At 75.2% G+C, this 112,163-nt stretch carries 114 protein-coding genes (1 of these 114 running past the window's edge); 53 read left to right on the top strand and 61 right to left on the bottom strand.

The window, feature by feature from the left end:
• Positions 1-1,154, bottom strand: partial view of an NHL domain-containing thioredoxin family protein gene (locus WAB14_RS09195; RefSeq protein WP_340269286.1) — the 5' portion only. The gene continues 847 nt to the left of window position 1, outside the view; 1,154 of the gene's 2,001 nt are visible here — the first part of the coding sequence; the start codon lies at positions 1,152-1,154; its stop codon lies off the left edge, out of view.
• Positions 1,155-1,217: 63 nt separating this feature from the next.
• Here WAB14_RS09195 and WAB14_RS09190 point away from each other — a divergent pair, with 63 nt between their 5' ends.
• Together WAB14_RS09190 and WAB14_RS09185 are read left to right on the top strand one after the other, a co-directional pair.
• A complete protein-coding gene (locus tag WAB14_RS09190; RefSeq protein WP_340269285.1) occupies positions 1,218-1,562 on the top strand; it encodes a DUF952 domain-containing protein in 345 nt (114 codons plus the stop codon).
• 97 nt (positions 1,563-1,659) lie between these two features.
• Positions 1,660-2,631 carry a DUF1214 domain-containing protein gene (locus WAB14_RS09185; protein WP_340269284.1) on the top strand — a complete coding sequence of 324 codons (972 nt, stop codon included), beginning with the start codon at positions 1,660-1,662 and terminating at the stop codon, positions 2,629-2,631.
• 1 nt (position 2,632) lies between these two features.
• Here WAB14_RS09185 and WAB14_RS09180 read toward each other — a convergent pair whose 3' ends face one another.
• Both WAB14_RS09180 and WAB14_RS09175 read right to left on the bottom strand, forming a co-directional pair.
• Positions 2,633-3,040: a YccF domain-containing protein gene (locus WAB14_RS09180; RefSeq protein WP_340269283.1), complete on the bottom strand. Its 408-nt coding sequence runs from the start codon at positions 3,038-3,040 to the stop codon at positions 2,633-2,635.
• A 16-nt stretch (positions 3,041-3,056) separates the two neighbouring features.
• Complete coding sequence (locus tag WAB14_RS09175) at positions 3,057-4,058, bottom strand: hypothetical protein (RefSeq protein ID WP_340269282.1); 1,002 nt, start codon at positions 4,056-4,058, stop codon at positions 3,057-3,059.
• Between the two features lie 367 nt (positions 4,059-4,425).
• Between WAB14_RS09175 and WAB14_RS09170 the strand changes: the two genes are divergently transcribed.
• Positions 4,426-4,959: a hypothetical protein gene (locus WAB14_RS09170; RefSeq protein WP_340269281.1), complete on the top strand. Its 534-nt coding sequence runs from the start codon at positions 4,426-4,428 to the stop codon at positions 4,957-4,959.
• A gap of 51 nt (positions 4,960-5,010) precedes the next feature.
• On the opposite strand, the gene WAB14_RS09165 is transcribed toward WAB14_RS09170, so the two are convergent.
• On the bottom strand, positions 5,011-5,922 hold the full coding sequence (locus WAB14_RS09165; protein WP_340269280.1) for a hypothetical protein: 912 nt from the start codon (positions 5,920-5,922) through the stop codon (positions 5,011-5,013).
• 143 nt (positions 5,923-6,065) lie between these two features.
• Positions 6,066-8,132 (bottom strand): glycogen debranching N-terminal domain-containing protein, encoded by a 2,067-nt coding sequence (locus WAB14_RS09160; RefSeq protein WP_340269279.1) that lies wholly within the window; start codon positions 8,130-8,132, stop codon positions 6,066-6,068.
• 137 nt (positions 8,133-8,269) lie between these two features.
• Between WAB14_RS09160 and WAB14_RS09155 the strand changes: the two genes are divergently transcribed.
• The 11 genes from WAB14_RS09155 to WAB14_RS09105 all read left to right on the top strand — a co-directional run bounded on the left by WAB14_RS09155 (position 8,270) and on the right by WAB14_RS09105 (position 18,237).
• On the top strand, positions 8,270-9,334 hold the full coding sequence (locus tag WAB14_RS09155; protein WP_340269278.1) for a LacI family DNA-binding transcriptional regulator: 1,065 nt from the start codon (positions 8,270-8,272) through the stop codon (positions 9,332-9,334).
• A 47-nt stretch (positions 9,335-9,381) separates the two neighbouring features.
• Positions 9,382-10,659 (top strand): extracellular solute-binding protein, encoded by a 1,278-nt coding sequence (locus tag WAB14_RS09150; RefSeq protein WP_340269277.1) that lies wholly within the window; start codon positions 9,382-9,384, stop codon positions 10,657-10,659.
• A gap of 103 nt (positions 10,660-10,762) precedes the next feature.
• Positions 10,763-11,989: a carbohydrate ABC transporter permease gene (locus WAB14_RS09145; protein ID WP_340269276.1), complete on the top strand. Its 1,227-nt coding sequence runs from the start codon at positions 10,763-10,765 to the stop codon at positions 11,987-11,989.
• Positions 11,986-12,894 carry a carbohydrate ABC transporter permease gene (locus WAB14_RS09140; protein WP_340269275.1) on the top strand — a complete coding sequence of 303 codons (909 nt, stop codon included), beginning with the start codon at positions 11,986-11,988 and terminating at the stop codon, positions 12,892-12,894. The genes WAB14_RS09145 and WAB14_RS09140 overlap by 4 nt, the downstream gene beginning before the upstream one ends.
• 97 nt (positions 12,895-12,991) lie before the next feature.
• Positions 12,992-13,783 (top strand): hypothetical protein, encoded by a 792-nt coding sequence (locus WAB14_RS09135; RefSeq protein ID WP_340269274.1) that lies wholly within the window; start codon positions 12,992-12,994, stop codon positions 13,781-13,783.
• Positions 13,784-13,793: 10 nt separating this feature from the next.
• Positions 13,794-14,519 (top strand): hypothetical protein, encoded by a 726-nt coding sequence (locus WAB14_RS09130; RefSeq protein WP_340269273.1) that lies wholly within the window; start codon positions 13,794-13,796, stop codon positions 14,517-14,519.
• Entirely contained in the window at positions 14,516-15,178 is a 663-nt protein-coding gene (locus tag WAB14_RS09125) for a hypothetical protein (protein ID WP_340269272.1), read from the top strand. The genes WAB14_RS09130 and WAB14_RS09125 overlap by 4 nt, the downstream gene beginning before the upstream one ends.
• Positions 15,179-15,226: 48 nt before the next feature.
• Positions 15,227-16,189 (top strand): endonuclease/exonuclease/phosphatase family protein, encoded by a 963-nt coding sequence (locus WAB14_RS09120; protein ID WP_340269271.1) that lies wholly within the window; start codon positions 15,227-15,229, stop codon positions 16,187-16,189.
• 99 nt (positions 16,190-16,288) lie between these two features.
• Complete coding sequence (locus WAB14_RS09115) at positions 16,289-16,873, top strand: YceI family protein (RefSeq protein ID WP_340269270.1); 585 nt, start codon at positions 16,289-16,291, stop codon at positions 16,871-16,873.
• 149 nt (positions 16,874-17,022) lie between these two features.
• Positions 17,023-17,646, top strand: a complete 624-nt coding sequence (locus WAB14_RS09110) for a hypothetical protein (RefSeq protein WP_340269269.1) — start codon at positions 17,023-17,025, stop codon at positions 17,644-17,646.
• Positions 17,647-17,724: 78 nt separating this feature from the next.
• Entirely contained in the window at positions 17,725-18,237 is a 513-nt protein-coding gene (locus WAB14_RS09105; RefSeq protein ID WP_340269268.1) for a DUF805 domain-containing protein, read from the top strand.
• Positions 18,238-18,355: 118 nt separating this feature from the next.
• On the opposite strand, the gene WAB14_RS09100 is transcribed toward WAB14_RS09105, so the two are convergent.
• From WAB14_RS09100 to WAB14_RS09090, 3 genes are all read right to left on the bottom strand, one after another.
• Positions 18,356-19,414, bottom strand: coding sequence for a Gfo/Idh/MocA family protein (locus WAB14_RS09100; RefSeq protein ID WP_340269267.1), 1,059 nt, complete (start codon positions 19,412-19,414; stop codon positions 18,356-18,358).
• Positions 19,415-19,529: 115 nt separating this feature from the next.
• A complete protein-coding gene (locus WAB14_RS09095; protein ID WP_377002656.1) occupies positions 19,530-21,647 on the bottom strand; it encodes a prolyl oligopeptidase family serine peptidase in 2,118 nt (705 codons plus the stop codon).
• Positions 21,648-21,677: 30 nt separating this feature from the next.
• Entirely contained in the window at positions 21,678-22,277 is a 600-nt protein-coding gene (locus WAB14_RS09090) for a LysE/ArgO family amino acid transporter (RefSeq protein ID WP_340269266.1), read from the bottom strand.
• A gap of 82 nt (positions 22,278-22,359) precedes the next feature.
• Between WAB14_RS09090 and WAB14_RS09085 the strand changes: the two genes are divergently transcribed.
• Entirely contained in the window at positions 22,360-23,265 is a 906-nt protein-coding gene (locus WAB14_RS09085; RefSeq protein WP_340269265.1) for an ArgP/LysG family DNA-binding transcriptional regulator, read from the top strand.
• Here WAB14_RS09085 and WAB14_RS09080 read toward each other — a convergent pair.
• On the bottom strand, positions 23,262-25,307 hold the full coding sequence (locus WAB14_RS09080; protein ID WP_340269264.1) for a bifunctional copper resistance protein CopD/cytochrome c oxidase assembly protein: 2,046 nt from the start codon (positions 25,305-25,307) through the stop codon (positions 23,262-23,264). The genes WAB14_RS09085 and WAB14_RS09080 overlap by 4 nt on opposite strands.
• Positions 25,304-26,005, bottom strand: coding sequence for a copper resistance CopC family protein (locus WAB14_RS09075; RefSeq protein WP_340269263.1), 702 nt, complete (start codon positions 26,003-26,005; stop codon positions 25,304-25,306). The genes WAB14_RS09080 and WAB14_RS09075 overlap by 4 nt, the downstream gene beginning before the upstream one ends.
• Before the next feature lie 98 nt (positions 26,006-26,103).
• Between WAB14_RS09075 and WAB14_RS09070 the strand changes: the two genes are divergently transcribed.
• Positions 26,104-26,595, top strand: a complete 492-nt coding sequence (locus tag WAB14_RS09070; protein WP_340269262.1) for a MarR family winged helix-turn-helix transcriptional regulator — start codon at positions 26,104-26,106, stop codon at positions 26,593-26,595.
• Positions 26,592-28,403 (top strand): MDR family MFS transporter, encoded by a 1,812-nt coding sequence (locus WAB14_RS09065; protein WP_340269261.1) that lies wholly within the window; start codon positions 26,592-26,594, stop codon positions 28,401-28,403. Before WAB14_RS09070 ends, WAB14_RS09065 begins: the two co-directional genes overlap by 4 nt.
• Here the strand turns inward: WAB14_RS09065 and WAB14_RS09060 are convergent.
• From WAB14_RS09060 to WAB14_RS09030, 7 genes are all read right to left on the bottom strand, one after another.
• Entirely contained in the window at positions 28,382-29,923 is a 1,542-nt protein-coding gene (locus WAB14_RS09060; RefSeq protein WP_340269260.1) for a dihydrolipoamide acetyltransferase family protein, read from the bottom strand. The genes WAB14_RS09065 and WAB14_RS09060 overlap by 22 nt on opposite strands.
• A gap of 31 nt (positions 29,924-29,954) precedes the next feature.
• Entirely contained in the window at positions 29,955-30,950 is a 996-nt protein-coding gene (locus WAB14_RS09055; protein ID WP_340269259.1) for an alpha-ketoacid dehydrogenase subunit beta, read from the bottom strand.
• Positions 30,947-32,158: a pyruvate dehydrogenase (acetyl-transferring) E1 component subunit alpha gene (gene pdhA, locus WAB14_RS09050; RefSeq protein ID WP_377002649.1), complete on the bottom strand. Its 1,212-nt coding sequence runs from the start codon at positions 32,156-32,158 to the stop codon at positions 30,947-30,949. Before pdhA ends, WAB14_RS09055 begins: the two co-directional genes overlap by 4 nt.
• A gap of 159 nt (positions 32,159-32,317) precedes the next feature.
• A complete protein-coding gene (locus WAB14_RS09045) occupies positions 32,318-33,544 on the bottom strand; it encodes a hypothetical protein (RefSeq protein WP_340269258.1) in 1,227 nt (408 codons plus the stop codon).
• Positions 33,545-33,765: 221 nt separating this feature from the next.
• Positions 33,766-34,839, bottom strand: coding sequence for a histidinol-phosphate transaminase (locus WAB14_RS09040; RefSeq protein WP_340269257.1), 1,074 nt, complete (start codon positions 34,837-34,839; stop codon positions 33,766-33,768).
• 31 nt (positions 34,840-34,870) lie between these two features.
• Positions 34,871-36,388, bottom strand: a complete 1,518-nt coding sequence (locus tag WAB14_RS09035) for an alpha/beta fold hydrolase (protein WP_340269256.1) — start codon at positions 36,386-36,388, stop codon at positions 34,871-34,873.
• Complete coding sequence (locus WAB14_RS09030) at positions 36,385-36,582, bottom strand: hypothetical protein (RefSeq protein WP_340269255.1); 198 nt, start codon at positions 36,580-36,582, stop codon at positions 36,385-36,387. The genes WAB14_RS09035 and WAB14_RS09030 overlap by 4 nt, the downstream gene beginning before the upstream one ends.
• A 142-nt stretch (positions 36,583-36,724) precedes the next feature.
• Here WAB14_RS09030 and WAB14_RS09025 point away from each other — a divergent pair, with 142 nt between their 5' ends.
• From WAB14_RS09025 to purB, 3 genes are read left to right on the top strand one after another with little or no spacing between them, the layout of a single operon-like run.
• Positions 36,725-37,276, top strand: a complete 552-nt coding sequence (locus tag WAB14_RS09025) for a low molecular weight protein-tyrosine-phosphatase (RefSeq protein WP_340269254.1) — start codon at positions 36,725-36,727, stop codon at positions 37,274-37,276.
• Positions 37,277-37,329: 53 nt separating this feature from the next.
• A complete protein-coding gene (locus WAB14_RS09020; protein ID WP_465251634.1) occupies positions 37,330-38,082 on the top strand; it encodes a fructosamine kinase family protein in 753 nt (250 codons plus the stop codon).
• Positions 38,083-38,085: 3 nt separating this feature from the next.
• Entirely contained in the window at positions 38,086-39,564 is a 1,479-nt protein-coding gene (purB, locus tag WAB14_RS09015; protein ID WP_377002645.1) for an adenylosuccinate lyase, read from the top strand.
• A 106-nt stretch (positions 39,565-39,670) separates the two neighbouring features.
• Here the strand turns inward: purB and WAB14_RS09010 are convergent, their stop codons facing one another.
• The 4 genes from WAB14_RS09010 to WAB14_RS08995 form a co-directional block, all read right to left on the bottom strand.
• A complete protein-coding gene (locus WAB14_RS09010) occupies positions 39,671-40,570 on the bottom strand; it encodes a hypothetical protein (RefSeq protein WP_340269251.1) in 900 nt (299 codons plus the stop codon).
• 253 nt (positions 40,571-40,823) lie between these two features.
• Positions 40,824-42,311, bottom strand: coding sequence for a cardiolipin synthase (gene cls / locus WAB14_RS09005; RefSeq protein WP_377002809.1), 1,488 nt, complete (start codon positions 42,309-42,311; stop codon positions 40,824-40,826).
• A 92-nt stretch (positions 42,312-42,403) separates the two neighbouring features.
• Positions 42,404-43,717 carry a lycopene cyclase family protein gene (locus WAB14_RS09000; protein ID WP_340269249.1) on the bottom strand — a complete coding sequence of 438 codons (1,314 nt, stop codon included), beginning with the start codon at positions 43,715-43,717 and terminating at the stop codon, positions 42,404-42,406.
• Between the two features lie 22 nt (positions 43,718-43,739).
• Positions 43,740-45,089, bottom strand: a complete 1,350-nt coding sequence (locus WAB14_RS08995) for a hemolysin family protein (RefSeq protein ID WP_340269248.1) — start codon at positions 45,087-45,089, stop codon at positions 43,740-43,742.
• A gap of 215 nt (positions 45,090-45,304) precedes the next feature.
• Here WAB14_RS08995 and WAB14_RS08990 point away from each other — a divergent pair, with 215 nt between their 5' ends.
• Positions 45,305-45,685, top strand: coding sequence for a GntR family transcriptional regulator (locus WAB14_RS08990; protein ID WP_340269247.1), 381 nt, complete (start codon positions 45,305-45,307; stop codon positions 45,683-45,685).
• A 7-nt stretch (positions 45,686-45,692) separates the two neighbouring features.
• On the opposite strand, the gene WAB14_RS08985 is transcribed toward WAB14_RS08990, so the two are convergent.
• Together WAB14_RS08985 and WAB14_RS08980 are read right to left on the bottom strand one after the other, a co-directional pair.
• Positions 45,693-47,237, bottom strand: a complete 1,545-nt coding sequence (locus WAB14_RS08985) for a multicopper oxidase family protein (protein ID WP_340269246.1) — start codon at positions 47,235-47,237, stop codon at positions 45,693-45,695.
• 81 nt (positions 47,238-47,318) lie between these two features.
• Positions 47,319-48,404 carry a DMT family transporter gene (locus WAB14_RS08980; RefSeq protein ID WP_340269245.1) on the bottom strand — a complete coding sequence of 362 codons (1,086 nt, stop codon included), beginning with the start codon at positions 48,402-48,404 and terminating at the stop codon, positions 47,319-47,321.
• 102 nt (positions 48,405-48,506) lie between these two features.
• On the opposite strand from WAB14_RS08980, the gene WAB14_RS08975 reads away from it, so the two are divergent.
• The 3 genes from WAB14_RS08975 to WAB14_RS08965 all read left to right on the top strand — a co-directional run bounded on the left by WAB14_RS08975 (position 48,507) and on the right by WAB14_RS08965 (position 49,701).
• A complete protein-coding gene (locus tag WAB14_RS08975) occupies positions 48,507-48,746 on the top strand; it encodes a type II toxin-antitoxin system VapB family antitoxin (protein WP_340269244.1) in 240 nt (79 codons plus the stop codon).
• Positions 48,743-49,177: a type II toxin-antitoxin system VapC family toxin gene (locus tag WAB14_RS08970; protein WP_340269243.1), complete on the top strand. Its 435-nt coding sequence runs from the start codon at positions 48,743-48,745 to the stop codon at positions 49,175-49,177. Before WAB14_RS08975 ends, WAB14_RS08970 begins: the two co-directional genes overlap by 4 nt.
• A gap of 77 nt (positions 49,178-49,254) precedes the next feature.
• The gene (locus WAB14_RS08965; protein WP_340269242.1) at positions 49,255-49,701 is read left to right on the top strand and encodes an SRPBCC family protein; all 447 of its coding nucleotides are present in this window, start codon (positions 49,255-49,257) and stop codon (positions 49,699-49,701) included.
• Positions 49,702-49,722: 21 nt separating this feature from the next.
• Here WAB14_RS08965 and WAB14_RS08960 read toward each other — a convergent pair whose 3' ends face one another.
• The gene (locus WAB14_RS08960; protein WP_340269642.1) at positions 49,723-50,124 is read right to left on the bottom strand and encodes a TIGR03618 family F420-dependent PPOX class oxidoreductase; all 402 of its coding nucleotides are present in this window, start codon (positions 50,122-50,124) and stop codon (positions 49,723-49,725) included.
• Positions 50,125-50,267: 143 nt separating this feature from the next.
• On the opposite strand from WAB14_RS08960, the gene hrpA reads away from it, so the two are divergent.
• A complete protein-coding gene (hrpA, locus tag WAB14_RS08955; protein ID WP_340269241.1) occupies positions 50,268-54,353 on the top strand; it encodes an ATP-dependent RNA helicase HrpA in 4,086 nt (1,361 codons plus the stop codon).
• Here hrpA and WAB14_RS08950 read toward each other — a convergent pair.
• Together WAB14_RS08950 and WAB14_RS08945 are read right to left on the bottom strand one after the other, a co-directional pair.
• The gene (locus WAB14_RS08950; RefSeq protein WP_340269240.1) at positions 54,344-54,805 is read right to left on the bottom strand and encodes an SRPBCC family protein; all 462 of its coding nucleotides are present in this window, start codon (positions 54,803-54,805) and stop codon (positions 54,344-54,346) included. The genes hrpA and WAB14_RS08950 overlap by 10 nt on opposite strands.
• Complete coding sequence (locus tag WAB14_RS08945) at positions 54,802-55,149, bottom strand: ArsR/SmtB family transcription factor (RefSeq protein WP_340269239.1); 348 nt, start codon at positions 55,147-55,149, stop codon at positions 54,802-54,804. Before WAB14_RS08945 ends, WAB14_RS08950 begins: the two co-directional genes overlap by 4 nt.
• 88 nt (positions 55,150-55,237) lie before the next feature.
• On the opposite strand from WAB14_RS08945, the gene WAB14_RS08940 reads away from it, so the two are divergent.
• Genes WAB14_RS08940 through WAB14_RS08930 form a run of 3 tightly spaced genes read left to right on the top strand, consistent with a single transcriptional unit; the run spans position 55,238 to position 58,790 of the window.
• Positions 55,238-56,041, top strand: a complete 804-nt coding sequence (locus WAB14_RS08940) for an SDR family NAD(P)-dependent oxidoreductase (RefSeq protein ID WP_340269238.1) — start codon at positions 55,238-55,240, stop codon at positions 56,039-56,041.
• A 40-nt stretch (positions 56,042-56,081) separates the two neighbouring features.
• Positions 56,082-57,224 (top strand): YcjF family protein, encoded by a 1,143-nt coding sequence (locus WAB14_RS08935; protein WP_340269237.1) that lies wholly within the window; start codon positions 56,082-56,084, stop codon positions 57,222-57,224.
• A 54-nt stretch (positions 57,225-57,278) separates the two neighbouring features.
• Entirely contained in the window at positions 57,279-58,790 is a 1,512-nt protein-coding gene (locus WAB14_RS08930) for a GGDEF domain-containing protein (RefSeq protein WP_340269236.1), read from the top strand.
• On the opposite strand, the gene WAB14_RS08925 is transcribed toward WAB14_RS08930, so the two are convergent.
• From WAB14_RS08925 to WAB14_RS08915, 3 genes are read right to left on the bottom strand one after another with little or no spacing between them, the layout of a single operon-like run.
• On the bottom strand, positions 58,777-59,862 hold the full coding sequence (locus WAB14_RS08925; RefSeq protein WP_340269235.1) for a phosphatase domain-containing protein: 1,086 nt from the start codon (positions 59,860-59,862) through the stop codon (positions 58,777-58,779). The two genes, WAB14_RS08930 and WAB14_RS08925, sit on opposite strands and share 14 nt — an antisense overlap.
• 4 nt (positions 59,863-59,866) lie before the next feature.
• Positions 59,867-60,454 (bottom strand): hypothetical protein, encoded by a 588-nt coding sequence (locus WAB14_RS08920; protein WP_340269234.1) that lies wholly within the window; start codon positions 60,452-60,454, stop codon positions 59,867-59,869.
• Positions 60,451-60,738: a hypothetical protein gene (locus WAB14_RS08915; protein WP_340269233.1), complete on the bottom strand. Its 288-nt coding sequence runs from the start codon at positions 60,736-60,738 to the stop codon at positions 60,451-60,453. Before WAB14_RS08915 ends, WAB14_RS08920 begins: the two co-directional genes overlap by 4 nt.
• A gap of 67 nt (positions 60,739-60,805) precedes the next feature.
• On the opposite strand from WAB14_RS08915, the gene WAB14_RS08910 reads away from it, so the two are divergent.
• On the top strand, positions 60,806-61,786 hold the full coding sequence (locus WAB14_RS08910; RefSeq protein ID WP_340269232.1) for an endonuclease/exonuclease/phosphatase family protein: 981 nt from the start codon (positions 60,806-60,808) through the stop codon (positions 61,784-61,786).
• Positions 61,787-61,805: 19 nt separating this feature from the next.
• Here the strand turns inward: WAB14_RS08910 and WAB14_RS08905 are convergent, their stop codons facing one another.
• Positions 61,806-62,423, bottom strand: coding sequence for an MBL fold metallo-hydrolase (locus WAB14_RS08905; RefSeq protein ID WP_340269231.1), 618 nt, complete (start codon positions 62,421-62,423; stop codon positions 61,806-61,808).
• Positions 62,420-63,505, bottom strand: a complete 1,086-nt coding sequence (locus tag WAB14_RS08900; RefSeq protein WP_340269230.1) for an S-(hydroxymethyl)mycothiol dehydrogenase — start codon at positions 63,503-63,505, stop codon at positions 62,420-62,422. The genes WAB14_RS08905 and WAB14_RS08900 overlap by 4 nt, the downstream gene beginning before the upstream one ends.
• 90 nt (positions 63,506-63,595) lie before the next feature.
• Here WAB14_RS08900 and WAB14_RS08895 point away from each other — a divergent pair, with 90 nt between their 5' ends.
• The gene (locus tag WAB14_RS08895) at positions 63,596-64,369 is read left to right on the top strand and encodes a DsbA family oxidoreductase (protein ID WP_340269229.1); all 774 of its coding nucleotides are present in this window, start codon (positions 63,596-63,598) and stop codon (positions 64,367-64,369) included.
• Between the two features lie 76 nt (positions 64,370-64,445).
• Positions 64,446-65,333 (top strand): aldo/keto reductase, encoded by an 888-nt coding sequence (locus tag WAB14_RS08890; RefSeq protein WP_340269228.1) that lies wholly within the window; start codon positions 64,446-64,448, stop codon positions 65,331-65,333.
• A gap of 15 nt (positions 65,334-65,348) precedes the next feature.
• Here the strand turns inward: WAB14_RS08890 and WAB14_RS08885 are convergent, their stop codons facing one another.
• The 3 genes from WAB14_RS08885 to WAB14_RS08875 are packed head-to-tail and all read right to left on the bottom strand — an operon-like array spanning position 65,349 to position 68,160.
• On the bottom strand, positions 65,349-66,239 hold the full coding sequence (locus WAB14_RS08885; RefSeq protein WP_340269227.1) for a putative RNA methyltransferase: 891 nt from the start codon (positions 66,237-66,239) through the stop codon (positions 65,349-65,351).
• Positions 66,212-66,877 carry a LuxR C-terminal-related transcriptional regulator gene (locus tag WAB14_RS08880; RefSeq protein WP_340269226.1) on the bottom strand — a complete coding sequence of 222 codons (666 nt, stop codon included), beginning with the start codon at positions 66,875-66,877 and terminating at the stop codon, positions 66,212-66,214. Before WAB14_RS08880 ends, WAB14_RS08885 begins: the two co-directional genes overlap by 28 nt.
• Entirely contained in the window at positions 66,874-68,160 is a 1,287-nt protein-coding gene (locus WAB14_RS08875) for a PspC domain-containing protein (RefSeq protein WP_340269225.1), read from the bottom strand. The genes WAB14_RS08880 and WAB14_RS08875 overlap by 4 nt, the downstream gene beginning before the upstream one ends.
• Positions 68,161-68,282: 122 nt before the next feature.
• On the opposite strand from WAB14_RS08875, the gene WAB14_RS08870 reads away from it, so the two are divergent.
• The 4 genes from WAB14_RS08870 to WAB14_RS08855 are packed head-to-tail and all read left to right on the top strand — an operon-like array spanning position 68,283 to position 71,631.
• Positions 68,283-69,557: a PspC domain-containing protein gene (locus WAB14_RS08870; protein ID WP_340269224.1), complete on the top strand. Its 1,275-nt coding sequence runs from the start codon at positions 68,283-68,285 to the stop codon at positions 69,555-69,557.
• A gap of 11 nt (positions 69,558-69,568) precedes the next feature.
• The gene (locus WAB14_RS08865) at positions 69,569-69,778 is read left to right on the top strand and encodes a hypothetical protein (protein ID WP_340269223.1); all 210 of its coding nucleotides are present in this window, start codon (positions 69,569-69,571) and stop codon (positions 69,776-69,778) included.
• A 17-nt stretch (positions 69,779-69,795) separates the two neighbouring features.
• On the top strand, positions 69,796-70,701 hold the full coding sequence (locus WAB14_RS08860) for a Gfo/Idh/MocA family protein (protein WP_340269222.1): 906 nt from the start codon (positions 69,796-69,798) through the stop codon (positions 70,699-70,701).
• A gap of 57 nt (positions 70,702-70,758) precedes the next feature.
• The gene (locus WAB14_RS08855; protein WP_340269221.1) at positions 70,759-71,631 is read left to right on the top strand and encodes an alpha/beta fold hydrolase; all 873 of its coding nucleotides are present in this window, start codon (positions 70,759-70,761) and stop codon (positions 71,629-71,631) included.
• Here WAB14_RS08855 and WAB14_RS08850 read toward each other — a convergent pair.
• Positions 71,622-72,566: a nucleoside hydrolase gene (locus tag WAB14_RS08850; protein WP_340269220.1), complete on the bottom strand. Its 945-nt coding sequence runs from the start codon at positions 72,564-72,566 to the stop codon at positions 71,622-71,624. The two genes, WAB14_RS08855 and WAB14_RS08850, sit on opposite strands and share 10 nt — an antisense overlap.
• A gap of 107 nt (positions 72,567-72,673) precedes the next feature.
• On the opposite strand from WAB14_RS08850, the gene WAB14_RS08845 reads away from it, so the two are divergent.
• Entirely contained in the window at positions 72,674-73,699 is a 1,026-nt protein-coding gene (locus WAB14_RS08845) for a winged helix DNA-binding domain-containing protein (RefSeq protein ID WP_340269219.1), read from the top strand.
• On the opposite strand, the gene WAB14_RS08840 is transcribed toward WAB14_RS08845, so the two are convergent.
• The gene (locus WAB14_RS08840) at positions 73,683-74,450 is read right to left on the bottom strand and encodes an isocitrate lyase/PEP mutase family protein (protein ID WP_340269218.1); all 768 of its coding nucleotides are present in this window, start codon (positions 74,448-74,450) and stop codon (positions 73,683-73,685) included. The genes WAB14_RS08845 and WAB14_RS08840 overlap by 17 nt on opposite strands.
• A gap of 43 nt (positions 74,451-74,493) precedes the next feature.
• Here WAB14_RS08840 and WAB14_RS08835 point away from each other — a divergent pair, with 43 nt between their 5' ends.
• Positions 74,494-75,384 carry an LLM class flavin-dependent oxidoreductase gene (locus WAB14_RS08835; RefSeq protein ID WP_340269217.1) on the top strand — a complete coding sequence of 297 codons (891 nt, stop codon included), beginning with the start codon at positions 74,494-74,496 and terminating at the stop codon, positions 75,382-75,384.
• 48 nt (positions 75,385-75,432) lie between these two features.
• Here the strand turns inward: WAB14_RS08835 and WAB14_RS08830 are convergent, their stop codons facing one another.
• On the bottom strand, positions 75,433-76,095 hold the full coding sequence (locus WAB14_RS08830) for a hypothetical protein (RefSeq protein WP_340269216.1): 663 nt from the start codon (positions 76,093-76,095) through the stop codon (positions 75,433-75,435).
• Positions 76,096-76,375: 280 nt separating this feature from the next.
• On the opposite strand from WAB14_RS08830, the gene WAB14_RS08825 reads away from it, so the two are divergent.
• Positions 76,376-77,752 (top strand): NAD(P)/FAD-dependent oxidoreductase, encoded by a 1,377-nt coding sequence (locus WAB14_RS08825; protein WP_340269215.1) that lies wholly within the window; start codon positions 76,376-76,378, stop codon positions 77,750-77,752.
• A gap of 29 nt (positions 77,753-77,781) precedes the next feature.
• Here WAB14_RS08825 and hepT read toward each other — a convergent pair whose 3' ends face one another.
• The 6 genes from hepT to WAB14_RS08795 form a co-directional block, all read right to left on the bottom strand.
• Complete coding sequence (gene hepT / locus WAB14_RS08820; protein ID WP_340269214.1) at positions 77,782-78,177, bottom strand: type VII toxin-antitoxin system HepT family RNase toxin; 396 nt, start codon at positions 78,175-78,177, stop codon at positions 77,782-77,784.
• Between the two features lie 47 nt (positions 78,178-78,224).
• Positions 78,225-78,635, bottom strand: coding sequence for a nucleotidyltransferase family protein (locus WAB14_RS08815; RefSeq protein WP_340269213.1), 411 nt, complete (start codon positions 78,633-78,635; stop codon positions 78,225-78,227).
• A gap of 127 nt (positions 78,636-78,762) precedes the next feature.
• Positions 78,763-80,181 (bottom strand): ATP-binding protein, encoded by a 1,419-nt coding sequence (locus WAB14_RS08810; protein WP_340269212.1) that lies wholly within the window; start codon positions 80,179-80,181, stop codon positions 78,763-78,765.
• 2 nt (positions 80,182-80,183) lie between these two features.
• Positions 80,184-81,851 carry an NAD(P)/FAD-dependent oxidoreductase gene (locus tag WAB14_RS08805; protein ID WP_340269211.1) on the bottom strand — a complete coding sequence of 556 codons (1,668 nt, stop codon included), beginning with the start codon at positions 81,849-81,851 and terminating at the stop codon, positions 80,184-80,186.
• Between the two features lie 7 nt (positions 81,852-81,858).
• Entirely contained in the window at positions 81,859-82,140 is a 282-nt protein-coding gene (locus WAB14_RS08800; RefSeq protein WP_340269210.1) for a UBP-type zinc finger domain-containing protein, read from the bottom strand.
• Between the two features lie 139 nt (positions 82,141-82,279).
• A complete protein-coding gene (locus WAB14_RS08795) occupies positions 82,280-83,137 on the bottom strand; it encodes an SDR family NAD(P)-dependent oxidoreductase (RefSeq protein WP_340269209.1) in 858 nt (285 codons plus the stop codon).
• 113 nt (positions 83,138-83,250) lie between these two features.
• Between WAB14_RS08795 and WAB14_RS08790 the strand changes: the two genes are divergently transcribed.
• Together WAB14_RS08790 and WAB14_RS08785 are read left to right on the top strand one after the other, a co-directional pair.
• Positions 83,251-83,862 carry a TetR/AcrR family transcriptional regulator gene (locus tag WAB14_RS08790; RefSeq protein WP_340269208.1) on the top strand — a complete coding sequence of 204 codons (612 nt, stop codon included), beginning with the start codon at positions 83,251-83,253 and terminating at the stop codon, positions 83,860-83,862.
• Positions 83,863-84,125: 263 nt separating this feature from the next.
• The gene (locus tag WAB14_RS08785) at positions 84,126-84,788 is read left to right on the top strand and encodes a GNAT family N-acetyltransferase (protein WP_340269207.1); all 663 of its coding nucleotides are present in this window, start codon (positions 84,126-84,128) and stop codon (positions 84,786-84,788) included.
• 4 nt (positions 84,789-84,792) lie between these two features.
• On the opposite strand, the gene WAB14_RS08780 is transcribed toward WAB14_RS08785, so the two are convergent.
• Positions 84,793-85,110 (bottom strand): tetratricopeptide repeat protein, encoded by a 318-nt coding sequence (locus tag WAB14_RS08780; protein ID WP_340269206.1) that lies wholly within the window; start codon positions 85,108-85,110, stop codon positions 84,793-84,795.
• 49 nt (positions 85,111-85,159) lie between these two features.
• Positions 85,160-85,663, bottom strand: a complete 504-nt coding sequence (locus WAB14_RS08775) for a winged helix-turn-helix transcriptional regulator (protein ID WP_340269205.1) — start codon at positions 85,661-85,663, stop codon at positions 85,160-85,162.
• A gap of 102 nt (positions 85,664-85,765) precedes the next feature.
• Between WAB14_RS08775 and WAB14_RS08770 the strand changes: the two genes are divergently transcribed.
• On the top strand, positions 85,766-86,365 hold the full coding sequence (locus tag WAB14_RS08770; protein WP_340269204.1) for an acyl-CoA thioesterase: 600 nt from the start codon (positions 85,766-85,768) through the stop codon (positions 86,363-86,365).
• Here WAB14_RS08770 and WAB14_RS08765 read toward each other — a convergent pair.
• Complete coding sequence (locus WAB14_RS08765; protein WP_340269203.1) at positions 86,340-86,780, bottom strand: Lrp/AsnC family transcriptional regulator; 441 nt, start codon at positions 86,778-86,780, stop codon at positions 86,340-86,342. The two genes, WAB14_RS08770 and WAB14_RS08765, sit on opposite strands and share 26 nt — an antisense overlap.
• A gap of 195 nt (positions 86,781-86,975) precedes the next feature.
• On the opposite strand from WAB14_RS08765, the gene ddaH reads away from it, so the two are divergent.
• A complete protein-coding gene (ddaH, locus tag WAB14_RS08760) occupies positions 86,976-87,761 on the top strand; it encodes a dimethylargininase (RefSeq protein ID WP_377002806.1) in 786 nt (261 codons plus the stop codon).
• Between the two features lie 19 nt (positions 87,762-87,780).
• On the opposite strand, the gene WAB14_RS08755 is transcribed toward ddaH, so the two are convergent.
• The gene (locus WAB14_RS08755) at positions 87,781-88,596 is read right to left on the bottom strand and encodes a hypothetical protein (protein ID WP_340269201.1); all 816 of its coding nucleotides are present in this window, start codon (positions 88,594-88,596) and stop codon (positions 87,781-87,783) included.
• Positions 88,593-89,312, bottom strand: a complete 720-nt coding sequence (locus WAB14_RS08750; RefSeq protein ID WP_340269200.1) for an ABC transporter ATP-binding protein — start codon at positions 89,310-89,312, stop codon at positions 88,593-88,595. The genes WAB14_RS08755 and WAB14_RS08750 overlap by 4 nt, the downstream gene beginning before the upstream one ends.
• Positions 89,313-89,494: 182 nt before the next feature.
• Between WAB14_RS08750 and WAB14_RS08745 the strand changes: the two genes are divergently transcribed.
• Genes WAB14_RS08745 through WAB14_RS08730 form a run of 4 tightly spaced genes read left to right on the top strand, consistent with a single transcriptional unit; the run spans position 89,495 to position 93,012 of the window.
• Positions 89,495-90,748 carry a sensor histidine kinase gene (locus WAB14_RS08745; RefSeq protein WP_340269199.1) on the top strand — a complete coding sequence of 418 codons (1,254 nt, stop codon included), beginning with the start codon at positions 89,495-89,497 and terminating at the stop codon, positions 90,746-90,748.
• A complete protein-coding gene (locus tag WAB14_RS08740) occupies positions 90,745-91,422 on the top strand; it encodes a response regulator (protein WP_340269198.1) in 678 nt (225 codons plus the stop codon). The genes WAB14_RS08745 and WAB14_RS08740 overlap by 4 nt, the downstream gene beginning before the upstream one ends.
• Complete coding sequence (locus tag WAB14_RS08735; RefSeq protein WP_340269197.1) at positions 91,419-91,976, top strand: DUF1697 domain-containing protein; 558 nt, start codon at positions 91,419-91,421, stop codon at positions 91,974-91,976. The genes WAB14_RS08740 and WAB14_RS08735 overlap by 4 nt, the downstream gene beginning before the upstream one ends.
• 40 nt (positions 91,977-92,016) lie before the next feature.
• A complete protein-coding gene (locus tag WAB14_RS08730; RefSeq protein WP_340269196.1) occupies positions 92,017-93,012 on the top strand; it encodes a ketopantoate reductase family protein in 996 nt (331 codons plus the stop codon).
• Between the two features lie 146 nt (positions 93,013-93,158).
• Here the strand turns inward: WAB14_RS08730 and WAB14_RS08725 are convergent, their stop codons facing one another.
• On the bottom strand, positions 93,159-94,391 hold the full coding sequence (locus WAB14_RS08725) for a S8 family peptidase (RefSeq protein WP_340269195.1): 1,233 nt from the start codon (positions 94,389-94,391) through the stop codon (positions 93,159-93,161).
• Between the two features lie 118 nt (positions 94,392-94,509).
• Entirely contained in the window at positions 94,510-95,199 is a 690-nt protein-coding gene (locus WAB14_RS08720) for a DUF2461 family protein (protein WP_340269194.1), read from the bottom strand.
• Positions 95,200-95,293: 94 nt separating this feature from the next.
• Here WAB14_RS08720 and WAB14_RS08715 point away from each other — a divergent pair, with 94 nt between their 5' ends.
• Positions 95,294-95,845, top strand: a complete 552-nt coding sequence (locus WAB14_RS08715) for a TetR/AcrR family transcriptional regulator (RefSeq protein ID WP_340269193.1) — start codon at positions 95,294-95,296, stop codon at positions 95,843-95,845.
• Between the two features lie 61 nt (positions 95,846-95,906).
• On the top strand, positions 95,907-97,025 hold the full coding sequence (locus WAB14_RS08710; RefSeq protein WP_340269192.1) for an alkene reductase: 1,119 nt from the start codon (positions 95,907-95,909) through the stop codon (positions 97,023-97,025).
• Here the strand turns inward: WAB14_RS08710 and WAB14_RS08705 are convergent.
• A complete protein-coding gene (locus tag WAB14_RS08705; protein WP_340269191.1) occupies positions 96,995-97,687 on the bottom strand; it encodes a Pr6Pr family membrane protein in 693 nt (230 codons plus the stop codon). The two genes, WAB14_RS08710 and WAB14_RS08705, sit on opposite strands and share 31 nt — an antisense overlap.
• 86 nt (positions 97,688-97,773) lie before the next feature.
• Here WAB14_RS08705 and WAB14_RS08700 point away from each other — a divergent pair, with 86 nt between their 5' ends.
• Positions 97,774-98,343, top strand: a complete 570-nt coding sequence (locus WAB14_RS08700) for a hypothetical protein (RefSeq protein WP_340269190.1) — start codon at positions 97,774-97,776, stop codon at positions 98,341-98,343.
• A 9-nt stretch (positions 98,344-98,352) separates the two neighbouring features.
• Here WAB14_RS08700 and WAB14_RS08695 read toward each other — a convergent pair whose 3' ends face one another.
• Positions 98,353-99,393, bottom strand: a complete 1,041-nt coding sequence (locus tag WAB14_RS08695) for a YihY/virulence factor BrkB family protein (protein ID WP_340269189.1) — start codon at positions 99,391-99,393, stop codon at positions 98,353-98,355.
• A gap of 106 nt (positions 99,394-99,499) precedes the next feature.
• Here WAB14_RS08695 and WAB14_RS08690 point away from each other — a divergent pair, with 106 nt between their 5' ends.
• Entirely contained in the window at positions 99,500-100,246 is a 747-nt protein-coding gene (locus WAB14_RS08690; protein ID WP_340269188.1) for a hypothetical protein, read from the top strand.
• Here the strand turns inward: WAB14_RS08690 and WAB14_RS08685 are convergent.
• Together WAB14_RS08685 and WAB14_RS08680 are read right to left on the bottom strand one after the other, a co-directional pair.
• Complete coding sequence (locus WAB14_RS08685) at positions 100,233-100,772, bottom strand: hypothetical protein (RefSeq protein WP_340269187.1); 540 nt, start codon at positions 100,770-100,772, stop codon at positions 100,233-100,235. The genes WAB14_RS08690 and WAB14_RS08685 overlap by 14 nt on opposite strands.
• 11 nt (positions 100,773-100,783) lie before the next feature.
• Entirely contained in the window at positions 100,784-101,428 is a 645-nt protein-coding gene (locus WAB14_RS08680; protein WP_340269186.1) for a TetR/AcrR family transcriptional regulator, read from the bottom strand.
• 94 nt (positions 101,429-101,522) lie between these two features.
• On the opposite strand from WAB14_RS08680, the gene WAB14_RS08675 reads away from it, so the two are divergent.
• Positions 101,523-102,701 (top strand): DUF418 domain-containing protein, encoded by a 1,179-nt coding sequence (locus WAB14_RS08675; RefSeq protein WP_340269640.1) that lies wholly within the window; start codon positions 101,523-101,525, stop codon positions 102,699-102,701.
• Positions 102,702-102,798: 97 nt separating this feature from the next.
• Positions 102,799-103,071, top strand: coding sequence for a GlsB/YeaQ/YmgE family stress response membrane protein (locus tag WAB14_RS08670; RefSeq protein WP_340269185.1), 273 nt, complete (start codon positions 102,799-102,801; stop codon positions 103,069-103,071).
• A gap of 84 nt (positions 103,072-103,155) precedes the next feature.
• Here WAB14_RS08670 and dnaB read toward each other — a convergent pair whose 3' ends face one another.
• Positions 103,156-104,544, bottom strand: coding sequence for a replicative DNA helicase (dnaB, locus tag WAB14_RS08665; RefSeq protein ID WP_422665460.1), 1,389 nt, complete (start codon positions 104,542-104,544; stop codon positions 103,156-103,158).
• Positions 104,545-105,024: 480 nt separating this feature from the next.
• Here dnaB and WAB14_RS08660 point away from each other — a divergent pair, with 480 nt between their 5' ends.
• Positions 105,025-106,386, top strand: a complete 1,362-nt coding sequence (locus WAB14_RS08660) for an MATE family efflux transporter (protein WP_340269184.1) — start codon at positions 105,025-105,027, stop codon at positions 106,384-106,386.
• Positions 106,387-106,464: 78 nt separating this feature from the next.
• Here the strand turns inward: WAB14_RS08660 and rplI are convergent, their stop codons facing one another.
• The 6 genes from rplI to WAB14_RS08630 form a co-directional block, all read right to left on the bottom strand.
• The gene (gene rplI / locus WAB14_RS08655) at positions 106,465-106,911 is read right to left on the bottom strand and encodes a 50S ribosomal protein L9 (RefSeq protein ID WP_340269183.1); all 447 of its coding nucleotides are present in this window, start codon (positions 106,909-106,911) and stop codon (positions 106,465-106,467) included.
• Positions 106,912-106,926: 15 nt separating this feature from the next.
• A complete protein-coding gene (gene rpsR, locus WAB14_RS08650) occupies positions 106,927-107,172 on the bottom strand; it encodes a 30S ribosomal protein S18 (RefSeq protein WP_340269182.1) in 246 nt (81 codons plus the stop codon).
• Between the two features lie 62 nt (positions 107,173-107,234).
• Positions 107,235-107,807: a single-stranded DNA-binding protein gene (locus tag WAB14_RS08645; RefSeq protein ID WP_340269181.1), complete on the bottom strand. Its 573-nt coding sequence runs from the start codon at positions 107,805-107,807 to the stop codon at positions 107,235-107,237.
• Between the two features lie 19 nt (positions 107,808-107,826).
• On the bottom strand, positions 107,827-108,117 hold the full coding sequence (gene rpsF / locus WAB14_RS08640) for a 30S ribosomal protein S6 (protein ID WP_340269180.1): 291 nt from the start codon (positions 108,115-108,117) through the stop codon (positions 107,827-107,829).
• A gap of 319 nt (positions 108,118-108,436) precedes the next feature.
• Positions 108,437-109,858: a hypothetical protein gene (locus WAB14_RS08635; RefSeq protein ID WP_340269179.1), complete on the bottom strand. Its 1,422-nt coding sequence runs from the start codon at positions 109,856-109,858 to the stop codon at positions 108,437-108,439.
• A partial coding sequence (locus WAB14_RS08630; protein ID WP_340269178.1) for a transglycosylase domain-containing protein occupies positions 109,855-112,163 on the bottom strand: 2,309 nt, incomplete at its 5' end. The genes WAB14_RS08635 and WAB14_RS08630, both read right to left, overlap by 4 nt.

Here is a 112,163-nt window from a genome sequence, read left to right as displayed (position 1 = left end):
TCGGAGTCGGCGAGCCACAGCCGGGTGCCGTCCGCGGACACGGCGAGGCCGGAGGTCTGCGCGAACCACGCGTGCTCGGCCGCACCGTCGCGCAGGCCCTCGGCAGACGTGCCGGCGAGGACGCGGACCACGCCGTCGGCCGGTTCGGGCGCCGGGTCGAACGCCCACAGCTGGTGCAGGCCCGCCATCGCGACGACGACCTGGCCGTCGAACCACGTGACGTCCCACGGCGTGCTGAGCGGCTGGGCGAGGGCGGGGCCGCCGCCCGCGCGCTCCCGCAGCTGCTCGCCGGTGCCGGCGACGGTGGTGACGCGACCGTCGGCCAGCCGGACGCCGCGCAGGCAGTGGCCGACGCTGTCGGCGACGACGACGTCGTACCCGACGCGTGCGGCGACCTCCGCCGGGAGCAGGGCGAGGCCCTGCGGCTCGCCGAAGCGGGCCGTGGCCGGGTCCCCGTCGACGAGCCCGCGCGTCCCGTCACCGATGGTCCGCACGACGCTCTCCGCATCAACGGCGAGCTCGACGAGCCGGTGCCGCGCCGTGTCGGAGACGAGGAGCGTCGGCTCGCCGCCATCGCGCCCCGGCAGAGGCAGGACCTTGCCGGGGAACCGGAGCGGCGTGTCCTCGCGGGGCGGCGGCACGTAGGGCGCGTCGCCGCGACGCAGCGTCCCCTTCGCCTCGTGCTCGGCCACGAGCTCACGCAGCAGGCTCCGCAGCCCGTCCGCGTGGCCCTCCCCGGACAGCTGCGCGACGACGTACCCCTCGGGGTCGACGACGGCGAGGGTCGGCCACGCGCGCGCCGCGTACGCCTGCCACGTCAGCAGCTGCGGGTCGTCGAGGACCGGGTGGTGGACGTCGTAGCGCTCGACCGCGGCGCGGAGGGCGTCGGGGTCGGTCTCGTGCTCGAACTTCGGGGAGTGCACGCCGACGACGACGAGCGTGTCGGCGAACTCCGCCTCGACCGGCCGGAGCTCGTCGAGCACGTGCAGGCAGTTGACGCAGCAGAACGTCCAGAAGTCGAGCAGGACGATGCGGCCGCGGAGGGTCTCGAGGTCGAGGGGACGGCCACCGGTGTTGAGCCACCCGCGGCCCTGCAGCCGGGGCGCGCGGACCCGGACCCGGCGAGAGGGAGCTGGTGTCGTGCTCGTCGTCACGACGGGAGTCAACCGGACCGGCCTGCCCCGCCTTCCCGCCGGGTCACCTGCCACGCTCGACCCGTGCGCCCGCTCTTCCACCTCGCCGTGCCCGACGACTGGGTCGCCGCGCAGGCGACGGGCCGCTACGAGCGCTCGACCCGAGGGGCGTCGCTCGCCGACGTCGGGTTCGTCCACTGCTCGTGGATGCACCAGGTCGACGAGGTCGCCGCGGCCGTCTTCGCGGACTGGGACGGCGAGCTGCTGCTCCTCCAGATCGATGCGTCGCGGGTCGGGGCGCCCGTGCGGGAGGAGGACCTCGCCGGGGTCGGCGAGCGGTTCCCGCACGTGTACGGGCCGCTCCCCGTCGAGGCCGTCGAGCGGGTCCGGCGCATGGTGCGCGTCGACGGGGCGTGGCGGCTGCAGTGAGCCGCTCAGTGACCGCGCGGTCACCCGCGACGGGTGGCGCGCCCGCGGTCTCCGCGTTCCTATCGTCCCCGCGACATCGTGCAGGAGGAGGACCGTCGTGGCCGCACCCGTCAACGTGGACAGCTTCGTCCGCGCCGAGACCGCCCGCATGCTCTCCGACATCCAGACCTCCGCCGGCGGTGTCAACCGCTTCCGGCACAACCGCGAGCCCGCCTCCGTCCACGAGCAGACGGTCATCCGGCTCAACCGCGACACGCTGTACAGCTTCGCCGTCGTCGACGTCTCCCGCGGGGCCTCGGTGACGCTCCCGGACGCCGGGGAGCGGTACCTCTCGGCGATGGTCGTCGACGAGGACCACTTCGTCACGGCGATCCACCACGCCCCCGGCCGCCACGACCTCGGAGCAGGGCGGTCGGACGACGCAGGGGGCTCACACGTCCTCGTGGCCGTGCGCGTGCTCGTCGACGCGGCCGACCCGGCCGACCTCGCACGGGTCGCGGCGCTGCAGGACGAGCTCGTGCTGACCGCGGGCTCCGCCGTGCCGTTCAGCGCGCCCGACACCGACCCCGAGAGCCTCGACGACACGCGCGACGCGCTCCTGCGCCTCGCGAGCCGGCTCGTGAGCTTCGACCGGATGTTCGGGCGCCGCGACCAGGTGGAGCCGGTCCGCCACCTCATCGGGACGGCGGCGGGATGGGGCGGCCTGCCCACGACGGAGGCGGCCTACGCCGGCCTCGATCCCCGCCTTCCGCCCGGTCGCTACGACATGACGTTCACCGACGTCCCGGTCGACGCCTTCTGGTCCGTCTCCGTCTACGACGCATCCGGGTACTTCGCGCCGAACGCCTCCGGGCGCTACTCGGTCAACAGCGTCATGGGCGACAAGGACGGCGACGGGTCGGTCACCGTCCGGTTCCTGCCTGCCGACGTCGAGCCCGAGCTGCCGAACGCCATCCCTGTGCCGGAGGGCTGGAACATCCTCGTGCGCCTGTACCGCCCCCGCCGGGAGGTGCTCGACGGCACGTGGACGCTGCCGCCGCTGGTTCCGGCGGAGCCGGACGGGCGGTGACTCAGCGCACGACCGGCACGAGACGTCCCCGGGCCTCCGCGCTGCTCACGACCTCCTTGCCGAGGGGGTTGAACGACAGGATCGCGAGCTTGAGCGTCGCGATCCCGAACGGGATGCCGATGATCGTCAGCACGAGGCCGACGGCGTAGACCACCTGCGAGAGGGCGAGCCACCACCCGATGAGCAGGAACCACAGCACGTTGCCGAGCGCCGTCACGACCCCTGCCGTCGGCCGGTCGACGACGGTGCGCCCGAACGGCCACAGCGCGAAGCCGGCCAGCCGGAAGCACGCGACGCCGAACGGGATGGTGACGACGAGCAGGCACGCGATGACGCCCGCGACCACGTAGGAGAACGCCGTCGCGAGCCCGGCGAAGAAGAACCACAGGATGTTGAGGATCAGCGCCACGCCCTCATCCTCCCGCTCACGCGGTGCGGTACCAGCGGACGACGGGGCCGAGCTCGCGCGCCCACGCGGCGGCGACGGCCGCCGCGACCGCACCGAGCCTGCCCGAGCGCGCAGCGCGGACCGCCCGCAGCGGCGGCACGCGCAGGACCAGTACGACCCACCCCAGAGCCGCACTCACCGCGGACGTCACGACGACGGCCGCGTCCACGGCGAGCAGCCCGTAGCCGAGCCAGAGGACGGCGGAGGCGACGGCGAGGGCCGACGTCCAGGGGCAGAGCCCTGCGAGCCCGCCCGGGGTGCGCGAGCGCACGGTCCGCACGACCAGCACCGCCTGCGGCACCTGGCGCACCAGCGCCACGCCGGCGGCCACGGCGCCGAGGACGGGCACGACCGCCGGCCCGGCGACGACGAGCGCGACGACGAGCAGCCCGGCGAGTCCGAGGAGGCCGGTCACGGAGCCGCGGACGGAGCGGCGCACGAGCCCGCGGCCCCCCTCGTCGGTCGGCGCGGCCAGTCGCAGCCCTGCGAGCACGACGAGCGCCGCGGCGCCCGCGAGCAGGCCGAGCGTGTTGGCCGTCACCTGGACCGCGTCGCCCGAGGCGAGCCCGTACGACAGCCACAGCATCGGCGTGCCGACGCCGAGGACGGTGCCGAGCCACGACACGCCGTCCGGGCGGCCGGAGCGCACGAGCCGCACGACCTGCGGCCACGCCCCGGCGACGCCGACGGCGACCGCCGCCCACCCCAGGACCGCCATGAACCCGTCCCGGACGACCGCCCAGCGCGGCGGCTCGGGCGCCGGCAGGAGCGGGCCGTCGACGAGGACGAGCACGGCCAGGACGACGACGACCAGCGCACCGGCCGCGCGCGTCAGCAACCAGCGGACGAGCTCGGGCGGCACAGGGTGCGTGGTCGGCGCAGGGGTGTGCCGGTGGGCGAGGGTGGGCGTGAGGAGCGACGCCGGGTGGGCGGCCGCGCGAGGCGCGGCGGCCTCCGGGGAGACGAACAGGCAGGTCACGGAGCACTCGATCCGGTGCAGGGGCACCACTCATGACCCGGTCCCGACCGGTGCCGACCGGCCGGGGGCGGGTCGACGACGACGGACGGCACCCGGGTGCGTCCCGGGCCCAGGGGTGACTCGGGACGCGGCGCCTCGCGCTCGATCGCCCGGTCGGGTGACGTCGGGGACCGTGGCAGCCGTTCCTGGGAGTTCGCTGGCACCACGCCGGGTGCTGACCGGGCGAAGCTCGGGGAAGCGGTCCGAGTGCTGCTGCGAGGACCACTGACAGCTCTTGTCGCGTACCGGGACCGGCTCCCGTGTGGTGTCCGGGTGGGTGGCGGTGCAGGGTCCCCTCTACGACTGCGCGTCGGGTCGGACCGTCCCCGTGAGTCGCACGGTGTTCGCCGACGATGTCGATCCGCTCGACCCCTTCGCCGCCGACCGTCGGCTGATCGCGATCTCCGAGGACCTCGAGTGCACGGCGACGTGGTCCGTGACGAACGCGGGCCCTCTGCCCGTCGACGTGCGCCGCTTCGGATTCCCGCTCGGCGGTCCGGGTACCGGCTTCCCCTACCGGCTCGACGGGGCCGCCGTCGGCGGTGCGGCTCGCCCACTGGCCCCGGCGAGGGGGTCGGACCGCGACTCGCGGCCGGAGCACGTCCTCGAGGTGGGTGTCGTCGACGTCGAACGCCTCGCTGCGGGTGAGTCGGTCGACGTGACGTTCCGGGTCGTCGCGGGCAAGGGGTGCGCGTCCGTCGGCTCGGCCACCGCGATGGTCCCCAGCGTGCGGAGCGGTCTGGGCCCGTTCCTCGTTCACGAGCGCCCGCACAGCGGCGCTGTCGAGTCCCACTTCAGCCTCGAGCCGGCCATCGCCTTCGCGAACGTCGACTCCGAGTGGGCGAGCTGCGACGCGGACTGAGCGCGGCGAACAGCCGTGGTGGGCGGCGCCACAGCGACATCGCGAACCGGGTCAGGAGGCCTTTCGGGCACCGTTCACGCGTGTGCGATGTCGTCGTGGCGCGGGCACCACGCGCTGCGCGGCGGCCGTGAGCACCTGCCGCGCCACCCACCCCCGCCGGCGGAAGACGTGCTCGAAGGCGAAGCGACGGGTCACCCACCCGTCGGACTGCAGGTCGTCGTGTCTGGCGAGGTCGTGCGCGAACGCCCGGCGTGTGCCGTGCACCCCGTAGCCGTCCGCCTCGAAGGCGACCTTACGCTCCGGGTCGCCGAGGTCGACGCACGCGAACAGGCCCGGACCCGTCACGACGAGCTGGGGCACGAAGCCTCGCAGCCCGACCTCGAGGACGATGGCGCGGAGCCCGGACTCGAAGGGGTTGGCCGCCCGTCCGTCGGCGTGGGCGACGACGGACCGGGCCGCGACGACTCCGGGCGCGCGGGTGGCCTGGGCGAGCTCCACCAGCTCCTCGGGCGTGACCGCCCCCGAGCGAAGCGCGGAGTCGGCCACCGCGAGCGCGGCGGCGAAGGGCAGGGACCGGGCGCAGTCGAGGACCGTCCGGGCCGGTGACGTCACCCCCGCGGCGACCTCGGCGTCGCTCAGCGTGGCCGCCGACCACACGGTGCCGGCGCGGGGGGCGTGCTTGTGGCCGCGGGGCAGGGTCAACCACAGGTCGCGCGGCGGGTCGAGGACGCCCCAGCCGTGGTGCACGGCGGCGCTGAGGTGGCTGAGGCACGCCCGGTGACCGTGCGCGGCGGCGAGCTGGGCGTCGAGCCCGGGCAGGCCGTAGCGGTTGCGGCCGAGGCGCAGGATCTGGCCGCCCGCGACGGCGCGTCGCAGCGCGTGCCGGCCGCAGACGGCGACGACGCGCCGGTACGAGGCGACACCGCCGAGGGCGGCGACGACGTGGTGCGGCGGGAGGGGCACCCGCCGACTGTGCCCGGCCCGGGTTGCTCCTCGCGGCCGTCATCCACAGGGACGGCGGCGCCACGACGACATCGCGAAGCCTCCACAGCGCGCGTCACGGCGCGCAGAGGGGGTCTGTGATGTCGTCGTGGCGAGCCGTTGGCTCAGCGCCAGGTCACCTCCGCGGCACCGGCGTCGTCGACGGCGACGCGTAGCGGGTCGCCGCCGGCCCGGAGCCCGTCGACGACCGTCGAGCCGAGCGACCACGGCTGCACCGGAGCCGCCGTCACCCGGCCCGCCGGCACGTCGACCCGCAGGCCGAGCACGGCCTCGACGAGCGCCACCGCCCCTGCGGCGGACCACGCCTGGGGGCGGCAGGCGGCGGGGTAGGGCACCGGTGCGGGGTGCACCGAGCGCGGGTCGCCGGCGAACAGCTCGGGCGGGCGGCCGTCGAAGGCGTGGAGCGCCCCCAGCAGCGCCTCGGCCACCGGGGCCACCTCCGGCCGGCCCTCGGCCGCGAGGCCGGCGAGGCAGATGGCGGTGTCGTGCGGCCACACCGACCCCACGTGGTAGCCGGTCGGGCTGTAGCCCGCGGCCGCGCTCGACATGGTCCGTACGCCGAAGCCGCTCAGCAGGTCGGGCGCGACCAGACGCCGTGCCACGGCGTCGACCTCGCCGTCCGACAGCAGCCCCGTCCCGAGCAGGTGGCCGATGTTGCTCGTCAACGACACGACCGGCCGCTTGTCGCCGTCGAGCGCGATCGCCGGGAACGGCCCGACGGCGTCCTCCACCCAGAACCGCCGGCGGAACTGCTCGCGCAGCCGACCCGCCCACTCCCGCCACCGGTCGGTGCCGCCGCGGCCGAAGCGCTCGAGGAGGTCGGCCCCGCGCAGCGCCGCCGCGTACGCGTAACCCTGCACCTCGCACAGCGCGACCGGGGCGTGCGCGAGCGAGCCGTCGACGCGCCGGACCGCGTCGCCGGAGTCCTTCCACCCCTGGTTCGACAGGCCGTGCCCGGACTCGTCGACGTACTCCAGGAGGTGGTCGCCGTCGGCGTCGCCGTGCTCGACGAGCCACGCGAGGGCCCGCTCGAGCGCCGGCACGAGCGGCTCGACGTCGGTGTCCGGCAGGCCCCACCGCCACGCGTCGTGGAGGGTGAGCGCCCACAGCGGGGTCGCGTCGATGGTCCCGTAGTAGACCGGCGGCAGCGTGTGCGCACCGTCGGCCTCGATCGAGAAGGCGGCACCGCGGACCTCGTGGAGGATCTTGCCGGGCTGCTGCGCGGTGCCGGCGTCGACGACCGTGCCCTGCCGACGGGCGAGGACCCGCAGCGTCGATGCGGCGAGGTCGGTGCCGAGGGGCAGGAGCATGCGCGCCGCCCACAGCGAGTCGCGCCCGAAGAGGGTGAGGAACCACGGCGCGCCCGCACCGAGGAACTCCTCCTCGGGGGCGTCGGCTGTCGCGAGGCGCAGCAGGCGCAGGTCCGCGACGGCTCGCTCGAGCACGGGGGCGAGCCTCCGGTCCGCGCTCTCGACGGCGGGCGAGTGCCAGGTGGCGGGGCGGCTCGGGCTCGTGACGACGGCGCCCGAGTCGGACACCGGGAGGAGCACCTCGCGGGTCACCCGCTCGCCCGGCGCCACCTGGACGCGCCAGCGCAGCTCGACCTCCGGCCCGGCCGGCCCCTCGACGACCTCGCGGGCCGCACCGTGGGCACGGAGCCCGAGGCTGAGGCCCCCGTCCCGCCACCCGGTCTCCGCCCCGGTGACGGTTGGCGCGAGCGTCGCCGCTGCCTTGCCCGCCTTCACGGCGTCGAGGTGGGCGAGGTCGACGGCGACGCGCAGCACGACGTCGGTCGTGACCGGGCGGGCGGCCGTCGAGACGAGCGTCACCTGCTCACGGACGAGCCCGGGCTCCACCTCCCGGCGCCGCTCCACCCGCACCGTCGGGTCGGGACCCGGGTCGCCGAGGGAACGGGCGACGGCGACGAACACGTGCGCGTCCCCGCCGTCGGAGTGGTGTGCGACCGCCGTCGGCTCCTCGCCGTCGACGGTGAGCACCGCACCGCAGAGCGTGCGCCGGTCCGCGTGCAGGACGCCCTGCACGCCCTCGTGCCGCACCTGCCCGTCCGCCGCGGACCACACCTGCGTCGGCGCGGCCAGGCAGAGGACGAGGTCGTGGACCCACGGCTGGCGGTGCGGTGTCGCTCCCGGTGTCTCCGTCGTCCCCGTCACGTGCTCCACCCTCTCCTGCCCCGCCCCCGTGACAGCCGGGCGCGGGTGGTCTATGGTCTTTTGAGCGCTCAAAGTTGAGCGCTCAAAACCTAGCCGGTCCGCCCGACCGGCGCCAGGTTCCGAGCGAGGAGGCCCGGGTGACGGACGAGACCGCCACGACCCCGCCGCACCAGCGGTCGCTCACCGCTGCGACGGCCACGGGGTCCGCCCCCACGCTCGAGACCGTCGCGGCTCGGGCCGGTGTCTCGCGCCAGACCGTGTCCAACGCCCTCCACCGCCCCGACCGGCTCGCCGCCGCCACCCGCGAGAAGGTCCTGCAGGCCGTGCGCGAGACCGGCTACCGCCCGTCCGTCGCCGCGCGCCAGCTCGCCACCCGCCGGGCCCAGGCCGTCGCCGTGCGGGCCGACCGCCCGCAGGACGGCATCTCCGGTCTCGTCCTCGACGCCTTCTTCCACGGTCTCGCGGAGGCCGGCCAGCGCCTCGACCAGCGGGTCGTCCTGTACGCGCAACAGCCGGACGAGGAGACCGAGCTCGCGGTCGTCGAGGACGTCATCGGCAGCGGCGCCGCGGACGCCGTCGTCCTCACCGCGACGAACGTCCACGACGGGCGCCCCGCCCGCCTCGCCCAGCTCGGCCTCACGTTCTGCGCGTTCGGCCGGCCGTGGAACGTCGAGGAGCCCCCTCACGACTGGGTCGACGTCGACGGCGCCGCCGGCACCGAGGCCGCCGTCGAGTGGCTCGCGGCCCGCGGCGCGCGTCGCATCGGCTTCCTCGGCTGGCCCGACGACGGTGCGACCGGCGCCGACCGGCGCGCGGGCTGGCTCGCGGGTCTCGTCGCGGCCGGCTCGCCGGAGCGGGTCGAGGCGGCGTGCGAGAACGACACCGACGCGGCCCAGGCCTGTACGGCCGCGCTGCTGGACCGGCCCGACGCGCCGGACGCGCTCGTGTGCGCGAGCGACACCCTCGCCCTCGGCGCGCACCGCGCCGCCGCGGCGGCGGGCCGGGCGCTCACGGTCGTCGGCTTCGACGCGACCCCCGTGACGGCCGCGCTCGGCATGGCGAGCGTCGCCCAGCCCGTCCGCGAGGCCGCCCACGCGTGCCTCGACCTCCTCGTCCCCCGCCTGCGCGGGGAGCAGCCGACCCCGCGCGGCGTGCTCCTCGCTCCCACCCTCGCCGTGCCGCCGGGCCTGTCCCGCGCGTGACGACCCGACCAGCCAGCACCCAGCCCCGATCCGAAGGAGACACGACCGTGACCACGACCACCGCACGCACCCACCGCAAGGTGGCCGCGCTCGCACTCGGCCTCGCCGGCGTCACCGCCCTCGCCGCCTGCGGCGGGAGCGGCTTCGAGGAGGACGGCGACGCCGCGGGCGGCGCGTCCGGCGCCCCGGCGTCCGCCGAGGGCCCCGTCGACCTCGAGGTGCTCATCGCCTCCAGCGGTGACGCCGAGACCGAGGCCGTGCAGGCCGCCGCCCAGGAGTGGGCGGAGGAGACCGGCAACAGCGTCGAGGTCCGCCCGGCGCAGGACATCAACCAGGAGCTGTCGCAGGGCTTCGCCGGCGGCAACCCGCCCGACGTGTTCTACGTCGACGCAGGCCAGTTCGCCACGCTCGCGGCCAACGGCAACCTCTACCCCTACGCCGACCAGCTCGAGGACAACGACGACTTCTACGAGTCGCTGCGGCAGAGCTTCACCTTCGAGGACCAGCAGTACTGCGCCCCCAAGGACTTCTCGACCCTCGCGCTCCAGATCAACACCGCCGCGTGGGAGGCCGCCGGGCTCACCGACGACGACATCCCCACCACGTGGGAGGAGCTGCAGGCCGTGGCCGAACAGCTCGGCAGCGGCGACCAGGCGGGTCTCGCGCTCGGCGTCGGCCGCGACCGGGTCGGTGCGTTCCTCGTCCAGAACGGTGGCTGGTGGGTCGACCCGGAGACGGGCGAGCCGACCGCCACCCAGGAGGCGAACGTCGAGGCGCTGGAGTACGCCCGGGGACTGCTCGAGTCCGGGGCCGCCGTCCTGCCGCCCGAGGTCGACTCCGGCTGGGGCGGCGAGGCCTTCGGCACCGAGCGGGCGGCCATGACGATCGAGGGCAACTGGATCCGGGGCGCCATGCGCAACGACTACCCGGACGTCGAGTACACCGTCGTCGAGCTGCCCGAGGGTCCGGCCGGGCCGGGCACCCTGCTGTTCACCCAGTGCTGGGGCGTCGCGGCCGACTCGCCGGACCAGGCGGCCGCCGTCGACCTCGTCGCGCACCTCACGACGCCGGAGCAGCAGCTGGAGTTCGCGGAGGCGTTCGGCGTCATGCCGTCGCGGCAGTCCGCCCAGGAGGACTACGTGGCCGCGTTCCCCGAGGACGCCCCCTTCATCGCCGGCGCGGAGTACGGCCAGGGCCCGGTGAGCCAGCCCGGCCTCGACCCCGTCCTCGCCGACCTCGACTCCCAGCTCGAGCAGCTGGAGTCGACCGACCCCGCGCAGATCCTCGAGCAGTTCCAGACGAACGCCGAGGCCGCCGCGGGCTGAGGGACCCCCGGCCGGTCGGTCACCCGGACACCGACCGGCCGGGACCCGCCGCAGGACCCAGCACGACCAGCACGACGCAGCGCGCACGGATCGAGGAGGACCCATGGCGCACGACCTGCAGGACCGCGCCGACGCGCAGGTGGAGGACCGGCCGCCCGGCCGGGAGGGGACACGGCGCCGTCGCGGCATCCGCGGCGGGCAGGGCGTGGCGGGGTGGCTCTTCGTCGCGCCGACCGTCGCCGTGCTCGGGCTGTTCCTCTTCGTCCCCATCGTCATGGCGCTGTGGGTGAGCCTCAGCGACTGGACGGGCCGCGGCAGCCCGTTCTCCGGCGACGTCGGCTTCGTGGGCTTCGAGAACTACGCGCGGATCCTCACCGAGCCGGGCCTCACGCGCAGCGACTTCTGGACGAGCATCCGCAACAACGTCTACTACGTCCTGCTCGTCGTCCCCGCGCAGACGGTCCTCGCGCTGTTCCTCGCGACGGTCCTCAACAACCAGCTCCTCAAGGCGAAGGGCTTCTTCCGGACGGCGTTCTACTTCCCGTCCGTCACGAGCTCGGTCGCCATCAGCCTGACGTTCCTCTTCCTCTTCACGGGGACCGGCGCGGTCAACACGTTCCTCGCCTTCTTCGGCGTCGACGGGCCGACGTGGTTCTCCGACAGCCGCGGGCTGCTCCACCTGCTCGGGGACGGCATCGGCCTGTGGGACACGGGCTCGCCGCCCGAGGCGCTCACCGGCCCCTCGGCTCTCGGGCTGTCGTTGTGGGAGTGGCTCGCCGGACCGAGCGTCGCGCTGAGCGTCATCATCATCCTCGTCGTGTGGACGACGACCGGGACGTTCCTCCTCATGTTCCTCGCGGCGCTGCAGGACGTGCCGGTCGAGGTCGAGGAGGCGGCCGTCGTCGACGGCGCGAACCGCTGGCAGCGCTTCCGCGCCGTCACGCTCCCGCACCTGCGCCCGACGGTCCTGCTCGTGCTCACCCTCGGCCTCATCGGCACGTGGCAAGTTTTCGACCAGATCTACGTCATGACCGACGGCGGCCCCGCGAAGACGACCCTCACGCCCGCTTTCCTCTCGTACTTCTACGCCTTCGAGTCCTTCGAGTGGGGCGTCGCCGCGGCGATGTCGTTCGTCCTCTTCGCGATCATCTTCGTCCTCACGACGCTGCAGCGGTTCCTCTTCCGCGACAAGGACGCTGCTGCCGAGCGGAAGGCACAGCGCCGGCAGCGGGGCCGCGGCGCCCGCGGGCACCGGCCCGGGCAGGCGCAGGCGTGGGGCGTCCAGCACTCGAACACGGCCACCAGCGAGACCGGAGGAGGCACGGAATGAGCGTCACCACCGAGGGCCGCGCGGGCGCCACCGCGACCGGGACGATCAGCGGCTCGGGGCGCGGGCGTCGCCGGGCGTGGCAGCGCCCGACCACGCTGCTGCTGGGCTACGGGGTCCTCCTCGTCTTCTCCGTCGTCTACGTGTACCCGTTCCTCATCCAGCTGGCGACGTCGTTCAAGACCGACGTCGACGCCGTCGGCAACCCGTTGTCCCTGTGGCCCGACCCGGTCTCGTTCGCGGCCTTCGAGCGCCTCGGGGAGGTCGCCTTCCCGCTGTGGGCGATGAACTCCACGATCGTCGCGGTGCTCGTGACCGCCGGGCGCGTGTTCTTCAACTCCCTCGCCGGCTACGCGCTCGCGCGCCTGAAGTTCAAGGGCCGCGACGCGGTCTTCACCGCCGTCCTCGCGGTGCTCGCCGTGCCGGGCGTCATCCTCCTCATCCCGAAGTTCCTCGTGCTCAACCAGCTCGGGATGTACAACTCGTACTCCGCGCTCGTCGTGCCGCTCCTCGTCGACGCCGCCGGCGTCTTCATCATGAAGCAGTTCTTCGAGTCGATCCCCGTGTCCGTCGAGGAGGCCGCCCGCATCGACGGCGCGAGCACCTTCCGCATCTTCTGGTCGGTCGTCCTGCCGATGGCCAAGCCCGCGCTCATCACCGTGACGATCCTGTCCTTCCAGGGCTCGTGGAACGAGCTGCCGCACTTCATCGTCGCCTCGAACGAGCCCGCGCTCTACACGCTGACGAAGGGGGTCGCGAACCTCACGAGCGGCCAGCTCGGCTCCGGCCAGCAGTACCCCGTGACGATGGCGGCGGCGCTCCTCATGACGATCCCGGTCGCCGTCGTGTTCATCGTGTTCCAGCGGTACTTCGTCCGCGGCGGCACCGCCGGCGCGGAGAAGGGCTGACGCCCCGCCGACGTATCACCGTCACCCCTCGTCGACTCCTCGCCCCCGTGGGTGACCGCACGGTGCGGCACCCGGCCCGACGGCGAGGAGAGACACCATGGGTGCAGTCAACGACGCGCTGGCGGCGGCCAGCCGGCTCGAGGACGTCCAGTTCCCCGAGTTCACGTGCAAGCTCGTCACCGACACGTTCGACGCCCTCATCGCGGCGAACATCCGCCAGCAGCAGGCGTTCGTCGAGCTGCTCCAGGCGACGTCGAAGTCGCTGAGCACGTACATCAACGACACGAAGGACGACATCGGCCCGACCGAGATCCTCCAGCTGCTGTCGGCCGCCGCACCGCCGGAGAACCCGACCGCCGACTCCGACCCCACGAAGGTCGTCGTCGGGGGCACGCTGAGTGCCGCCGAGCGCGACTCGCTCAACACCGCCCTCGAGGTGCCGGGCGCGAGCATCGCGAACGACAACAAGGTCGCCGAGACCGGCAACCTCACCCAGGCGCGGGTCGACGCGATCATGGAGGCGGCGGCGAAGCGGATCGCGGCCAACAAGTACACGCTGCTCACCGAGATGGTGCGGCAGGGCATGCTCCGCCTCGTCGTGGAGGACGGGACGATCGAGACGCGGCTGTCGTTCCGCGCCACCGGCTTCGACTCCTCGTCCCTGCGGAGCACCGACGCCTCCCGCACCGCCTTCCAGTTCCGCGCCAACGCGAAGACCGGCGGTCTCGTGTCGGCGTGGGTGAAGGCGTCGGCGTCGACGTCGTACAGCAACGTGCGGGTGCGGACCGTCGACACGTCGCAGGTCAGCAGCTCGACGCTGACGGTCGACATCTTCGGCGGCGTCAAGATCAACTTCCGTACCGACTACCTGCCGCTCAACCCGGCCTGAGGCGGCGGGGATGCCCGGTCCGGCGGACCTGGGGTTCGCCGAGTTCGTCTCGACGCTCCTGTCGGAGACCACCGCGTCGGTCATCGCGGCCCACACCGAGCAGGAGGAGCGCCTGCGCGACCTCGCCGCCTCGGCGACGATGTCGCCGGAGGAGTACGCCCTCCTGCTGCCGGCCGAGGAGGTCGACGCCGCGCTCGCCTCCCTCCTGCCCGGCGAGCAGGGCGGCACGAGCGCCGTGCCCGGCGGGCCCGTCCCCCCGAAGGACGTGCTCGCCGGCCTCGAGCTCGACCTCGACGACAGCCACGTCGAGGGCCGCACGCTGACCGAGGCCGGCGCGGCCGCCGTCCGGCGGGCCGTCGCCGAGCACCTCGCGGAACGGCACCTGTCCGGGCTGCGGGAGGCGGCCCGCACCGGCCTGCCGCGGGTGGTCGTCGACGGGGGGACGGTGTCGGCGAAGCTCACGTACTCCGTCGTCGACCCCGGCGAGAAGCCCGAGGAGCCGGGACGCGCCAGCGGGCTCACCCGGCCCGGCGACGGCTCGGCGACGAAGACCTCGCTCGACCCGCGGCTCGCGGTGCTGGCCCGGGTGCGACCCGACCTCGTCGCGCGGGTCCCGTCCGCCCTGTCCGGCGTCAGGCTCGCCGTGCGACCCGCGTCGCCCGACATGGTGCAGGACGCCACGGTGCGCGCCGACGTGTTCGGCGAGGTGCGCGTGACGTTCCGGACGGTCCTGTGAGCACGCCGGTCCTCGACGACGCCGACGACGACGCGCTCGCCCTCGCCGCGCTCCTCGCCCGCGACCTCGACCTCGGCGTGCGGGCGACGCTCCGGCAGCCGGGGTCCGTGCTGCGCCTCGACGAGGTCGTGGCCCGGGTCGGACGGGAGAGCGACGACCCCGCCGCGGCCTGGCTGGGAGAGGTGCGGCTGCGCCCGGGCGACCCGCTGCCGGGCGGCGTGTCGCCGCCGCAGGAGGAGCCCGCAGCGCCCCGCGTGGCGGCGGCGGTCGCCCGCCTCCCCGTCTCCGCCGTCCTGGGCGTCGGGCCCCGCTGGGCGAAGGTCCTGACCGGCGCCGGGTGGAGGACGGTGGGGACGCTCGCCGACGCCCCGCCCGCGGACGTGCTCGCGCTCGCCGAGCGCGAGAGTGCCCGGCTGCCGGTCGTCGCGCTCGCCCGCGCGAGGGCCTGCGCCCTCGTCGCGCCCGCGGACCTGGCGCCGCGGCTGGCGGAGCTGCGCGTCCTCGACGTCCTCGACCTGGGGCCGGCGCGGACGGCGAGGCGCGCCGGTGTCCCGCTCCTCGCCGCGCTCGAGGTGTGGGACGTCGCGCTCCGCCTCGGCGCGGTCCTCGACGAACGCGTCCTCGACCTCACGGTCGCGGCCGCGACGGGCACGGGCTGACCGACGGCGGGAGGTGCATCAGGAGCGCGTCCGGCGTCTCCTGTCGGCATGCGGGTCGTGACGTGGAACGTCGAGAACCTCTTCTCCCCCGGCGGGGAGGACACCCCCTCCCCCGAGGAGCACGCGGCGACGCTCGAGACCCTGACGGGCGTCGTGGCCGCGCTCGCGCCGGACGTCCTCGCGGTGCAGGAAATCGGCGACGAGCGCGCCCTCGACGACCTCACCGCGTCCCTGCGCGCCGCGACGGGCGGCGACTGGGTGTCCCGGGCGTCCCGTGCGCCGGACTCCCGTGGCATCCGGGTGGGCGTCCTCACGACCCGGGACGTCGTCGCCACCGACGACGTCGAGGCGTTCGCGCCCCGGCTGCGGCCGGTCCAGGTCGACGACTCGGGGACGACGCAGGACCGCCTGGGCCGCGGCGCGCTGCTCGTGACGGTCGCCGCCGACTCCGGGCCGCTGCACGTCCTCACGGCGCACCTGAAGTCGAAGCTCCTCACCTACCCGGGCGGCCGGTTCGGCCCGCGCGACGAGGGCGAGCGGGCCCGTGCCGGCGCCTACGCCCTCTACCGCCGGGCGGCCGAGGCCGCGACGCTCCGCGTCGCCGCGAACCGCGTGCTCGACGGCCGCGGTGACTCCGTCGCCCTCGTCGTCGCCGGCGACATGAACGACACGACCGACGCCGCGACCACCCAGGTGCTCCAGGGGCCGCCCGGCTCGGAGATCGGCACGGCGGGTGAGCGGATCCCCGACCGCGGCGACCCGTGGCGGCTGTGGAACGTGGCGCCGCTCATCCCCGAGGAGCGACGTTTCTCCCGCGTCTACCGCGGCAGCGGCGAGCTCATCGACCACCTCCTCGTCTCGCGCGCCCTGCTCGAGCGCATCGACGGCGCAGACGCCGCGATCGACGTGCAGCCGGGCGGTGGGCTGCCGAGCGTCACCGACGACCCGCGTCCCCGCATCGGCACGCCGGGCTCCGACCACGCACCGGTCGTCGTCGACCTCGACTGGTAGGTCGCTCTACCGGGCGCGCTCGGGTGGCGGGAATACCCAACAGTGGTTGAGACTTCAACCTGCTGTCCGTCCCCACCCGCACCCTTCCAGGAGCTCCCCATGACCGACACCGTCTTCGACAAGGCCCCCAGCGAGGCCATCGCCGACCTCAACGGCACCTACGCGATCGACGCCTCGCACACCCGTCTCGGCTTCACCGCCCGCCACGCCATGGTCACGAACGTCAAGGGCTCGTTCTCCGACTTCGAGGGCACGGTGTCCATCGACACCGCGAACCCCGCCAACAGCACGGCCGAGGTCACGATCCAGCTCGCGTCCGTCAGCACCGGCTCCGCCGACCGCGACGCGCACCTGCGCTCCGGCGACTTCTTCGACGTCGAGCAGTACCCGACGATGACCTTCCGCTCGACCGGCGTCGAGGACGTCGACGTCGCCGCCGGCACCTTCACCCTGGTCGGCGACCTCACCATCAAGGACGTGACGAAGCCCGTCCGCATCGACCTCACCTTCGACGGCTCCGCGAAGGACCCGTTCGGCAACTACCGCGCGGGCTTCGAGGGCAAGGCCGTCGTCAACCGCAAGGACTGGAACCTCACGTGGAACGCCGCGCTCGAGACCGGCGGCGTCCTCGTCTCGGAGAAGATCAAGCTCGACTTCGACGTCGCGCTCGTGAAGAACGCCTGAGCCTTCCTGCGCTCCCCGAGGGCGGGCCCGACCGGTGGTCGGGCCCGCCCTCGTTCGTGCGTCCGGGGACTCGGTCGGTGAATCGGCCGCACGGTCGTCCCAGGTGTGACAGGGTCCGCTCCACCGTCCGTCACACCCAGGGGGACCCCGTGCGCCGTCGCACCGTCGTCAGCTCCGTCACCAGCGCCACCGTCGTCACGGTGTCAGTTCTCGCACTCCTCGCGGGAGGTGCCGCACCCGCCGCGGCGCTGGTCGACCCCGTGACGATCACCGTCCGCTTCTACGCCGGTACCGGACCGGGTGCGGAGGCGACGATCTACCGCGCCGAGGACGTCACCGTCGGCGAGGGCGCCGAGCTCACCGCCGACGACCTCGTGCAGCCGAGCAGCCAGTGCGGGTCCGCCGAGGTCGACATCGACCCCGGCGCGCGGACGGTCACCATCACCTCGACCGACGACGGGTGCGTGGTCCCCTACACCAACTTCGTGGTCGAGACCTCGGAGCTGCAGATCCTCCCTCCGACCTCGAACGGGCTCGTCACGTGGGAGCCGGGACTGGACCCGTTCTTCGAGGTGGACAGCAGCTACCCCGACCCGTTCGGTGCCGCCTGGGTCGGCGTGGGTGACGAGACGATGACGCTCTCCGGGTCGTCGGTGTTCCCCTACGAGCTCGTCGAGGTCGAGCCGGAGCCGTCGACCAGCCCGCAGCCGAGCCCGTCACCGACCGCCCGACCGGCCGAACCGGTGCCGGCGGAGGCCGACTTCACCGGCTGAACGCACGCTCTGCGCCGTGCGGGTGGCGTCCGACGAGACGCCGCCCGCACGCGGCGCGGTCCTGCTGCACTCGTCGGCATGACCTTCACCGGGGCCGTCGCCTCCGTCCTGCGTCAGTACGCCACGTTCGACGGGCGCGCGCGCCGCTCGGAGTACTGGTGGTTCACGCTGTTCTACGCGCTCGTCTACGGACTGCCGTACCTCGTCGGCACGCTCCTGCTCGCGGGCGCCACGGACCCGGTGACCGGCCAGCCGACGAGCCCCGGCGCCCTCGTCGGCGCGTTCCTCGCGTTCGGCGCCGCGGGCCTCGTGGCGCTCGGCCTGCTCGTGCCGACCCTCGCGGTGTCGGTCCGGCGCCTCCACGACAGCGGGCGCAGCGGCTGGTGGTACTGCATCTCGTTCGTGCCGTTCGTCGGCGGTCTGCTGCTGCTCGTCCACATGGTCCGCGAGTCCGACGCGGGACCCAACCGGTTCGGCCCGGACCCTCGGGCCGGTCTCGTCGCCGCCCCGCCCGCTCCGGCCGCCCCGTCCTCCGTGTCGTTCGCGTACGGCCCGGGCCGTACCCTGCTGCCGGGCGACGCCTCACGCTGATCCCGTGCGACAACGGTCATGATCGACGACCCGCGTCGCGCAGCACGCCCGGCCCAGGCGACCACGGTCATGATCGACGACGCTCGCTCGTCCTGACGGCCGCCGGTGGGACCCGGCATCACACCACGGCGTCGTCCTCGGTGAACGTGATCCCGAGGCGGTGGAGGGCCTCCTCGAGCACGCCCATGACCGCGAGCGTGTCGTCGAGCGGCATGGTCGGCGACTCGGTGAGCCCCTCCCGCAGGCAGCGGTGCACCTCGTCGAGCTCGTGGGAGTACCCGGTCCCGCGCGCCGGCGCGACGACCTCCTCGGTGGACTCGACGGAGCGCCCGTCGCGCCGACGGTGGACGAGCAGGCGGTCGGGGTGGTGGAAGCGCGGGGGCACCTCGATCCAGCCCTCGCCCCCGAACACCGCGGCTGCCCCGGGCAGGGGCGACAGGAGCGAGCACGACGCGACGCCGTGGCGACCGTCCTCGGCGTGCCACAGCAGCGTGGACTCGGCGTCGACGCCGTTGTGCGCGAGGCTCCCGACGTGGTCGAGGCGGGTCGGGCGGCCGCCCAGCACCATCTGCAGCCACGAGAGCGGGTAGACGCCGAGGTCGAGGAGCGCGCCACCGCCCTGGGCGGGGTCCCACAGCCGGTCCGCGGCGTCGAACGGCACCCGCAGCCCGAGGTCGGCGCGCACGCTCCGCACGTCCCCGACCGCGCCCTCGGCGACGAGCTCGCGGAGGCGGACGACGGTCGGCTGGAAGCGCGTCCACATCGCCTCCATGACGAACAGCCCACGCTCGCGGGCCGCTGCCACGACCTCCTCGGCCCCGGCCAGGGTGCACGTGAAGGCCTTCTCCACGAGCAGGTGCTTGCCGCGCTCGAGCGCGGCGAGCGCGAGCTGGTGGTGCTGCCGGTGCGGGGTCGCGACGTACACCACGTCGACGTCGGAGTCGTCGAGCAGCTCGAGGTAGGAGCCGTACGCGACCGCGGCGCCGTGCTCGTCGGCGAACACCCGGGCACGGTCGACGCTGCGGGAGGCGACGGCATGGAGGACGCCGTCGGCGGCGCACTGCTCCCGCAGGTCGCGGACGACGCCGTTCGCGATGCGACCGGGCCCGACCACCCCCCAGCGGACGGGGCGGTCGCGGACCGGCTCGTAGGGGACGCGGGTGCTCGTCGTCGTCACCCCGTCAGCCAACCACCCCTCCGGCCGCCGCGCCCCGGCCCGCCGGCCGGACGCGCAGCGCGAGCACGCAGTCCCGGCCGCCGCAGACCGGCTTCGTGCGTCGTCACAGGTGCCGTCACCGCAGCAGCTCGGGCGTGCGCCACTCCTGCCCCAGCACGTGGTGGGCGAGGAACGCGAAGACCGTCTCGTACCAGAGCGTCGAGTGGTTGGGCGTGAGGATCCAGTGGTTCTCGTCCGGGAAGTAGAGGAACTTGTGCGGCATGACGCCGTGCTCGTCGGTGTCCTTGCTCGCGAGGTCCCACCACAGGCGCAGCGCCTCGCCGATCGGCACGCGGTAGTCCTTGTCGCCGTGCACGACGAGGGTCGGGGTGACCCAGCGGTCCACGTGGTGGTGGGGACTGTGGTGGGCCGTCATCTCCGGGCTCATCTCGCGCTCCCAGTAGTGGGCGGCGTCGGTGGTGGCCGCGAACTGGTCGAGGGCGTAGAGCGAGGCGTGGGTGACGATCGCGCGGAAGCGGTCGGTGTGGCCGCCCACCCAGTTCGCCATGTAGCCGCCGAAGGAACCGCCCATGGCCGCGGTGCGCGTCTCGTCGACGTCGCCGCGGGCCTCGGCTGCGTCGGTGAGCGCGAGCAGGTCGCTGTAGGGCGCGTCGCCCCACGCCCCCCAACCGCGGCGGATGAACTCGATCCCGTAGCCGGTCGAGAGGGCGGGGTCGGGCAGGAGGACCGCGTAGCCGCGGGCCACGGCGAGCCACGGGTTCCAGCGCCACGACCACGCGTTCCACGACCCGAGCGGACCACCGTGGATCCACAGGAGCAGCGGCGCCGGGCGCTCCTCGTCGGCGCCGTCCGGCAGGCACAGCCACGCCCGCAGGGGGGTGCCGTCCTCCCCCGTCGCGGTGACCTCCTCGAGCCGGCCCGGCACGACGGGCGCGGGTACGGGGCCCCGCAGATGCACCGGCGTCTGGTGCGGGGTCTCGGGGTCGAGGCGGACCGGAGCCGGCGGGGCGCCGACCGCGGAGCGGAGGGCGTAGACGTGCCGCCCGTCGGCGCTCACGACGACGTCGGAGTAGGCGGCGTCGTCGCCGGTCAGCTGGGTGACGGCGCCGGAGGCGACGTCGACGCGGAACACCGGCGCACGCCCGTCGGAGTCGGCGGTGACGAGCAGCGCCCGGCCGTCCGGGGTCCACACCGGCCGGCCCGACCAGCGGTCCCAGCCCGGCGCCACCTCGCGGTAGGTGACGTGCTCGCTGCCGTTGTCGACCTCGCCCGGGCGCCCGAGGGGCGCGACGGCGAGGCGGTAGTCGCCCGGGTCGTCCGGGGTGGAGCGGCGGTACACCTGCAGCGCGACGGTCGAGCCGTCCGGGCTGATGCGCGGCTGCTCGAACTCGAGGTCGGGGTCCGACAGGAGGGTGCGGCGTGCCCCGGTCGCGAGGTCGATGCTCACGAGGGAGAAGCGGCTGACGGCGCGGCCCTCGATGGTGTCCCACGTCGTGACCGCGGTCCGCCCGTCGGCTGTGACGTCGACGACGGCGTGGCGCAGGCCGTGGCGCACGTGCCCGACGACCTGGCGCAGCTCGAGGTCGGCGTCGTCGTCGTCACCGAGCCGGCCGACGAGCAGCCGGGGCGCGTCGGGACCCAGGTCGCCGTCCCAGTACCGCACGGGGAAGGCCTCGTGGAGGATCGCGGTGACCTTCCCGTCCTTGCGGGCCTTGCGCCGCTCCTCGTCGGATGCGGCGGTGTCGTCGGCGCCGGGCAGCGTCGCGCTCGTCACCACGACGTCGCCGGAGTCCCTCGCGACGCACGCGACACCGATGCCGCCGGGGCGGGCGGCGACCACACGGGCCTCGCCGGGACCGGGCGGGAGCGCCCACAGCGCCGCGGGCCCGTCGTCGTCGCCCGGGGCGTCGGGGTCCGGCCGGGCGGAGGTGAAGAGGAGGGTGCCGTCGGGCGTGAACGTCGCGAGGCTCTCCCCCTTCGCGCTGCGCGTGAGCCGGCGCGCGGGCCTGCGGCCGCTCGGGTCGACCTCCCACAGCGCGGTGACGAAGCGGTTGGCCTCGGGGTTGAGGGTCTGCAGGCCCGTGACGAGCCGCGTGCCGTCCGGGCTGAGAGCGAGACCGCCGAGGCGCGGCAGCGCCTGGTACGCGTCGAGGTCGGCGAACGGGCTCGTGGCCGCGTCAGCCTCGCGCGCGGTGTCCGGGATGTCCGAGGTGTCCGTCGTGAGGTCCGTCACGGCGAGCATGCTCGCACGCGCCCTCGACACTCACCCCACCAGCAGACCGACCGCGATCGCGACCATGACGACGGCGACGAGCGCGTCGAGCACGCGCCACGCGCCGGGCCGGGCGAACACCGGTCGCAGCAGGCGCGCGCCGAACCCGAGCAGGGCGAACCACATGATGCTCCCGGCCACGGCGCCGACGGCGAAGAGCACCCGGGCATCGCCCCAGCCCTGCGCGACGGAGCCGAGGAGCACGACGGTGTCGAGGTAGACGTGCGGGTTGAGCCACGTGAGCGCCAGGGCCGTCCCGACGGTCGGGAGCAGTCCCGCACGGACCGGCGCCCGAGCGGGGTCGAGCGTCCCGGGTCGCAGCGCCCGTCGCGCGGCGAACGCGGCGTAGAGGAGGAGGAACGCCGCACCGCCGAAGCGGAAGACGACGACGAACCACGGGACGGCCTCGAGCAGCGCACCGGCGCCGGCGACGCCCGCGCTGATGAGGACCGCGTCGGAGGTCGCGCACACCGCGACGACGGCGCCGACGTGCTCCCCTCGCAGCCCCTGCCGCAGGACGAAGGCGTTCTGGGCGCCGATCGCGACGATGAGGGAGAGGCCGAGGCCGAGGCCGGCGAGCAGGGCGGTCACGCAGCCGACGTTAGGGGGACCATCCGCGACAGGACCACTTCGTATCGCTGCAGTCGGTGAAGCGATGCTTCATCATGAGGTCGTGGCACTCGACCTGGACACCGCACAGCTGCGATCCCTCGCCGCCGCGGTCGACACCGGCAGTCTCGAGGCCGCCGCGCACGCACTCCACGTCACGCCGTCGGCGATGAGCCAGCGGCTGCGAGCCCTCGAAGGGGCGGTCGGCCAGGTGCTGCTCGTCCGCAGCCGCCCGGTGCGCCCGACGGGCGCGGGCGAGGTCGTGCTGCGGCTCGCCCGCCAGGTGCTCGCGCTGTCGCACGAGGTCGCGGTCGAGCTCGGCTCCGGTCCCGCGGACACCGACGCGTGGCCGCTCGTCCCGGTGGCGGTGAACGCCGACTCGCTCGCGACCTGGGTGCTACCGGCCCTGGCGGCGCTCGCGCCACCGGTCCGGGTCGAGCTGCACCGTGCCGACCAGGACCGCACGCACCTGCTGCTGCGCGACGGGACGGTCATGGCCGCGGTGACCTCGCGCGCCGACCCGGCGCCCGGCTGCCGCAGCGTGCCGCTGGGGCGGATGCGCTACCGGGCCATGGCGACGCCCGCCGTCCTCGAGCGGTGGTTCAGCCACCTCGACCCGGTGGACGCGCTCGCGCGCGCTCCGCTCGTGCGCTACGACCGCGACGACGACCTCCAGCACGTCGTGCTCCGCCGGGTCGGGGTCACGGTCGACCCGCCGACGCACACCGTGCCCGCGACAGGTGAGCACCTCGCGGCGGTCGGGCTCGGGCTGGGGTGGGGGATGGTGCCGGACGCGCGCCACGGTGTCCCCGTCGGCGCGCCGGCGGGGCTCGTCCCGCTCCCGCTCCCGACGGCTACCGCCACGGTGGACGTCGCGCTGCACTGGCAGTCGTGGCGGCTGCGGTCCCCGGCGCTGTCCCGCGTCGGGGACGCCCTGGTGGCCGCGGCTGCGGCGCGCCTGCACGGCTAGCCGCGCCGGTCCTGCTCCTGCAGCCGCGCGAGCATCTCGTTGTACGCGCGGAGGTCGGCGTCGTCGTCCCGGGACGCCTTTCGGTCGCGGCGGCGCGCCTCGCGGTCGTCGTCCTGCACCCAGCGGATCGCGACGAGGACCGCGATGAGGATGGTCGGCACCTCGCCGACCCCCCACGCGAGCGCCGCGCCGTAGCGCTGGTCGGCGAGGGGGTCCCGGCCCCAGCCGCGGTCGGCGGCGACCGTCTGCCAGTAGTCGGGCTGGAGGACGGTCGTCGCGTCCATGAGGGCGACGCTGAAGAACGCGTGGAAGGCGATCGTCGCGAACAGGATGAGGAGGCGCAGCGGGTACGGCGTGCGCCGCACCCCCGGGTCGGTGCCGACGAGGGACCACACGAAGAGGTAGCCGCTCAGCAGGAAGTGGACGTGCATCGCCTCGTGCCCGTAGTGGGTGCGCAGCGCGAGCCCGAACAGCGGCGAGTAGTAGAAGACGACGAGGCTGCCGGCGAACAGCGCGGCCGCCACCACCGGGTGCGTGAGGGTCCGCGCGACCGGTGTGTGGAGGCCCCACAGCAGCCACTCCCGCGCTCCCCGCGACCCGTCGCCACGGGGGCGGAGCGCCCGCAGGGCGAGGGTGACCGGCGCGGCGGGGACGAGGAGCAGCGGGGCGACCATGCTCATCGTCATGTGCTGGAGCATGTGGGTGCTGAACAGCCACCGCCCGTACGTCGACAGCCCGGAGCTCGTCACGAGCAGGACGACGGCGAGCCCGGCGAGCCACAGCAGCGTCCGCCACAGCGGCCACGCGTCGCCGCGGCGGTGCAGGCGCCGGACACCGGCGAGGTAGCCGACGGCCAGACCGGCGACCACGACGACCCACAGCAGGTCGGGGCGCCACTGGCTGAGCAGCCGGAGCGGGGTCTGCTCGGGTGGCACCTCGAAGCCGACGAGCACCTCGGCGGGCGACCACTGCGGCGGCGCCTCGCTGTCGGACACCGGGGGAGGCGTGCCCGCGAGCGCGACGGCCACCCCGACGGTCGCGCCGAGGACGACGACCTCCCCTGCGACGAGGCGCCAGAACGTGCGCGCCCGGCCCTCGGCGAGCCGCGGCACGAGGTGACGTCGGTGCCACCAGCCGGCGACCACGAGACCGGCGACGAGCACCGTCTTCGTCACGAGGAGGAGTCCGTAGCGCGAGGCGAGGTCGTCGAGGGAGGCGACCCGCGTGGTCGCGTTCGCGACCCCGGAGAGCGCGACGAGGACGACGGCGGCGAGCGCGAGGTCGGACCAGCGGCGCACGACGGTGACGAGCGCGTCACCGGCGAGCGTCCCGCGCGCGACGACGAGCGTGACGAGCCCGCCGAGCCACACCCCGGCTCCGAGCAGGTGCAGGCCCATCGCCGTCACCGCGGTCTCGTGCCCCTCGGCGCTGCCGGTGTGCCCGAGCAGCGCGACGGGGAGCACGCCCGCGACGACGACGACGAGCGCGAGCAGCGTCGAGCGGGGGCCCGTCGCGCCGGCCACGACGGCCGTGGCGAGGGCGGCGAGCAGGACCGTCGCGAGCAGCGACTGGCCGACCTCGAAGCCGGTGAGGAAGCCGCCGAGCTCGGCGCCGAAGGCGGGGTCGCTCGGCGGGGTGCCGGACACGGCGCCGTACGTGAGGACGAGGACGGCGAGGGAGGCCAGCGACCACCCGGCGGTGGCGACGAGGGCGACCCGGGTCGCGACGGCGGCGGCCCGGCTGCCGACCGGCAGCACCGTGACCGCGAGCACGAGCGAGCCCACCGCCCCGGCGAGCCCGAGGTCGGCGAGCGCCTCGGCGACGGGGAGGCCCCACCGGACGAGCGCGCCGGGGTCGGCGAGCAGCGTCGTCGCCCGGGGCGACAGCAGCGCGCCGAGGACCACCGCGAGCGCGGTCCCGCCCGCGAGGCCCGCGGCGGGCGCCGGCGGGACGCGACGCATCCGTGCGCCGCCGCCGCTGCGTCCCGCGCTGCCGGCGGTCCGCGTCGGCGCCGGCTCGGCGGCGGGACCTGCGGTCGTCACCCCTGGTGGGTGCCGTCCTGGTCGCCGCCGCGGCCGCGCCGCCACTGCAGCGCCACGGCGGACCCGCCGGCAGCGACCAGGGCGAGGGCCAGCAGGACGCCGGCCCACGTGGGGACGCGGTCGGTCGCGGCGGACAGCGGGTCGGCGGGGAGGCTCCCGGCCGGTGTCGCTGCGGGTGGCGAGACCGCCTCCGTCTGGGCCGTCGGCTCCGGCTCGCCCGGGGTCGCGGGCGACGGCTCGACGTCCGGGCCTGTCGTGGTCGGCTCGGGCTCGGGCTCCGCGGGTGCTGCGGCCGTCGTCAGCTCGAACGTCGTCGTGTGCTCGACGGGGTGGCCGTCGACGCTCACGACGCGGGCGACGACCTGCCACTCGCCGACGCCCGATGCGGCAGCCTCCGCCAGCTCGGGCACCTCGCCGACGGGGACGCGGACGGCCTGCGCGTCGACGCTCGCCTCGACGACCACGGGCTCGCCGCCCGGGGCGACGACGGCGGTGTCGACGAACTGCGGGGAGACGGGCTCGCTGTACGACATGACGACCGCGGCGGGGAGCGCGTCGACGCTGCTGCCCTCGGCGGGGTCGGCGCCGGTGAAGCGGGCGTGCGCCGAGGCAGGTGCCGCGACCACCGCGCCGAGCACGACGAGGAGCGGGGCGAGGACCGTCCCGGCGAGGACGCCGGCACGCGCGGGCAGCTGCACCCCACCACGGTACGACCCGCGTGCGACGACCCGGTGCCGACCGGCACCTCCCCACACCGTTTGTATGCATGGTGCATGCAGTTGTATCGTCGTCCCCCGTGACCCGGTCCGAGCGCTCCGCTGCCACCACAGGCGCCGACGCGGTCGGGATGCAGCTGGTGCGGCTCCGCAAGGCCATGGACGCCGTCCGCACGCAGGTGCTCGCAGCGAGCGGGCACGGCCTCGAGGGCTCCGGGCTCGCCGTGCTCTACCACCTCGTCACCGGGGGCGAGCAGCGGGTGACCGTGCTCGCCGACCTGCTCGGCCTCGACCCCTCGACGACGTCGCGGCACGTCGCCGGCCTCGAACGCTCCGGTCTCGTCGAGCGTGTGCCCGACCCCGACGACCGGCGCGCGGGCCTCGTCCGCGCCTCGCCCGCCGGGCGCAGGGCCTTCGAGGAGACCCGCGCCCTGCGGACCTCCCTCATCGCCCAGGCGCTCGAGGGCTGGAGCGAGGCGGAGGTCACGGCCTTCGCCGACGCGCTCGCCCGCTTCACCGACGCCGCCGGGCACGTCGACCTCCCGACCCCCGTCCTCCAGGAGTCCCGGTGACCGCAGCCGCCCCGACCGAGGCCGCGCCGGCCCTCACGCAGCGCCAGATCTACGCGATCTTCGGCGGCCTCGTCGCCGGCATGTTCCTCGCGGCCCTCGACCAGACGATCGTCGCGACGGCGATCCGCACCATCGCCGACGACCTCCAGGGGCTGTCCCTCCAGGCGTGGACGACGACGGCGTACCTCATCACCGCGACGATCACGACACCGCTGTACGGCAAGCTCAGCGACCTGTACGGCCGCAAGCCCCTGTTCCTCACCGCCATCACCGTGTTCGTCGCCGGCTCCGTGCTGTGCGCCTTCGCGACGTCGATGGTCGAGCTCGCGCTGTTCCGCGCCGTCCAGGGTCTCGGCGCCGGGGGCCTGTTCTCCCTCGCCCTCGCGATCGTCGGCGACATCGTGCCGCCGCGGGAACGGGCCCGCTACCAGGGCTTCTTCCTCGCGGTCTTCGGCACGGCGAGCGTGCTCGGCCCGGTCGTCGGCGGCTTCTTCGCCGGCGCCGACAGCCTGCTCGGCATCACCGGTTGGCGGTGGGTGTTCCTCGTCAACGTCCCGGTGGGGGCCGTCGCGCTCGCCGTCGTCGTACGGGTCCTCCACATCCCGCACACCCGACGGCCGCACCGCATCGACTGGCCCGGCGCGCTCCTCCTCGCGGTCGGTCTCGTGCCGCTGCTGCTGCTGGCGGAGCAGGGCCGCGAGTGGGGCTGGACGTCGAATCGCTCGCTCGCCCTCGCCGCGGTCGGGGTGGTCGGTCTCGTCGGCTTCGTCCTCGCCGAGCGGCGCATCGGCGACGACGCGCTCCTGCCGCTGCGTCTGTTCCGCAGCCGCACGTTCGCACTCGGGTCGGTGTCCGGGCTCGTCATCGGCATGGCGATGTTCGGTGGGCTGGCGGCCCTGCCGCTCTACCTGCAGATCGTCAAGGGCCAGAGCCCGACGGTCGCCGGGCTCGCGCTGCTGCCCCTCACCCTCGGGATCATGACCGGGTCGATCACGTCCGGGCAGCTCATCGCCCGGACCGGCCGCTACAAGGTCTTCCCCGTCGTCGGCACGTCGCTGCTCGTCGTCGGGCTCGTGCTCTTCGCGCAGGTGACGGCCACGACGCCGCTGTGGCAGACGTCGCTCGTCATGGTCCTGTTCGGCCTCGGGCTCGGCGGGACGATGCAGCCGCTCGTCCTCGCGGTGCAGAACGCCGTCCCGGCGACCGACATCGGGGTGGCGACGAGCTCGGCGACGTTCTTCCGTCAGATGGGCGGCACGCTCGGCACCGCGGTGTTCCTCTCCATCCTGTTCGGGACGGTCGGGGACCGCATCGCCCAGCGCTTCGCCACGGCGCTCGCCGACCCGGCGTTCCGCGCCACGCTCACCGACCCGGCCGTGCTCGCCGAGCCCGCGAACGCGGAGGTCGCGCAGCAGCTGGCCGACGCCCAGGCGGCCGTGGCGGCGGGCGGCACCCCCGCCGTCGCAGGCACGGGGGTGCTCGACGACTCCTCGTTCCTCGGCCGCCTCGACCCGGTGCTCGCCTTCCCCTTCCAGGCGGGCTTCGCCGACGCCATGCAGCTGCTGTTCTGGGTCGGCGCCGCCATCACCGTCGTCGGTGTGGTCGTGGTGTCACTGCTGCCGGAGGAGCCGCTGCGCACGCAGTCGGCCCTCGAGGAGCGCGAGCAGGCGCTCGCGGCCGAGCGGGCCGCGCTCGCCGCGGCCACGCCCGTGGCGCCCGTGGCGTCCCCGGACGCCGCCGAGGGTCCCGACGGGCGCCTCGGCGACGATCCCGCCCGGCCCGGCTCTCAGCCCCAGACCAGGGCCTGAGCGGGGTCCCCCATGAGCGACGCGACCGTGGCGAGGTAGCGGGAGCCGAGCTCGCCGTCGATGTAGCGGTGGTCGAAGGAGGCCGCGAGCGTCATGACGTCACGCGGGACGACCCGTTCGTCGTCGCCGGTGCCGACCACCCACGGCATCCGCCGCACCTGCCCGCAGGCGACGATCATGCCGGTGCCCGGCGGCAGGATCGGGGTGCCACCGTCGACGCCGAACACGCCGACGTTCGTCACCGTGAGGGTGCCGCCGCTCATCTGCGCGGGCTGGATCGTGCCGGCGCGCGCGGTGTCGACGAGGTCCGCGACCGCGGTCGCGAGGCCCGCGAGGTCGAGGGTCTCCGCCTCCCGGACGACGGGGACGACGAGGCCCCGCTCGGTGGCGGCGGCGAACCCGAGCCCGACCGAGGCGTGCTGGACGATCTCCTGGGCGTCGTCGTCCCACGAGGCGTTGACCTCCGGGTACCGGCGCGCCGCGAGGACCATGGCCCGGCACACGAGCGTGAAGGGGCTGAGCCGCAGGTCACGGGTCGTGCGGTCGGCCCTGAGCCGCTGCAGGAGCTCGGTGCTCGCGGTGACGTCGACCTGCACCCACTCCGTGACGTGCGGGGCGGTGAACGCCGAGGCGACCATCGCCTCGGCGGTCCGCTTCCGGACGCCCTTGACGGGGATGCGCCGCTCGCCGCCGGCCGTGGCGGCGGTGGCGGGGACCGCCGGCTCGGCGCCCGGCTCGGCAGCGTCCGTCGTCCCTGCGGCGGACATGACGTCCTCGCGGGTGACGACACCTCCCTCTCCCGTGGGTGTCACGGCACGGAGGTCGACGCCGAGGTCCTTCGCGAGCTTCCGCACGGGCGGCTTCGCGAGGACCGGGCCACTCGGCTCCGCGGTCGGTTCGGTCGTACCGGTCGGCTCCTCGGCGGGCTCCGCTGCCGCGGGTGCTGCCGTGGGTGCGGTCGCGGGCTCGGCGGCAGGCTTCGCCGCCGGAGCAGCGCCGGGCGCCCGGCGGGCCCGCCGCCGGGTGGCCCCGGCCGCGGGGCCGTACCCGACGAGGACGGCCTGCCGCCCCGCACCCGCCGCAGCCTGGGTGCTCGGGTGGGCGCCCGTCTCCGCGCTCGGGCCGACCGGCTCGCCGGGGGGTGCGGCGGGGGCGTCGGCGGTGGGCGCACCGGTCGGGGCCTCGGCCTGCGGAGCCGGCGCCTCGGGCGGCTGCTCCGCCGAGGTCGCCCCGCCACCGCCGGTCGCCGCACCGGTGCGGACCGCGAGGATCGGGGTGCCGACGGCGACGGTCTCGCCCTCGGCCGCCATCAGCTCGACGACCTCGCCCGCGAAGGGGCACGGCAGCTCGACGAGCGACTTCGCGGTCTCCACCTCGACGACGATGTCGTTGACCGCGACGGTGTCGCCGACGGCGACCCGCCACGTCACGACCTCGGCCTCGGTGAGGCCCTCCCCCGCGTCGGGCATCTTGTAGTGCTCGACGGTGCCGGTGGCACCGCCGGACGTCTGGACGCTCACGGCGTCTGGTCCTTCCTTCTCGGCCCGCGCGTCAGTGCGCGAGCGACCGGTCGACGGCGTCGAGGACGCGGTCGAGGTCCGGCAGGTACTCGTCCTCGATCTTGGCCGCCGGGTACGGGGTGGAGAACCCACCGACCCGCAGCACCGGTGCCTCGAGGTGGTAGAAGCACGCCTCCTGGATGCGGGCGGCGAGCTCGGCACCCAAGCCGAGCGTGAGGGGAGCCTCGTGGACGACGACCGCGCGACCCGTCCGCTGGACCGACGCCACCACGGTCGGCACGTCGAGCGGGGACAGGCTCCGCAGGTCGACGACCTCGATGTCCGCGGTGCCGTCCTCGGCCGCGGCCTCCGCGGCTGCGAGGCACGTGCGCACCATCGGCCCGTAGCACAGGAGCGTGACGTCGCGGCCCTCGCGGGCGACCCGCGCCGACTGCATGGGCAGCGGCGCCTCGCCGGAGGCGAGGGAGACCCCGTCGGGGACCTCACCCTTGTCCCAGTACCGCCGCTTCGGCTCGAGGAACACCACGGGGTCCGGGCAGGCGATGGCCTGCTGGATCATCCAGAACGCGTCCTCGGGCGTGGCCGGGCTCGCGACCCGGAGCCCACCCGTGTGGACGAAATAGGCCTCGGGCGACTCGGAGTGGTGCTCGACCGCGCCGATGCCCCCGCCGAACGGGATGCGCACGACGACCGGCAGCCGCGTGTGCCCGTTCGACCGGTTCCCCATCTTCGCCAGCTGCGTGACGATCTGGTCGAACGCGGGGAAGACGAACCCGTCGAACTGGATCTCGACGACGGGCCGGTAGCCGCGCATCGCGAGGCCGATCGCGGTGCCGACGATGCCGGACTCCGCCAGCGGGGTGTCGATGACGCGGTCCTCGCCGAAGTCCTTCTGCAGACCGTCGGTCACCCGGAAGACCCCGCCGAGGGCGCCGATGTCCTCGCCCATGAGGACGACCTTCGGGTCGTCGTCCATCGCGGCCCGCAGACCGGCGTTGATGGCCTTGCCGAGACTCGTCGAGCTCATGCGCCGGCCCCTTCCGTCTCGTCGGCGAAGCCCGCCCGGTAGGCGAGGTACTCCTCGCGCTCGGCGTCGACGACGGCGTGGGGCTCGGCGTAGACGTGGTCGAACATCGACTCGGGCTCCGGGTCCGGCATGGTGCGGCAGGCGGTGCGGAGCTCGGTGGCGATGTCCTGGGCCTCGGTCTCGACGTCGGCGAAGAACGCCTCGTCGGCCGCGCCCGTCCGCGCGAGGTACGCCTTCACGCGGGCGATGGGGTCCTTGAGCTTCCACTCCTCGACCTCGGCCGCGATGCGGTAGCGGGTCGGGTCGTCGGAGGTCGTGTGCGCGCCCATGCGGTACGTCCACGCCTCGATAAAGCCGGGGCCGTCGCCCGAGCGCGCGCGCTCGGTCATGGCGCGGGTGACGGCGAGGGTCGCGAGCACGTCGTTGCCGTCGACCCGCACGCCGGGGATGCCGAAGCCGGACGAGCGCCGGTACAGCGGCACCCGGGTCTGCCGGGCGTTCGGCTCGCTGATCGCCCACTGGTTGTTCTGGCAGAAGAACACGACGGGGGCGTTGTAGACGGCGCTGAAGACGAGCGCCTCGCTGACGTCGCCCTGGCTCGTGGCGCCGTCACCGAGGTAGGCGACGACGGCGGTGTCTCGGTCGGGCTCGCCGGTGCCGACGGCGTGGTCGCGCTGCAGGCCCATCGCGTAGCCCGTCGCGTGGAGCGTCTGCGACCCGATGACGATCGTGTAGAGCGCGAAGTTGTGCTCGGCGGGGTCCCAACCACCGAGGCTCGCCCCGCGGTAGAGCCCGAGCAGCGTCTTGGGCGGGACGCCCTTGCACCACGCGACGCCGTGCTCGCGGTACGTCGGGTAGACGTAGTCCTGCGGTCGCAGGGCCCGTCCGCTGCCGACCTGCGCCGCCTCCTGACCGAGCAGGCTGGCCCACAGGCCGAGCTCGCCCTGCCGCTGCAGCGCCGTGGCCTCGCTGTCGAAGCGCCGGACGATGACCATGTCGCGGTACATGCCGCGGATGTCGTCGTCGGTGACGTCCTCGACGTGGCCGGCGTACTCCTCCGCCGCCCCGCGGGGCTCGAGCCGTTCCCCCTCCGGACTGATGAGCTGGACCATCTCGTCCGCGCCTGCGCGGGAGCGGTCCTCGTGCGTGCGGTGTACGGACAGCGCCCGGTCGGGGCCGGCTGCCGTTCCGACGACGGTGTCGGGCACGTGCACCTCCTCGCCTCGGCAGGGGATCGCCCCGCCTCGCCGACCCGGCAGCCGCGCTGGTGCGTGGCGGGTGCCGGCCCCCGGGCGGTGGGCCCGGTCACCGCAGACCTTACCCATGGCCCTCGGGGGGATCAGCCGCCGTGGGCGTGAGTGCCGGCGTCAGGACTGGCCGGGCGAGCCCTTGCCGTTGGACGCCGAGCCCTGGGTGCCCGCCTGGCCGGGAGCGGTGGACGAGCGGCCTCGCTCCTCGGCGGCGGCCTTCTCCTTGGCGGCCTTCTCCTTGGCCGCCTTCTCCTTCGCGGCCTTCTCCTTGGCCGCCTTCTCCTTCGCGGCCTTCTCCTTGGCCGCCTTCTCCTTGGCCGCCTTCTCCACCGCGGCCTTCTCCGCAGCCGCCTTGTCCTTCGCGGCCTTGTCCTTCGCCGCCTTCTCGGCAGCGGCCTTCTCGGCAGCGGCCTTGTCCTTCGCGGCCTTCTCCGCAGCCGCCTTCTCCGCAGCCGCCTTCTCCTTGGCCGCCTTCTCGGCGGCCTTCTGCGCGGCCTTCTGCGCGGCCTTCTCCGCGGCCTCGACGTCGTCGCGGCCGGGAGCCTCCGGTGAGGCGGACGGCCGGTCGGTCGGCGGCGACGGCTCGTCCGGACGGCCCGGAGCCGTCGGCGAGGGGCGCGGCTCGTCGGACGGACGGCCACCGGGGTCTCGCGGCCCACCCGACGGCGAGGGGGACGGCTCGGGAGTCGGGGTGGAGGTCGGGGTGCCCGACGGCTCGTCGGTCGGGGGCGTGGTGGGGGTGTCCGTCGGGCTGATCGTCGGAGCGTCGGTCGGGGTGTCAGTCGGTGCCGACGTCGGAGTGTCCGTGGGGGTGGCCGTCGACCCGTCCGTGGGCGCCGCCGTCGGCGTACCGGTCGGGGTCGGGCCCTCGGTGGGGGTCTCGACGACCTCGACGAGGTCCGGCACGACGCCGACGACGACCTCGACGATGGTGGGCGGCCGCGACGACGGGGCGGTCGGCACCGGCGCCTCGACGACGGACGGGGGCACGAGCTCGGACGGGCCGAGGACGGACGGCTCGGGCGACGCCGTGAGGCTCGGCTCCATGATGCGGCCGTCCTCGCCGAAGGTCAGGTCCTCGTTGGCGACCGCGATGAGCACCGCGGTGCGCTCGGGCGAGAACGGGACCGTGACGGACGGCGGCTGCCGAACCACGCCGACCTGCCGGGACGAGTCCGGGCCAGCGGGCACGACCGCGGCGGTGTCGGCGGCCACCGGCCGCTCGACGGCGGGCGTACTGTACGAGCTCCAGCCGACGACGGCGACGGAGGCGACGGACGCGGTCGACACGGCACCGAGGGCGATCGTCGCGACGAGGAACGACGCCCCTTGGCTCAGGCCCACGCCTGCCTCCGTCTCCTCCGGCCGGCTCCCGCCGGTCCTGACCGCTCTGCGAGGTCCCGTCCTGTCGCGAACGACGGCGCCGTCGCGGTGGGGGAACCTCTGCGACGACGGTATCGACGGACCTGTCCGAAATCTTTAGCCCGTTCCGGGGAGGCACTCTCCGTCACCGCCCCCTCCCGGCCCTGCGGACCGGCCGGTCGGGACGTGGGACGGGGACGGCGCTACGGGGCGAAGCCGCCTGCGGTCCGGACGAGCAGGTCGTTGGCCTCCGGCTCCCCGATCGAGCAGCGGGCGCCCTCCCCGGGGAAGCCCCTGACGGTGACGCCGACGGCCTCGCAGGCCGCGACGAACTCCTCCGTCCGGTCACCGAGCGCGAGCCACACGAAGTTCCCCTGCGGCTCGGGCACCTCCCAACCGACGCCGCGCAGCGCTGCGCGGACACGGTCGCGCTCCGTGACGAGGTCCCCCACCCGTTCGAGGAGCTCGTCCTCGGCGTCGAGGGACGCGAGGGCGGCGGCCTGCGCGGGGCCGGAGACCCCGAAGGGAACCGCGGTCGCCCGGAGCGCGTCGGCGACGACCGGGGTCGCCAGCGCGTAGCCGACGCGCAGCGCCGCCAACCCGTAGGCCTTGGAGAACGTGCGCAGGACCACGAGGTTGGGGTGCTGCTCGAGCAGCGGCGGACCCTCGACCGCGGCCGGGTCCCGGACGAACTCGGCGTACGCCTCGTCGAGCACGACGACGACGTCACGCGGCACCCGCCGGAGGAGGTCGAGCATCTCCTCGCGGTGAACCGCCGGGCCGGTCGGGTTGTTCGGGCTGCACACGAGGACGAGCCGGGTGCGCTCGGTGACGGCCGCGACCATGGCGTCGAGGTCGTGCCGGCCGTCCGGGGCCAGGGGGACCCGGACCGCGGTGGCGCCGCTGACGCCGACGACGATCGGGTAGGCCTCGAACGAGCGCCAGGCGAAGACCACCTCGTCGCCCGCCTCGCACGTGGCCTGGACCACCTGACCGAGCACCCCCACGCTGCCCGTCCCGCACACGACCTGCTCCGCTGCGACGCCGTGGCGTGCGGCGATGCGGTGGACGAGCCCCGTGGCGAACATGTCGGGATAGCGGTTGACGAGGCGGTCCGCGTCGGCGAGCACGCCGAGCACCGACGGCAGCGGCGGATACGGGTTCTCGTTCGACGACAGCTTGAACGCCGGTCCTCCCCCGCCGCTGGGCGCCCGGCCTGGGCGGTACGCGGGCAGGGCGGACAGCGCGGCGCGGAGGCGGGGGACGGCGTCGACCACGTCCGCACTGTAGGCGCGGTGTCGACGGGGGTCATCCGACCCCCTCCCCGCCCCCGCGGACCAGCCGGTAGCGGCGCGAGGTGCACGAGGCGCCGTCCCGGTCGAGGAACGGCGCCAGTGCGGCACGGGCGTCGACGAGGGACGGGTGGTCGGAGGCGTCGACCCGCCGCGCCGTCTCGACGTAGGCGCCGGAGCTGTGGGCGGGGACGGCGTCGTGCCGCCACGGGCCGTCCGGTGCACGGGTCGTCACGCTCACCCGGTCGGGCAGGTCGGGGTGCACACGACCGTCGAGGCGCGGCACGAGGTCGTCGTGGTGCTCGATCGCCATCACCCGCACCCCGGTCGGGACGGGGCGCCCCGCGACGGGTGAGCCGGCCGTCACGACGTGGGTGACGGTGGCGTGGCGCCGCAGGAGCGGGTCGCCCGCGAGGTGGGCCGCGGTGAGACCGCCCTGGGAGTGCCCGACGAGGAGCACCGGCTGGCCCGGTCGAGCCCCCGCGTGCCGGAGGGCGGCCGCGGTGCCCGTGGTGACGGCGCTGCCCGCCCCGCCGACCAGGGCGAGGTTCGCCGCCATGTCCATCGGGGAGCCCTCGCCGTCGGAGTCCCACTCCTGGGTGCCGGGTACGTGGACCACCCACGCGACCTCGCCGTCCGCGCCGACGACCCGGTCGACGCGCACCTCGCCCCGTCCGGGCCTCACCGACCCGGGCGGGAGCGTGTCGTGACGTCCGGCACCCGGCTCGCGCCACGCCGCCACCGACTGCGAGCGCTCGAGCAGCTCCGCGACGCCCGCCGCGGGCCTGCCGGTCGACGGGCCGCCGGCGGGCGCGCAGGTCCGGACGCCGAGGTCGTGGACGGCGACGGACGTGTCGTCGTGCGCAGGCGGCAGCAGGCCCACCACCCGTCCGGCACCCACGACCAGTCGGGCCGCGGCCGGCACGTCCGCCACCCCCAGCAGGCCCGGCACGGAGCGCACGACGAGGTCGACCGGGCCGGCGCGCGCGACCGACGTGACACCGGCCCGTGCCGCCGCCACGGGCCCGTCTCCACGAACTGCGCCGACGACGAGGAGCCCGCCGCCCGCCTGGGCTGCGAGCGAGCCGAGCACGAGCCGACCACCCGGGGTCAGCACGGTCGCGACGACCGCACCGCGCACCACCGCGCCGACGGCGATCGGGACGCCCGTCATCAGGCGCTCCAGCGCCTGCTCGCGCCCGCGGTAGACGAGCGCGACCTGCGCGAGCGCGCCGGCCGCGACGGCGAGCGCGCGGGCCGCCTGCGCGAGGCGTTCCGCGGCGGCCGCGCCGGCAGCCGCGCTGCCGAGGAGGTCGAGGGCGACGACCGGGGCGAGGGGGGAGACGGGAGCGGTCAGCAGCACGGCCGCGGCGCGCCCCGCGCAGCGGGCCGCCTCCGCGAGCACGAGACCGACGAGGCGCCCACAGTCGCCGGCGCAGTCGGCGAGGACCGCGGCCGCGCGGTCGAGGTCGGGCAGGTGGGCGGTGACCCCGCCGGTGCCGCCCGTCACCGTGAGACCACCTGCGGCGCTCACCCGGCCTCCCGGGCCTTCGACGCGGCCCGTGCGACCCCGGCCTCGGCGTCGTCGAGGGCCGCGACGGCGGAACGCACCTCGGCAGCGCACGTCTCCGCCGCCGGCCCCTGCCAGGAGGTCGGCGGCGCTGCGGCCGCGCGCGCCGCCACCTCGGCGACGGCCGCTCCCAACCCCACCCACATGTCGTCCGGCACACGGCCAGCCTGCGGCCGACCCGGCTGCGCGCGGGCGGCGGTGGACCTGCGGCTGTGGACGACCGCCGCGCCGGTGCGGTTGTGAGGACGACGACGGCCGGCGGGGTGTCGCCGCGCGCCGTCGCGGGGCAGGATTGCGCCCATGCCGGGGCCGATGCGCGTGTGCTTCGTGTGCTCGGGCAACATCTGCCGCTCTCCGATGGGCGAGCTCGTGCTGTCCCACAAGGTGCAGGAGGCGGGCCTCGGGGACCTCGTGGCCGTGACGTCCGCCGGCACCGGCGACTGGCACATCGGCGAACGCGCTGACGATCGCACGCTGCGGGCCCTCGCCGCCCGCGGCTACGACGGCGGCGCCCACCGCGCGCGGCTCTTCGACCCCGCCTGGCTGCCCGAGCTCGACCTCGTCCTCGCTCTCGACCGGGGGCACATGCGCACCCTGCGCGGCTGGACGACGAGCGAGCACGACCGGCAGAAGGTGCGGCTGCTGCGGGCCTTCGACCCCGGCCTGGCGGAGGTCGCCGAGGCGGCGGCGCACGGCGCGGACATCGGGCGCAGCCTCGACGTGCCGGACCCCTACTACTCCGACCTCGACGCCTTCGACCTCGTCCTCGACCAGGTGGAGCGCGCGTGCGAGGGGCTCCTCGCGCACCTGTCGCGTCGCGTCGTGGACGTCCGGGACCGGGAGCACCGGTGAGCGTCGAGCCGGGCGGCGTCGGGGACGGGGTCCGCCTCGCCGACGACCCCGACCTGCTCGTCAAGCGGCGGGTCGACGCGCCGCCGGGCTACTTCGCGGTGGAGGCGGCGGGGCTGCGGTGGCTGCAGGTGCCCGGCGGCGTGCCGGTGGTCCGGCCGGTGGCCGTCCACGACGACGCCCTCGTCCTGCCGCGGCTGACGGAGGTCGCGCCGACGGCCGGGGCCGCGGAGGAGCTCGGCCGCCGCCTCGCCGTCACCCACGCCGCCGGCGCCCCGCACCTCGGCAGCCCACCGGCCGGGTGGGAGGGCGACGGCTACATCGGCCCCCTCGTGCTGCCGCTGCGCGCCGGGACCGACTGGGCCCCGTGGTACGCCGAGCACCGGCTCCTGCCGTACCTGCGGCTGGCTCACGACACCGGCGCCGTCACCGCGGAGCAGTCGGCGGTCGTCGGCCGGGTCCTCGACCGGCTCGTCGCCGACCCCGGCGCGGGAGGCGCGGCGGAGCCCGTGGCGCGGCTGCACGGGGACCTGTGGAACGGCAACGTCCTGTGGACCGCAGAGGGCGTCGTGCTGGTCGACCCCGCCGCCCACGGCGGGCACCGCGAGACCGACCTCGCGATGCTCGCGCTCTTCGACCTGCCCCACCTGACCCGGGTGCTCGCCGCGTACGACGAGGCAGCTCCCCTGGCCGAGGGCTGGCAGGAGCGCGTCGGCCTCCACCAGCTGCACCCGCTGCTCGTGCACGCCGCCCTCTTCGGCGGCGGGTACGGCAGCCAGGCCGCGGAGGTGGCGGCCCGGTACGCGTGAGGCATGCGCGAGGATGACGCCGTGACCGATCAGCCCGCCGTCTCCCGCACGTCCGCCAGGGTCGCCGCCGACCTCGGTGAGGTCACCCTCAGCCCGCTGGACGGCCGCTACCGGCCCGCCGTCGAGGGGCTGCTCGAGCACCTCTCGGAGCCGGCGCTCAACCGCGAGCGCCTCCGCATCGAGGTGGCGTGGCTGCTCCACCTCACGAAGCGCCAGGTGCTCCCGGGCGTGCGGCGGCTCCGCGACGACGAGGTCCACCGCCTCCACGGCATCGCCGCCGCCTTCGACGCCGACACCGTCCTCGAGCTCAAGGACATCGAGAAGGTGACGGTCCACGACGTCAAGGCCGTCGAGTACCTCCTCAAGCAGCGCATGGCGGGCACCTCGCTGGAGGACCTGTCGGAGGTCGTCCACTTCGCGTGCACGAGCGAGGACGTCAACAACCTCGCCTACGCGCGCCTCGTGCAACGGGCTGTGCGGGAGGTGTGGCTGCCGGCCGCGGGCGCGCTCGTCGAGCAGCTCGGCGGCATGGCCCGCCAGTACCGCTCGGTGCCGATGCTGTCCCGCACGCACGGGCAGCCGGCGACCCCGACGACGATGGGCAAGGAGCTCGCCGTCCTCGCCCACCGGCTGCAGCGACAGCTGTCGCGCGTGCGCTCCGCCGACTACCTCGGCAAGATCAACGGGGCGACGGGCACGTACGCCGCGCACGTGGTCGCGGCCCCCGAGGCGGACTGGGAGGACGTCGCCCGGGACTTCGTCGAGGGCCTCGGCCTCACGTGGAACCCCCTGACGACGCAGATCGAGTCCCACGACTGGCAGGCGGAGCTGTACGCCGACATCGCGCGCTTCAACCGGGTGCTGCACAACCTCTGCACCGACGTGTGGACGTACATCTCCCAGGGCTACTTCACGCAGCTGACCACCGCCGGCTCCGTCGGGTCCAGCACCATGCCGCACAAGGTCAACCCCATCCGGTTCGAGAACGCCGAGGCGAACCTCGAGCTGTCGAACGCCCTCCTCGACGTGCTGCAGCAGACGCTCGTCACGAGCCGCCTCCAGCGCGACCTCACCGACTCCACCACCCAGCGCAACATCGGCGTGGGCCTGGGGCACTCGCTCGTCGCGATCGACAACGTCCGCCGCGGCCTCACGAGCCTCGACGTCGACGGGGCCGTCCTCGACCGCGACCTCGAAGGGGCGTGGGAGGTCCTCGGCGAGGCCGTGCAGACCGTCATGCGCCTGCACGGGCTGCCGAACCCCTACGAGCGCCTCAAGGAGCTGACCCGGGGTCGCCGGGTCGACGCCGCCGCCATGGCGGAGTTCGTGCGGGGCCTCGGTCTGCCCGAGGACACCGAGAAGCGCCTCCTCGCGCTCACCCCCCAGTCGTACACGGGCCTCGCCGACCGGCTCGTCGACCACGTCGAGCCGGCGTGGCACCCGAGCGCGGACGGGCTGGAGGACGTCGACCTCGTGCCGTGACGGCCGGACCGGCACCCGGGCCGCCGAAGGGCTCCGAGGGAGTCGTTTCTGTCGTCGAATGGGCGAATCGGGCGCACCAAGCGCTCCGAGGGAGTCGTTCCTGTCGTCACAGGACGGTGCGGACCGCCCGTGGGATCGTGAGGGCGTCCGTCGTGTCCCGCCACGTCACCCTCAGCATGTCGTGCCCCGTGCCGACCACATCGTTCTGCCGCGAGCGGTCGTGGTACGCCGCCTCGACGGTGCCGTGGACCACTCGCCCGTCGGCCTCGACGACGAGGAGGCCGGTCCTGCCACGCGAGCGACGCGACCACGCGAGGTCCGCCCGCGCGACGAAGCGCCCGTCGGAGGCGCGGATGACCACCTGCAGGTCGTCAGGGGGCACCAGACCGTCGATGCACCTCAGACGCACGCGGCTCTCCAGGACGGACTCCGCCCTGCCGTCCGCGAGGGCCCAGATGTCCGCCACACCGGCACTGCCCGGGAGCCCGTCCGCCTGCGCCCGCGCCGTCAGGAGGTCGCCGGGCAGCAGCAGCCGCTTGTGCAGCGCGGAGTCGCACACGGCGAGCGCGGAGAGCCGGTCGCCGTCCAGGACCAGGTCGCGGACGGTGCGCAGTGCCGTGGTCACCGGGATGCCGCGGAGCAGCGTGACGTCGCCGTCACCGATCTCACGTCGTCGCGGGGCGAGGTCCGGACGCGCTCGGAGCGCTCGTCGTCGCGGCACCGTCACCTCCACGGTCTCGGCCGTCGCGCCTTCGATGCCCCACAGGCGGGCCGCGCTCGCTCCCGAGACGACGACGCCCGGCATCGTGAGCGAGACGGCTCGAGCCTGGACCCACGGGTCCTGCACGTTCCTCACGAGATCGAGCAGGTAGGCGTTCCGGCGGATGCGCACCCACCTGCCCAGGCGGAGCTGGGTGCGGAGCCGCGACACCGTGACGCCGTGATCGTGGAGCTGCTGGCCGGTGACGACGCCGTCCTGGACGGCAGCGAGAGCCTCGAGAGCCATCCCTCGACCGTGGGCACGGCGCCCTCCCGACGGAAGACGGCCGCTTCCCTGTGTATGACGCCGGCGACCTGTGGACGACGGCCGCCAGGGGGCACCACAACGACTCCCTCGGAGCCGTGACGGCCCTGAGCGGCCCCGACGCACGACCGTAACGACTCCCTCGGAGCCCTGAGGGCCCGAAAGACCTCCCGCCCACGACAGAAACGACTCCCTCGGAGCCTGCGGAAGCCCTGAGCGCGCAAGCGGGCGCGCGCTACTGCAGCGCCGACGTGAGCCGGGAGACGTTGTCGAGGAGCACCTCGCGCCGCGAGCGCCCCACCCAGTCCTCGAGCTGCAGCTCGGTGGAGACGGCCCGGTAGCCGTCCTCGACCCGGCGCAGCTCGTCGCAGAACGAGCGGCCGTGCACGAGCAGGGTCGCCTCGAGGTCGAGGCTGAAGGACCGCATGTCGAGGTTGGACGAGCCGACCACGGCGACGTCGTCGTCGACCGTCATGTGCTTGGCGTGGAGCACGTAGGGGGCCGGGTAGCGGTGGATGCGGACCCCTGAGCGCAGCAGCTGCTCGTAGTACGAGCGCTGGGCGTGGTGCACGAGCAGCTGGTCGCCCTCCTGCGGCACGAACAGCTCGACGTCGACGCCGCGCAGCGCCGCGGCGGTCACCGCGTACAGCAGCGACTCGTCCGGCACGAAGTAGGGGCTCGTGATGCTGACGCGGCGACGCGCCGCGTAGAGCAGCGCGTTGAACAGCCGGAGGTTGTTCTCGTAGTCGAAGCCCGGCCCGCTCGGCACGACCTGGCACGACAGCGGACCGGCCTCCTCCGCGAGCAGCTCGGCGTCGCTCGCGCTGCCCACCCCGCCCGGCAGCGCGTCCGGGGTCTCGACGTCGAGCAGGTCGTCTGTCTCGCTGAACCAGTCGGTGGCGAAGACGGCGTCGAGCTCCTGCACGACCGGCCCGCGCACCCGCACCATGAGGTCCTGCCAGCGCAGGCCGCGCCGGATGTTCGCACGGCGGTTGTACGTGCGGTCGACGAGGTTCTGCGAGCCGATCCAGCCCACTCGACCGTCGACGACGACGATCTTGCGGTGGTTGCGGAGGTCGGGGCGCTGGTAACGACCGAACCACGGCTGCACCGGGAGCATGAGCCGGTACGGCACCCCGGCCTCGTCGAGCCGGCGAAGCGTGCGCCGGTACCCCGGGGAGCGCCAGGAGCCGACGTGGTCGAGCAGCACCCGCACGGTGACACCCCGCCGGACGGCGTCGTCGAGGGCGTCGAAGAAGGGGGCCGTCGTGTCGTCGAGGGAGAGGATGTAGAACTCGACGTGGACGAAGTCCTGCGCCGCGGCCACGTCGGCGGTCATCGCCGCGATGGTCGCCTCGTAGCCGGTCCAGATGCGCGCGTCGTTGCCCTTGAGCATCGGCATGGCGCCGATGCTCTGGTTGAGCCGCACGACGGGGTCGAGCCAGTCCGGCCCGGGGACGCGGTCGAGGCCGATGCCGTGCTCACGGGTGCGCTGGGTGATCAACCGGTCGACGTCGACCTGCTTGTCCCGCCGCGCCTTCGGCAGCCTCGGGCTGCCGATGAGGAAGAACGCGACGAGCCCCACGAGCGGCACGAGCAGGATCGTGAGGATCCACGCGGTCGCCGACGACGGCCGCCGGTCCTTCGGCACGACGACGAACATCGTGAGGAGCGCGAGGACGCCGAGCACCGCGAGCCCGAGGCCCCCGATGGTGAGGAGCACGTCGCCGACGTCCCAGCCGTCGTCGCCCGGGCCCTCCCGGAGGCCGTCGACGACGGCGGCGACCTGCCGGACGACCGCGTCGAGGAACCCGCTCACGAGCGGAGCACGGGCGGCGCGGGCACGGGCGGCGCCGGGACGGGCGGTGGGGACGGTGGCCGCCGACGCCGGACGGTGCGGGCCACGCGGGCGCGCGCGTCCTGGGCCGCCGCGCGCGTCATCGGCAGCGTCGGCGCCCCCGACATGACGGCGACCTCCTCCGCGGGACTCGTGAGGCCGTCGAGGAAGCGGAGGACCTGACCGGCGGGGCGGCGCTCGAAGAGGTCGACGAAGAAGCGCGGACCGGCGACGAGCCCGGCGTCGAGGGCCCGCAGCTGGACGGCGTCGATCCAGCGGTGCCGGCGCGGGTAGGGCGCGGGCAGGTGGAGGCGACCGGGACGACCGAGCCCACCCGCGCCGACGAGGCCCGCCACGGCGCGCGCGTCGCGCAGCATCGCCGCGAACGTGTAGCCCGTCGAGCCGCGGGTCGCGCCGCCCGCGGTCCCGATGCGGAGGACCCGGTCACCGGCGCGGCGGGCGAAGCGGGCGTCCGTCATGGGGATCGCGCCGGTCTCCACGTGGTCGGGCACGACGGCGGGGTCGACCCCGAGCAGACCGAGGTAGTCCCGCAGGGCGCGGTCGTAGCCGGCGTCGTCGAGGCGCTCCGGGGAGAACTCCGTGTACTCCGCGAGCGAGCGCCCGTCGGGCAGAGGCAGGACGTAGCCGAAGGAGAGGCCGCGCGCCGGCTGAGGCGTCCGGAAGTCCATGAGGTCGACGGCGCCGTCCGCGCCGGCCGGCCGGTCGGCGACCGCCCCCGCCGGCAGGGTCCAGCCGCGGAAGTGCTGCCACCAGAACACCGAGCCGGGCCTCACCGGCCGCGCGGGCCGGGAGTCGAGGACCAGCGACGCGCGGATGTGGTCGCCGTCGGCGAGGTCGACCCGCGCCCGGCCCGGCCCGTCGTCGGCCACCGAGGTGGCGGTGGTCGCGACGTGGTCGACGAGGAGGCCGGGCGCCCTCGCCACCTGCTCCGCGACGTGCTCCTCGAGGTCGTCGCTGCGCACGAGGCGGTAGCGCAGGGGGTCGAGGTCGAGGACGAGGTCCCGCGCGCCGTCCCGGACGCGGACGTGGCGCCACGACGCGTGCACGACCGGCGACAGCAGCGGGTCGGCGACCCCCCACGAGCACCACGTGCGGTGCCGGGCCGGGTGGTCGCCCGCTGGGACCGGGTCGACGACGACCACCCGCAGCGGGCGCGGGAGCCGGCCGGCGAGGTCGGCTCCGGCGAGCGCGAGCAGGACGCACCGGGCCGCGCCCCCGCCCCCGGTCAGCACGAGGTCGGCGGTGTCGCCACCGGACCGGGCAGGGGTCACGCGGCCCAGTATCGCGGGGCGCTCAGTCGTGGCGCTCGTCGGTGCCCGCCGCGTCGGGGTCGTCGGGGCTGTCGGGCTCGTCGGGGTCGGCCGCCACGGGCAGCGCGCGCACCCTCGAGACCCGTCGCCCGTCCATCTCGACCACGCGCAGCTCGTGGGTGCCGGCGTCGACGGTGTCGCCGACCTCGGGCACCCGGCCGAGGCGGTCGAGCACGAACCCGCCGACGGTCTCGAACCCCTCGCCCGGCAGCTCGAGGCCGTCGACGTGCTCGCCGACGTCGTCGACGTGGAGGAGCCCGTCGACCTCGACGACGCCCTCCGGCAGCCGGGGGCCGGCGTCGTCGGGCGGGTCGTACTCGTCGCGGATGTCACCGAGCACCTCCTCGACGAGGTCCTCGAGCGTGACGATGCCGGCGTTGCCGCCGTACTCGTCGACGACGACGGCGAGGTGGACGTGCGCGCGGCGCATCGTGCTCATGGCCCCGAGCACCGGCAGGCTCTCGGGCAGGACGGGCACGCGGCGGACGATCTCGTCGAGCCCCCGGCCCCCGCCGCCCGCACGGACGGTGCCGTAGAGGTCGCGGACGTGGACGAAGCCGAGGACGTCGTCGACGTTCTCCCCGACGACGGGGTAGCGGGAGTGCGGTCGCCCGACGGCCTCGTCGAGCGCCTGCTCGACGGTGAGCGTGGCGGGCAGGACGGCGACCTCGGTGCGCGGCACGAGGACGTCCCGCACCGACTTGTCGGCGAGCTCGAGCGCCTCGCTGACGATGCGTCGCTCGACGGGGTCGAGGGCCTCGTGCTCACGGACGAGGGAGCGCAGCTCCTCCTCGCCCATCTCCTCGCGGCTGGCTGCGGGGTCGCCGCCCAGCATGCGCACCACGACGTCCGTCGCCTTGCCGAGGAACCAGATGACGGGCCGCAGCAGGCGGGCGACGAGGTCGAGGGGGCGCGCGACGAGCAGCGACAGCCCCTCGGCGCGCTGGAGCGCGAGCCGCTTGGGGGCGAGCTCCCCGAGCACGAGCGACAGGCCGGCGACGACGAGGGTGATGCCGACGAACGCGACGGTCCCCGCGGCGCCGGCGGACAACCCGAGCTGCTCGAGCCGCGGCGCGAGGACGGGCGCGATCGTCGCGGCACCGAAGGACGCGGAGAAGAAGCCGGTGACCGTGACGCCGACCTGCACCGCGGAGAGGAAGCGGTTGGGGTCCTCCGCGAGCTTCGCGACGGTCGCGCCGCGCCCGCCGCGGCGCCGGAGCCCGTCGATCTGCGACTCGCGCAGCGACACCAGGGCGATCTCGCTGCCGGCGAAGACCCCGCCGACGACGATGAAGAACAGGACGAGGAGCGCGTCGACGAGGACGCCGCTCACCGTGGGAGCCCGGCGGGGACGCCGCTATGTGAAGGCATGCCTCGATCGTACGGACGACGCGGGTCCCGCTCCGCACCGGAGACGGGCGCCGCGGTCGCGGTCAGAGGTCGACGGCGAGGTACTGGGTGTGGAGGAACTCGTGCATGCCTGCGGAGCCGCCCTCGCGGCCGAGCCCCGACTCGTGCGTCCCTCTGAGCGGAAACGCTCCCGGCGAGGTGGGCGCCGCGAGCGCCCGCGTCGCCGACCACCTGCGCACCGCGATCCCCGACGGGGAGCTGGGCCCGGGGGACCGGGTCCGCCAGGAGGACGTCGCCGCGCGGCTGGGTGCCGGCCGGCCGCCGGTGCGGGAGGCGCTGCGCCTGCTCGAGGCCGAGGGTCTCGTCCGGCACGAGCGCCACAAGGGCGCCCGCGTGCCGAGGCTGTCGCTCGCCGAGGTCGTCGTCATGTACCGGATGCGCGAGCAGGTCGAGCCGCGCGGCTGTGGAACGCGACCCAGCACTAGCACCGCGCGTACGTCCGGCGCGGGGGTCCCGGCCGGGTGGGTCGAGCTCGAGCAGCACGCGGAGCTCGTCGACCCGAGCGCCGCACCGCCCTGAGCGCCGCTCAGTGGTCGTGGGACGGGAAGATCGCGTCGTCGACGCTCGTGCCGACGGTGCCCGGATGGTCGGCGGCCGTCCCGGGCTCGACGACGACGAACTGGCCCATCATCCCGCGGTCGTGGTGGGCGAGGACGTGGCAGTGGAACATGTACGGCACGTCGGGATCGGTGTGGTCGCCGAAGCGGACGACGAGCTCGACCTCCGTGCCTGGGGCCACCCAGACGGTGTCCTTCCAGCCCCGCAGCACCGGCGGCGGGGCCTGCCCGTCGAGCGAGGCGACGACGAGACGGACGTCGTGGACGTGGAAGTTGTGGGGGATGCCGTCGTCGTTGCGCACGACCCACCGTTCGACGGCGCCGGCCTCGACGACGACGTCGACGCGCGAGAGGTCGTGGCCGTTGCCGTTGATCGCGTCGCCGGACAGGACCATCTCGCGCTCGCGGGTCGCGTCGTCCTCGTCGACGTCGGGCGCCGCGGCGAGGACCTGCGGCAGTGGCGGGGAGGCCACGAGCTCGTCGGCGGCGCGCAGTCGGAGCACGTCGAAGGCGTCCCGTGCCCCGACCAGCCGCGCGACCGGGGCGCTGACACCGAGGGCAGGCGGCCTGCTGCGCAGGTCGACGGTCTCCCCGGCCGACAGGCGGACGACGACCTCCGCCCGCTCCCCCGGCGTCAGCCGCAGGGAGTCGACCTCGACGGGCGCCGCCAGCAGACCGCCGTCGGTCGCGACGACGTGGAAGGGGCGCGCGTCGGACAGGACGAGGTCGTACACCCGCGCGGCGGAGGCGTTGACGAGGCGCAGGCGCACGGCCTCGGTGGTGACGTCGAGGACCGGGCCGACGGTGCCGTTGACCAGCAGCCGCGTGCCGAGCGGACCGACCGTCCCGCCGGTGCCCTGCTCGCGCCGCCGGCCGTCACCGGTGAGCCGGACGTCCTGCAGGAGCAGCGGGACGTCGTCGACGCCGTAGGTGTCGGGCAGGCCCTCCGGGGCGGCCTCGGGGTCGTCGAGGAGGAACGCGCCGAGGAGCCCGCGGGCCACGTGCGTCGCGGTGGAGCCGTGCGCGTGCGGGTGGTACCAGGTCGTGGCTGCGGGCTGGTCGACGGTCCACGTCGGCGTCCACGTCTCGCCCGGCTGCACCATGCGGTGCGGACCGCCGTCCATCCGCGCCGGCAGGTGCATGCCGTGCCAGTGCAGGTTCGTCGCCTCCGGCAGGTCGTTCGTGACCTCCACCCGCACCGTCTCCCCGCGCGCGGCGCGCAGGGTCGGCGCGAGGTAGGCCCCGTCGACGCCCCACGTCGGTGACTCCCCCTCGCCGGTGAAGCGGCTGCTGCCGGGCTGCATCGCGAGGTCGAAGACGCGGGTGCCGTCGGCCTCGACCCGGGACGGCGCGAGCGGCGGGACGTGCAGCGGCCGCTCGAACGCGACCTGGCCGACGGTGTCGGTGCGGGCGACCCACCAGCGCACGAGCACGCCGGCGCCGACGAGGACGAGGGGGACGGCGAGGCTCACGGCGACGGCGGCGACGAGGGCGCGGCGGGGGCGGGGGCTCATGGCTCCACGCTCGTCGCGCGGCGGTTTCCCCGGAATGGGGCGGCCGGGCGCTGGGGAGGTGGGGCCAGCCGGAGGAGGGACCTAGGGCCGACCGGCGCCCACCGGCTCACGTCGCACCGTCGGCGGGCCCGCGGGACCGGGCGGGGCGGGGCGTCGACGAGGCCGGCTGGCGGCCAGCGCGACGGCCACGAAGATCACGACGGCCGCGACGAGCTCGACGAGTCCGGGCCGGCCCGCGGCGGTGGGGAAGAGCTCGTCGATGGCGATGGAGCCGACGAGCTGGCCACCGGTGTTGCCGAGGCTCAGCAGGAGCACGCCGAGAGTCCGGACGAGGACGGCCCCGAGCAGGATGAACGACAGCCCGATCGGCCCCGACAGCCACAGCCACCACTGGTCGGGCAGCGGTCCGGGCGCCACCGTGCCGATCAGGAGGAGCCGGGCGAGCAGCAGCGCCGCGAGCCCGGCGGTGAAGTTGCCGAGTCCGGCGACCCACGGGGTCCGCGACCGTTGCGCGACCCGGCCGTTGACGGCCTGCTGGGCGGCCGTGAGTGCGCCCATCGGCAGGCACGCGAGCAGGACGACGGAGAAGAGCAGCACCGACGCGCCGCTCGCGATGCCGCCGTCGAGGCTGCCGGAGACACTGAACGCGACCCCGCCGACCGCGAGGACGCAGCCGATGACGCGCCGGGCGGTGTAGGGCCGGGCACCGCCGGGGGCGAGGCCGAAGCGGTCGACGAGCAGCCCGCCGACCGTGACGCCCGCGACGGTCGCGACGACGAAGACGGAGACGCCGAGGACCGGCACGGCGATGCCCTGCCCGGCGATGAAGGTGGCACCGCCGAGCCCGCCGAGCAGCATCCACCAGCGCAGCGACCCGTCGCGCAGCGCGTGCACCACCTCGGCCATGCCGTGGCGACCGCGCGCCTGGACGAGGGTGCCGACGAGGACGATGAGCCAGCCGACGGCGAAGGAGAGCACTGCGGCGTCGATGCCGGCCGCGACCGCGTCGTCCGCCGGTCCGCGCCACACCCACCACGCGTCCGGGCCGGTCGAGGGGGCGAAGCGGGGGGCGAGCTCACCGTTGACGCGGGACTGCGCGGCGACGAGCACGCCGACCGCGACGGTGCCGACGAGCCCGAGAAGGACCTGGCGGGTTCGTCGGCTCACCCAGCAATATTAGCCGGGCTAAGCAGATGCCTCCTGCTGAGACGGGCATGAGGTGGATCACAGCATCGTGCAGATGTCTGCGGGCAGCGTATGCTTCTCTGCATGCGGACGACTCTCAACCTCGACGACGACCTCGTCGGCCGCGCCAAGGCGGAGGCGTTGCGTTCGGGCCGCACCTTGACCTCCGTCATCGAGGACGCGCTGCGTGAGTCGCTGTCACGTGCGGCTGCAGGCGAGGGAACGGAGCGCTTCGAGCTCCGGCCGTTCTCTGGTGACGGGCTGCAGCCCGGGGTCGACCTCGACGACACGGCGTCCCTCCTCGATCTCATGGAGCGCGGGTGATCCTCCCGGACGTCAACGTCCTCGTCCGGGCGCTCCGCAGCGACGCACCGGACCACGCCCGCTACCGGCACTGGCTGGAGGAGACAGCGAGCGGGCCCGCACCCTTCGGCCTCGCCGACATCGTCCTCAGCGGGGTCCTGCGAGTCCTCACCCACCCGCGGGTCTTCTCGCCGCCCACCCCCTCGGAGCACGTGCTCGAGGAGCTGGGACGGCTGCGGGCGCTGCCGACGTGCGTCGTCGTCGCGCCGGGGCCGCGGCACTGGGACCTGTTCACGCGCCTGTGCCGGGATGCCGGCGCCCGGGGGAACCTCGTCCCCGACGCCTACCTTGCGGCGCTGGCCGTCGAGTCCGGCAGCGAGTGGGTGACGACGGACCGCGACTTCGCCCGCTTCCCCGGGCTGCGGTGGCGCCACCCCTTCCCGCCGGAGTGAGGCCCACGTCGCCCCACCGATGAGTCCCGTACCGGCGCAGCGTCTTCCCTGGCACACCCATCGACCAGGAGGACACCATGGCGACGCGCACCATCGAGCAGGAGATCGACGTGGCGGCCACGCCCGAGCAGGCGTGGGACGTGCTGACCGGCGACCTCACCTACCGGAAGTGGACTGCGGAGTTCGCGGAGGGGTCCTACGCCCGGACGGACTGGCGGGAGGGCAGCACGGTCCGCTTCCTCGGCCCCGACGGGACCGGGCTCGTCGGTCGTGTCGTCACGAGCCGCAGGCCGGAGCTCCTCGACGTCGAGTACACCGGCGTGGTGGGCGGTGGCGTCGACGACGTCGAGAGCGAACAGGCCCGCCTGTGGGCCGGCACGCACGAGACCTACCGCCTGACCGACGTGAGCGGCGCCACGCACGTCGCGATCTCCGCACCGATGGAGGACGCCTACTACGACGACATGGTGCAGGCGTGGGTCCGCGCCCTGGCCACGGTGAAGGAGCTCGCCGAGGCGCGGTGAGCAGGGTCCCCTTCGGTGGTGTCAGTCCCGCCGCGCGGCTCCCCAGCCGTGCCAGCGCTCGATCGTGAGGTGGCAGCTGACGCGCGGTCGGTCCCGTGTCGGGTAGTCGCGCCCGGTGTAGTGCCGCGACAGGCGGTCGATGTCCCGTAGGCCCTCGTCGTCGACGATGTCACCGACCCGGCCCTGCACGCTGACGTGGGTGTACCAGTCGTCGCTCGCGAGCGCGGTGAGCGAGACACGCGGGTCCCGCCGCAGGTGGTCGATGCGGGCGCGGCCGGCGTCGAGGCCGAGGAGGACCCGCCCGTCGTCCTCCACGAGGTACCAGGTGGCGACGGTGACGGGCCGGCCGTCCTTCGCGACCGTCGCCATGACGGCGGGGTTCGGCCGGCGCAGCAGCGCCATGACGTCGTCGGGCATGGGCATCTGTGGCACGGGTCCTCCTGGTCGTGGGGTGGCGGCGGGCGCTCGCGCAGCCACAACGACATCACGACCGTGGGTCGTCGGCGCTGCGGCGCGCGAAACGGCGTTGCCGGTGTCGTCGTGGCGAGACCTACCCTGGGCCCGACATGCCGAACCCGACGCGCACCTCCCGCCGCGGTCGCGGCCGTCGACCCGGGAGCGGCCACGGGACCGCCGAGCAGCTGGCGCAGCGCCTCGCCCGGCAGGCCGACCGGCTCGCCGCCGCACACGCGACGCTGCCACCGCTGCGCTACCCGGAGGAGCTGCCGGTCGTCGGCCGGCGCGAGGAGCTCGTCCGGCTCATCCGGGACAACCAGGTCGTCGTCGTCGCGGGCGCCACCGGGTCGGGCAAGACCACCCAGCTGCCGAAGCTCGCCCTCGAGGCGGGGCGCGGCCGCACCGGGATCGTCGGCCACACGCAGCCGCGCCGGATCGCCGCCCGCAGCGTCGCCGAGCGCCTCGCGGAGGAGGTCGGCACGCCGCTGGGCGAGCACGTCGGCTACCAGGTCCGCTTCACCGACGACACGGGCCCGAGCACGCTCGTCAAGGTCATGACCGACGGCATCCTGCTGGCGGAGATCCAGCGCGACCCGATGCTGCGCCGCTACGACACGATCGTCGTCGACGAGGCGCACGAGCGGTCCCTCAACGTCGACGTCCTCCTCGGCTACCTCCACCGCCTCCTGCCGAAGCGGCCCGACCTCCACCTCGTCATCACCTCGGCGACGATCGACCCGCAGAAGTTCGCCGACCACTTCGGCGGCGCGCCCGTCGTCGAGGTCTCGGGCCGCACGTACCCCGTCGAGATCCGGTACCGGCCCTACTCCGGCGACGAGGCCGACCCGGGCGACGACCGGGACGAGCCGCAGGCCGTCGTCGACGCCGTCACCGAGCTGCTCACCGAGGGCGACGGGGACGTCCTCGTCTTCTGCTCCGGCGAGCGCGAGATCCGCGAGGCCGTCGACGCCCTGCGTGCGCAGCTGACCGGCTCGGTGCTCGGCCTGGAGGTCCTGCCGCTGTACGCGCGGCTGTCCGCGGCCGACCAGCACCGGATCTTCGCCCCGCACACCGGCACGCGCGTCGTCGTCAGCACCAACGTCGCCGAGACCTCGCTGACCGTCCCCGGCATCCGCTACGTCGTCGACACCGGTCTCGCGCGCATCAGCCGGTACTCGGTACGGACCAAGGTGCAGCGCCTGCCGGTCGAGCCCATCAGCCAGGCGAGCGCGACCCAGCGCGCCGGTCGCTCCGGCCGCCTCGCGCCCGGCGTCGCGATCCGCCTCTACGGCGAGGCCGACCACGACGCGCGCCCGGAGTTCACCGAGCCGGAGGTGCGCCGGACCAACCTCGCGAGCGTCCTGCTCCAGCTGACGAGCCTCGGCATCGACGACGTCGAGGAGCTCGACTGGCTCGACCCGCCGGACCCGCGGCAGGTCAAGGACGGCCTCGCGCTGCTCGAGGAGCTCGGCGCGGTCCGCGAGGAGCTCGAGCAGGACGACGACGGGCGCGTCACCCGCCACCGGCGCCTCACCGACGTCGGTCGTACCCTCGCCCGCCTGCCCGTCGACCCGCGGCTGGGCCGGATGCTGCTGGAGGCGGACCGCACCGGCTGCCTCGACGAGGTCCGCGCGCTCGTCGCGGGCCTGTCGGTCGTCGACCCGCGCCAGAGACCGACGGAGGAGGGAGCGGCCGCGGCCGCCGCGGAGCAGGCCCACCGACGCTTCCGCGTCGAGCACTCCGACCTCCTCACCCTCCTCGCGCTGTGGCGGTACCTGCGCGCCCGGCGGGAGGGGCTGAGCAGCTCGGCGTTCCGGCGGCTGTGCGTCGCCGAGCACCTGCACCACCTGCGGGTGCGGGAGTGGTTCGACCTCGAGCAGCAGCTGCGCCAGGTGTGCCGGGAGGCCGGCATGCGCGCCTCCTCGGCGATCCGTCCGGGCGACGAGCCCGGCCCGGCGGCCGACGCACGCGACTTCGCGGGGTTCGAGGTCGGCGCGGCCGAGACGATCCACCGGGCGCTGCTGCCGGGCCTGCTGAGCCACGTCGGGTTCCGCGAGGGCGACGCGACGGAGTACCTCGGCGCGCGCGGCACCCGCTTCTCGATCGGGTCCGGCTCGGTCCTGCCGAGACCGCGCCCCGCGCAGAAGCGGCCCGGCCAGGCGCCGGACCGGTCACGCCGGAAGGACACGAGCCCCCGCTGGGTCATGGCGACCGAGCTCGTCGAGACGGCGCGGCTGTACGCGCGCGGCGTCGCCGCCATCGACCCCGCGTGGATCGAGCCGGTCGCCGGGCACCTCGTGAAGCGGACCTACTCCGAGCCGCGGTGGAACGCCACACGCGGCCAGGCCGAGGCGACGGAGAAGGTGACGCTCTACGGCATCCCCGTCGTCGCGGCCCGCACCGTGGGGTACGCCCGCGTCGACCCCGCGCTCAGCCGGGAGCTGTTCCTGCGGCACGCGCTCGTCGAGGGCGACACCGACGAGCGGTGGACCGCCCGGCACCGCTTCCTCGCAGAGAACGCCCGGCTCATGGCGGAGGTCCGCGAGATCGAGGAGCGCACCCGCCGCCGTGACGTCGTCGTCGACGACACCGCCGTCCTCGCCTTCTACGACGCGCGCGTGCCGGCGGACGTCGTCTCCGCCCGCCACTTCGACTCCTGGTGGAAGCAGGCGCGCCAGCAGCGGGCCGACCTGCTCACCATGACGCGGGACGACGTCCTCGCGGGCGACGCCGGACCCGGCCGGAGTCTCGTCGAGCAGTTCCCCGACCACCTCGACGCTCCCGTCCACGACGGCCGGACCGTCGCCCTGCCCGTCGCCTACCGCTTCGAGCCGGGCGCGGCGGACGACGGCGTGACGGTGAGCGTGCCGGTCGAGGTCCTGCCCGCGCTCGACGCCGACGTCCTCGGCTGGCTCGTGCCCGGCCTGCGGGAGGAGCTCGTCACCGCGCTCGTCCGGTCGCTGCCGAAGGCGCTGCGCCGCTCCTTCGCCCCGGCGCCGGACCACGCGGCCGGCGTGCTCGCGCGGGTAGCGCCCGACGGGGTGCCGCCGCGCGGCGACGTCCGCGCGGTCGTCGCCCGGGCTCTCACCGACCTCGGCGGGCCGGTCGTGCGGTCCGACGACCTCGACGTGTCGTCCCTCCCGGCGCACCTCGTGCCGCGGGTGAGGGTCGTCGACGCCGGCGGGACCGTCCTCGCCGAGGGGGCCGGGACCGCCGACGGCGTGGCGGCGCTGCGGCGCAGGCTCGCCGGTCGCGTGCAGGACCAGCTGTCCGCCGTCACCCGCGCCCTCGAGGTGACCGGGCTGGGGGAGGTGCCGGACGGGCCGGCGGTCCCCGAGGTCGTCGAACGCTCGCTCGCGGGTCACACGCTGCGCGGCTGGCCGGCGTGGGAGGACGAGGGCACGACCCTCGGGGTCCGGGTGCTGCCCTCCCGCGCGGACGCGGTCGTCCGCCACGACCGCGGCGTCCGGCGGGCCGTGCTGCTCGGCGTCGCCCCCCCGGTCCGGCAGGTCGTCGACCGGCTCGACCTCACGTCGCGGCTCGCCCTGTCGTGGACCCCCTACCGGTCGGTGCCCGACCTGCTCGCCGACTGCGTCGTGGCCGCCACCACCTCGCTGCTGCGACGGGAGCTGCCCGGGGGGACGTGGGCCGTGCGCGACGCCGCCGCCGTCCGCGCGCTGCGCGAGACGGTGCGCCAGGACCTGCCGGACGCCCTCGACGGCCTCGTCCGCACGGTCGCGCGGGTCCAGACGACGTGGCAGTCGCTCCGGGACCGGCTCGACGGTCTCGCGGGCCGTCCCGACCTCGCCGACACCGTGGCCGACGCGCGCGCGCAGCTGGCGTGGCTCGTCCCGTCCGGCTACGTGAGGACCGTCGGGGCGGACCGCATGCCCCACCTGCTGCGCTACCTCGCGGCGGTGGAGCGCCGCCTCGACGCGGCCTCGCAGGACCCCACCCGCGACCTGCGGCTGCTCGACGAGAAGGTCCTGCCCGCATACGACGCCTACCTCGACGTCGTCGACACGCTGCCGGACCGCGCCGCGGTCCCGGCGGACCTGCTCGACGTGCGGTGGATGGTCGAGGAGCTGCGCGTCAGCGTCTTCGCCCAGCAGCTCGGCACCGCGCACCCCGTGAGCGAGAAGCGGATCCGCTCCGCGCTCGCCGCGTGGCAGGCCGGCGCCGCACGTCAGGGCTGAGCGGCGCGCACCGCCTCCGCGAGGGGACCGCGCAGGAGCGAGCGCCAGCCGAGGTCGAGGAAGGCACGCGTGAGGACGCTCCGGGGGTGGCGGCGGAATCCGGCGTGGACGAGCTCGAGGACGGTCCCGCCCGATCCGTCCGGGCGCAGGGTCCACGTGACCGTCGTGACGTCCGGGTCGTCGTCGGCCTGCCACCGGTAGACGAACCGTCGCGGCTCGTCGGCCTCGAGCACCGTGCCGCGCACGCGACCCGACCACCCGCGGGGGTGCTCCTCGACGAGGCGGAACCGGGTGCCGACGACGGGGCGCAGGTCGTCGGTCCGCATGAACCAGCGGCTGACGAGGTCCGCTCGGGTGAGCGCGGCCCACACCGCCTCCGGCGGGTGCGGGTAGCGGCGTCGTCGCCGGATCGTCGTGAGCCCGGCGCGTGCCTCGGGTGCCGTGGTGGTCATCGGTCCTCCGTCTCGGGGTCGTGCGGTGGGATGAGGTCGGGGCGGGCGAGGAGCGCGTCGAGGGCGTCGAGCCGCTCGTCCCAGAAGCGCGCGTACGTCAGCACCCAGTCCGCGACCTCCTTGAGGGGGCCGGGGGTGAGCCGGTAGCGCCTCGCGCGGTCGGTGTCGTCGACCGCGACGAGCTCGGCCTGCCGCAGCACGGCGAGGTGCTGGGACAGCCCGCCCTTGGTCATGGGGAAGTGGCGGTGCAGGTCCTGGAAGCCGGCGGGGCCGTCCTGGAGGAGCTCGAGCACCCGGCGGCGGGTCGGGTCGCCCACCGCCCGGAAGACGAGCTGCGTTGTCATGTGTTCAGTGAACACTAAACGCATGAGACGCGCAACACCCGCGCCGGTGCGTGCATCGACGGCGCAGCCCCCGGGTACGGCGACGGTCATGACGGACGCCGCACTGTCCCGCCCGCTCGCCCTCGTCACCGGCGCCTCCAGCGGCATCGGCCTGGAGGTGGCGAAGCAGCTCGCCGCCCTCGACCTCGACCTCGTCGTCACGGCGGAGGACGCCGCCGGCCTCGAGCTCGTCGCCGAGGGCATCAGCTCGGCCGGCACCGCCGTGCACAGCGTGACCGCGGACCTGCGCCGCCCCAGCGAGGTGGACCGGCTGTGGTCGGAGGTGCAGCGCCTCGGCCGGCCGCTGGGCGTCGCGGTCCTCGACGCCGGCGTCGGCGTGGGCGGGGCCTTCGTCGACACCGACCTCGCCGACGAGCAGGCCGTCATCGACCTCAACGTCTCCTCGACCGTCCGCCTCGCCAAGCACGTCGTCCGTGACATGGCCGGACGCGGCACCGGCCGCGTCATGCTGCTGTCGTCGGTCGCCGCGACGGTCCCGGGGCCCTTCCAGGCGGTCTACAACGCGTCGAAGGCGTTCACGCACTCCTTCGGCGAGGCGCTCCAGGAGGAGCTCGCCGACACCGACGTCACCGTGACGCTGCTCGTGCCGGGGCCGACGGACACCGAGTTCTTCGAGCGGGCGGGGCTCGAGGGCACCGCCGTGGGCGAGAGCGACAGCAAGGACGACCCGGAGGAGGTCGCCCGCCGCGCGGTCGAGGGCCTCCTCGACGGCGAGAAGGTCGTCGCCGGGACCCCGAAGGTCGGGCTGCAGACGTTCGCCACGCGCTTCCTGCCCGAGAAGGCCAAGCAGAAGGCGCACCGGAGGATGTCCGAGCCCGGCAGCGCCGGCTGACGGACGTGCGCCGCGCACCGGGCGTGGCACGCTGGCGCGCATGACCCCCGGCGACGACGGCTTCCGCACGGCCTTCGCCGGGGAGACGGAGGCGCTCGGCCGCATCACGATCCTCGTGCTCGGGCGCACGGGCGTCGGCAAGAGCACCCTCGTCAACGCGGTCTTCGGGGAGTCGCTCGCCGAGACCGGCATCGGCCGGCCCGTCACGCAGGCGAGCCACCTGTACGCGCGGGAGGGGCACGGCGTCGCGGTCGTCGACACCAAGGGCCTCGAGCTCGGCACCGACGCCGAGCAGCTCGTCGGCGAGCTCCGCGACCTCGTCGCCCACTCCCGCACGCGTCCCCCGCACGAGCAGGTGCACGTCGCGTGGTTCTGCCTGCAGGCGGCGGACCTGCGGGTGCAGGACAGCGAGCGCGCGGTGCTCGAGGCGCTCCGCGAGCTCGGGGTGCCGACGGTCCTCGTCATGACCCGGGTGGGCCTGCACCAGGGCCGCACCCACCCGGACGTCGTCGCCTTCGCCGCCGCCGTCGAGGCCATGGGCCTGCCGGTGGTCGACGGGCGCGCCCACCCCGTCATGGCGCAGGCCGACCCGTTCAGCGGCTTCCCCGCGCACGGGCTGCCCGAGCTGCTGGAGGTCACACGCCGCGTCGCGCCCGAGGGGGTGCGCGCGGCGCTGGTCGCCGCCCAGCGCGTCGACGCCGACGCGAAGGCGAAGGAGGCGGGAAAAGCCGTCGCCGCCGCGGCCGCCCAGGCCGCCGCGGTGGCGGCCACCCCGATCCCGTTCGCTGACGCCGCCGTCCTCGTGCCGATCCAGCTGCGGATGATGAGCCGCATCGCGCTGCTGCACAACGTGCCGATGGACCGGGCGACGATGCTCGCCCTCGCCTCCGTCGCGGCGACGACCGGCGCGGGCCGCTCGCTCACCACGGGGCTGCTCAAGCTCGTCCCCGGCGCCGGCACCCTCACCGGCGGTGTCGTGGGCGCGAGCGTCGCCTCGGGCGTGACGATGGCGATGGGCGCCGCCTGGATCCAGGTGTGCCGCCGCTACGGCCGCGACGGGCTCGTCGACGGCGTGGCCCTCGCGAGCGGCGAGGTGCGCGACCTGTTCCTCCGCGAGCTGCGCTCGGCGCTGCCGGGCGGGCTCGGGGGCCGTCGGAGCGCACCGCACGAACGGCTCAGGTGAGGCGGCCCCCCGGCCGATGACGAGGTGCGGGGGTTTCCGGTGGGAGGAGGTGCGATGACCGAGCTGCTCGGGCAGCCGGTGGTGGACGGGGTTCCGCTCCTCGTCTTCTTCCTGCTCGCAGCACCTGTCACCGCCGCCCTCAGCCGAAGGCCCCTGCGCCTCGTCGGCTTCGGCGGCGCCATGGTGTTCTCCCTCGACAGCGCGGTCCTCGCGCTCGTGCTGTGGGCCGGCCTCACGGCCGTCGCCCAGGCGGGGACAGAGACCTCGGCCGTCCTCGTCGGCTTCCTCGCGTGGCTGCCGTGGATCGGCGGGTACGCCGCCGCCGAGCTGCTCACGCGCGAGCGACGCACCGCCGTCCGGCTCTACAACGTCTTCCTGTCCGCGGTCGCCGCCGCCCTGTTCGTCGTCGCGGCCCTCGCCTCGCGCGCGGGCGTCGCGTCGCTGCTCACCGGCGACCCGTCCCCCGCGGGCGTCGGGCCCTGGGACCTCGCGGCGGTGGTCGCCGCGAGCGCGGCGTACGTCGCGACCGACCTCGTCCTCACGTCCCTCTGGGTCGTCCGGCTCGAGGGCGGGCGCCTGCTCGACACGCTGCGCGACCCCGCCGGCGGCGTCGCGATGGTGACGGTCCTCGCGGTCAACGCGACCGCCGTGCTCGCGGCGCTCGTCCTCACGTGGACCGCGTGGGGCCTGCTGCTGCTCGTGCCCGTCGCCGTCGCCCTCGTCCTCACGACGCGGACGAGCACCCTCGCCCTCGCCGAGCACGCCCGCTCCCAGGCGATGTACACCGCAGCCGCGGGCTGCCAGACCGCGACGACGGTCGACGACGTCGTCGCCACCGTGACGGCGGCGGCCGAAGCGGCGACCGCGGCGCCCGCAGCGGTGCAGCAGGAGCCGCCGACCGAGGAGCAGGAGGGGAGCTTCGTGGCGGTGGGCGACGACGTCCGCTGGCTCGTCGTCGGTCCCCGGGCCAACCGCCACCTGTTCACCGACGAGGACCGCACCGTGGTGGCGACCCTGGCCGCGCTCTGCGAGCAGACCATGTCGCGCCTGCGGGCCCTGGAGGACGTGCGCTGGCTCGCGGAGCACGACACCCTCACCGGACTGCTCAACCGGGGCGCGTTCATGGCGGCGGCGGCGGAGGGCGCGGGGGCCGGCTCCGCGATGCTGTTCTGCGACGTCGACCGGTTCAAGGCGGTGAACGACACGTTCGGTCACGCGGCGGGCGACGCGCTCCTCGTCGCGCTGGCGCGCTGCCTCGAGGAGGTCGTCGGCGCCGAGGGCGTGGTCGGGCGGATCGGGGGCGACGAGCTCGTCGTGTTCCTCCCGGACACGACGGCGGAGCGCCTCGAGGTGATCGCGTCCACGATCGTGGCCGCCGCGCAGGTCCCCCTGGCGGCGGTCGGCGAGGGGCTCGGACTCGGCCTCAGCGTGGGCGTCGCCGCTGTCGCGGAGCTCGCACCCACCGCCCGGGCCCGGTCGCAGGAGGAGCTGACCGAGGCGCTGCTCGACGGCGCCGACGGTCGCATGTACGCGAGCAAGGGCGGGCGGGACCTCAGCCGTCGCTGACGCCGCTGCCCCCGGGGCCGCGACCCCAGGGCCGGGCGCCCAGCGCCGCCTCGAGGAGCCGCAGCAGGCTCGTCCCGTCGGGCGCGGCCACCACGGGCACGCCCGCGACCTCCTCGGTCTCGGAGCCCCCGGGGTGGCTCGCCGGGACGACCTGCCGGACGGCGACCGCGACGACCCGGTCCGGCCGCTCCTCGGCCAGCGCCCGGTACAGGTGCGGGTCGTGCTCACCGTCGTCCCCGACGAGCAGCCAGCGGGTACGCGGCATCTCCTCGAGCAGCCGGCGCAGCGACCCGGCCTTGTGCGCCTGTCCGCTGCGGAACCACGCGTCCGGCCGGAACCCCCACTCGGTCATGAGGAGCGGCCCCGGGGGGAAGTCGTGACGGGCGAGGAACCGCGACACCGGACCGGCGAGGTTCCACGGCCCGTTGCTGAGGTACACGACGGCCGGGTGGTCCTGGCCCTCCACCGCGGCGCGCAGCAGGGCGGCCATCCCCGGCACGGCCTCGCGGCCGGTGGAGCCTCGGGCGAACGTGCGCCACGCGGCCTTGAGCGGGTGCCGGATGCCGGTGACCCAGGCGGTGTCGTCGATGTCGCAGACGACGCCCAGGCCGCCGTCGGCGAAGGCGTGGACCACCTCCACGGCCGCGTCCCTGGCACCGACCCGCAGGTGCGCGCGGGCCCGGCCCGGTGGGACGTCGTGGGTGACGGTTGCGTCGAGGAGCCCGCCGGTCCCGCTGCGCAGGCGGTGGTGCGTGCGGTCGCTGCTGCCCTCGACGGTGACGTCGACCTCGGCTCCCGGCTGCTCGAGGGTGAGCAGCCGCCGCCAGCCCGGCACCCCGACGACCTCGTTCGGGACCACGCCTGGCGCCGCGAGCAGGACGCGCGCGAGGACCCGGACGCGGCCGGCGGCCGCGTACCCCGGGTACGTGTGGACCGCGGGGGTCCAGCCCGCGCGGCGGGCGACGCGCGACAGCAGGGCGGTCGCCCGCTGCTCGCCGAGGAACGCCGCCCGCTGCGCACGCCGCCCCAGTCCGCGCAGCACGGGGGTCGGGTCGGGGACGGCTCGCGGCACGGGCTCACCCTGCCCATCCGCCGGCCCGCCCGCCAGGTGAGGCGCGCGCGGACGCGACGACGGCGTCGAAGACCGGGAGGACGCTCGCGCGCAGCGCCACCAGCGGCGTCGCGAACGCGAGGACGGCGACGTGGCCGGGGTCGTCGTCGGGGCCGGACAGGCTGACCCAGTAGTCGACCGCGAGCAGCGGGAGAGCGACGTCGGGCGCGGTGGCGGGACGTTCCGCCACGCGCCGTGCGACGCGCCCGGCCGCGACGACCGCGTGCTCGACGCCGTCGGGCGGCGGCCCGGTGCCGGGGACCCCCGCGGGCTCGACGGTCACGACGAGCGACCCGGGCAGCGGACACACCCGGTCCGGGCGCGGGGCGGCGACGGCGAGCTCCTGGGCGCCGCCGCGGGCGGCGGTGTCGGCCGCGCGCCGCAGCTCGGACCGGACCTGCTCGCGAGCCGGTCCCGGCAGCGACGGTCCGCGCCGGGGCCGGGCGACGAGAGCGTCGACCGCACGGCGTCTCACTCCGTCCGGCCGAAGCGGGACCCGACGCCACCCCCGCGGCAGGGCGAGCGTCACCCGCGGGACGTGCTCGCCGCTCACGAGCGACCCCGCAGCGCCGCCGCCAGCTCGCTGTCGAGCCCCTCGAAGGTCTCACCGGCCACGGCGGCGGCCTCGGCGAGGGCGGCGATCCCGTCGAGCACCTCCTCGCGGCGGCGACGCCACGAGCGGGTGAGGTCGAGGAGCGCCTCGGCGAGCCCCTCGTGGCCCACTGCCTCGGCCACGACGTGGGAGTGCACGGTCGCGGCGTCGAGCTCGGTGGCGACGACCCGCAGCGCCGCCCCCGTGTCCCGCAGCACGTCGGTGTCGACGTCGAGGTCCGCCACGACTGCCCCTTCCCGCGTGCCGCACGGCACGCTCGTGGTCGTGACAGGTGCGGGCGACGGGCGAGGCGTGACCCGCAGCCGCCTCGCCCGCGGCGTCGCCGTCGCGCTGCTCGTCGTCGCGGCCCCCGTCACCCTGGCGCGGCTGCTGGGGTCCGTCGGGCTCGACACCGTCACGCCGTCGGTCCAGCTCGTCGGGCTCGCCCCGCTCGCCGGGGCCGTCCTCCTCGTCGCGCTCGCGGCGGCGGTCGTGGCCCCTGTCGGTCGCCGGCTGGTGGTCGTCCTCCTCGTCGCCGTCGCGCTCCACGCCGGGTGGGCGCTCGCCCCCCTCGTGGCGGACCGGCTCGGGCCGGAGAGCGACCGCGGCGACGCGGTGGTGCTGCGGCTGCTGAGCGTCAACGCCCGCTTCGGCAACGCGCACGCCGACGAGGTCGTCGCGCTCGTCCGCGACCTCGACGTGGACGTGCTCGCCGTGCAGGAGCTGACGGCTCCCCTGGCGGGCGACCTCGGCCGGGCGGGCCTCGCCGAGCTGCTGCCGCACGAGGTCGCGGTGCGGGTCCCCGGCGCGGCGGGCGCCGCGACCTTCAGCCGGTGGCCGCTCACCGCCCTCGGTGCGCCGTCGACGACGTTCACGACCCTCGTCACGGAGGTCGCGGTGCCAGGTGCAGCCGAGGGCGTCACCGTCGTCAACGTCCACACGTGGCCGCCGCTGCCGGGCACGGTCGAGCGGTGGCGGCGGGACCACGCCCTCCTCCGGGGAGCCGTCGCCGACCTGCCGGGCCGCGTCGTCGTGGCCGGTGACCTCAACGCGACCCGCGACCACTCCGCGATGCGGGCCCTGCTGCGGGCCGGGGACCTCGCCGAGGTGGCCGACGGCCGCGCCTGGGCGCCGACGTGGCCCGCCGACCAGCCGTTCCCGTCGGTGCTGCGGCTCGACCACGTGCTCGCCGGACCGGGCGTCGCCCCGACCGGACCCGCGACGGCCCACCGGGTCGTCGGGAGCGACCACCTGGCCGTCGCCGCGGACCTCGTGCTCGACGCGTCGCCGTGACGCCCGGGCGGTGAGGCGCTCAGCGACCGAGCGCCGCCGCCTCCGCACCGATCGTCGTGCTGTCGCCGTGCCCGGTCCGGACCACCGTGTCGTCCGGCAGCGCGAACAGCCGGGAGCGGATCGACGCCTCGATGGTCGGTCGGTCGCTGAAGGACCGGCCGGTCGCGCCGGGTCCCCCCTGGAACAGGGTGTCCCCGCTGAGGACGGTGTGCAGCGCCGGCACGTGGAGGCACACCGAGCCCGGGCTGTGGCCGGGGGTGTGGACGACGCGGACCTCCTCGCCCGCGACCCGCAGCACGTCGCCGTCGGCGAGGTCGGCGTCCCACCGCAGGTCCCCGTGGGTGAGCCGCCACACGGGCTCGTCGGCAGGGTGCAGGAGCACCGGAGCACCGAACCGGGCGCCCGCGGCCGGGGCGTACCGGCAGTGGTCGTCGTGGGCGTGCGTGCACACGACCGCCGCCACGGTGCGGGCCCCCACGAGGAACGCGACGGCGTCGAGGTCGTGGGCGGGGTCGACGACGAGGCACTCGTCGTCGTCGCCGAGGACCCACACGTTGTTGTCGACGTCGAACGTCCCGCCGTCGAGGCTGAAGGTGCCGGACGTGACGGTCTGCTCGACCCGGAAGGCGCCGCTCACAGGACCACCACGGACCGCAGGACGTCGCCGGAGTGCATGCGGTCGAACGCGGCCTCGACGTCCCCCAGGCCGATCGTCTCGGTGACGAACCCGTCGAGGTCGAACCGCCCCTGCCGGTACAGGTCGACGAGCACCGGGAAGTCGCGGTCGGGCAGGCAGTCGCCGTACCACGAGCTCTTGAGCGCGCCGCCGCGCCCGAAGACGTCGAGCAGCGGCAGCTCGAGGCGCATGTCGGGAGTGGGGACGCCGACGAGGACGACGGTCCCGGCGAGGTCGCGGGCGTAGAACGCCTGCTCGTAGGTCTCCGGCCGCCCGACGGCGTCGATGACGACGTCCGCCCCGAACCCGCCGGTGAGCTCCTTGATCGCCTCGACGGTGTCGGCCTGCGACGCGTCGACGGTGTGGGTGGCGCCGAACCCCTTCGCCCACTCGAGCTTGCGGGGGTCGCGGTCGACGGCGATGACGGTCCGTGCGCCGACGAGCGCGGCGCCCGCGACCGCGGCCGAGCCGACCCCGCCGCAGCCGATGACGGCGACGGTGTCGCCGAGCCGCACCCCGCCGGTGTGGACGGCGGCGCCGAACCCGGCCATGACGCCGCAGCCGAGGAGACCGGCCGCGGTCGCCGGTGCCTCGGGGTCGACCTTCGTGCACTGCCCGGCCGCGACGAGCGTCTTCGCCTGGAAGGCGCCGATGCCGAGGGCGTTCGACAGGACCGTGCCGTCGGCGAGGGTCATGGGCTGCCGCGCGTTGTGGGTCGCGAAGCAGTACCAGGGCCGCCCGCGCCGGCAGGCGCGGCACTGCCCGCACACCGCCCGCCAGTTGAGGACGACGAAGTCGCCCTCGGCGACGCTCGTCACGCCCTCGCCGAGCGCGCTCACGACCCCCGCGGCCTCGTGACCGAGCAGGTAGGGGAAGTCGTCGCCGATCCCGCCCTCGCGGTAGTGGAGGTCGGTGTGGCACACACCGCACGCCTGGACGTCGACGACGACCTCGCCCGGCCCCGGGTCCGGCACGACGACGGTCTCGAGCGAGACCGGCTCCCCCTTCGCGCGTGCGACGACTCCGGTGACCTCGTACGGCATGGGTGTCTCCCTCGACGGTGGGCATGCGGGTCCCCGCATCCTGCCGCAGGCGACGGAAGACGTGCGCGGGCGGGAGGGTTGTCATGCTGCGTGACGGAGAACAGCGGTCCCCTGACGGTCGAGGTGTGGTCGGACGTCGTCTGCCCCTGGTGCTACATCGGCAAGCGGCACCTGGAGGAGGCGGTCGAGACGGTCGGCGCCGACGTGCGTGTCGTGTGGCGCTCGTTCCAGCTCGACCCGTCCGCCCCGCGCCCGGGCGAACCCGGTCACGGCACCGACGTCGCGACGTACCTCGGGCAGAAGTACGGCGGCGGCCGCGAGGCCGGGCTGCAGATGAACGCGCGCGTCACCGAGGTCGCGGCCCGCGCGGGCCTCGACTTCCACCTCGAGCACGCCGTCCGCGGCAGCACCGCCGACGCCCACCGGCTCCTCCACCTCGCGGCGACGCTCGACGCCACCGGCGAGCACGGGCTGCAGGACCGCACGAAGGAGCGGTTCCTGCGCGCCTACTTCACCGAGGGGCAGGACGTGTCGCAGCCGACCGTGCTCCGCGCGCTCGCGGCCGAGGTCGGGCTGCCCGCCGACCAGGTCGACGACGTCCTCACCGGGACCCTGTTCGCCCGGGACGTGCTGCTCGAGCAGCAGCAGGCGGTCGCGTACGGGGCGAGCGGTGTCCCCTTCGCCGTCGTCGACGGCCGCTACGGCGTCTCCGGGGCTCAGCCGGTCGAGGTGTTCGCCGAGGCCCTCCGGCGTGCGCTGGCCGACCGCGCGCCGCAGCTCGTCACCGTCAGCGGCTCGCAGGACGGCGAGGCGGACGCCGAGGTGTGCGGGCCCGACGGCTGCGCCGTGCCGGAGCGTCCGTGACGCGCGTGCGGTATTCCCACGACCGGTGTCGTGAGCGCCACGTTCCGCCGGCGGCAGGGACGGGAACACCACACGCATGACCATCACCACCACGCGCACCATCGGGTCCGTCACCGTGTCCGCGATCGGGCTGGGCGGCATGCCGATGTCGATCGAGGGCCGTCCGGACCGCGAGCGCAGCATCGCGACGATCCACGCGGCACTCGACGAGGGCGTCACGTTCATCGACACCGCCGACGCCTACCACCTGCACGCCGACGAGGTCGGCCACAACGAGGAGCTGATCGCCGAGGCGCTGCGCAGCTACGGCGGCGACACGAGCGACGTCCTCGTGGCGACGAAGTCCGGGCACCTGCGCCCGGGGGACGGCTCGTGGACGCTCGACGGCCGGCCCGAGTACCTGAAGGAGGCCGCGAAGGCGTCCGCGAAGCGGCTCGGCGTCGACGCGATCGGGCTCCACCAGTTCCACCGTCCCGACCCCGACGTCGCGTACGCGGACTCCGTCGGGGCGCTCGTCGAGCTGCTCGACGAGGGTGTCATCCGTATGGCCGGCGTCTCCAACGCCGACCCCGACCAGATCCGGCAGGCGAACGACCTCCTCGGCGGACGCCTCGTCAGCGTGCAGAACCAGTTCTCACCCGCGTTCCGCAGCAGCGAGCCCGAGCTCGACCTGTGCACGGAGCTCGGGATCGCGTTCCTGCCGTGGAGCCCGCTCGGCGGCATCGCGAAGGCGGCGGAGCTCGCCGGCTCGCTCGAGCCGTTCGCCGAGGTCGCCCGCGACCACGACGTCACCCCGCAGCAGGTGACGCTCGCGTGGCTGCTCGCGAAGTCGCCGGTCGTCGTGCCGATCCCCGGGTCCAGCCGTCCGGAGACCGCACGCGCCTCGGCGGCCGCCGCGTCGCTGACGCTCACCCCGGACGAGGTCGCGCGTCTCGACGCCACCCAGCCGCCCTCGGGCGACTGACGCCCCGGCGGCGGGTCAGCGCCGGACGAGCGTCGAGACGGTGACGGCGACCACGTCGTCCACCGTCTCGCCGCGCTCGGCCCACGTCCGCAGGAGGTCGTCGCGGGCCGGGGCGGGGTGCCACGCGTTCGGGCCCATCGCGACGACGTCCGTCGCCTGGCCCGCCGACCACGTGACCTCCGTGCGGACGTGCGCGCGGTCGACGGGTGCGAACCCCGGGGACAGGCGCTCGGCGAGGCGGTCCGGCTTGCCGGCGGGGACGTCGAGCAGGTCGAGGCGTGACCGCAGGGCGACCAGGTGGTCCGGCTCGGGCGTCACCACGACGAGCCGTGCGCCGGGCGCGCACACCCGCGCGAGCTCGTCCGTCGTCGGCAGGGGCGCGAAGAGCGCGACCGCCGCGCCGACGCTCGCGTCGCGGAGCGGGAGCGGCCTCGTGAGGTCGGCGCCGACGGCCGCGAGCCGGGGGTGCGCCCGCGCGGCGCGCCGCAGGGCGGGCACCGACAGCTCGAGCGCCACGCCTGTCCGGGTGGGCGTCGCGTCGAGCACCACCGCCGTGTGGTGCCCGGTCCCGGCACCGAGGTCGACGACGAGCCCGTCGGGTCCGGAGGGCGGTCCGTGGGACGCGACGACGTCGGCGAGCGCTGCCGACACGACGCCGTAGGCGCCCGAGGAGAGCACCCGCTCGCGCGCCGCGACCATCTCGGCGGTGTCGGGGCGCAGCCGCGTCCCGCCCCGCAGCAGGACGACGTGCCCCTGCCGCGCGACGTCGAACGCGTGACCCGCCCCGCACAGCAGCACAGCGGGCGAGCCGTCGACGAACGCGAGCGGGCGCGCGCACACCGGGCACGCGAGGTCCCCCGCGACGTCGGCGAGGGCGCTCAGAGCATCCGCCGTTCCGCCGCCCACCGCGTGAGCTCGTGCCGTGACGACAGCTGGAGCTTGCGGAGCACGCTCGAGACGTGCGTCTCGACCGTCTTGACGGAGATGAAGAGGTCGGCGCCGACGTCCTTGTACGAGTAGCCGCGCGCGATGAGGCGCATCACCTCCTGCTCGCGGGCCGTCAACCGGTCGAGCTCGTCGTCGACGGCGGCGACGTCGGCGGCGCCCGTCCCGAACGCGTCGAGGACGAAGCCGGCGAGTCGCGGGGAGAACACGGCGTCGCCGTCGGCGACCCGGCGGACGGCGTCGGCGAGCGCGTCCCCGTCGACGGACTTCGTCACGTACCCGCGGGCGCCCGCGCGGATGACGCGGATGACGTCCTGCGCGGCGTCGGACACCGACAGGGCGAGGAACCGGACGGGCCGGTCCTCGGAGGTGCGCGTGGCCCCGCAGCGGCGCAGCACCTCCGCCCCGCCGCCGCCCGCCCCGCCGGGCAGGTGGACGTCGAGCAGCACGACGTCGGGTCGCAGCGCGGTGACGACGGCGACCGCCTCGTCGACGTCGCCGGCCTCGCCCACCACGTGGAGGTCCGGGGCCAGGTCCCGCAGCTCGGAGCGGACGCCGGTGCGCACCATCCGGTGGTCGTCGACGAGCACGAGCCTCATGTCGCCTCCTGCCTGGGCTGCGCTGCGACCGGCAGGTCGAGCGACACCTCCGCGCCCCCGCTCGGGCCGCGGCGGACGGTCGCGCGACCGCCCGCGCGGGCCATCCTGCCGATGACGGACTCCCGCAGCCCGAGGCGGTCGTCGGGCACGTCGTCGAGGTCGACACCGTCCCCGCCGTCGCTCACGTACGCCGAGACCGCACCGTCGCGGACCTCGACGTACACGCGGACCGGCGGGCGGCCGTGCCGGACGGCGTTGAGCGCCGCCTCCCGGAGGGCGAGGACGAGCGGCTCGACGGCTGCGTCGCACGGCCGGTCGCCCACGACGACGACGTCGACGGGGACCGCGTGGGCGTCCTCGACCTCGCCGACGGTCCGGGCGACGACGTCGGCGAGGGACCCCTCGACCGTCCCGGAGCCTGCCGCGCGCGGGCCGTAGAGCCAGCCGCGGAGGTCGCGCTCCTGCGAGCGGGCGAGGCGGGCGACCTCGACGGGGTAGTCGCTGCGGCGCTGGATGAGCGCGAGGGTCTGCAGCACGGAGTCGTGGAGGTGGGCGGCGATGTCGGCGCGCTCCTGCTCGCGCACGCGCGCGGCCCGTTCCTGCTCGGCGCGCCGCCACAGCCGCAGCACCCACGGGGCGAGCACGAGGCCGCCCCCGACGAGCACGGAGACCGCGGCGAGGACCGCGGGGCGGACGGCGTTGGCCTCGACGCCGGTGAGGGCGAGCAGGAGCAGGCCGGTGAGGGCGAGCCCGCCACCGACGACCAGGCGCAGCGCGCCCTGCGGGGTGCCGCCCGTGGCGCCCGCGACCCAGCGGGACCGGTCGTCCCGGTCGAGCTGGGTCCACAGCACGACGACCCCGACGGCCGCGAGGCCGAGCGGCAGGACGGTGCCGACGGGCACGTCGACCCCGAGCCGGGACGCGAGGACGGCGGCACCACCGAGCAGCAGCGCCGTGCCCCACAGGAGGAGGGCGAGGGACTCGACGTCGGCGAGCCGTCGCCGCGGCGGCGGACGGTCGGCGTCCCGCTCGCGGTCGGGCGCGGGTCGCGGGTCGCCGGGCACGACGACGCTGAGGACGAGGTACGCGAGCAGCCCGGCGCCGCCGGCGAGCGCGGCCACGACGAAGCCGACCCGGACCGCCGCGACGGGCACGCGCAGGTGCTCGGCGGTCCCGGCCGCGACCCCGGTGAGGAGCCGCCCTGTCGCGGGGCGGCGCAGCGGTGGACGCGGCGCGGCGGGCGCGCGCTCGTCCTCTCGCTGGTTCTCCACGTCACCGGGCACGGGCCCATCCTCCCGCTCGGGCGGTCGCCGCGGACCAGGGACGGCCCGGGTCCCCGGCTCCGGGTCGGGATCAGGGGTGTCCCCGATGCGTCCGGGGCGGCGCTCCCGCGACGATCACCGGCATGGACGACACGAGCCCGACCGCCGGCCCCGCCGCCGGACCGACAGGCGGGCCGACCGGCGGGCCCGCGCCCGGGACCCGGCCCGGCCCCCTCGAGCAGCTGTGGGACGCGATGCGCCGCACGGGGGTGCGGCGACCGCTCGACGACCGCTGGCTCGGCGGGGTGTGCTCGGGCACGGCCCGGCGGCTCGGGGTCGACCCCACGCTGCTGCGGGTGTCGCTCGTCGCGCTCACCCTGCTCGGCGGCGTCGGGGTGGCGGCGTACGCGGTCGCCCTCGTGCTGCTGCCGGACCACGACGGCCGCATCGAGCTCGAACGCGCGGCCCGCGGGGACCTCACGGGGACCACCGTCGGTGCCGTCGCGCTGCTCCTCGTCGCGGCACTGCTGCCCGGTCCGTGGGAGCTGCTGCGCGGCGGGCCGCTGCTCGACCCCCGCGACCTCGTCGGGGCGCTCGTGCTCGGGACGCTCCTCGTCGTCGGGCTCGCGTTCCTGCCGCGCCTGGCCGGGACGACGGCGCCCGGACCGACCCCCGGACCGGCGCCGGCCGCGCCCGGAGCCGCCCCGACGGACGCGTCACCGCCCCCGCCGGCTCCGGTCCGTGCGCCCGCCCCGCCGCCGGTGCCCGCGCGACCCGGCCCCGGCCCGGTGCTGTCCGCGGCCGTGACGGGCGCCGCGCTCGTCGTCGCCGGCGCGGCGTGGCTCGCCACCGAGCTCGGGTACCTCGACGGCCGCCCCCACGTCGTCGCCCTCAGCGCCGCGATCACCCTGCTCGGCGGCGCGATCGTCGCCCTCGGCGTCATGGGGCGCCGGGACGGCGCGGTCGGCGGGGCCGCCGCGCTCGCGATCGTCGTCGCGGTCCTCCTGCTGCTCGTGCCGAGCTGGCGGACCGTGCAGGTGGCGGGTGACGTCACGTGGCGGCCCGTCGAGGTCTCGGACGCGTCCCGTGGCGGGGCCCTCGGCCTCGGGGACGCCGTCCTCGACCTGTCGTCGCTCGACGTCCCGGCCCGCAGCGCGACGGCCGGCGGCCCGGTCGAGGTGCCGGTCCGCGTGGGCCTCGGGGAGCTCGTCGTGCGCGTACCGGACGGCCTCGACGTCCGCGTCGACGCCGGGGTGCTCGTCGGGTCCGCCCTCGTGGGCGAGGAGCCGGAGGCCGCCGACGAGGCCGGGGTCGGCCTCGACCGGGTCCTGCGCACCGGCAGCGACTCACCGGACGTCGTCGTCGACGCCCGCATCCTCGTCGGCACCGTCCGGCTCGTCGAGACCCCCGCCCCGTGAAGGAGACAGCCATGCCCAGCGCCCCGTCCGGACCCGCCGTCGGCACCGTCGTGTGGGGGGTCGTCGTCCTCGCGGTCGGGGTGCTGCTCGGCGCGCGTGAGGTGGTCGACCTGCGCGTCGACGTGTCCCTGGCCGTCCCGGTCGGCATGGTGGTCGCCGGCGTGCTGCTCGTGGTCGGGGCGGTCGTCTCGAACCTGCGGCGCGACCGTCGCGACGCCTGAGCGGCACGGGAGGCACCATGCGCGTCGGTCTCGTCGGGACCGGGTACTGGGCGGCGGAGGTGCACGCGCCCGCGGTCGTCGCCGCCGGCCACGAGCTCACCGCGGTGTGGGGGCGCGACGCCGGGAGGGCGGAGGCGCTCGCGAGTCGGCACGAGGCCGGTGCGTTCGCCGGCGAGGACCGGCTCGACCCGTTCCTCGACGGCGTCGACGCCCTCACCTTCGCGGTCCCACCGGACGTGCAGGCGCCCATCGCCGTGCGGGCGGCACAGGCGGGTCGTCACCTCCTGCTGGAGAAGCCGACGGGGCTCTCGGTCGAGCAGGCCGACGGGGTCGCCGACGCGGTCGAGGCGGCCGGGGTCGCCTCCGTCGTCTTCTTCACGGCCCGGCACACACCGGCGGTCGCGGACTGGCTCGACGGGCTCCGTGCGCGGGGCGGCTGGACCGGTGCGCACGGCGCGTGGCTGGGGTCGATCTTCACGGACGGCAGCCCGTTCGGAGCGAGCCCGTGGCGGCACGAGCACGGCGGCCTGTGGGACGTCGGCCCCCACGCGCTGTCGGTCCTCGTGGGGGCGCTAGGGCCGGTGACGTCGGTGTCCGCGGTCCGCGGTCCCGGCGACACGGTCCACCTCGTGCTCCGCCACGGCGACGGGCAGGACGCGCCGTCGAGCACGGCCTCGGTGAGCCTCACGGTCCCGCCGGACGCCGCCGCCCTGCGGTGCGAGGTGTACGGGCAGCACGGTTGGACCTCGATCCCCGCCGACCACGGGACGACGGCGGTCGAGGCGCTCGGTCACGCGCTGAGGGCGCTGGAGCAGGCCGCGCGAGGCGGGCAGCCGCACCCGTGCGACGCGCGGTTCGGCGCCGACGTGGTGCGGGTGCTCGCGGCCGCCCAGGAGCAGCTCGACCAGAACACGCCGGGGTGAGTGTGCATCCGTGACCGGCATCGGCGGCGTGTCGCGGTCATGGGTGCAGAGTCACCGATGAGTTCGCAGCCGGCCGCCGGTCAGACGGGCATGACGACCCTGGCTGTCCCCGGCGCCTCCCTCCGGTACGAGGTGCACGGGGAGGGACCCCTGCTCGCCCTCGTGGGGCACCCCATGGGGATCGACGACCTGCGCGGGCTCGCCCGGGCGCTCGCCGGCTCCCGCACCGTGCTGCTCCACGACCCCCGCGGGTTCGGGGGCAGCCCGCTCGTCGACCCCTCCGACGACGCCGACCCGGCCGTCCTCGCCGACGACCTCGCCGCTCTCGTCCGGGAGGCGGGCGGCGGGCCGGTCGAGGTCGTCGGCACGAGCGGCGGGGCCGTGACAGCACTCGCGTTCGCCCAGCGCCACCACGACCTCGTGGCCGCCGTCGTCGCGCACGAGCCACCGCTCGTCGGCGTCCTGCCGGACGAGGCGGAGCTGCGGGCGCGGACCGACGAGGTCGTCCGGATCCTCCACGAGCAGGGGCCCGGGCCCGCCTTCGGTGCGTTCATGGCGCTCGCGGGGTTCGACGGACCGCCTGCCCCCGACGACGAGCCCGACGAGCAGCCGGACGAGGGGCAGCCGCCGTCGGAGGAGGAGATGGCCGCGGGGTACCGGATGCTCGCCCACGGTCTGGTCCCGATCTGCACGTGGGAGCCGGACGACACCGCCCTGCGGGCCGTCGACGGCCGCCTCGTCCTCGCCGGCGGCGCCGACTCCGCGCCGACACAGCTGGCCAGGCGGGCCCCGGAGGCGCTGGCGTCGCGGCTCGGCGCGGTGTTCGTCGAGCTGCCGGGCGACCACGCGCCCTTCGTCGAGCGGATGGGCGGCGACCCCGCGCCGTTCGCCGCCGCCGTCCGCGACGTGCTCGACCGCGCTCAGCGGTAGGACGCGACCGCCGCCAGCAGCCGGTCGAGGAACCGGTCACGGTCGAGGCCCTGCGCGACGTCGGCGTTCGGCGCGCGGCCGGTGTACCCGTCGAGGTCGACGACGGTCGCGCCGGCCGTCCAGCGGCCCTCGGTCTCCACCACGAGGTGCGCCCGGACGGTCGGGACGAGCGTCGGGTCGAGCACGCGCGCGACCGCCACGGGGTCGTGCAGCGGCGGGTCGGGCATGCCGAATGCCTCGCGGTAGGTGTCGGCGAAGAACGTCATGAGTCCCGCGCACGTCCGCGCCACGGTCGTGCCCATCGCCTCCAGCCGGTCGACGACGTCGCGCGTGACGAGCGCCTGGTGCGTGGTGTCGAGCCCGACCATCGTGAACGGCACGCCGCTGTCGAGGACCTCCTGCGCGGCCTCGGGGTCGTTCGCGGCGTTCGCCTCCGCGTACGGGGTGATGTTGCCGCGGCCGGTCGACCCGCCCATCCACACCACGCCCGCCATCCGCTCCCGCAGGGCCGGCTCGGCGCGCAGGAGCAGCGCGACGTTCGTGAGCGCCCCGGTCGCGACGACGGTGACGGGCTCGTCGCTGTCGCGCAGCGTGCGGGCGAGCAGGTCGACGGCGTGCCCGGGAGCCGGGTCGAGCACCGGTTCGGGCAGCTCCGGGCCGTCGAGACCGGTCTCGCCGTGGATGTCCGGCGCGAGCCGCAGCGGCCGCGTGAGGGGCGCGTCCGCGCCGCGGGCGACCGGGACGTCGGTGATGCCCGCGAGCGTGCAGACGGCGAGGGCGTTGCGCAGGCACTTGTCGACGGTCTGGTTCCCGTGGACGACCGTGACGGCGCGCAGGTCGACGGCGGGGTCGGCGTGGGCGAGGAGCAGGGCGAGCGCGTCGTCGTGACCGGGGTCGCAGTCGAGGACGATCGGGACGGGGTGGTCCGACGGCATGGCGCGAGGCTAGGCCCCGCGGTGAGAGGGGGATCTCGCCCGGGACACGCCGGTCCTCCCGGGACAGATCCACCTCTCGCTGTCGGGGGGGGCGGCAGGGTGGGGCCGTGGACCCGAAGGAGGTGGCGCTGCTGCGGCTCGTCGCGCAGGGGCTCGTGCCCGGCGAGCGGTCGCCCGTCGACGCCGTCCGTCACCTGCTCGCGCTCCAGGGGCAGGACCTGCCCGGGGTGCTCCGGTCCGTCGCGCTGCGGTCGACCCCGGGCACGACGACGGACGACGTCGCCGCCGCGCTGGACGACGGACGCCTCGTGCGCACGTGGCCGCTGCGCGGGACCCTCCACGTCGTCGCGACCGACGACGTGCGGTGGCTGCTCGCCCTCACCGGCGAGGCGCAGCACGCCCGCGCCCGCCGCCGCTTCGACGAGCTCGGCCTCGACGCCGCGCAGGCCGCCCGGGCCCTCGACGTGGCGCGTGAGGCCCTCGCCGGTGACGGCCTCACGCGGGACGCGCTGCTCGCCGCGTGGGTGGCCGGAGGGGTCCCGACCGACGGGCAGCGCGGCTACCACCTCCTCGCCCACCTCGCCCAGGCCCGGGCGGTCGTGTGGGGTGCGACCACGCGGGCCGACGACGGTCGGGTCACCGGGCAGCGGCTGCGCCTGCTCGACGAGGTCGCACCGCCCGACGACCGCACCGACGACCGCGAGGCGCTGCTCGCCCGCCTCGCCGAGCGCTACCTCCGCTCCCACGGTCCGGCGAGCGTCCTCGACCTCGCCCGCTGGTCCGGGCTCGGCGTCCGCGAGGTCCGGAGCGGTGTCGCGCAGGTGCGGGACGGCCTCGAGCGCGTCGAGGTCGACGGCGTCGAGCAGCTCATGGACCCCACGACGCCGGAGCGTCTGGCGGCGCTGAGGGATCAGGCGCGCGGTGAGCTGCGCCTGCCCGGCTTCGACGAGCTCGTGCTGGGCTACGCCGACCGGTCGGCCACGCTCGCCCCCGAGCACGCGACTGCCGTGGTGCCGGGCGGCAACGGCGTGTTCCGCCCCACGGTGGTGCGCGAGGGCCGTGTCGTCGGCACGTGGCGGCCCGGTTCCCGGGGCCGGGACCCGGTCGTCGAGCCGTTCAGCGCCAGGGCGTGACGAGCTCGGTGATCGTCTCGGTGAGCGCCGCCTGCAGCAGCGGCCCGAACGTGATCCGGTGCACGCCGAGCGCCTTCAGCTCCTCGCGGCTGCCCGCCATGCCGCCCGTGACGGGGTGAGCGGTGAGGTTGAGGGGCCCGGACAGGCCGTCGAGGAGCGTCCGCACGCTCGCCGCGTCGGGCACCCGCACGGGGTACACGCACCGGGCGCCGGCGGCCTCGCACGCCTGCAGCCGGGCGAGGGCCTCGGCGAGCGGGTCGTCGAACACCGCGACGCTCCCGACGTAGGCGTCGGTGCGGGCGTTGATCACGAGCTCGACGCCGGCGGCGTCGGCGGACGCCCGGATCTCGCCGATGTAGTCCGCGTGCTCCTGCCGCTCCCGCAGCCTGCCCTGCGAGTGGACGGTGTCCTCGATGTTGATGCCGACGACGCCGGCGTCGAGCACCCGGTCGACGAGCTCGGCCGCGGGTGTGTCGTAGCCGGACTCGGCGTCGAGGGTCACCGGCACGTCGACGGCGTCGGCGATGCGGCGGGCCCCCTCGAGGGCGTCGGCGAGCGTCATGCCCTCGTTGTCGCGCTGGCCGCGCGAGTCGGCGAGCGGGTGGCTGCCGACGCTGATCGCGGGGAACCCGGCGGCGACGACGGCCCGGGCGGACCACGCGTCCCACACGGTCGGCAGGACGAGCGTCGTCCCGGTGTGGTGGAGGCGGAGGAGCTCGGAGGCGCGGTCGGCGACGTCGGGTCGGCTCATGTCCCGGATCGTGCCAGCCGCTGCGGCCCCTAGCCTGGCGAGGGTGCGCGTCGGTGTCGTCATCCTCCCGCAGCAGCGCTGGGCCGAGGCGGCCGCGACGTGGCGTCGCGCCGAGGAGCTCGGGTTCGACCACGCGTGGACGTACGACCACCTGTCGTGGCGCTCGCTGCGCGACGAGCCGTGGTTCGCGACCGTCCCGACGCTCGTCGCCGCCGCCACCGTCACCTCGACGATCGGGCTCGGCACGTGGGTCGCGAGCCCGAACTACCGCCACCCCGTGCCGTTCGCCAAGGAGCTGATGAGCCTCGACGACATCAGCGGCGGTCGGTTCGTGCTCGGTGTCGGGTCCGGCGGGGCGGGCTTCGACGCGACCGTCCTCGGGCACGAGGCGCTGTCGCCGCGGGATCGCGCCCGCCGCTTCGAGGACTTCGTCACGCTCCTCGACCTGCTGCTGCGTCAGCCCGCGACCACGTGGCGCGGGCACCACTACGCCGCGCACGAGGCGCGCATGGTGCCGGGCGGCCCGTCCTCGCCACGGCTGCCGTTCGCCGTCGCCGCCAACGGCCCGCGCGGCATGGCCCTCGCTGCCCGGCTCGGCGACGGCTGGGTGACGACCGGGCCGCCGCGCGAGAAGGGCGACGACGGCCCGGACGCGCTCGAGCACTGGTGGCGTGGCGTGGGCCAGATGTGCGCGCGGTTCGACCGGGCCCGGGACGCCGCGGGACGCCGGCGCGGGGAGCCGCGGCGGTACCTCAGCGTCGACGTCGGGCGGTACGCCCTCGCCTCCCTCGACGTCTTCCTCGACACCTACGAGCGGGCGCACGCGCTCGGGTTCACCGACGTCGTCACCCACTGGCCGCGACCGGACGGGGTCTACGCGGGCGAGGAGTCGGTGCTCGAGGCCGTGGCGGACCGGCTGCCCGGGTTGCGCTGACCGCGGCCCGGCGCCGTCCCGGCCGGGACGGCGCCGGCTGTGCGTGCCTCAGCCGGTGAAGTCGGCCCGCGCCGGGACCGGCGTCGCGACCGGGGCGCTCCCGGTGTCGTCCACGTCGAGACACGCGAGCCCCTCGCGGACGATCGCGAACACGGGACTGTCGTACCCGTCGTACGGCAGCGGCCCGAGGTACTCCTCGAGGTCGTCCCAGAGCTCGTCGTGGAGACGGAGCGCCTCCGCATACGCCCCGTCGATCAATTCCACGAGCTCGGCGACCCGCTCCACGTCCTCGGTCGGCTCCGCGTCCTCGTCCGCCAGGCGCTGCTGCTCGTCGGCGAGCCACTCGGCCACGAGGTCGCGGCGCGCACCGAGCCCGCCGGTCGACGTGCCCGTGATGGCCTCGGCCTCCTGCAGCGCCGGCTCCCACTTGTCCCACTCCGCGTCGATCGCATCGAGGCCCGCCTCGAGGAGCGCCGCCACCTCGTCCCGGTTCTCGAGGAGGTTGTCGTACGCCTGCTCACCGAGGGTGCCCCTCACCGTCCCCTCGACGCCGCGGTCCTCGGGCGCGGGGCAGACCCCGGGGAAGGGGACGGGGTCGTCCGCGGCGGCGGAGGCCGGGACGAGCGAGGCGCTGCCCAGGCCCGCGGCGACGACGCCGGCGCAGACGAGGGACAGGACGCGGCCGGTGAGACCGCGCGGGCGAGACGACATGATCGGGTTCCTTCCCAACGATGCGACAGGGGTCGCACGGCACGGCGCCGCTCGTCCCCCTGAGCAGGGCAAACGTACCCCGCGACGACCCGAGTCGGACCTGGTTGTCGTGCCCCGATGCACAACCGTGACACCGGGTCCCCCGAGCGGTCCACGGCGCGGACCGGGAAGCGTGGCTCAGCGTCGGGCGTTACCCTTGTGCACGGATTCACAAGCCCTGAGCGACGGCGCTCCCCAGCCCATGCGGCCGGGCGCGACGCCCGGCTCGGAAGGACCGCCCGTGACCACCACCGCCCGCCACCACGTCGTCATCGTCGGTTCCGGTTTCGGCGGCCTCTTCGCCGCGAAGCGCCTCGCGAGGGCCGACGTCGACGTCACGCTCGTGTCCCGCACGGTCCACCACCTCTTCCAGCCGCTGCTGTACCAGGTCGCGACGGGGATCCTGTCCGAGGGCGAGATCGCGCCGGCGACGCGTGAGGTCCTCAAGCGGCAGGGCAACGTGCGGGTCCTGCTCGGCGACGTCCTCGACGTCGACCTCGACGCACGTTCGGTCACCTTCGCCGGTGAGGGCACCACCACGACGCTGTCGTACGACAGCCTCGTCGTCGCCGCCGGTGCCGGGCAGTCGTACTTCGGCAACGAGCACTTCGCCGAGCACGCCCCCGGCATGAAGACCGTCGACGACGCCCTCGAGCTACGCGCCCGGATCTTCACCGCCTTCGAGCGGGCCGAGCTCGCCGCGACCCCTGAGGCACGCGACCGGGCCCTCACGTTCGTCGTCGTCGGCGCCGGCCCGACGGGCGTGGAGATGGCGGGGCAGATCGCCGAGCTGGCCAACCGGACCCTCGCCGGGGAGTACCGCAGCATCGCGACGTCGACGGCGCGCATCGTCCTGCTCGACGCCGCCGACCGGGTGCTCCCGATGTTCGACGAGCGGCTGTCCCGCGACACCGCGGACCGGCTCCGCCGGCTCGGGGTCGACGTGCGGCTCGGCGGGCTCGTCACCGACATCGACGCGAGCGGCCTCACCGTCCGCAGCACGCGTGACGGCGGCGAGCGCCGCATCGACGCGGAGACCGTCGTGTGGGCCGCGGGCGTGGAGGCGAACCCGCTCGGGCGGATGATCGCGGAGCGGGCGGGAGCCGACACCGACCGCGCCGGACGGGTGAGGGTCGAGCCGGACACCAGCGTGCCCGGGCACCCGGAGGTGTTCGTCGTCGGTGACCTCATGGCCCTCGACGGGCTGCCGGGGGTCGCGCAGGTCGCCATCCAGTCCGGGAGGCACGCCGCGGCCACCATCGCCGCCCGCGTCGCGGGGCGACCGGAGCCCGGCCCGTTCCGCTACTGGGACAAGGGGTCCATGGCGACGATCAGCCGCTTCGCCGCGGTCGCCGAGGTCGGTCGCATCCGCCTCACGGGGTTCGTGGCGTGGGTGGCGTGGCTGTTCGTCCACCTGCTCTACCTCATCGGCTTCAAGAACCGCGTGACGACGCTGCTGCACTGGGCGATCAGCTTCGTCGGCCGCGGCCGGACCCAGCGCGCGGTGACGCGGCAGCAGATCGTCGCGCGGACCGTCCTGCAGCGGGTCGAGAAGGAGCGCGTGGGCGGCACCGCGGCGGACGCGCACGTGTCCGAGGAGGCGCGCCGGCGCGCCTGAGCGTCGCCTGGTCGCGGGCACCGGCGCCGTCAGGCGTCGGTGCCCTGCTCCGTCAGCCAGCCGGCCACCTGCGTGATGTAGTCGCGGAAGTCGTCGTGCGCCCGCGGCACGGCAGCGGCCACGAGGTCGAGGTCGACCTCGCCGTAGCGGTGCGCGAGCAGGTTCCGCAGACCCGCCGCGGGTGCGAGCCGACCGGCCAGCTCCGGCCGGATGGCTCCGGCCGCGGCGGCGGCACCGAACGACGAGCGGTAGTCGTCGGGGACCTGGCCGCCGCTCGCCCCGACGACGTGCCCGTTGACCGCTGCCGCGCTCTCGACGAGGACCGTGAGGATGCGCTCGACGACGAGGCGGGTGTCGAGGTCCGCCCGCAGCTCGTCCCCGCTCACGCCGCGCAGCGACGCCAGTCGGTCGACCAGCGGCTCCATGAGGCGCAGCCTGGAGGCGACCGACGCCGGATCGAGGCGACGCGGGGTCATCGACCGGCCAGCCGGTCGAGGTCGAGGCGCCGCAGCCACGCCGTGTCGAGCGCCGTCATGTGCGCCTCGACCGCGCTGTTGATCCACTCGTGCGGCCGCGACTCCCACACCGGGGTGGCGTGCATGAGCGCGCGGTCACGGAACAGCGGCGCGGCACCGTCGACCACGCCGAGGTCAACCTCGCGTCCTGCCACGTCGTGGAGGTCCGTCGCGAGGCCGAGGACGTCCGGCCGCACCCCGGGCTCGAAGGAGACGCCGACGTCGAGGTCTCCGGGACCGGGTTCCCCGCGCCCGGCGCTGCCGAACACCGTCAGGACCCGCACACCGTGCCGTCGGCACACCTCGTCGAGCGCGCCCGACTCGGCCGCCCTGAGCAGGCGCGCCTTGCCCTCCTCCGGCGTCACCACCGTGTCATGGTGGCAGAGGCCCGACGGCCGGTGCAGCGACGCCACAACGCCATCACGAACGGCCGGGACGGCCCGCTCCGGACGCACGGACGCGTCGGTGGTGTCGTCGTGGCGGAGCCCGCGCCCCTCACCGCAGCGGCAGGCGCACCTGGAACCGGGTGTCCCCCGGACCACCGACCACGCGGAGGTCGCCGGCGTGCCGGTTGACGACGATGCGGAACGAGATGTCGAGGCCGAGACCCGTGCCCTCCCCGACCGGTTTGGTCGTGAAGAACGGCTCGAAGATCCGCCGCCGCAGCTCCTGCGGCACCCCGGGGCCGGTGTCGCCCACCTCGACGAGGAGCCGGTCGTCGTCCCGCGCGGTCCGCAGCGTGAGGACGGCCGGTGAGCTGCTCGCGGTCCGCATCGCCTGCACGGCGTTGTCGACGAGGTTCGTCCACACCTGGTTGAGCTCGGTGGGGAAGCCCTGCACCCGGGGCAGGTCGCGGTCGTAGTCGGTGACGACCTCGATGCCCTCGAGCGTCCGGGTCAGCATGACGAGGGTGGCGTCGAGGCCCTCGTGGACGTCGAAGGTCTGCTGCTCCGAACGGTCCATCTGCGAGTACTGCTTGGCGGCGCCGACGAGCGTCGACACGCGGCCGGTCGCGTCCTCGATCTCGCTCATCAGCTGCTCGGTCTCCAGCGAGTACACGATCCACCGCAACCCGCTCTCGAGCAGGTGCGCCGGCACCTCGTCGGCGAGGCGCTGCAGCCACGCCGGGTCGAGACCCGCGGCCACGAGCGGCGGCGCGAGGTCGAACGGGCGCTGGACGCCCCGCTCCTCGAGCCAGTCGACGAGCTCGTCCTCCGCGTCGCTGGCCTGCAGCGCCGACAGGCGCGGGCCGCTGCCGGAGCGGGCGAGCGCGTCGTCCTGCATGCCCGCGAGGGCGGTGAGGACCTTCGGCTCGAGCTGCGCGTCCGCAAGCATCGCGAGCTTGTGGTGCATGTGCCGCACCCGGTCGCGCAGGGCGGAGGTCGCCCGCACCGCGGCCGCGGCCGGGTTGTTGAGCTCGTGCGTGAGACCCGCGGTCAGCGAGCCCAGCGCGAGCAGGCGCTCGCGCTGCCCGACGACCTCGTTGCTGCGCTGCAGGCCGAAGAACAGCCCCTCGAGGAGGTGGACGGCCATGGGGAACCACTCGCGGACCATCGCGGCGAACGCCTGTGCCGGCAGCACGAAGAACGTGCACGGTGTGATCGCCCGGAACGAGCCCACGTACCGCTTGTCCGCCTGGTCGCCGATGTACGCCTGCGTCGCCCCGCCGTACACCCCGACGTGGTCGGTCCGGACGACCTCCACGTCGTCGCCCTGGACGTTGCGGCTCATGGCGACCGTGCCGCTCAGCAGGACGAAGAAGCAGTCGGCGGGGTCACCCTCGGCGTAGACGGTCTGCCCGACGTCGAACGCGGCGACCTCGCCCATCTGCCGCAGCCACTCGAGCTTGTCGTCGTCGAGGGCCTCGAAGAGGAAGAGGGCCCGCAGCTCGTCGTTCGTCAGGGTCACGGCCATGCTCAGGACTCCTCGAGGTAGCGGTGGGCGAGCGTGACCGCCATGGCGCCCTCCCCGACGGCGGACGCGACGCGCTTGACGGAGTCGGCGCGCACGTCACCGGCGGCGAACACCCCGGGGACGGAGGTCTCGAGGTAGGACGGGTCGCGCTGCGCGGTCCAGCCGGCCGGCCGGTGACCGTCCCGGACGAGGTCGGGACCGGTGAGGACGAACCCGCGGGGGTCGCGGGCGACGGTGCCCTCGAGCCAGTCGGTGCGCGGGGCGGCCTCGATGAAGACGAACAGGTGCGAGGCCTCCACCCGCTCGCGGCTGCCGGCCGCGGAGTCGGCGAGCGTGACGGCCTCGAGGTGGTTGCTGCCGTGGGCCTCGACGACCTCGCAGCACGTGCGGACCTCGATGGTGTCGATCGCGGCGATCTGGTCGATGAGGTAGCTCGACATCGACGCCTCGAGGGAGCGGCCGCGCACCAGCAGCGTCACCTTCGCCGCGCGGCGGGAGAAGAAGACCGCCGCCTGGCCCGCGCTGTTCGCGCCGCCGACCACGAGGACGTGCTGGTCGGCGCACGCCTCGGCCTCGGTCGCGGCGCTGCCGTAGTAGACCCCCCGCCCGAGCAGGTCGTCGACGCCCGGCGCAGGCAGGCGCCGGTACTGGACCCCGGTCGCGAGGAGCACCGCACGCGCGCGCACGTCGGAGCCGTCGGCGAAGCGGACGGTCCGCACCGGCCCGTCGACCTCGAGCGCCGACACGGTGCGGGCGGTCAGCACCTCGGCGCCGAACTTCACCGCCTGCCGGCGGGCGCGGTCGGCGAGCTGCCCGCCGGACACGCCGTCGGGGAAGCCGAGGTAGTTCTCGATGCGCGAGCTCTGCCCCGCCTGCCCACCCGTCGCGGTCGCGTCGACCAGGACGGTCCGCAGGCCCTCCGAGGCGCCGTAGACCGCCGCGCCGAGACCGGCGGGACCGCCACCGACGATGAGGAGGTCGTAGAAGTCCTCCGCGGGGGAGGTCGACAGCCCGGCGAGCCCGGCGACGGTCGCGAGGTCGGGCGAGGCGTGCGCGGTCCCCTCGGCGGTGACGACGACCGGGATGTCGGCCTCGCTGAGCCCGGCCGCGGCCAGCTGGCGCTGCGCCTCGGGGTCCTCCACCGACACCCACGAGTACGCGGCGGCGTTGCGCGCGAGGAAGTCGCGGACCTCGTGCGACGCCCGGGACCAGCGGTGCCCGATGAGCCGCAGCCCCGCCGGCTGGTCGTCACCCGTCGCGAGCCACGACTCCAGCAGGGCGTCGACGACCGGGTACAGCTTCTCCTCGGGCGGGTCCCACGGCTTCAGCATGTAGTGGTCGACGTCGACGACGTTGATCGCGCGGATGGCGGCGTCGGTGTCGGCGTAGGCGGTGAGCAGGGCCCGACGGGCCCGTGGGAACAGGTCCATCGCCTTCTCGAGGAACTCGATGCCGTCCATGTCGGGCATCCGGTAGTCCGCGAGCAGCGCCGCCACGCGGCTGCCGCGCAGCTTGAGCTCCTGCAGCGCCTCGATGGCCTGCGCGCCGCCGTCGGCGCGGACGACGCGGTGCTCCTCGGCGTACCGGCGGCGCAGGTCGCGCGCGATGGCACGCGACACCGACGGGTCGTCGTCGACGGTGAGGATGACCGGGAGGTCGCGGTCCGCCATGCCGGTGTCAGGCCTCCGCGAGGGTGCGGTCGAGGTAGCACCAGCGCCACGTCTCGCCCGGCTCGAAGAAGCGGACGACGGGGTGGCCGGTGCCGGCGTGGTGCGCGGTCGCGTGCCGCGACGGCGAGGAGTCGCAGCAGCCGACGTGGCCGCAGCTCGTGCACAGCCGCAGGTGCACCCACCGGCCGCCGTCGGCGAGGCACTCCTCGCAGCCGTCCGGGGTGCGCGGCGGCGGGGCCTGCTCGCGGGCTGCGTGGTCGGAGTCGAGGTGCTCGCAGGTCTCCGGCACGGGTCCTCCCGGGGCTGGGCTCGCGGACGGCGGACGCGCCGCCCGCCCGATCCTCACCCGCGGCCCGCGCGAGGGGAAGGGGTGGGACGGCGCTGTCCGCCGTGGGCGGACGCCGCAGCCGCCGCCACCGCTGCGCCGCTCACGCCGGCAGCGAGAACTGCCGCCGCACGAACGCGTCCCAGACGCGGTCGCCGCCGAGGCGCCGTAGCCCGATGAGCCCCCGCGCGGCGGGCGTGACGACGTAGCGGCTGCGGGGCCGCCGCGCCGTCACCGCGTGCTCGACGGCCCGCGCGACCGCGTCGGGTCCGGCGGACAGCACGCGGTTGTCGTACGAGCCCGCCATGCCCTGCTCGACCGACGCGACCAGTCCGGCGTACGGGCCCTCGCCCTCGGTGCGCGTCCCCGTGAGGGTCCCGGTGGCCGTCGCGCCGAACTCCGTGCGGATGAGCCCTGGCTCGACGAGGCTGACCCCGACGCCGAAGGGGGCGACCTCGACGCGGAGGGCGTCGTGCAGCGCCTCCAGGGCGTGCTTCGACGCGTGGTACCAGCCGCCGCCGGGGAACGTGAGGCGACCGCCCATCGAACCGATGGTGACGACCCGCCCGGCACCGGCCTCGCGCATCCCCGGCAGCACGAGGCGCGTGAGCCGCGCCACGCCGATGACGTTGGTCTCGAGCTGTCGCCGGGCCGCCTCGAGGCTCACCTCCTCGACCGGGCCGTACTCGCCGTAGCCGGCGTTGTTGACGAGCGCGACGACGGCGCCGTGTCGCTCGCGGGCCTCCTCGACCGCGTGCGCGGCGGAGTCGTCGTCCGTGACGTCGAGCGGCCCGGTCGTGCACCCGGCCGCCTCCAGCTCGGTGAGCCGGTCGGGTCGGCGCGCCGTCGCGTGGACCGCGAGGCCCGAGCGAGCGAGGCGCAGCGCGGTCGCGTGACCGATGCCGCTCGAGCAGCCGGTGACGAGGACGGCCCCGGAGGGCGGCAGGGGGGCGACGGGCACGGGACTCTCCTCGGTGATGGGCTAACGGTCGTTAGGTGAATCACCTTACATGCGTTAGTCGACGGGTCAACCTAGAGTGGGGGCGATCCCGACGCGCAGAGGAGGAGTCGGCCGTGCCCGTCCTGCAGCCCGCCCGGGCCCGCAACCCCCGCGGTAAGGGCACTCGTCTCCGCGAGGAGCTCGTCGCCGCGGCGTCGCGGCTGCTGGAGTCGGGCGACCCGTCGGCCGTCACGCTCCGCGGGGTGGCACGCGAGGCCGGCGTGGCGGCCCCGAGCGTCTACGGCCACTTCGACGACCTCGACGACCTGCTCCGCACGGTCGTGGAGCGCCACCTCGCCGCGTTGCGGAGGGCGGTCGAGGCCGCGGCGGACGCGGCCGACGACCCGGTCGGGCGGCTCCGCGCCGCCGCCCTGGCCTACGTCGTCTGGGGCACGAGCAACCCCGGCGCCTACGCCGTCGTCTTCGGCGGCCGCGCGGTGCGGCTGCTCACCGACGCGGAGACGGTGGCCTTCGCCGACGGCGACGCCCTGCTCGACCTGCTCGGACGGCTCGTGGCAGCCGTGCCCGGGGCCCCCGACGTGGCGTCGCGCACCCTCGCCGCCTGGACGGGGCTGCACGGGACGGTGTCGCTTCGCACGGGCAAGCCGGGGTACCCGTGGCCCCCGCTCGACGCGCACGTCGACGCGGCTCTCGCGGGCGTCCTCCCGACGGGTCGCGACGCGTGACGGACCCCGCCCCCCTCCCCCGCCGCCGGGACGTCCACCGCCGCCACGAGGGCAGCGGGGTCCCCGCGACCCGGCGCGAGGCCCGGCTCGCAGGCCCCGCCGAGCAGCGGTCGGTAGCCGTCCCACCAGCCGCGCCTGCGGCGCGCACCGCGCCGTCGGAGCCCGTCTGGCCCGACGTCCCCGTCCCTGCGCGTCCGGACCGCCCACCCCGTGCCGGGGCGGCGGAGGCATCGACGAGCCCGCCCGCGGGTACGTTCCGTCACATGGCAGCGACGCAGCGCGGACGGCTGCGCGGGTTCCTCGCCCCGCGCAGGCGCGAGGGCGCGGTGCTGCGGCCGTTCCGCCCGGGCGACGAGCAGGGGCTCGCCGACGTCTGCCTCCGCACGGCCGACGCCGGGGACGACGCCACCGCCCAGCACGCCTTCCCCGGTCTGCCGGGGACGGTGTACGCCCTGCCGTACGCGCGGTTCGAGCCGGACCTGTGCCTCGTGGTCGACGACGGCACCCCCGAGGGACGGGTGAGCGGCTACGTGCTCGGGACCAGCGACACGGTGTCGTTCGAGAGCTGGTGCGAGCGCGCCTGGTGGCCGCAGGCCCGACGCGCCTACCCGCTCGAGGCCATGACGCGACCGGCGGACCGGGACACGGCACAGCTCGTCCACGATCCGCGCCGCACCCCGCGGCGGATCACCGACCGCTACCCGGCGCACCTCCACATCGACCTGCTCCCGCACGTGCAGGGGCAGGGGTGGGGCCGTCGGCTCGTGGACGGGTTCCTCGCCGCGGCCGCCGAGGCCGGGGCGGGTGCGGTGCACCTCGGCGTGGCCGAGACGAACTCGCGCGCCATCGGCTTCTACGGGCGCCTGGGGTTCGCGCTCGTCGAGCGCGCCGAGGGTGCGCTCGTGCTGGGTCGCCCGATCCGGTAGGCCGTCAGCCGCCGAGGGCGTCCGCGAGCCGGTCCTGCGTGAGCGCCTCCTCCGCACGCGACAGCCGCCGCAGCGTGCGGGCGAGCCCGCGCCGCGCCCAGGCGTCGGTGGGGTCGAGCTCGACGAGGTCGCGGAAGGCCCGCTCGGCCCGGTTCAGCTGGGCGGAGTCGAAGTAGGCGCGGGCCAGGTCCGTCGCCACGGCCCGGTCCTGCGGCGCCGCCGCTGCCGCCTCGGCGAGCAGTCGAGCCGCGCCGGCGGGGTCGCCCGCGTCGAGGTGGAGGCGCCCACGGGTCACGAGGCCGAGCAGGTCCGGCTTGAGCATCACGCCGACTACAACGACACAGCCTGTGTCGTTCTTCCGCGACGTGGGATCAGCCGACGCGGACCGCGCCGGGGCCCGGGCGCGGCAGGACGTCGCGCGGCTCGGTGACGTCGTGACCGGCCTCGCACCGCACGACCGCGTCGACGAACTCGCCGCAGCCCCGGTGGACGAACTCGATCGGTGGACCCTGTCCCGGCCGCGGGTCCGCCCACCTGCTGCCCCAGCGCCACAGCGCGACGACGACGGGGTAGAGCTCGAACCCCTTGTCCGTGAAGCGGTACTCCTCGCGACCCCGGCGACCGGGCTCCCGGTACGGCACCCGGCGCAGGAGCCCGTCGTCGACCATGCGCGTCAGCCGTCGCGTCAGGACGTCGCGGGGCAGGCCCGTGCGCCGCTGCATGTCGGCGAACCGCCGGACGCCGCAGCCCACCTCCCGGACCACGAGGAACGTCGCCCGGTCGCCGACGACGGCGAGCGCCGCCTCGACCGTGCAGCCCTCGGTCGACCACGCCAGCGCGGCCGGACCCGGCTGCGGCTCCGCTTCCTCGCCCATGACCCGATGCTAGGTCCGGTTGACAGACCGAGCCAGTCCCCACCACGCTGAGTCCGATTCGCGGACCCAGAAGGCCGCGGCACTACCCGATGGAGGCACTGCGTGAACCTGTGGGTGCGGCTCGTGGTCCTGTGGCTCACCGCCCGGCGGCGCTCGCGCGTCGACCTCCTCGGGGAGTGCGTGACGCGCTTCCGGGTCGCACCGGGCGACCTCGACGCCCTGGGCCACGTGAACAACGGGCGCTACCTCACGCTGCTCGACCTGGCGCGGACCGACCTGCTCCTCCGCTCGGGCGCTCACGCCGTGCTCCACCGCCGGCGCTGGTACCCGGTGGTCACGGCCGAGACGATCGCCTTCCACCGCGAGCTGCGACTCGGGCAGCCCTTCACCGTCACGACCCGGACGCTGGGATGGGACGACCGCTCCATCCTGCTCGAGCAGGTCTTCCGGCGTGGTCGCGACGGCTCCGGCGAGGTCGTCGCCGAGGCCGTGGTCCGCGCGCTCTTCCTGCGGGTCGGGGGCGGCCGGGTCCCGACCGCGGACCTGCTCGCGGCCTCGGGGCACGACGGGGCGACGAGCCCGGCGCTGCCGGACTGGGCCGCGGCGTGGCACCGGGCTCAGGACGACCTCCGCGCCGCCCGTCGCACCGCGGCGCCGACGCCGGTCCCGGTGCCGGTCAGCTCCGCTGCACGCCGCGGCTGAGCACGATCGCGCTCTTCGTGCGCACGACGGACGGGTCGGCCCCGATCCGTTCGAGCACTCGCTCGAAGTCGTGGACGCTCGTGGCGCGGACGTGGACCAGGGCGTCCGCCTCCCCGCTGATCGTCGCCGCCGACACGACCTGCGGGTGGCGGGCGGCGACGGCGAGGACCTGCGCCGGGGTCGTCGAGGGCGCGCACCACAGCTCGACGTAGGCCTCCGTCGTCCACCCGAGCGCCTCCGGGTCCACGAGCGCGGCGAAGCCCGTGATGACTCCGGCCTCGCGGAGCCGGTCGACGCGGCGCTTCACCGCCGAGGCCGACAGGCCCACCCTCTCCCCCACGACGGCGAACGACGCCCGCCCGTCGTCGCGCAGGATGGCGAGGATCCGTTCGTCGAGGCCGTCGAGCGTCGTCACGCAACGATCGTGCGTGCATGTCGGAGAACGCGCAACGTCGCGACGACAGGACGCAGCAGCGCGACATGAAGCGAGCGCCTGTGCGCGTCGACAATCGAGCCTGTGACCACCCTCCTGCCCGGGGAGCCGCAGCTCCCCACGACGTCGCCCGCCACCCGGTCCGAGGAGCGGGTGGCCGTCCGTCGCCGCTTCCTCATGTGCGCACCCGTCCACTTCGAGGTCGCGTACGCGATCAACGCGTGGATGACTCCGGGTGCGGTCGTCGACACCGCGCTCGCGGTGCAGCAGTGGGAGACGCTCCGGGCGACGTACGAGGGGCTGGGTCACGAGGTCGAGCTGCTCGACCCGGTGCCGGGTCTCCCGGACATGGTCTTCGCCGCGAACGGTGCGTTCGTCGTCGACGGCGTCGCCGTCGGCGCGCGTTTCGCGCACCCGGAGCGTGCGGCCGAGGCGCCCGCGCACGCCGCGTGGCTCGAGGCCCACGGCTTCGGGCCCGTCACGCCGACGGTCGGCACCCACGAGGGCGAGGGCGACCTCACCGTCGTCGGCGACCTCGTGCTGGCGGGCACGGGCTTCCGCACCGACCGGCGGGCGCACGCGGAGATCCAGGAGAGGACCGGCCGGCCCGTCGTCGGGCTCGAGCTCGTCGACCCGCGGTTCTACCACCTCGACACCGCGCTGTTCCCGCTCGACGACACGACGGTCGCGTACTACCCGGGGGCGTTCTCCGACGGGTCGCGACGCGTGCTCGAGCGCCTGTACCCCGACGCCGTCGTGGCGTCCGAGGCCGACGCGCTCGTCCTCGGGCTCAACGCCGTGAGCGACGGCCGCCACGTCGTCCTGCCGGTCGCCGCCACCGGCCTGGCCGAGCAGCTGCGGGAGCGGGGCTTCGTGCCGGTGCCGGTCGACCTGTCGGAGCTGCTCAAGGGCGGGGGCGGCCCGAAGTGCTGCACCTCGGAGCTGCGCCCCCGCCCCCTCTGAGCCGGGCCGGTCGGTCGGGTCAGGCGATCTCGCGCCGCTGCAGCCGCAGCCAGCCGACGGCGAACGGCACGACGGCCCAGATGCCCGTGACGCTCGCCACCTGCGCCCACTGCCGTCCGGACAGGACGGTGTCCATCTGCAGCGCCATCGTCCCCGTCGCGAGGTCGACCCACGGCCCGACGTCCTGCAGCGCCGGCACGAGGAACACGACCGGCGCGAGCAGCGACGGCACGACCAGGTACACGACGACGGCGAGGGGCGTGTTCTGGCACAGCAGGCCGATGCCGACGCCGACGAGCACGTAGACGACCTGCAGCACGAGCAGCTGCAGCGGCACCTGCCACGCCATCGTCCACACCACGTCCCCGACGAGCACGTCGAGCACACCGGCGGTGGCGACCGCGAGGACCCCGGTCAGCAGGGCGAACCCTAGGGCGAGGAGGACGGCGGCGACCGTCTTCGCCGCGACGACCCGCCCGCGCGACGGCACGAGCGCGAACGTCGTCAGCACGCTGCGGGTGGAGAACTCCCCGGACATGAGGAGCACGCCGAGCACGGGCACGAGCAGCGAGACGGGCAGCAGGCCGTTGGCGAGGAGGAACTGCAGGCTCGGGTCGTCCTCGCCGGGCTCGAACAGCGAGCCGAGGACGAGCGCGCCGACGACGAGCACGCCGGTGACGGCGAGCAGCCAGCGACCGGTCGTCGTGTCGACGGCCTTGCGCAGCTCGACGGCGACGAGGCGCGCGGCCGAGGGCCGGGGCACGTCGAGCCCCGAGGGACGACGGGTGGCAGGGGTGGCGGGGGTGGCGGGCGTGGACGTGACGTCGGTGCTCATCGTGCGGCTCCAGCGGGCTCGGCGGTCGTGAGGCGGAAGTAGTACTCCTCGAGGTCGTCCTGGCCCTCGAGGAGCTCGGACGTGGCGCCGGCGGCGCGGACGCGGCCGCCGGCGATGACGACGAGGCGGTCGGCGACGGCGGCGACCTCGCCGAGCAGGTGCGACGACAGCAGGACGGTCCCGCCGCCGTCGGCGAAGCGGCGCAGCAGGCCGCGCATCCACCGGATGCCGTCCGGGTCGAGGCCGTTCGCGGGCTCGTCGAGCACGAGCACGTCGGGGTCCCCGAGCAGGGCAAGGCCGATGCCGAGCCGCTGTCGCATGCCGAGGGAGTACCGGCCGACCCGCTGCCGCGCCGGGCGCCCGGCGAGGCCGACGAGCTCGAGCATGTCGTCGGCGCGCCCGGGAGGGACGTCGAGCAGGGACGCGGCGAGCCGCAGCGTCTCCCGGCCGGTCCGGCCGCCGTGCTGGGCGGAGGCGTCGAGCATGATGCCGACGACGCGGCCCGGGTTGGGCAGACGACGGAACGGGAGCCCGGCGACGGTCGCGGTGCCCGCGTCGGGCGTCGACAGCCCCGTCACCATGCGCAGCGTCGTGGACTTGCCGGCCCCGTTGGGGCCGAGGAACCCGGTCACGGTGCCGGGCGGGCAGGTGAACGACACGTCGTCCACCACGGTGGTCGCGCCGTAGCGCCTGGTCAGGGAGGTCGCTTCGATCATGCGACGAGCCTCCGCGCCGGGCGGCCTCCCCCGCTGCGGCCGGACGGCGACGATCGCGCGACGGGAGTCGGCGGCCGGCCCCGGGACCGGTCCGGTCGGCCGGCGGACGGTCGACCGACGGACCGGCGGCCGTCGACCTTCGGCCCTGTCCAGGCGTCGCAGCCCGTCCCTAGGGTGGTCCGGTGCGGGACGGGGACCACCTGGTGCTGAGCGCCGACGGCCGGCGCGACGGGCGGCGCAGCCGCCGGGACCGGGTCGTCGACTGGGTCGTGTTCGTGACGGTCGGGCTGATGTCCGCCGTGGGCCTCGTGATCGCCGGCCGACCGCTCGATGGCAGCGGCTTCCGACCCGTGAGCGGCCTCGAGGTGTGGGTCGACCTCGTGCTCGGGGTGGGCCTGCTCGTCGCGCTCTTCTGGCGCCGGCGCTTCCCCGTCACCCTCGGGGTCGTCTCCGCGTTCGCCGCGGCGTTCTCGACGTTCGCGGGCGGGCCCGCCTTCGTCATGCTCCTCACCGTCGCGATCCACCGACGCTGGCCGTGGGCGCTGCTCGTGGGCGGCGCGAACCTCGTCGCCGCCGTCGTCCTCCTGTGGTGGCGGGGCGAGGGCGTCGGCTGGGTCGAGTGGGTGATCATCATGGCGTTCGGGACCGTCTTCACCGCCGCCGTCATCGGCTTCGGCATGTTCCTGCGCGCCCGCCGCCTGCTCGTCGCGTCCCTGCGCGAGCGCGCCGAGCGCGCCGAGAGGGAGCAGCAGCGCTCGGCAGAGGCCGCCCGGCAGGGCGAGCGCACCCGGATCGCCCGGGAGATGCACGACGTCCTCGCGCACCGGATCTCGCTCGTCAGCATGCACGCGGGTGCGCTCGAGTTCAGCCGCGACGCCTCCCCGGAGGAGGTCGCGACCGCTGCGGGCGTCATCCGCGACAACGCCCACCGCGCCCTCGTCGACCTCCGGGAGGTCATCGGGGTGCTCCGGACGACGGACGACCCCGACACGGGGGACGACGGCACGTCGACCTCGCGCCCCCAGCCCACGCTCGACGACCTGCCCGGGCTGCTGGCGGAGACCCGCGCGGCGGGGGTCGGCCTCCGGGAGCGGGTGGAGCTCGCCGACGCACCGCTGCCGCTCACGACCGCGAGGACCGCGTACCGCGTGCTGCAGGAGGGCCTGACCAACGCCCGGAAGCACGGCCGTGGCGGCGCCGTCGACGTGTGCGTGTCGGGCGCCCCCGGCAGCGGGCTGTCGCTGGAGGTCCGCAACGCGCTGCGCCCCGGCACGGGTGCCGGCCTCGACGACGCCGCACGGGTGCCAGGCTCCGGCGTCGGCCTCGTCGGGCTCGCGGAGCGGACCAGGCTCGCGGGCGGGCGCTGGGAGCACGGGGTCGTCGACGACGTGTTCCGGCTGCGTGTGTGGCTGCCGTGGCCGGTGGAGGCGGCGTGACCGCGGCGCCGGTCCGCGTCCTCGTCGTCGACGACGACCCGCTCGTCCGCTCGGCGCTGGCGATGGTGCTGCGCGGGGCCGACGGCGTGGTCCTCGTCGGGGAGGCGTCCGACGGCGAGGAGGTCCCGGACGCCGTCGCCCGGCACCGCCCCGACGTCGTGCTCATGGACATCCGCATGCCGCGGGTCGACGGGCTCACCGCCCTCGCGGCCCTGCGCCGCTCGCCGCGGGCTCCCGAGGTCGTCGTCCTCACGACCTTCGACGCCGACGAGCAGGTCGTGCGCGCTGTGCGGGACGGGGCCGCCGGGTTCCTGCTCAAGGACACCCCGCCCGCGCAGATCGTCGAGGCGGTCCGCCGGGTCGCCGACGGGGAGGCCGTCCTCGACCCGTCGGTGACCCGGGGCCTGCTGCGGCACGTCGCGGTCCTCGACGCGGGCTCCGCCGTCGACGAACGGCAGGCGGCCGCCAGGGCCGCGCTCGAGGGGCTGAGCGAGCGGGAGCGCGAGGTCGCCCACGCCGTCGCGCGCGGGCTCGCCAACGCGCAGATCGCGGACGAGCTGTTCATGAGCCCCGCCACCGTCAAGGCGTACGTGTCGCGCGTGCTGGCCCGCCTCGCCCTCGAGAACCGCGTGCAGGTGGCCCTGCTCGTCCACGACGCGGGGACGAGCGCGTGAGCGGGCGCCGGGTGCTCCTGCTGCGCGGCGTCAACCTCGGCGCGCGCAACAAGGTCCCGATGGCCCGCCTCCGTGAGCTGCTCGGGACGGAGGGGTTCTCGGGCGTCGGGTCCTACCTGCAGAGCGGCAACGTCCTCGTCGACGACGACGGGACGCCGGAGACCGTCGTCGCCGACCGCGTGTCCGCTCTCGTCCTCGCGTACTTCGACGTCGTCTCGCCGTGCGTCGTGCGGTCCGCGGCCGAGCTCCGGGCGACGGTGGCGGCGGCGGGACGCCCCGGCGCGCCCGCCCTGCCGGACGACCCGCAGCTCTACACCGTGGTGTTCCTCGCCGAGGAACCCGACCCGGACCTCGTCGCGGGCGTCGACCCCGCCGACCACGAGGAGGAGTTCCTCGTCGTCGGGCGCGACGTCCACGTCCTCACGCCGCTCGGCACCCGCAACGCGCGGTTGTCGCACGCGTTCTGGGAGCGGCGGCTGCGGGTGACGGCGACGGCACGGAACTGGCGGACGGTCACCGCGCTGGACAGGCTCCTCGCTGCCGCGGACGGGTGAGGGCGCGCGGCCCGCGTGAGCACCTGCGAGCCTGCCCGGCATGAGGTTCGTGGTGCTGGGGATCGGTGCGGTCGGCGGGACGGTGGCCGCCAGGCTCGTCGAGGCGGGCGAGGACGTGCTGGCGGTCGCCCGCGGGGAGCACGCGCGGGTGGTCCGGGAGGAGGGCCTGCGTCTCGCCACACCCGACGGCGTGCTCCGGGTGGGGCTGCCCGTCGTCGACGACCCGGCCCGGCTCGAGCTGCACGACCGTGACGTCCTCGTGCTCGCCGTCAAGGGCCAGCACACGCAGGCGCTGCTGGAGCGGCTGCCGTTGCGGGCGGCCGACCTCCCGGTGCTCTGCCTCCAGAACGGCGTCGCCAACGAGCCCGCCGCCCTCCGGCGGCACCGCGCGGTCCACGGGGTGTCGGTCGCGCTCCCCGCTCTCCACACCGAGCCCGGGCACGTGGCGGTCTTCATCCGGCCGTCGGGGGTGCTGGACATCGGGCGCTACCCCCGCGGCAGCGACGAGGTGGACGCCGCCGTCGCCCGGCGCTGGACCGCCGCAGGGCTCGTGACGCGCGTGCGCGACGACGTCATGGCGTGGAAGCACCGCAAGCTGCTGAGCAACCTCGGCAACGCGGTCGAGGCGCTGACCGGCACGGGCCTGCAGGGGGAGGAGCGCGACACCGTCCGGGAGCTGCACCGCCTCGTGCTCACCGAGGGTCAGGAGGTGCTGCGAGCCGCCGGCCGTCCGCTCGTCGACGAGGACCTCTGGCGGGCGGAGGTGGCCTCGGCCTGGGAGCTCGCGGAGGTCCCCGGCGTCACGCGCGGCGGCGGGTCGACCTGGCAGTCCCTGCTGCGCGGCGCGGGCTCGGTGGAGGCGGACCGGCTGAACGGCGAGGTGGTCCTGGCCGCTCGGGAGCTCGGTCGCGAGGCGCCGGTCAACGAGCTGCTGCGGCGCGAGGTCGTCGACGCCGCGGCGCACGGACTCGCGCCGGGGTCGGTGCCGGCGACCGAGCTGCTCGGTCGGGTGCGGGCGGTGCTCGGCTCGGCCTGACCGCCCGGTCGGTGGGCACCCGCGCGGTCCCGACAGGGCGCCGGGGTACGACAAAGGCGGGCCGCGGTGACCTCTCCCCTGGTCACCGCGGCCCACCGACCGTCGCGCCTGCCGCCGCGACGGCTCAACGGCTCATCGGTGACCCCTCAGCCGATGTAGCCGGAGTACAGGAGCCGGTTCGGCGAACCGGTGCCGGCGCCGGAGACGACACCGGTGGTGCTGTTGCCGACGATGCTGCTCGTCACCGTCGCGGGCGAGGCGCCCGGGTTGCGCTGGAGGAACAGCGCCGCGGCACCGGCGACGTGGGGGGCCGCCATGGATGTGCCGCTGATGGTGTTGGTCTGCGTGTTCGACTGCCACCACGCGCTCCTGATGCTCGAGCCCGGCGCGAAGATGTCGACGCAGGTGCCGAAGTTGGAGAAGCTCGAGCGGGCGTCCGTGCTCGTCGTGGCGCCGACCGTGATCGCGTTGACCGCGCGGGCGGGCGAGACGTTGCACGCGTTCTGGTTCTCGTTGCCGGCCGCGACGACCATCGTCACGCCCGCGTCGACGGCCCGCTGGACAGCGGCGTCGGTGGCGGTCGAGGCGGGGCCGCCGAGACTCATGTTCGCCACGGAGCCGCGGGGCGCGGTGCTCGCGACCCAGTCGATGCCCGCGACGACGCCGGAGTTGCTGCCGGAGCCGTTGCAGCCGAGGACGCGGACGGGGACGAGGGTGACCTGCTTCGCGACGCCGTAGGTGCTGCCGCCGACCGTGCCCGCCACGTGGGTGCCGTGACCGTTGCAGTCGTTCGTGCCGCGGCCGTCGTTGATGGCCGTGGCCCCCGCAACGACCCGTCCGCCGAACTCGTTGTGCGTGGCGCGGATGCCGGTGTCGATGATGTACGCCCGCACCCCGGCGCCCGTCGGACCGTAGGTGTAGGTGCCGTTGAGCGGCCGGTAGCGCTGGTCGATGCGGTCCAGGCCCCACGTCGCGTTGTACTGCGTCGCAGCGGTCGTGACGACCTGGTCGGCCTCGACGTAGGCGACGGCCGGGTCGCGGCGGACCGCCGCGAGCTCGGCGGCACTCAGCTCGGCGGCGTACCCGGTGAGGGCGCTGTCGTAGGTCTCGGTGACCTCGCCCCCGAGCGCCGTCGCCCGCTCCACCGCACGCGCGGCGGCGCGCTCCCGGGCCGCGGCGGAGGCTCGGGCACCGGCAGCCGTCTCGTCGAGGACGACGATGTAGGCGCCGTCGATCGCGTCGGCGGAGCCGGCGTGGAGCAGCGGCGCGAGGTCGTCACCGGCGGCCTGGGCGCTGGTGGCGCCGAGGCCGGACAGCACGAGGGCGGCGAGGCCGACGGTGGCGGCCCCGCGCCGTGCGCGGCTGGGCAGTGCGGGCATCAGGAGCTCCTTGCGGGCGGTGGAAGGGACGGCGGGCGACGCTGCCCGCTGCGCCGGGACCGTATCCGCTCCGCACCGCTCTTGTCACGCCTTGAGTGAGAGGAGGTTAGTTCGTGTGTCAACGACGTGGGCGCGGCAGCGTCGACGTGCCCACCTCCTCCTCGCACCAGGCGACGAGGGCGCCCGCCGCCCGCAGGGGCTCGGCCGCCACCGCCGCCCGCTCCTCGGTGCTCGCGCCGTCGGCGCCCCACGCAGCCGACCCCAGGCGCACGGAGGCCTCCACCCCGCGCCAACGCAGCAGGCCGGCGCGCGGGTGGTCGGCGGCATAGCCCCGTGGCACGCGCACGTACGGATCCCGTCGGCCGCCGTGGACCCGGAGGCGACCCGCCCGGGCGCGTTCTGCCGCGTCGACCAGGGCCTCCCCCGCACCGGAGGCCACCGCCTCGCGCCAGCGGCCGAGCTGGTCGGGCGCGAACCACGGCATGCCTGCGGCGACGAGCAGCCCCGTGCGGTCGACCTGGACGTAGAGCCCCGCGCCGCGCGCCGTCTCCGCCACCGCCCCGACGAAGGTCTTGAGCGGGTCACCCTGCGGGTCGAAGCGCAGGTCGTTGTGCGGTCGGTACACCCGCCAGGCGCCGTGGGCCGGGACGCCCGGCTGCCCGTCGACCGCGGCGAGGAAGGCGGCGAACGGCTCCCGCACGTCCCGCGCGTACGCCTCCCGACCCGTCTGCCAGAACGCCTTCGTGTTCCCCTCGGCCTCGAGCCGCTCGAACCACGCGAGCGTGGGGTCCTGCTGCACCGTCGTCATGTCGCCCGTCCGTCCCGATTGTCCGGCACACCTTGTGCCACAGGCTCCTAGGATGCAGTGACACGAGCTGTGCCACAACCGCTAGGGTGACCCTGTGGACCGACGCGCCGAACGGACCCGCGGCTCGGCCCTCGAGGCCGCGACCCGGCTCCTCCTCGAGCAGGGCCTCGACGCCGTCACCCACCAGCGCGTCGCGGCGGAGGCCGGTGTCGGGCGGCGCACCATGTACCGGCACTGGCCGGACCCGGAGTCGCTGCTCGAGGCGACCCTCGCCGGCGCCGAGTACCCGGTGACGCACCGGACCGGCGACCTGCGCACCGACCTGCGCGCCCACCTCGAGGCCCTGCGCCGGGCCCTCGTCGAGGGCCCCCTCCGCTACGTCGTCCTCGCGCTCAACGAACGCGCCGCCGTCCGACCCGAGCTCCGGCCGCTGCGGGACCGGCTGACGGAGGGCGGCTGCCGGCCGCTGACGGTTCTCCTCGAGGAGGCGGTCCGCGACGGGCGCCTGCCGGACGACCTCGACGTCGACGCCGCCGTGGCCGCGCTCGAGGGGCCCGTGTTCTACCGCTCCCTCGTGCGGGGCGAGGCCGTGCCCCCGGCCGTGGTGGACCAGGTCGTCGACGACGCCCTCGGCCGCTGGACGTGAGCGTCGCCACAGCGGCCGTGTCCCCGGACGAAACCGCACGGCGCCGTCGTTGACGGCGACCGTGACCGACACGAAGGACACGAACGACACGAACGACACCGCCGCCGCGCTCCTGCGTCCCGTCGACCTCGGCGCGCTCGCCCTCCCCAACCGGCTCGTCATGGCCCCGCTCACCCGCACCCGGACCGGCGAGGCCCGGCGACCGGGACCGCTCAACGTCGAGTACTACCGGCAGCGTGCGGGTGCGGGGCTCGTCGTGAGCGAGGGCGTCGCCATCTCGCGGGAGGCGGTCGGCTACGTCGGCACCCCCGGGCTGTGGCGCGAGGACCAGGTCGACGGCTGGCGCACGGTCACCGACGCCGTCCACGACGCGGGCGGCCGCGTCGTCGCCCAGCTGTGGCACGTCGGTCGCATCAGCCACACGTCGTTCCACGACGGCCACCCGCCGGTGTCGTCGACCGCCCGCCCGGCCGAGGCGCGCTCCTACACCGCCGCCGGCTTCGAGGCCACGTCGACCCCGCGTGCGCTGCGCACCGACGAGCTCCCCCGTGTGGTGGACGACTACCGCCGGGCCGCCGCGGCCGCACGCGAGGCCGGCTTCGACGGGGTCGAGGTCCACGCCGCCAACGGGTACCTCCTCGAGCAGTTCCTCGCGGGCGCCGTCAACGACCGCACGGACGCCTACGGCGGTGGCGTCGCCGCACGCGCGCGCCTCCTCGCCGAGGTGCTCGACGCCACGACCGACGGGGTCGGCGCGGCCGACCGCGTCGGGGTGCGGCTGTCCCTCGGCAACGGCACCGCCGGCACGCACGACGAGGACCCGGCCGGCGTGCTCGCCTACGTCGGCGCGCTGCTGGAGGAGCGGGGACTCGCGTACGCGCACTACGTCGAGCCCGTGACGCCGGCCGGCCGCCGGGTCGACCTCACGCAGGCCCTGCGGTCGACGTGGCGCGGGCCCCTCGTCCTCGCCCAGGGGTTCACCCCCGCGACCGCGGCCCAGGTGGTGGACGAGGGACGCGCCGACGCCGTCGCCCTCGGACGCGCGTTCATCGCGAACCCCGACCTCGTCGAGCGCGTCCGTCGCGGCGCACCGCTCACCGAGCCGGACCCGAGCACGTTCTACGGCACGGGACCACGCGGCTACACCGACTACCCCGCCCTCGAGGACGCCGCGGCCTGAGCCGGGTGGGCCGGACCCGCGCTGCGGCGCAGCGCCCGGTCCACCAGGTGGAGGACGGCCGCGACAGCGACGAACCCCACTCCCACCACGGCGACGTTGAGCAGCGCGCGGCCCCAGCCGAGGGCGTCGACGTCGACGAACGGGTACGGCCAGAACCCGCCGACGAGCGGACCGCGCACGAGCGTGAACGCCGCCCACAGGAGGGGGAAGGCGAGCGAGGCCGCGACGAGCCGCCACGACGTCCGGTCCCGTGGCCCGAGGAGCAGCCAGCCGGCGACGGCGAGCACCGGGACCACGGTGTGCGTGAGCGTGTCGGCGACCCGCCCCCAGGGGGACAGCTCGACGAGCCCGGAGAGCACGAGGTGGTACACGACGCCCGTGACGGTGATGGCGGTGGTCGACGTGAGCGCGAGCCACCGCCGCAGGACGGTGTCCCGGTCGGGGTCGAGCGCGACCAGGAGGCCGGACGCCCCGACGAGCAGGTTCGACTGGATGGTGAAGAACGCGAGGACGTTGAGCGCGCGGTGCCACGGCTCGCTGAAGAAGCCGCCGGACCCGGTCGCCGCCACGGGCACCTGGATGACGAGCGCGGCGAGGACGGCGAGCGCCGTGACCGCGAACCATGCGCGGGCCAGCGGACGCGAGCGCAGCGGGGCGATCACGGGGGGAGCGTCGCACCGCGGGCGCGCGTCGACAACGGCAGCCCACCCCTGAGGTGGGGCTGGCCCCCGCCTGGCACGATCGGCGGGTGGCCATGGGCAACCAGCACGAGGAGCACGACCCCCGCGAGGAGTACGAGTGGGTCGCGCTCGGCGACCTCACGTCCGAGGACCACGAACGCCTCGCCGCGGCCCTCGTGCGGTGGGTGGAGGCGAACCCGATCTGGCACGACGGCGCCGGCGAGCGCGTCCTGCTCGTCGACCTCGACAACCTCCGTGCCGGCCCGCTGCGGTGGAAGGCGCGGATGATGCTCGTCGTCGCCCTCGCCCGCACTGCGGACCACGTCGTCATCTCCGGGCACACGACCGCCGTGGAACGCGGCCGCGAGCACCTCGCGGAGTTCGCCGAGGTCGCCCAGCCGGTGCCCGACGGTGCGGACCTCGCCGACCTCAAGCTGCTCGAGGGGGCGGAGGCCGTGACGGCCGAGCGTCGTCAGGTCGTCGTGCTGAGCAACGACGGGATCTTCTCCTCGCTCGCCGAGCGCGGACCGCTCACGGTGCTGTCGCCCGGCGCGAGCGCGCTGTCGGACCGGCTGTTCGACGCCGCGCGCGTCGTCATCGACCTCATGACGCTGGAGGAGCGGCTCGCGCCGGCGTGAGCCGGTCGGTCAGCGGTCGACGCGGTCGCGGTCGGCGTCCTCCGGCAGGGAGTCGGCGGCCGCCGCGTCCCGCGTCCCCATGGGCCGGGGCTCACCGACGGTCGTGTCGTGGAGGGTCTGCCGCTCGCTCTCGGCGTTGATCTCGGCGCCCAGCAGCACGATGAAGGCCGTGAGGAAGAGCCAGAGGAGGAGGATCGCGACGCCCGCGATCGCGCCGTACGTCTCGTTGTAGCTGCCGAAGTTCGCGACGTAGAGGCTGAAGGCGACGCTGCCGAGCAGCCACAGGACGGTCGCGACCCCGGCGCCGAGGCTCGCCCACTTCACCTTCGGGTCGTCGCGGTCGGGAGCGAAGCGGTAGACGACCGCGAGCGCGACCGTCACGAGGACAGCGAGGAGCACCCAGCGGGCCACCTGCGCCAGGACGGTGCCGACCACCCCGAGCCCCAGGGCGTCGAGCAGCGGCGGCACCACCGCGACGAGGGCGACGGCGAGCCCGACGAAGACGATCGCGCCGAGCGTGAGCAGGAGCGCGAGGCCGCGGAGCTTGACGAAGCCGCGGGTCTCCTCCTCGTCGTAGGCGACGTTGACGGCCTTCATGAGGTTCGCCGTCCCGCCCGAGGCCGACCACAGCGCCAGCAGGACCGACACGACGAGGCCGAGCGTGAGACCGCCACCCTGCTGGCTCGCGACGTTCTCCATCTGCTGCTCGATGATCCCCGACGCCTCCGGCGGCAGGCCCTCCGTGAGCCGTTCGGCCTGCTGGGTGGCCTGGTCCTGCCCCACGACGAGGCCCCAGATGCTGATGACGGCGATGAGGGCCGGGAAGAGGGCGAGGAAGGCGAAGAAGGCGACGCCGCCCGCGAGCATCGGGACGTTGTCCGCCTTCGTCTCGGCCCACGACCGCTTGAGGACCTGCTTCCAGCCCTCGCGGGGGATGTCGGTCGGCGAGTCGGCGTCGGCACCCGGCTGCGAGCGTGCCCGGCCGCGGTCGTCGCGCAGGTCGATCGTGCGGTCGTCGTCGCGCACGGGCGTGCGCTGCTTCGTCCCCATGGGTCGGCCACTACCCCGTCGGGTGGTCCGTCATGCGCGGGGCTCCCCTGGCGGGGCGCCACGGACCTATCCTCCGAGCGGGCTGCGGTCGGGCGGAGGGGGGAGCATGGCGTCGGACGCGTCGGAGGCTGCTGTACCGGCGGCGGCCGCCACGGCTGTGCTGCCTCGCCGGTGGGTCGTCGTCCGGTGGGCGCTCGTCGCGCTCTGGGTGGTGGCCGCGGTCGCGGTCCTCGCGGTCGGCGCCCAGCGCTCGAGCGTGGAGGACCTCGAACGGGCGGTGGCGGCCGGTCGCGTCGACGCCGTGCAGGTCCGTGGCGGCCTCGGGGACGCCGAGGCGGGGTCGGCGACCCAGGAGGCCGTGTGGCGCGACGGGCTCCTCCGCCGCTACACGGAGGTCGTGGTGTCCCGCGACGACGGGATCACCTGGGTCGACGGCGACCGGCCGGTCGTCGACGACGACCTCGGGACCCTCGTACGGCAGCTGGCCCCCGAGGTGGAGGTGGTCCGTGCCGGGCCGGACCCCTCCTCGGGGGATGCGGTCGGACCCGGGACAGGCTCGCCGCTGACGACGTACCGCGTGCCCTCACCCGTCGGGTGGCTCCTCGGCCTCGGCTGGCTCCTCCACGTCGCGCTGCTCGTAGAGGGACCGGCGCCGCGGACCGGGACTCGCTGGGGCTGGTTCTGGGTCCTGTTCCCGCCGCTCGGTCCGCTCGTGCACGCGCTCGTCGGGATGCGCAGAGCCGGTGACGCCGACGTGCGCCGACGACCGGCGCTGCCGCGCGGCCTCACCGGCGGGTGGGCGTTCCTCCTCAACCTCGTCGTGACGAGTGCCGCGGGGCTCAGCCAGCTGTAGGGACGTCGGCCGGGCGCCACCCGCCGTGCGGCGGCAGCGACCGCAGGACCCGTCGCGCCCGCCACGCGGCGATCCCGCCGGCGACGACGGCGAGCACGAGCGCCACGGGGAGCGGCTGCCCGACCGCGAGGAGGAGCAGAGCGACGGCGAGGGCGGTGAGCGCCGAGGCGGCCAGCCACGTGACGCGGAGGCGCCGCCAGCCGCGTCGCCGGACGCACGCGACGGCGACGATGGCCATCGCCGCAGCGACACCGCCCACGACGCCGAGGCCGAGCCCGATGACGGCGCCGTAGACGCCGGCGACGAGGGCAAGCACCATGTGCCCCAGGACGGGACCGGCCTCGTCGAGGACCGCGTCCTGTCGTCCCGCGAGGACGTCGAGCAACGACCACACGAGCGGGACGACGAGGACCGACATGCCCGCGACCGCGCCGACCAGGAATCCCGCGACCGCACCCTCCCCGAGGGCCCGCCCCACCACGCGGGCCAGACCCGGCACACGCCGCTCGGTCACCGGGCCCGGCACCCCCTCCCTCCTCACCGTCGCACGTCCTCGACGAGGGCGAGCACGTCCGTCACCGTCGTCCGGAGGACGGGTAGGCGCGACAGCCGGACGAGCCGGCCGATGAGCGGTGCGGCGCCCGTCACGAGCCGTCGGGTCCGCCCAGCGTCCGGCGTCGGGTCGTTGAGCCAGAAGACGGTGACCCCGAGCCAGGCGAGCCACAGGAGCTCGGGCAGCTCGCGCGCCACGGTGCCGGGCACGGCGGGGCGCGCACCCTCGACGACGTCGCGGAGCAGGTGGACCGCGAGCTCCCGGGCCTCGCTGCTCGCGTCGCTGAAGGGGCTGGCCGCCTCCCCGGGCCGGATGGCGCGGGAGACGAACCCGGCCCCGAAGGAGCGGTACGGCGCCATGACGGCGAGACCGGCGAGCCACGTGCCGGTGAGGCGCTGCTCGAGGGTTCCGCCGCGGGGCAGGCGGTCGGCTACGGCGGCCCGGTGCTCGACCTGGATGCGCCGGTACAGCTCCTGGACCAGCGCGTCCTTCCCCGGGAAGTAGTAGTAGGCGTTCCCGACGGAGAGGCCCGCCTCAGCGGCGACGAGCCGCATGGTCGTGGCCTCGTACCCACGCTCGCGGAACAGCCGCAGGGCCGTGTCGACGACGAGCGCGCGGGTGTCGGGCACCAGAACCTCCTGAACGTGTTCAACCGCAATGCTACCTGAACATGTTCAACCACGCAGCGCCGCCGTGCTGTGGCAGCCTCGGCCCGTGGGTCAGATGCGCGCCACGACCGCCCGCGAGCGCGCGCTCGCCCCGGACGTCGCCCGTGGCCTCGCCCTGCTCGGCATCGCGCTCGCGAACGGCGTCGTCCACATCACGGGTCGGACCACGGGCGTGCTCGCCAAGCCGGTCGACGGTTCGGCCGGGGACCGGCTGGTCGACACGCTGGTCGGCCTGCTCGTCGACAACCGCGCCTTCCCGATGTTCACGCTGCTGTTCGCCTACGGGACCGTCGTCATCCTGCGGCGCAGTGCCGAGCGCGGGCTCACGTGGCCAGAGGCCCGCGGGCTCCTGCTGCGGCGCAACGCGTGGCTCGCGGTCGTCGGCGTCGCCCACCTCGTCCTCCTGTTCTTCGGCGACATCCTCCTGAGCTACGGCCTCCTCGGGCTCCTGCTCGTGGCGGTCGTCCGCTGGCCCGACACGCGGCTGCGGACGCTCGGGTGGGCGACGCTCCCCCTGTTCGTGGGGCTGAGCGCCCTCGACGGCCTGGGTGGAGCGACCGGGGTCCCGGCGGGTCTACCGGGACGGGAGACGTTCGTGGGCGACCTGCTGTGGCGCGGCGTCACGCTCGTCAGCTCCGTCTTCAGCGCGCCCCTCGTCGTCGGGGCGCTCCTCCCGCCGGCGGTCATCGGGATCCTGCTCGCCCGCCGGCGCGTGCTCGAGCAGCCCGCGGACCACCTCCCTCTGCTGCGCCGGCTCGTCCTCGTCGGTTTCCCGGTGAGCGTCGTCGGCGGCGTCCCCGCGGTCCTCGCGGCGACGGGTGCGGTCGAGCTCGCCACCGGCTGGGACGTCGTGGTGGCGGCGCTGCACGGGCTCACGGGTCTCGCGGGCGCCGTCGCCTTCACCGCGGCGGTGGCGTGGTGGTCGACCACCGTGGGTCCGCGGGGACCGGGTGTCGTCGCCCGGGCCGCGAGGGCGGTGGGACGCAGGTCCCTCACGTGCTACCTGCTGCAGTCGGTGCTCTTCGTCCCCCTGCTGTCGGCGTGGGCGCTCGGGCTCGGCGCAGGCGCCGGGACGGCGACCGTGTCGCTCGTCGCCGTCGGGGTCTACGCCGTGACGGTCCTCGTGGCCGTCGTGCTCGACCGGCTCGACCTCCCCGGCCCGGCGGAGCGGCTCCTGCGACGGCTCACGTACGGCCAGCCGCCGGTGGGCGCGGGCGCCGAGGTGCGTCCCTAGGTTTTCGCTGATCATCCGCTGGGTACTCCCCGCTCGGCGTGCGAGCGCCCCCGCCGTGGGGACACGGCGGGACATCCCAGACCCTAGGAGCTACCTCGTGTCCATCATCGGTTGGATCATCCTCGGCCTCATCGCCGGCCTCATCGCGAAGGCGATCATGCCGGGCAAGGACCCGGGCGGGATCATCGTCACGACGATCATCGGCATCGTCGGGGCGCTGCTCGGTGGGTTCCTCGGCTCCGCCATCTTCGGCGTCAACCCCAACGACGGCTTCTGGCAGCTGAGCACGTGGCTCTCGGCCATCATCGGCTCGCTGATCCTGCTGTTCCTCTACCGACTCATCGTCGGCCGGCGCACCTCGCGCGCCTGACGCGCCCGCACCACTCCCGGACCCCGGTGGCTCCCACGGCCACCGGGGTCCGCTGCGTCCGGGTGTCGATCGCGGCTCAGACGATCATCCGCGGGCCATGTCCATGAAGCGAGAGTAGTGGCCCTGGAAGACCACCGTGATGGTGTCGGTGGGCCCGTTGCGGTGCTTGGCGACGATGAAGTCCGCCTCCCCGGGGCGGTTCTCCTTGTCGTAGGCGTCCTCACGGTGGAGGAGCATGATCATGTCCGCATCCTGTTCTATCGCGCCCGATTCGCGTAGATCGGACATCTGGGGCTTCTTGTCGGTCCTCTGCTCCGGCCCACGGTTCAGCTGGCTGATGGCGATGACCGGCACCTCGAGCTCCTTCGCGAGCAGCTTCAGGGCGCGGGAGAACTCGCTGACCTCCTGCTGCCGGGACTCGACGCGCTTGCCGGAGGACATGAGCTGGAGGTAGTCGACGACGACGAGACGCAGCTGGTGCTGCTGCTTGAGCCGACGGCACTTCGCCCGGATCTCGGGCAGCGACATGTTGGGGCTGTCGTCGATGAACAGCGGCGCGTCGTTGCTCTGCCCGAGCACCCGGGCGATCTTCTGCCAGTCGTCGTCCTGGAGCTTGCCCGTCCGCAGGGACTGCAGCTTGATCCCGGCCTCCGCCGAGATGAGACGCGTGGTGATCTCCGTGCGGCTCATCTCCAGGCTGAAGATCACAGTGGCCATGCTGTGGTGGACGGCGGCCGTGCGGGCGATGTCGAGGCCGAGCGTCGACTTGCCGACCGCCGGACGCGCCGCGATGACGATCATCTGGCCCGCCTGCAGGCCGTTCGTCAGCTGGTCGAGGTCCCGGAACCCCGTCGGGACTCCGTGCATGCCGTCGGGGCGGGACTCCATCTCCTCGAGCTCGGTGACGGTGTCCTGCATGACCTCCGACAGTGGCCGGTAGTCGTCGCGTGACTGCCGGTCGGTGACCGCGTACACCTCGGCCTGCGCCTGGTTGACGATGTCGTCGACCTCGCCGCCCTCGCCCGCGTAGCCGAGGCCGGCGATCTTCGTGCCGGCCTCGACGAGGCGGCGGAGCACGGCCTTGTCGCGGACGATGCGCGCGTAGTACGCCGCCGACGCCGCGGTCGGGACGGTGCTGACGAGGGTGTGGAGATAGGGCGCGCCACCGACCCGGTTGAGCTCGCCCCGCCGCCCGAGGACGTCGGCGACGGTGACGGGGTCGGCGGGCTCCCCACGACCGAACAGGTCGATGACCGCCTCGTAGATCATCTCGTGGGCGGGGCGGTAGAAGTCGGCGCCCTTGAGGACCTCGCTGACGTCGGCCACCGCGTCCTTGCTGAGGAGCATCGCCCCGAGGGCGCACTGCTCCGCGAGGACGTCCTGCGGGGGCATCCGCTCGAAGCCGGTGGTGCCCTCCCCCTGCCCGGGGACGATGCCTCGTTCGAGGTCGACCGCCGTGTCGGCGATGCTCACACTGCTCCTCCCGGGGCCACGGCTCTGTCCCTCCGAGCCACGGGACCGGTCTACGCCGACCCCGCGACACAACGGCTCTTCGGCTGCCGCTGACCGTGGTCCGCGGGGACGCTAGGGGTCGGGATGCCGACACGCCAAGACGGTCGTCCACAGGTCCTGTGGACGGCTGTGGGGACCGGACGGGTGATCTCCCGTCGTCACGCCGAAGTCGTTGTCCACCCCTGTGGACGGGGCTGTGGACACGCCCAGGAGCCGAGACGGGCGTGTCGGGCGTGCAACGCTGTGACCAGCACGGACCTCGATCCGGAGGGTGTGGAGGGAAAAAACTTCTTCAGTGGACGACGCTGTGGGGTGTCCGGGGAGGCTCCCTCCCGCGAGCGGGGGGCCCAGGGTGTCCACCGTTCGGGGGAGGCGCCGGCGGGCCTGGCAGCCAGGACTGTCCACAGGTCTGTCCACATTGTTGAAAGGGGAAGTTGACGGGTGAGCGGCACCACGGCCGGACGGCCCGGTTCCGGCTCGGTGGCGCGCCGGGAGGTGCTCGCCCTCGCCGTCCCGGCTTTCGGGGCTCTCGTCGTCGAACCGCTCTTCCTCCTCACGGACACGGCGATCGTCGGCCGTCTGGGGACCGACCCGCTCGCCGGGCTCGGCGTCGCGTCCGCCGTGCTGTCGACGCTCGTCGGGCTGTTCGTCGTCCTGGCCTACGGCACGACCGCCACCGTCTCCCGGCAGCTCGGGGCCGGCCGGCTGGGGCCGGCCTTCACGGTCGGCGTCGACGGCTGCTGGTTGGCGCTCGCGGTCGGGGCGGTGACCGCCTCGGTCGGGGCGCTGTCCGCGCCTGCCGTCGTCAGCGCCTTCGGTGTCCCGCCCGGCGTCGCGGCCGAGGCGGTCGCGTACCTCACCGTCTCGATGACCGGCATCCCGGCGATGCTGTTCGTCCTCGCGGCCACCGGGGTGCTGCGCGGCTTGCAGGACACCCGCACGCCGCTGGTCGTCGCGGTCGTCGGTTTCACGTGGAACGCCGTCCTGTCCCTCGTCCTCGTCCACGGGCCCGGGCCCGCGCCGGCCCTCGGCATCGCAGGCTCGGCGTGGGGCACGGTCGTGGCCCAGACCACGATGGCCGTCTGGCTCGGGGTGCTCGTGGTCCGCGGCGCCCGGCGGCACTCGGCGGCGCTGCGGCCCCACGCTGCGGGCATCGCGACGGCGGCCCGCGCGGGCGTGCCGCTGCTGCTGCGCACGGTCACGCTGCGCGTCGCCCTCCTCGTGACGGTCTGGGTCGCCGCCGGCACCGGCGGGACGTCCCTCGCCGCGCACCAGGTCGTCTTCACCGTGTGGACCTTCGGCGCCTTCGCCCTCGACGCCATCGCCATCGCCGCGCAGGCCCTCACCGGGCGCAGCCTCGGCGCCGGCGACGTCTCCGCGGCCCTGGGCGCCACCGCGCTGATGGTCCGCTGGGGCGTCGGCGGCGGGGCCGTGCTCGGCGGCCTGCTCGCCGCGACGTCGCCGCTGCTCCCCGTGGTCTTCAGTCCGGTGGCGGACGTTCGGACCGGGATCACCGCGGGGCTGCTCGTCGTCGGCGTCACAGCGCCACTGGCCGGCTACGTCTTCGTGCTCGACGGCGTCCTCATCGGCGCCGGTGACGGGTCCTACCTCGCGCGGGCAGGGGTCGTCGCGCTGCTCGCCTACCTCCCGCTGGTCGCGATCGTGCCGCTCCTGGGTCTGCGCGGGACGACCGGCCTGGTCGTGCTGTGGCTCGCGTTCGCCGGCGGCTACATGGCCGCCCGCGCCGTCACCCTCGGCCTGCGGGCGCGTTCCGACCGCTGGCTCGTGCTCGGGGCCGACTGACCCGAGCCGTGCGCTCCACAGCGCACGAGGCCGGTCCCGCACGTGCGGGACCGGCCTCCTGCGGCGCGTACGTCGGACTCAGCCGGAGACGACCTCGACGTCGACGCTCGCGGTCACCTCGGGGTGCAGGCGCACCGCGACGCTGTACGAGCCGAGCGACTTGATCGGCTGACCGATGACGACCTTGCGGCGGTCGACGGACGGCGCACCGGCGGCCTCGAGGGCCTGCGCGACGTCGGCCGGGGTGACGGCGCCGAAGAGCCGCCCGCTGGCACCGGCCTTCGCCTGCACCTGCACGGGACGCTCCTGCAGCCGTGCCCGCACGGTCTGCGCCTCCTCGATGCTCGCGATCTCGCGTGCCTTTCGGGCGCGCTGGATCGCCGTCACCTGCGCCTCGCCGCCCTTGGTCCACGGCGTGGCGAGCCGGCGGGGGAGGAGGAAGTTGCGGCCGTAGCCGTCCTTGACGTCGACGACGTCACCGGGCTCGCCGAGACCGGTGACCTCCTGCGTGAGGATGAGCTTCATGCGTCAGGTCCTCCCTCAGCGCCCGGAGCTGGAGTAGGGGAGCAGCGCCATCTCGCGCGCGTTCTTGATCGCCTGGGCGATCTGGCGCTGCTGCTGCACCGTCACCCCGGTGACCCGGCGGGCGCGGATCTTGCCCCGGTCGGAGATGAACTTCCGCAGCAGGGCGGTGTCCTTGTAGTCGATGTAGTCCACACCCGCGCTCTTGAGCGGGTTGAGCTTCTTCTTGGGCTTGCGCAGCACCGGCTTCTTGGCGGCAGCCACGGTGTCTCCTCTGGTTCTCGATGGGTACCCGCGCAGAGCGGGTCAGGTCTGTGGAGCCCCGGTCAGAACGGGGGCTCGTCGTCGGAGTAGCCGCCGGCGGCGGGACCGGTCGCCCACGGGTCGGCGTAGCCGCCCTGGTTGCCCTGCCCGCCCGGGGCGCCCTGCGCCGCGGGCTGGCCGTAGCCGCCCTGCGCGCCGCCGCCCTGCGGGCCGCCCTGCCAGCCACCGCCCTGGCCGCCACCCTGGCCGCCACCGAAGCCGCCGCCCCCGCGTTGGGTGCGGTTGACCTTGGCGGTCGCGTAGCGCAGCGACGGGCCGACCTCGTCGGCCTCGAGCTCGATGACCGTGCGGTTCTCGCCCTCCTTCGTCTGGAAGGAGCGCGACTTCATGCGGCCCGTCACGACGACGCGGGTGCCCTTGGTCAGCGACTCGGCGACGTTCTCGGCCGCCTCGCGCCAGATCGAGCAGCGCATGAACAGCGTCTCGCCGTCCTTCCACTCGTTCGACTGCCGGTCGAACGTACGGGGCGTGCTCGCGACGGTGAAGTTCGCGACGGCGGACCCGGACGGGGTGAACCGCAGCTCGGGGTCGGCGGTGAGGTTGCCGACCAGCGTGACGATGGTCTCTCCGGCCATGGGGGCTCTCCTCGGCTCGTCAGCGGGCGTCGGGACGGATGAGCTTGGTCCGGACGACCGACTCGTTGAGGTTGAGCTGGCGGTCGAGCTCGAGAGCGGCCGCAGGCTCGGTCTTCATCGTGACGACGGCGTAGATGCCCTCGGGCTTCTTGTTGATGGGGTAGGCCATCCGGCGACGGCCCCAGACGTCGACGCCGTCGATGGTGCCACCGGCCTCGCGGATCACCGAGAGGTAGCGCTCCAGGCTCGGGGCCACGGTGCGCTCCTCGAGGTCCGAGTCGAGGATGATCATGAGCTCGTACTGACGCATGTGCGGGTACCCACCTCCTGTGGTCTCGTCGGCCACGGTCCGTCCGTGGCAGGAGGGTTCGTGCGTCCGTGCCGCCTCGGGCCCCGGCGGGGCGCTCGGCAGGCCCTACCGGGCCGGGCACAAGCGACCAGGGTACCGGCTGGCGGCCGGTGCTCCGCGCCGTCCACAGGCCGCGACCGCATCGCTCGCCGGCGTTCGCCCGCGCCCGCACCACCACACCTCCTGCGGCACAGAGGTCGTGGACGCGAGAGGCCTCGAATCCGAGCTGTATCCCCTGCGGCACAGGGGTTGTGATGGGCCATTGTCGCCCGCGCTCGGCCTACGCGAGCTGGACGACCGGCCGGTCCTTCGACCGCGCGAGGACGCCACCGGCGGGGTCCCCGCCACCGGCGTCGCGGCGCACGGGGTCGGTCTCCGGGTGCCGGCTGAGCCGGTACGCACACCACGCGAGCCACGCCACCGCGGCGAGCCTGGCCACGACGGCGGCCGCGTAGAAGCCCGCGGGCAGGGCGCGGTTCGCCTCCGACAGCCCGACGAGGTACTGCCAGACCGACACGACGTACAGCGCCTCGGCGGCCCACCACCACAGGTGCTCGCGCCAGCGGGGCACCGCGAGCGCCGCCCACGGCAGCAGCCACAGGGACGCCTGGACCGGGACGGTCTTGCTCACGACGAGGGTGAGCGCGACGAGGACGAGGACGACGACCGGCAGCCGCGGCGCCACCCGCGCCGACAGCACCCACACGACGACCGCCGCGAGCCCCGCGACCAGGAGGACGGCCTGGATGACCGCCGACTGGGGTCCGGTGAGGGCCCGGACGGCGACGCCCTCGTCGGCGAGGAGCCGCGGCAGCACCAGCAGCGAGCCGTACCCGGGGTCCGCGCTCCACCAGCCGCGGGCGGGCGCGGTCCACGCCGCCGGGGCGAGCAGGACGAGCGGCAGGTTCGCCGCCGCCCACACGAAGGCGGCCGCCGACAGCGTCGTCGCGACCTCCCGGAGCCGGTCGGAGCGGAGCGCGACGAGGAGCAGCGCGAGCGCGACGAGGACGACGTGGAACCGGGCCGCCACCGCGAGCCCGAGGACGACGCCGGCGGCCACGGGCCGCTCCCGGCTCCACAGCGCGAGCGCCAGCACCCCGAGCGCGACACCGAGCAGGTCCGCGGACACCAGCCCGGACAGGACGACGACGGGGCTGGCCGCGACCAGGAGGGCGTCCCACGGACGCCGGCCCGCGAGCCGCACGACGGCCAGCACCATGACGACGAGGGCCAGCACCGCGACGACGGCCCACAGGTCGAGGAAGACGCGCGGCGCGACGGCGACCCCCTCCGCCGCCGGGGACAGCCCCTCGGACAGCCCCTCGAGGGGTGCGGCGAGGGTGGCGAGCGCCGCCAGCACGTACGCGGTGAGGGCGGGCTGGGTGAAGCCGTCGGGCGAGGCGGGGTCGAGGCCGAGGACGGCCGCGGGGCTCCCGCCGAGGGTGGCGTGGAGGACCGCGACGTCGGAGTAGCACGTGTGGACGAACTGCCCCGGCGTCGTCCAGCCCGTCACGCGGCAGTGCTGCAGCCGCACGAGCGCGAGCGCCCCCGTGACGACCGAGACGAGCACGAGGACGCGGGCGGGCGACCACCACGCGTGCCCCGGCGTGCGGATGCGGCTCCCGGCCGGCCCGCCGACGACCCGGCTCGCCCAGCGGGCGAACGGGTCCTCCCGCGTCGGCGCGACGACCGGGTCGCTCACGGCAGCGGCTCGATGCTCGGCGGTATCGGTCGGCCGTTCCCGCCACCCCCGGCGCCGCCACCGCCACCGCCGCCACCGCCACCGCCACCGCCGTTGCCCTGCGAGGGCTGCGGCACGGACGGCACGGGCGCCGAGGGCTCCGGCAGCACCGTCGGCTCGACCGTCGGCTCCGGCTCCGGCTCCGGCTCCGGGGTCGGGGTGGGCGTCGGGGTCGGGGTCGGGCTGGGCTCCTCCGTCACCGTCTCCGTCACGACGCTCGGCTCCGGCTCCGGCTCGGGCTCGACCTCGCTCGGCTGCGGCCGCGGGGTCGAGCTCGGGGGCGCCGGCTGCGTCCGCTCCGGGAACTCCAGCACCTCCGTGCCCTCGAGCGCGCGGCTCATGAGCTCGGTCCAGATGTCGAGGGGGTACGACCCGCCGGTGACGGTGGAGCGGCCGGGGATCTCGATCGGGACCGGCTCCCCGGCCTCGTTGACCTGGTACACCGTGACGGCCGACACCAGCTGCGGCGTGTAGCCGACGAACCACGCCGAGCGGCCCTCCTGCGAGGTGCCCGTCTTGCCTGCGACCGGACGGTCGAGGGCCTGCGCGGTGTCGCCCGAGCCGCGCTCGACGACCTGCGTGAGGGCGTACGTCGCGTCCGCCATCACGGACTCCTCGAACACCCGGGCGCCCTCGGGGTCCGGCTCGTAGGCGACCGCGCCGTTCGGCTCCTCGACCCGCGCGACGGTGTGCCACTCGTGCCGCTGGCCCTGGGCGGCGAACGTCGCGAAGGCCTGCGCCATGTCGATGGGGTGCGGCGAGGCGGTGCCGAGGACGTTGGACACGAACGGGTCGAGCCCGGGCGTGTCCTCCGGCACCCCCGCGCGCACGGCGACGTCGACGGTCGACTCCGGCCCGATCTGCTGGTTGAGCTCGACGTAGGCGGTGTTGACGGAGTTCGCCGTCGCGTCGACGAGGTCGACGGTGCCGTAGTCGGTGCCGCCGAAGTTCCGCACCGGCCTCGGGTAGCCCTCGAACTCCCGGCCCGAGTTGCCGTCGAACGTCTCGGTCAGGGGGACACCCGCCTCGAGCGCCGCGACGAGCGTGAACGGCTTGAACGTCGACCCGGCCTGGGCGATGTCCTTCGTGACGTGGTTCTGCTCCTCCGTGAGGTCCTCACCGCCGTACATCGCGAGCACGCCTCCCGTCGCCGGGTCGATCGTGACCGCACCGACGCGCAGGCCCTCGGGCAGCGTCTCGCCGTCGAGCTCCTCCTCGCTCGGCAGGCCCTCGACGACGGCGGCCTCGGCGGCGTCCTGGATCCGCTGGTCGAAGGTCGTCACGACGCGGTAGCCGCCGGTGTCGATCTCGTTCTCGGGGTAGCCGAGCTCGACGAGCTCCTCGCGAGCCGCCTCGAGGAGGTACCCGCGGGTCCCCTCGTAGCGGCCGGGCTGCTCGGTCTCGACGGTCTCGGGCAGCGTGAGCGCGTCCGCCTCCGACCGCGTGAGGGCGCCGGTCTCCACGAGACCGTCGACGACGTAGTCGAAGCGCTCCTGCGCCGCGTCCGGGTCGACCGCCGGGTCGTAGCGGTTCGGCGCGGGGAGGACCCCGGCGAGGAGCGCGGCCTGCGCCGTGTCGAGCTGCGCGGCCGGGACGCCGAAGTACGCCTGCGCGGCCGCCTCGATGCCGTACGCGTTGCGCCCGAAGTACACGGTGTTGAGGTAGTCGGTGAGGATCTGCTCCTTGTCGAGGCGCTGCTCGACCTTGAGCGCGATGAAGATCTCCCGCACCTTGCGCTCGACCGTCTGGTCGGAGGTGAGGAAGTAGTTCTTCACGTACTGCTGGGTGATCGTCGACCCGCCGCCGGCGGGCTCGCCGCTCACGATGCCCCACGCCGCACGGGCGATGCCGGTCGGGCTGATGCCCGGGTTCTCGTAGAACGAGCGGTCCTCGGCCGCGACGACGGCCTCGCGTACCTCGTCGGGGATCTCGCCCGCCTCGACGATCGTGCGGTCCTGCTCCGCGAACGTGCCGAGGACGGTCTCGCCGTCGGCGTAGTACACCGTCGTCGTCTGCGCGCCGACGGCCTCGTTGGGGTCCGGGACCGACGTCCGGACGTACGCGACCGCGACGGCCGCGACCCCGAGGACGACGGCGACGAGGGCCGCGATCCCGAGGACCTGCAGCACCCGACGCACCCGGCGACGACCGCGACCGGGCCCACCCGACGCGCCACCGCGGCGTCCCGGGCCGCCCGAGCCGCCCGAGCCGCCCGAGCCGCCCGAGCCGCCCGGACGGCCCCCGCGCCCGGCCGCGCCACCGGCGC

Source organism: Aquipuribacter nitratireducens, from assembly GCF_037860835.1.
Classification (GTDB): domain Bacteria; phylum Actinomycetota; class Actinomycetes; order Actinomycetales; family JBBAYJ01; genus Aquipuribacter; species Aquipuribacter nitratireducens.
Note: the sequence above shows the minus strand (reverse complement) of the source record. Positions and strands in the feature narration are given on the sequence as shown.

Excerpts from the sequence above, each read along its gene's own strand:
- hrpA (WP_340269241.1), top strand. The coding sequence starts at position 50,268 with ATGCCGAACCCGACGCGCACCTCCCGCCGCGGTCGCGGCCGTCGACCC.
- WAB14_RS09010 (WP_340269251.1), bottom strand. The coding sequence starts at position 40,570 with ATGGCTCTCGAGGCTCTCGCTGCCGTCCAGGACGGCGTCGTCACCGGC.
- WAB14_RS08775 (WP_340269205.1), bottom strand. The coding sequence starts at position 85,663 with ATGGGCGAGGAAGCGGAGCCGCAGCCGGGTCCGGCCGCGCTGGCGTGG.
- WAB14_RS08805 (WP_340269211.1), bottom strand. The coding sequence starts at position 81,851 with ATGGCGGACCGCGACCTCCCGGTCATCCTCACCGTCGACGACGACCCG.
- WAB14_RS08945 (WP_340269239.1), bottom strand. The coding sequence starts at position 55,149 with ATGACAACGCAGCTCGTCTTCCGGGCGGTGGGCGACCCGACCCGCCGC.
- WAB14_RS08865 (WP_340269223.1), top strand. The coding sequence starts at position 69,569 with ATGCCCAGCGCCCCGTCCGGACCCGCCGTCGGCACCGTCGTGTGGGGG.
- WAB14_RS08935 (WP_340269237.1), top strand. The coding sequence starts at position 56,082 with ATGACCCCCGGCGACGACGGCTTCCGCACGGCCTTCGCCGGGGAGACG.
- WAB14_RS08720 (WP_340269194.1), bottom strand. The coding sequence starts at position 95,199 with ATGACGACGGTGCAGCAGGACCCCACGCTCGCGTGGTTCGAGCGGCTC.
- WAB14_RS09105 (WP_340269268.1), top strand. The coding sequence starts at position 17,725 with ATGACCTTCACCGGGGCCGTCGCCTCCGTCCTGCGTCAGTACGCCACG.
- WAB14_RS09140 (WP_340269275.1), top strand. The coding sequence starts at position 11,986 with ATGAGCGTCACCACCGAGGGCCGCGCGGGCGCCACCGCGACCGGGACG.
- WAB14_RS08780 (WP_340269206.1), bottom strand. The coding sequence starts at position 85,110 with ATGCTCAAGCCGGACCTGCTCGGCCTCGTGACCCGTGGGCGCCTCCAC.
- WAB14_RS08930 (WP_340269236.1), top strand. The coding sequence starts at position 57,279 with ATGACCGAGCTGCTCGGGCAGCCGGTGGTGGACGGGGTTCCGCTCCTC.
- ddaH (WP_377002806.1), top strand. The coding sequence starts at position 86,976 with ATGTGCGCACCCGTCCACTTCGAGGTCGCGTACGCGATCAACGCGTGG.
- WAB14_RS08965 (WP_340269242.1), top strand. The coding sequence starts at position 49,255 with ATGGCGACGCGCACCATCGAGCAGGAGATCGACGTGGCGGCCACGCCC.
- WAB14_RS09135 (WP_340269274.1), top strand. The coding sequence starts at position 12,992 with ATGGGTGCAGTCAACGACGCGCTGGCGGCGGCCAGCCGGCTCGAGGAC.
- WAB14_RS08840 (WP_340269218.1), bottom strand. The coding sequence starts at position 74,450 with ATGAGCCGACCCGACGTCGCCGACCGCGCCTCCGAGCTCCTCCGCCTC.
- WAB14_RS08870 (WP_340269224.1), top strand. The coding sequence starts at position 68,283 with ATGGACGACACGAGCCCGACCGCCGGCCCCGCCGCCGGACCGACAGGC.
- WAB14_RS09145 (WP_340269276.1), top strand. The coding sequence starts at position 10,763 with ATGGCGCACGACCTGCAGGACCGCGCCGACGCGCAGGTGGAGGACCGG.
- purB (WP_377002645.1), top strand. The coding sequence starts at position 38,086 with ATGCGCGAGGATGACGCCGTGACCGATCAGCCCGCCGTCTCCCGCACG.
- WAB14_RS08755 (WP_340269201.1), bottom strand. The coding sequence starts at position 88,596 with ATGAGCACCGACGTCACGTCCACGCCCGCCACCCCCGCCACCCCTGCC.
- WAB14_RS08950 (WP_340269240.1), bottom strand. The coding sequence starts at position 54,805 with ATGACCACCACGGCACCCGAGGCACGCGCCGGGCTCACGACGATCCGG.
- WAB14_RS09120 (WP_340269271.1), top strand. The coding sequence starts at position 15,227 with ATGCGGGTCGTGACGTGGAACGTCGAGAACCTCTTCTCCCCCGGCGGG.
- WAB14_RS08645 (WP_340269181.1), bottom strand. The coding sequence starts at position 107,807 with ATGGCCGGAGAGACCATCGTCACGCTGGTCGGCAACCTCACCGCCGAC.
- WAB14_RS09025 (WP_340269254.1), top strand. The coding sequence starts at position 36,725 with ATGCCGGGGCCGATGCGCGTGTGCTTCGTGTGCTCGGGCAACATCTGC.
- WAB14_RS08890 (WP_340269228.1), top strand. The coding sequence starts at position 64,446 with ATGACCATCACCACCACGCGCACCATCGGGTCCGTCACCGTGTCCGCG.
- WAB14_RS08690 (WP_340269188.1), top strand. The coding sequence starts at position 99,500 with ATGGCGTCGGACGCGTCGGAGGCTGCTGTACCGGCGGCGGCCGCCACG.
- WAB14_RS08940 (WP_340269238.1), top strand. The coding sequence starts at position 55,238 with ATGACGGACGCCGCACTGTCCCGCCCGCTCGCCCTCGTCACCGGCGCC.
- WAB14_RS08785 (WP_340269207.1), top strand. The coding sequence starts at position 84,126 with ATGGCAGCGACGCAGCGCGGACGGCTGCGCGGGTTCCTCGCCCCGCGC.
- WAB14_RS09055 (WP_340269259.1), bottom strand. The coding sequence starts at position 30,950 with ATGAGCTCGACGAGTCTCGGCAAGGCCATCAACGCCGGTCTGCGGGCC.
- WAB14_RS08850 (WP_340269220.1), bottom strand. The coding sequence starts at position 72,566 with ATGCCGTCGGACCACCCCGTCCCGATCGTCCTCGACTGCGACCCCGGT.
- WAB14_RS09115 (WP_340269270.1), top strand. The coding sequence starts at position 16,289 with ATGACCGACACCGTCTTCGACAAGGCCCCCAGCGAGGCCATCGCCGAC.
- WAB14_RS08675 (WP_340269640.1), top strand. The coding sequence starts at position 101,523 with ATGCGCGCCACGACCGCCCGCGAGCGCGCGCTCGCCCCGGACGTCGCC.
- WAB14_RS08695 (WP_340269189.1), bottom strand. The coding sequence starts at position 99,393 with ATGGGGACGAAGCAGCGCACGCCCGTGCGCGACGACGACCGCACGATC.
- WAB14_RS08860 (WP_340269222.1), top strand. The coding sequence starts at position 69,796 with ATGCGCGTCGGTCTCGTCGGGACCGGGTACTGGGCGGCGGAGGTGCAC.
- WAB14_RS08810 (WP_340269212.1), bottom strand. The coding sequence starts at position 80,181 with ATGGCCGTGACCCTGACGAACGACGAGCTGCGGGCCCTCTTCCTCTTC.
- hepT (WP_340269214.1), bottom strand. The coding sequence starts at position 78,177 with ATGGAGCCGCTGGTCGACCGACTGGCGTCGCTGCGCGGCGTGAGCGGG.
- WAB14_RS08750 (WP_340269200.1), bottom strand. The coding sequence starts at position 89,312 with ATGATCGAAGCGACCTCCCTGACCAGGCGCTACGGCGCGACCACCGTG.
- WAB14_RS08985 (WP_340269246.1), bottom strand. The coding sequence starts at position 47,237 with ATGAGCCCCCGCCCCCGCCGCGCCCTCGTCGCCGCCGTCGCCGTGAGC.
- WAB14_RS08900 (WP_340269230.1), bottom strand. The coding sequence starts at position 63,505 with ATGCCGTACGAGGTCACCGGAGTCGTCGCACGCGCGAAGGGGGAGCCG.
- WAB14_RS08975 (WP_340269244.1), top strand. The coding sequence starts at position 48,507 with ATGCGGACGACTCTCAACCTCGACGACGACCTCGTCGGCCGCGCCAAG.
- WAB14_RS08880 (WP_340269226.1), bottom strand. The coding sequence starts at position 66,877 with ATGAGGCTCGTGCTCGTCGACGACCACCGGATGGTGCGCACCGGCGTC.
- WAB14_RS09130 (WP_340269273.1), top strand. The coding sequence starts at position 13,794 with ATGCCCGGTCCGGCGGACCTGGGGTTCGCCGAGTTCGTCTCGACGCTC.
- rplI (WP_340269183.1), bottom strand. The coding sequence starts at position 106,911 with ATGAAGCTCATCCTCACGCAGGAGGTCACCGGTCTCGGCGAGCCCGGT.
- WAB14_RS08830 (WP_340269216.1), bottom strand. The coding sequence starts at position 76,095 with ATGTCGTCTCGCCCGCGCGGTCTCACCGGCCGCGTCCTGTCCCTCGTC.
- WAB14_RS08725 (WP_340269195.1), bottom strand. The coding sequence starts at position 94,391 with ATGCCCGCACTGCCCAGCCGCGCACGGCGCGGGGCCGCCACCGTCGGC.
- WAB14_RS08855 (WP_340269221.1), top strand. The coding sequence starts at position 70,759 with ATGAGTTCGCAGCCGGCCGCCGGTCAGACGGGCATGACGACCCTGGCT.
- WAB14_RS08960 (WP_340269642.1), bottom strand. The coding sequence starts at position 50,124 with ATGCCCATGCCCGACGACGTCATGGCGCTGCTGCGCCGGCCGAACCCC.
- rpsF (WP_340269180.1), bottom strand. The coding sequence starts at position 108,117 with ATGCGTCAGTACGAGCTCATGATCATCCTCGACTCGGACCTCGAGGAG.
- WAB14_RS08730 (WP_340269196.1), top strand. The coding sequence starts at position 92,017 with ATGAGGTTCGTGGTGCTGGGGATCGGTGCGGTCGGCGGGACGGTGGCC.